Genomic DNA, 115,343 nt, shown 5'->3' with positions numbered 1-115,343 from the left:
AATGCTCTATTTTACCAAGGGCGGAATAGATAATACCAGTGTGCCTACACCCGACAGCCCGTCTGAAGCCAGACGCTTTCTCGATGCCATCAACGGTTGTAACCAGAGTAAGGCGGCTATCGATAAGTATGGTCGTTTTACCGGTTATCTGCGTGAGTATAGGGTCAAGGGCAAGACCGGGACCTGGGAGGAGGTACCGGAGAATAATGGTGCCAACATAGAGATCATTGATTGCTGGGAGGATATTGAGGCGGAAGATCCTAAAAATGCACCGAGTATCAATGACGGATTCCCTGTAGATGCATTTAAGAAAAGTGGTAAAGCTTACCCCTATAATCACGTTTCATCCAGCTCTGACTCAGGCTGGGCAGACGCCCTGTCTGATGCTAAGGCGACTGCATTCGGTATCGGGGAACCGATCACCATCTACACCGACGACTATCTGCGTTGGTACACTCTGGCGCAGAAAGGGATGCTGGATAAAGTTCCTAAGTCCCGTCTCGATATCGCCAAGGATGCAATGAAAAACATTGTGATCTCAACTCCATCGGTAGACTTCGGGTTAGCGGTGTTTAACATGAACTACCCTTATGAGGGGTACAGGGATGGCGGGCGAATCGTATCTGGCATTAAGAATATGACTGCGAGTGCTAAAGACTCGCTGCTTTCTACAATTGATATGCTGCCGGCCGATACCAATACCCCCTTATGTGAGACCCTGTTCGAGGCGTATAGGTACTATGCAGGTGGTGCAATTAAGTATGGCCACAAAGACAGCGATTATAACTGGGGGCACGGTAATAAGTACATTGCTAACAGGCCGCCCTACGATACCAGCATTGAGTCGGGCTCAAACTATATCACTCCTTTGAAGATCTGCCCCGATATTGGTTATGTGGTCTATATCACCGATGGTGTACCGACCGTGGATACTCATGCCAACTCAGATATTATCGCCCTGACCTCTGGTGCCGATGTGAACCCCGAGGGGGATTACACTGCTTTTTCTGAAAATCTGAGCCAGCCAAGTTACCTTGCTGCCCTAGCAAGTTATATGTTTAACAATGATCTGGTTCATGTATTGGATGCAAATGGAGAGGATCAGAAGCAAAATGTGAGAACCTTCACCATTGGTTTCAGTGATGGTGCCGATGACGCCGCACCGTTACTGAAAGAAACGGCTAAGCGGGGGGGAGGCAAGTATCTACCGGCGAAGAGCAGTATTGAGCTTGAAAGTGCGCTGAGTGATGCGCTTACCTCGATTCTGGCCATCGACTCGAGCTTCACATCACCGAGTATCGCCAGCAACAACTTTGACCGTACCCAAACATTCGATTCGGCCTATTATGCCATGTTCCTGCCGGGCAAGGGCCCAAGGTGGAGCGGTAACCTGAAGAAGCTTAAGGTGACTTCGGGAGGAACTCTGGTGGATGTATCGGGCAATGCTGCAATTGGTGATAACGGTAATATCAAAGATACCGCCTGTACCTACTGGAGTGACTGTAGTGGCGGTAAAGATGGTAACAAGGTCGAGCAGGGCGGCGCTGCTGAGATGTTGCGTGGCTTAACGACCCGTAAACTGCTGAGTAATACTGCAAGTGGTGGTGGACTCGAGTCTTTGACTGTGAGTAATGCCGCTAACGGAGACAAGGCTGGCTTAGCGACTTATATGGGCACCACCGAGGATGAGTTGGCCAATACCCTTAGTTGGCTCAGAGGAGTCGATGTCGATAACGATGACAAGGATTCGAGCTCAACAGATATCCGTGAAGATATTATGGGGGATCCGCTTCACTCCAAGCCTCTTGCGATTAACTTTGGATCAGAGTCTTCGCCCGATGTCAGGGTTATTCTGGGAACAAACCAGGGCTTATTGCATATGTTTAAGGACTCGGTGACCAGCGTTAGCGAGTCATGGGGCTTCATTCCTTACGAGTTGTTACCCAATGTGAGTAAGTTAAGAGAGAATGTCGCCTCAGGGGGACATACTGTATATGGTATGGACCTGTCGCCGGTAGCCTATGTTAAAACCGGCTCCGGTGGCGTTGAGGCGGCCTGGGTCTATGCCGGTATGAGGCGTGGTGGTCATTCCTACTATGCGCTTAATGTTACCTCACCCGACAGTCCGAGTCTGATGTGGACTATCACTCCCGATTCAACAGGCTTTTCAGACCTTGGTCAAACCTGGTCGGAGCCCGTTGTAACAACGGTTCCGGGGCATGATAAACCCGTTATTATCTTCGGGGGCGGTTATGATATCAGCTACGATGCCACGCCGAGCCCGACTCCGGTGGGGCGCGCTGTTTATATCGTTGATGCCGAAAGCGGCACCTTGCTGCATACTTTCGGACCAGCGGCCGGTGATGGTATTACTCAACTGCCCGGGATCTCCGACAGCATAGCAACTTCGGTTGCGATACTGGATAGCGATAACGATGGTGCCACTGACAGGATCTATGCGACCGATGTCGGAGGGAATATCTGGCGAATGGATCTGCCGGATGCGGATAAGTCCAGCTGGACGGGCTTTAAGTTTGCCTCTATCGGTGGCAGCACGGCAGCAACAGACAGGCGCTTCTTTGCCGAGGTCGTTGTCGCTCAAACCGTATTTACTAATACATCTGAGGTGAGCGTCACAGAGACCGCCGCCGATGGCAGCGAAACGACGACGACCACAAAAACCTATCAGGATATCCCCTATGACGCGGTCAGTGTAGGGACGGGAAACCGGGCTCACCCTTCGGGAACGGAAACAACCGATATGTATTTTGTATTCCAGGATAGAAACGTGACCGCATTAAGTTTCGATGGTAGTACAAACGATATTCCCGATGCGCTGACGTTGAACGATCTTTATAACGTCACCTCCAAGGCGCCGGAAACCGAGGCTGAAAATATTGCATTCGGTACCAAGAGAGGCTGGTATTACGACTTTACCAGCAGCGGGGAGAAGAGTTTAACGGCAGGTTTAATCATTGGTGGTAAGGTGTTCTTCACCTCCTACGTTCCGCCATCTCAGTCGCTATCAGATACCGTTTGTACCGTATCCGGCGAGGGGCGATTGTATGTTTTCGATCTGCATAAGGGAATTAGAACCACAAGTCATCTCTACTATGAGCTGGGTGAGCGTGTCCCCGATACCCCTCAGATTGTTATCCCTGAGGCTGCGACGGGAGAGGACCCTTATATCTACATAATAGGTGTAGGTAAAGGAGAGAAACTACCCGATGGTGAGTACACCGGAACAATTAATGTTGGATCGGGTTTGAGTGTAAATAAAATTTACTATCATATAGATGAGTAAGGTTGAGATATGAAGATTAATAAACATAAGTTTACTCATGCCATGGGGTTTACCTTAATAGAGGTGATGATAACAGTGGCTATCGTTGCGATACTCGTTGCGATAGCTTATCCCTCCTATACCGAGTATGTTGCCAGAAGTACACGCTCTGAGGCGCATGCTGCGCTGTTGAGGGTATCTAACCTGCAGGAGCAATATTATCTGGATAACCGTGTCTATGCTGAAGATATGACAGACCTGGGGCTCGGGGCCGATCCCTTTGTAACAGAAAACGGTCACTACCAGGTTGATTCAACCGGCACCACAAGCTTTACGGCTACAGCCACAGCTAAAGGTGTGCAGGCCTCCAGGGATAGTGCCTGTGCAACGATTCGAATCACAGACACCGGCGCTAAAACCACTGCGGAGTGTTGGCAATGAGAGATTTAATTAAAAACTTACCAGCATCATTTGTCTTTATTATGGCTACATCTATCAGTACTACGGCTTTGGCCAGCGAGAAGCAGGAATATAAATGTTATGTCGACACGACCGATGGCGCCAAAGTGGTATTTTACCGTTGGCAGAAGCATGAGTTTGATATTAAGTTTGCCAGCTTAGCGGGCAGGCAAAACGTGAATAACAAGGGGAAAAAGTACTTCATTAAGGATGCCATGGAATGTGTGACCTTAAATGAGGAGTTCAGCTCCAGTCGAGCTAAGAAATTAGATCTGCAAACACTGCGTTAGTAAGCATTTTTTAGTGAGATTGTTCGCCAGAAATAATCGATTAATAAAAAGCTAAGCCCGAAAGTGCTTAGCTTTTTGTTTTACCGGGAGCGTTACCATGTTCCCAGCTTCACCTCTTTTTGCAACTTGGGCTAGTTTGCTAGCTACAATTGGTAGTTGGAGTTATAAAGCGGATCCGACCTGACGCACTTACCTCAGCCGCAGTCGATTGATCATTGCTGACGGAGCCCGGGCAGTAGGTAAATGTTATTGCAGCGTTTGTGGGAACTAAACCATCGGGTGTAAAACTAACCGTATTAGCACTTACCGTGACGAAGTCACTTGAGTTAAAACTGTCTACTACTCTGATAATCTGGTCTGCACCATCTAATGTATTGACTGCACCGTTGTCGATAAAAATTGTGAAACCATCGATCCAGTTGCCGCTGCAGGCGTTGCCTGACATAGGGCAGACAGTTACTCTCGAGCCATAACTCACAGCCTGTCCGCGGGCAAACATGAGTGATTGCTGAATTTTTCTGATCCCGCTATCACTTCGGCTCCCTTCATATAAAGAGTTTAGTGCGGGGGCACCCACAGCTATCAGAATCATGGCTACTACAATTGTAACCATGAGCTCAATAAGCGTGAAGCCGAATTCCTTTTTTAACATGACCCATCCCCTTGTAGATACTGATTAAGTATAAGCGAGAATGGGCCTGTTTACAGTATGAATAAGTAACTTTTGCTCGCCAATATATTGGCTGTTAAGGATATTTTGACTGTATAAGACTTGGTCTTCTTAGATCTCGTTTAGGTGTCACACCTAATATTTTCTTTGGTTGAAAACCTGACCCTTCCGGACTGGTTGATGATGACAGCCTTTGAGTATTTGTTGTCACTCGATAGAGGGCAATATTTAAGTGTACCGTTGGTCCCTGACGCAAGACCGTCCGGCTGAAAGCGCACTGCCAATCGGTTGTAAGTGATGATATCGTCAGCGTTAAAAGGAGATGTGGCAAATATGATCTCATCTGCACCATCGATAACATTAGACTCACCGCTGTCGATAAACACAGTGATGCCGATATTCCAGTCTCTTACGCAGCGATTGCTTTGAACCGGGCAGGCAGTAACCCTGCTGCCATAACTGATGGCTTGATTTCTTGCTAGTTGAAAGGTTTGTTGTATTGTTTTAACCGAGGATTTGGCCCGATAAGACAGGTTGAGGTCGGTTAGTGAGGGAGCTGCGATACCTGTGAGTATTATCGCTACAACTAAGGTCGTCATCAGCTCAATTAGTGTAAATCCTGCGCAGATTTTCATGATCTCCTCCCTGGAAATTAAGGTGTTTGCATCCGGCAATCACCAGGAGTTACTTTGAAATTAGTAACTCAATATTTGAGTATAGATGCTGATATGAAACCTGTTTGGTGTGAAATATATTGTTCTTAAATAAGAAAAATGCTTCTTTATTGTAAATAATATAATCGACTACAGTGTCCAGGCCACTCATGGTAAGCTTAAGGCTTGAGAAAAAACCATTGAAGCAAGTATAAAGGAGTGTTTGATGAAGAAGGTCGAAGCCATTATTAAGCCATTTAAGTTAGATGATGTGCGGGAGGCGCTTGCTGAGATAGGGATCACCGGAATGACGGTTTCGGAAGTCAAGGGCTTTGGCCGACAGAAAGGTCATACAGAGCTTTATCGTGGTGCCGAGTACATGGTGGACTTTTTACCTAAAGTAAAAATTGAACTGGTTATTCAAGATGAGCTTTTGGACCAGGCCATTGAGGTTATCGTGGATACCGCCCGAACAGGAAAAATCGGTGATGGTAAGATCTTTGTTACTGAAATTGAACGAGTTATCCGTATTCGAACCGGTGAGGAAAACGAAGAGGCGGTTTAGTTTACTCCTTTCATGTTTTACAAATAATGATGCCGCAACGAGAAGCTTGCGGCATTGTTATTTTTAAAGCTTGTACCGCTTATTTCAAAGTGGGATGAGATGATGAGTCTCTGATAACCGGCTCCGGGATAAAAATTTTGGCGTGCTCTGAAGTTTGTGCGCGTCTTTTAGCGATCAACAGCTCTGTCGCCATCTGAGCTATTTTCTGATTTGGCTGGTGTACTGTTGTCAGCTTAGGCCATGTCTGTCTCGAGAATGGGCTGTCTTCGAAGCCTACAATTGAGATATCGCTGGGAATATCCAACCCTTCGAGTCTGGCGGCAAATAATGCCCCTGCGGCTATTTCATCGTTACAGGCGACAATGGCTGTAGGTCTGTCGTCTCTTCTCAGCAACTCTTTTGCTCCATTAACACCTGACTCGAAGGAGTACTCCCCTTCAATAATGTTGTCTTTTCTGACGGAAATATGATTATTATCCATTGCCTGGGTAAAGCCGGCTAAACGCTCTTTGGTTGACTCGTGGTGCTGATCGCCACTCAGGAAGGCGATATTTTTGTGGCCGAGTTCGATGAGGTGTTGAGTGATCGAAACTGCACCGTGTTTATCGTTGACCAGTACAGCAAGTCCTGTCTCTTCGTCAATTTCAGTACCGGCAATAATTCGAACATAGTTCGCATCAATTTTATCCAGTGCCTGTAATATCTTAGGGTCTTCCGATAGCGGGGGGGTGAGCACTAATCCTGCGAGTCTTGAATGTTTCACCATCTTGGTTAACTCTTCACAGATATTATCTGCCTTAGCGTTACATGGATGGATCAACAGCTCATAGCCCAAGTCTTTGCACGAAGACAGAATTCCATTTTGCATATCAATAACATAATAAGCATTTGGGTTATCATAGATAAAGCCGATGACATATGATTTTGTTGCCGCCAAGTTTCTTGCTGCTAAATTTGGCTGGTAATTAAGTGCGTCTATGGCTTCATTGACCTTATCAATGGTTGCCTGCTTTACTGATGGTTCATTATTAGTGACTCGGGAAACCGTCTTAATTGAGACGCCTGCATATTTTGCTACATCGTTTATTGTGACTTTCATTAAGCTAAACACTCTTATATCAGTGTATTACGCATTTCAATCTGAGACGCTACAAGATTACTCATCGAACGCAAATCTCAGCTTTACGGAAAACGAATTCTCAACTCGTTACTGGCTATAGTGCGAACTTTTACTCAAATTAGCAAACAAGAAATTTAAATCGTATATCACTTATATAAATATTTCAGATGTCAATATAGGGGGAATTGCTCTGAAACCCTTCGTAACACTCGATTCACAACTCTAAGGTTTCCTCGCACGCATGTAAGTAAAATGTTTGGGGTGGCGGGAATTTTTCGCTGTTGGTTATTTTGTTGTAGCGCGCAGGTTAATTTTTGTGTAATGTTTGTACCGAACATGACAGCGTTGTCATTCCATTGGGGAATGGTTATGGAAATTAAAAAAATAAAATAAAGTTATGGAAGGGAAATGAGATGCGACCATCTAATTTTAAGAAAACTGTACTAGCTACAAATATCGCCCTACTGCTTGGTACTGCAATGTCTATGTCTGCTGTTGCAGCCGAAGCAGAAACTGCTGGCTCTGCGGCAGACGAGAATATTGAGAAGATCGAAGTGCGCGGGATGCGTGCTTCCATGAAAGCTTCTGTAAATGCTAAAAGATTCTCTAACTCAGTTGTTGATGCTGTAACTGCCGAAGATATAGGCAAATTTCCTGATGGCGATGTGGGTGAGTCACTAGGTCGTATTCCAGGTGTTGCCGTAAACCGTCAGTTCGGGCAAGGGCAGCAGGTTTCAATTCGAGGCGCATCGAGCAGCCTTACCAGAACCTTACTTAATGGTCACTCGGTAGCATCAACAGGTTGGTATGATCAGCAAGCCATTGACCGTAGCTTTAACTACAGCTTGCTGCCGCCAGAGATGGTTGGTGCAATCGAGGTGTATAAGTCGTCACAAGCTGATATCGCTGAGGGGGGCATAGGTGGTACGGTTATAGTTAAGACTCGTAAGCCCCTCGATTTGGATGCAAACTCAGTCTTCCTGAGTGCTAAGGGAGATTACGGTACCATTTCTGAAGAGATCGATCCTGAGCTTTCCGGTCTCTACAGCTGGAAAAATGAGAACGAAAATTTCGGTTTCCTGCTGTCTGCCGCGAGCTCAGAAACCAATTATCAGCGTAATGGTATAGAGTCATTAGTTGGTTGGGGGGATATTGTTCCGACCACTTTTGAACAAGAGAGAGAGCGAACGGCTATCAATGGTGCTTTCCAGTACCGTCCTACAGAGAATTTAGAGTTTGGTTTAAATATCATGAGCCTTGATATGAAAGCTAATAACGCTAACACCTCATTATTTGTGATGTTCCCGGATGACAAAGAAGCGGCATGTGAGCAAACTAATGCTTCAGGCACTTGTACCTTCTATCGTCGCGATGGAAATGGTGCTAATCCTGGCTGGGCTCAAACTTGGGCTCGTAAAGCGAGCATGGATTCAAATACATATGATTTGGATTTTAAATATGAAGCCGATAATTACACCCTGGAAGGGCGCGTAGGTAACACTAAATCTGAAGGTGGTACAGACTTGACCTCTAATTATGGTTTCTGGTTAGGTCAACCCGGTGATTTTGCTGGGACCTATGATGCTACCGGTGAAGTGATCGATATAGATATCGCTAATAAATCATTTACAGCAGATGACTTCAATGGTCAGCTTTCTCCCGCCGGTTGGTCTTTAAAGAAACAGCCCAACTCAGATGAAGAGACTTATGCTCAGTTTGATATCTCTATTCCTGTTGAGCTTGGCGCTATCACCTCATTTAAGACAGGTGTTCGTTGGGCCGACCATGATGTATCTCAAGAGACCTTCCCTGCGATTGTAAACGCAGATGTTACAGCTAAAGATGCTTCTGAGTACTACTCAGGTACCGTTTCTTCAGGCGCTGGTTTCACTCTGCCTAAGCCAAATTTAGATGCGATGCTTGCCGATGCATACTCTGCCATCGGTGGCTTTAGCAAGGAAGGGCCTGTCTACAAATCTGGTTACGGTACGATTAACGAAGAAAATCTGGCTCTGTATCTGATGGCCAATTTTGAATCTGATGGTATTCGCGGTAACTTCGGCTTGCGTTATATCTCTACAGACGCGTCATCTGATTATTATCAGCTACAGTCTGATGGCTCGTACGCTGATAATTTAAGTACCATGAAGGCGAGCTACAGTGATGTGTTGCCGAGTGTGAATATTGCATTTGATGTGACAAGTGATGTGATCATTCGTACCTCGGCTTCACAAGTTATCTCTCGCCCTAATTATGGCGACATGTTCGCATCTTCGGCTTTAGCCGGTTACGCCGATGGCACTGCAGGCAACGAAGTCGTGAACACAGGTAATATTGCACTTGAGCCATTTAAGGCGACGCAAGCAGACTTAGGTGTTGAGTGGTACTTCAGCCCGGACGGTATTGTTGCTGCGACCTACTTTATCAAAGATATCAGTTCATTTGTGACATCTGATCAAATCTTGAATCAAAGTATCGGCATCATTGACCCGGATTCAGGTGAAGATAACTGGACTAAGTCGACTAAGAAAAACGGTACCGGTGGCCAGATCCAGGGTGTCGAACTTCAGCTTCAGGATTCGTTCGAGAATGGTTTGGGTTACTCAGCTAACTATACGTTTGCCGATTCAGATGCTCCTGCGGAGAACTACCCGGATGAAGTAAGCGTATTCTCAGATTCCTCTAAGCATACTGTTAACCTGGTAGGTTACTATGAGATGGAAAACTTCTCTGCACGTGTTGCCTATAACTGGCGCAGTGAGTATATGATCCGTGAGCTACCCGGTTTCTACGGTAACCGTGAACATCAGGACTACGGTACTGTCGATTTAAGCGCAAACTACAATGTTACTGATAACCTGTCAGTCACTTTCGAAGTTGTTAACTTACTTGAAGAAGATAGCGTGCAACTTGGTGTTGCCCCAGATTCTGCAGAAGTTAAACCAGAGCTTAAAAATGGTTACCCGGCATGGAGTTTTGAAGGTGAGGCTCGTTACAAGTTAGGTGTAGCACTACGTTTCTAATGAAACATTAATCTCGTTAAAGCCCAGCTCATGCTGGGCTTTTTATTAAAGAGCATTCTTATTAATCACTGTACTACTGAGGCGGAGAAACAAGGCTAATTAGCCTGTTAGGTTAGTGTTCTAATAGTCAGAGTTCTCTGGTCATTTTTATTGAGGAGCCCTATGGATATTAAGAAAGTTGTAATTGTTGGCGGCGGAACTGCTGGCTGGTTAGCAGCTAATCACTTGGGTAAAGCGGCATTAAATAATGAGCTGTTATCGGTAACCTTAATCGAATCACCCGACATTCCAACTATCGGTGTGGGGGAGGGAACTGTCCCTGCAATAAGGCAGTCTTTGCAAAGCTTCGGTATTAGTGAAACAGAGTTTATAAGACGTTGTGATGTGACGTTTAAACAGTCGATAAAGTTTGCTAACTGGCTTGATAAGGAGGTACATGGTCAACTTAACTTTTATCATCACCTGTTTGATATGCCAAGTTCCTTAGGTACGGAGCTAACTCAATCGTGGTTAGCTGAAAAGGGCAGGGCTTATGCGGAGGTCATTTCACCACAACATGCCGTTTGTGAGGCTTACAAAGGCCCCAAAACAATTAGTGATGCTGAATATAAGGGGCATTTAGGTTATGCCTACCACCTTAATGCCGCTAAGTTTGCCAAGTTGTTAAGTGAGAATGCGCGAGAGCGCTTTAATGTTCAACATATAACTGCAAATGTGCAAGATGTGATTCTGGGTGAAGAGGGAGAGATAAAGTCTCTGGTGACTGACAGCGCCGGGACACTCGAATTCGACTTTTACATTGACTGTAGTGGTTTTGCCTCCTTGTTGATTGATCGAGCACTTAAGGTTCCCTTTGTAGATAAAGCGGGGCAGTTATTCGTCGATAAAGCGATAACTGTTCAAGTGCCAACAGAGCCAAATAGTGATATTCCGCCTTTCACTATTGCAACGGCGCACCAGTCTGGCTGGATCTGGGATATTGCGCTGAGTAACCGTAGAGGAGTGGGATTCGTCTATTCAAGTAAGTATATGGATGATGAGATTGCTATTAGTAAGCTGGACCGCTATCTGGGTGGTAAGTTATCTGAGCATAACTATAGAATGATACCTATGAAGGTGGGGTATAGAGAACATTCTTGGGAGAAAAACTGTGTAGCACTTGGGTTAGCTCAAGGCTTTTTGGAGCCGTTGGAGGCAACATCCATTCTACTGACTGACTTTTCAGCTCAACTCCTGGCAAACAGGTTCCCCAATTCCACATCGGAATTTGATGAAATTAGGCAGCAATTTAACATGGTGGTGGGTTATGCCTGGGAGCGGGTTGTTGATTTTATAAAGCTGCATTACTGTTTATCTGATCGCTCCGACTCGCAGTTTTGGATAGATAATCGGGGCCCGGATACCATGTCTGATGAACTGATCAAGCGTTTATCTCTCTGGAATAACTTTATCCCTAATCGGGAGGACTTTTTCAGTAAATTCGAGGTGTTTGATATGGAGAACTACCTATATGTTTTATACGGTATGAATTTCCCAACACAGGTATTCCCAGCTCAGGCAATTGATAAGAGCAATACCAGAATACATAGCGATAAGGTTGCTCGGGTCGCTGAGCTGTTAGTCAATGAACTTCCAAATCATAGAGAGCTATTAGATAAGATTAATCGCTATGGTTTACAAGAGGTGTAGATACTGCAGCGCCTGCATTAAGTAACGTCTTGCTTTCGCAGTGGATCCCAAAGCTCCAACTGCGAAAGCAGTTTGACTAGTGGCTTAGATCGTATTGATTTTGCTTTTTGATAAGACGCGAGAACTGTTGAAGTGAAAGTTGGTGTGCATAAATAAGAGGCAAAATTCCTCTATTTTTTAATGACAAAAAGTCTTCGTCGCTTAAATCATTTAGCCGTTCTTTATCTATCACATAGATACCGTCGATGTTCATGACGGTTTTGTTATTCAAGAGTTTTAAACTAAGTTGCTTCGGTTCCAGTAGCTTCAGGGACGAGAGGAACTGACAGATATTTGCGGTTTGCTGATTAAATGAGTCTATATCGAGCAGGGCTTGGGTACGTTTTTTAAGGTATTCACTCTGCTCCTTACTATCGATAAATAACCTGTGTCCGCCCTCTTTGACAACCAAATGACTGTTCAGGTCAATACATACCATTACTTCGTCACTCTGTTCAGAGGTTTTCATCAGAGATAAAGGGGCGTTACTGAACCCTAACGGCGTTACATTAGAGTGCCAAGAGCTGTCTTGACAGTACAGGTTAACTCCAATCTTGAGCCCCATCATAGCGACTGGCGTGAATCGACCCGTTTCGGTATTTTTTACAAAGACGATAGGGAACTCAGTCGCTAACGGTAAAAAATCTTGAGCGAGTACAGGTATCAGATGTTCATTTGAAAATCGAGAAAAATCATTAGATTCAATGATTGATATACCTGAATGTTCTGCGTTATTGAGTGGGGTTATCTTCGTCATAAGAGTTGTTAACCTTCGTTTACTATTTTAGATAGCTTATCGTTGTTGTATTTATCCCATGCCAAGTTAAGCAGTGGTGACTTGGGAAGCCTTATTCTCAAATGATGTTACCAATGTTTGACAGCGTTGTCATATTGTTGTGGCTAAGTGACACCCATTTGAAGCTCCTTATAAATACTTAGGTGTAAAGCCATTCATTTCTGTCGCCGGATAACCAATTGAATGTAAGAAAAATGTAGATATTCTGTGTGGCTTTGTGTACATTAATAAATGACAGCGTTGTCATCTGCTTGTGTGATAACTTGTCTGTAAGGTCTGCATGAGAAGGAAGAGGTCTCCTGATTCATGTTTTTGGCAGATGAATTATGGCGTTAAGCTTGGTACATCTGTGTTTGTATTTTTAGTCTCTCCCCAGAAACTAGATTGGCCAGGTGTTACACTCTCAACGAGATCATACACCTGGCTTTTTTTCTTCGGGGTCATGAAGGTGCCTGGAAGGTGATTTTCTTAATTACGGCCCTTAATTGCGATAATTTGGCGACTCTTCCTTTTTATCGGCGATGACACTTTCTCAAAGAATCTGTTCATGAGTACTCCATAACGCAGGCAACAGATCTCACTATATGCTCAACTCTGCTAACCCGGCTAAGCATAAAGTGGCGCATATGTTTTGGTATCAGGTGAAAGTGAAAAAGATTTAAATAATTAAGCCACGACCTCAGGTTAGGTCTCCATGTCGTAAGCGTTTTGTATTGTTTGACGGAGCCAGTTTTTCAAGGGGAAAGGTCGCGGACTATAAGTTAGCCCATTCTGTTATTGAGAATGAGAGAATATTGACATTATGAGGATGATGATGAAATTTAAACTTATTGCGGCTGTAATAACTTTGGTTCTGACCACGAGTGGATGCAGTCAGAATATGGCTGAACCATTAGAGGCCGAGGCGTTGAAGGACAAGAGTCTAACTCAGCTTACACTCAACCAACTCGGTGATACCTTAGATATCAAATATCGCTTAATTTCTAACTATCCGGATGGATGTCCGACTTCCGGTGTCGATGGACGCTGTTTCAGTGCGCAAATTGACCTCACATCGGCTATAGATATCGAGAGTAAAGACTGGGCAATATATTTCAGCCAGATGAGACCCGTTAAGTCGGTGAGTGGTGAAGAGTTTACCATTACCAGAGTTAAGGGTGATCTTCATAAAATTGAGCCAACAGACTCTTTCAAAGGACTTAAGAAAGGCTTCACTAAGACCATAGACTTTCGTGGTGAACTTTGGCAGCTATCAGAAACGGATGCTATGCCAAATTATTACCTGGTATCCGGCGAGTTGACCCCGGTGGTAATTAAAAGTACTCAAGTTACCAAGGATGCCGAAACCGGTATGGAGCTTAGGCCATATAATGCCGCGTTTACCGATGCCGATACACAATATAGGCGCAGTGATACAGATAAAGTGCAGTGGGCAACCCCTGAGGTTCTGTTTCTGGCAAACCAAGGGGTAGCTACACAGCCAGAATCTGCTGTGAACACAATTATACCTACTCCGTTAAGTGTTGAAGTAACATCGACCGATAGACCTGTTTCTTTCGCTCAAGGTATCAAGTTTAACCTGAACTCTATCGATGCCGCTTCAATTACAGCTGCACTGGATCGGCTGGCGCGAATCGGTGTTGTGCATAATGAAAAAGGTATTGAGGTTAGCTTTGAAAAGTTAGCAGGTGAACAGATAAGTGGTAGCTATCGGTTAAATATCGAAGAAGACAGCATCGAGATCTCTGCCGGGGATGATGCCGGCTTCTCTTATGCAATTGCTTCTTTAACCAGCCTGATAGACACCAAATACCTATCTGTGAATACCATGAGCATTGTCGATGAGCCCAGATATGGGTTTCGTGGCATGCATATCGATGTGTCCAGAAACTTCCATAGTAAGCAGTTGATCTTAGATCTGCTGGATCAGATGGCGGCATATAAATTAAATAAGCTACATCTGCATATGGCAGACGACGAGGGGTGGCGCTTAGAGATAGATGGCCTGCCTGAGTTAACCGATGTCGGCAGTAAACGTTGTCATGATTTGACCGAATCAAGCTGCCTGTTACCGCAGCTTGGCAGTGGTCCCTCGGCCGAGAGCTCAGTTAACGGTTACTACTCAAAGGCCGATTACATCGAGATCTTAAAATATGCCTCTGCGAGACAGATCCAGGTCATTCCATCTATGGATATGCCGGGACACTCCAGAGCGGCGATTAAGTCTATGGACGCCCGCTATAATAAATATATGGCGCTGGGCAATGAGCATGCTGCGAAGGAGTATCTGTTAGCCGATTTCGATGACAAGACGGTTTACTCATCGGTTCAATATTATGACGACAATACGTTGAACGTGTGCATGGAGTCCACGTTCCATTTTGTTTCTAAGGTTATCGACGAGATAGCCAAGCTGCATGCCGAAGCGGGCCAACCACTATCAATCTACCATATAGGTGCCGATGAGACCGCCGGTGCCTGGCTGGAGTCTCCTATTTGTAAGGCATTTCTTGCCGATAATAACCGGGGAATTGAGTCGGGTGATGAGTTAGGTGCATATTTTATAGAGCGGGTTTCAAATATCCTGAGCAGCAGAGGCATAAAGCCTGCCGGCTGGAGTGATGGCATGAGTCATACCCGTCATGAAAATATGCCGGCACAGTCTCAGAGTAACGTTTGGGATGTGATCTCTCATGGTGGCTATAAGCGCGCACACGAGCAGGTCAATCTGGGATGGGATGCCATCTTAGGTATGCCGGAGATGCTCTATTTTGATTTCCCATACGAAGCGGATCCAAAGGAGCATGGTTACTATTGGGCCAGCCGAAATACCAATGAGCGAAAGCTGTATGGTTTTATGCCTGACAATCTGCCTGCAAATGCGGAGCAATGGACGGATATTCAGGGACAGGCTTTCGAAGCGGATGATACTGTGCAACTGGATGAGAATGGGGTTCGCGTCAGTGGGCCAATCAAGAAGGGGATGGGGTTCACCGGTATTCAGGGGCAGCTCTGGTCTGAGACCTTAAGAAGTGATGCCGTTGTAGAGTACATGACTTTCCCAAGGTTGCTTATTTTAGCCGAGAAGGCTTGGCACAGGGCCGACTGGGAGGTGCCATATCGTTATGAGGGAGCTGTCTATAATCAAGACTCCGGTTTCTTTACTCAAGAGATGCGTGCCCGCCAATTGAAACAATGGTCCCTAATCGCAAATACTCTCGGTCATAAAGAGCTATCAAAGCTGGATAGGGCGGGCATCGAGTATCGCATTCCTACCGTCGGTGCACGGATAGATGAGGGGAAACTTTTTACTAATTTAATCTATCCCGGGCTCGCTATCGAATACCGGATCGATGGTGGACAGTGGCAAATATACAGCTCTCCTGTCACCGTCGAAGGGGCGGTTGAAGTGAGAGCCGTCGCAGCCGACGGTAATCGAAGAGGCCGCCCCCTGCTGGTGAGGTAACAAAGTTGTAACAGTCGTGGCGCCGGTAAAATAACACTCGGTGCCATGCTGAACCACAGATACTGTAGAGCCTGCAAGCCTGATTGGTTATAGCTGTCATTGGGTTGAAAAATTAAATGACAACGCTGTCATTTTTGTTGTAACATGAGTTTAACTTAATCGGTGGCGGAACTGAGCAATTGTCTTCAAGGTTTTGGATGAAAACGGTGAATGAGGTCTGTATGAGTGCGAACCAGGCTAAGGGGAAGCCCTTGTATATTGGTATTGATGGTGGTGGCAGTAAATGCCGGGCAACGATCTATTCCGGTGAAGATACCGTTATAGGTACCGGGGTCGCGGGGCGTGCCAATCCACTTCATGGTCTATCTCAAACATTTGAGTCTATTCAGGCCTCTACCGAACTGGCATTGATAGATGCCGGAATGAACTCGAGTGACAATAAAGTTTTGGTCGCGGGCCTCGGGCTTGCCGGGGTAAATGTGCCCAGACTCCATAAAGATATCCTTAACTGGCGGCACCCGTTTGCCGAGATGTATGTGACGACAGATCTGCACACTGCATGTATTGGAGCCCATAAGGGGGGCGATGGTGCTGTTATCATTACCGGTACGGGCTCGTGTGGTTATGCCAATGTCAATGGACAACAGCTATGCCTTGGTGGACATGGCTTTGCGCTAGGCGATAAAGGGAGCGGCGCCTGGTTAGGCTTACAGGCAGCTGAGCGTGTCTTACTTAGCCTGGATGGTTTCGCTCAAGAGACGATATTAACCGAACGACTCATGCGTTACTTTGATGCTAAAGATGCCATGGGAGTGGTAGAACAGTTGGCAGGGCAGTCTTCCGGGACTTATGCAAAGCTTGCCCGTATCGTACTTGAGTGCGCCCATGCCGGTGATGAGGTCGCGCTCGATATTGTCACCGAGGGGGCAAGCTATATCAGTGAGCTGGCACGTAAGCTCTTTGAAATGGAACCTCCGCGTTTTTCGATGATTGGAGGTCTTGCTGAGCCTTTGACTCCATGGTTAGGTAATGACGTGCTTGCCAGGCTCTCGCCCACACTGGCACCGCCAGAGCTAGGGGCGGCATACTATGCCCGCCAGCAGCATCAGAGCAGATGATTTAAGCAGACGCAGGACCTAGATGAGATGAAGCAGACCTTTATTGCTAAACAAGTATTCGATGGCGAGACCTTTCATAGTGAATACCCTATCACAATTGAAGATGGGCATATTCTGGCATTTGATACTGTTTCCGGTGCCAGGGAAGTTAAATTGGATGGAACCTTGGCACCGGGATTCATCGATGTTCAGGTTAATGGCGGTGGCGGGGCACTATTAAATGCTGATACCTCGGTCGAGTGTATCGAGACGATAGGCTCCGCGCATGCCAGGTTCGGTACAACAGCTTTTCTGCCTACGCTTATCACCGATGATATCGATGTGATGCGAAGAGCGGCCGACGCCGTTGCAGCTTCATTGACAAAAGGCTGCGGTGGGGTATTAGGTGTACATTTCGAAGGGCCTCATCTCTCAGTACCCAAGAAGGGGGTACACCCCCAGTCTCATATTCGCCGTATATCTGACGCCGAACTGGAGATCTTCAGCCGGGATGACTTAGGCATTAAGCTTGTGACTCTGGCACCTGAAAATGTCTCAGTAGAGGTGATTAAGGCGCTCGTCGCCGCGGATGTAAAAGTCTGTCTTGGCCATTCAAATGCCGATTACGATACGGTTGCCGCGGCCCTCGATGCCGGTGCTACCGGGTTTACTCACCTGTTTAATGCCATGTCTCCATTTGGTTCTCGGGAGCCGGGGATGGTGGGGGCCGCTATAGAGAGCCGTGATGCCTGGTGTGGGCTGATTGTCGACGGACATCATGTTCATTCGGCTGCAGCTAAGGTGGCTATCTACGCAAAACCCAGAGGCAAAGTGATGTTAGTTACCGATGCCATGCCTCCGGTAGGCTTGGACAGTGAAGCGAGTTTTGAGCTCTTTGGCACTCAGGTCATACGCCAGGGTGACAGGTTAAATGCGCTTACCGGTGAGCTTGCCGGTTGTGTACTCGACATGGCTGGAGCCGTGCGTAATACCGTTAATATGCTTGGAGTCGACTTAGGCGAAGCCATAAGAATGGGCTCTCTCTATCCCGCTCAGTTTCTTAACCTTGATAAGCGACAAGGCCAGTTGTCTACAGGTAGCAGAGCCGATCTGGTTTTGCTTAATCAAGACATCCGGGTTGAAAGAACCTATATCGGTGGCGAACGTGTGTTTTAGTGTCAGTATCTCTATGTTCAATTAGTTGAGCCCTCCGGTAGAGATGCAGTCGAGGGCTTTTTGTTATCAAAACCAAAATAATAAGAGTAGGGGAGTAGTAATGGACGTTGCCCGAGCTAAGGTATCCAAACCCAGATTAATGTCCCTCGATGCGCTCAGAGGGTTCGACATGTTTTGGATTCTGGGTGGTGAAGCACTCTTTGCCGGCTTATTGCTCTTGACCGGCTGGCAAGGTTGGCAATGGTTTGACGCCCAGATGCACCATAGTCAGTGGCACGGATTTACCTTTTACGACCTGATATTTCCACTCTTTATCTTTTTGTCCGGAGTGGCTTTGGGTCTCTCACCAAAACGATTAGATAGCTTACCTGTCGCCCAGAGAATACCCGTATATAAACATGCCGTTAAGCGTTTGCTGTTGCTTATTTTTTTGGGCGTTCTCTATAATCATGGGTGGGGCTCCGGTGCTCCGGTTGTCCCCGGTGAGGTCAGGTATGCCAGTGTACTGGGTCGAATCGCTTTTGCCTGGTTTTTTGCTGCAATCTTGGTATGGCATACCAGCTTACGAACACAGATCATAGTTACCATCGGGCTCTTGGTTGGCTATGCACTGTTGCAGTTATTTTTCCCCGTTCCGGGATATGGGGCCGGAAATTTTACCGCTCAAGGTTCAGTTAACGGCTTTATCGATACTCATCTTCTCCCCGGGGTAACATACCGTAACCGACCATTCGATCCCGAAGGTATCCTGTCAACTATCCCCGCCGTTACCAATGCACTGGCCGGTGTGTTTGTCGGGCATTTCATTGTTAAACCTCATCCTAAAGGTGAGTGGACTAAGGTGGCTTATATGTTACTGACTGGCGCTCTTGTGCTGGGGCTGGGGTGGGCGCTTGATTATGTCGTGCCGGTAAATAAAGACCTCTGGACCAGCTCATTTACCTTAGTCACCATAGGCTGGAGCCTGATTCTGCTCAGCATTTTTTATGCTGTAGTCGATCTGCTCAAGTGGCAGAAGCTTGCTTTTCCTTTTGTCGTTATTGGCTGCAATGCCATCATAATCTATCTGGCTTCCAGTCTTATCAACTGGAAGTTTACCGCACAAGGCCTTTTCGGTGGCGTCATCGAGGCCACCCCTGCATCGGCACAGCAACTTTTGCTTGTCATTTCAGTGCTGTTTGTACAGTGGTTGTTACTTTTTTGGATGTATAAGCGAGATATTTTCATCAAGGTTTAAGTCAATAGCTTTAGAGTTTGTTACTGATTTAGTGTTTAAAAATGAGGGTTTCGGTACCTCACTGCTAAAAGATTAAAATGACAGCGTTGTCTTTTTTTTGTTTCTGTTTTAACATCGGTGAAACAAAGCTGTTTAAATGAACCTTGGTCGGCCCGCTATTAAAAGTGTTTTGCCACAGGTTTATATGAGTAAGAGATCAACCTTACCCTACTCCACAATTAAATATTATAAGAAGCAGGCTTATGGAAATGACATTAAATAGTGATAAGAAGCGCAGCAGCGTTATCCCGATGACGATAGTCGCAGTGCTCTTTTTTGTACTTGGGTTTGCAACCTGGCTCAACGGCTCATTGATGCCCTATCTTAAACAGATCCTCCAGTTAACCCCACTGCAAGCCTCATTGATTTTATTCTCCTTCTATATAGCCGTGACCTTCACCGCGCTGCCTTCTGCATGGGTGATTCGAAAAGTGGGTTACAAAAATGGCATGGCAATGGGTATGGGGATCATGATGATCGCTGGGCTACTGTTCATTCCCGCCGCGAAGACACAGGTATTTGCACTATTTCTTTTTGCGCAGTTGGTGATGGGAGCGGGCCAGACTCTGCTTCAGACCGCTGTGAACCCCTATGTGGTACGCATCGGCCCCGAGGAGTCGGCGGCTGCTCGAGTCAGCGTGATGGGGATCTTAAATAAGGGGGCCGGAGTTATAGCTCCCATGGTATTTACGGCTCTTATTCTCGATAGCTTTAAAGATAGAGTCGGTACTGAGCTGACTCAGATCCAGATAGATGAGATGGCTAACTCTCTGGTGCTCCCATATATGGGAATGGCACTGTTTATCGGCTTACTGGCATTGGTCGTTAAGAAGTCGCCTCTGCCTGAGCTGGCTAATGAAGATGACGATGACAGCGCCAACAGTAAAGGCCATATTAAAGAAGCCCTGTCGCACCCTAACCTGGCATTTGGTGTCGCGGCACTGTTTTTCTATGTTGCGGTTGAGGTGATCGCCGGTGATACCATAGGTACCTTTGCGCTATCTCTGGGTGTTGAGAGTTATGGTGTGATGACCTCATATACCATGATCTGTATGGTGCTAGGTTATAGTTTAGGTATTTTGACTATTCCCCGTTTTATCTCTCAACCAAAAGCCCTGATGATCTCTGCAATATTGGGAGTCTTACTAACCTTAGGTATTGTATTTGGTGATAACGAATCCTATGCAATAGCAAATACTCTGTTAGTCCCATTTGGTGGTGCGCAGCTGCCAGACACCTTGCTGATGATCGCCTTTCTCGGTTTAGCTAACGCGATTGTCTGGCCCGCTGTTTGGCCATTGGCGCTGTCTGGCCTGGGTAAGTTAACCAGCACAGGCTCAGCCCTGTTGGTTATGGGGATAGCTGGTGGCGCGTTCGGTCCTCTGTTCTGGGGGCTGACAAGTTCTGTCTCATCCCTGGGGCAGCAGGGGGGCTATGTGGTGATGTTACCCTGTTACCTGTTTATCCTGTTTTATGCCGTCAAGGGTTATAAGATGAAGAGCTGGTAGTTAATAACTTTTGTTGATTAGTTACCTGCACTCGTTATTAGCATAACTATTGAGTAAGCTGTTAGTGTAAATACGGATTTTTGAAGGAGCCTTAATGGCTCCTTTTTTATTGAAGCTTTTCGGTCAGGCAATTATAAAATGGCTAACCGGGGGGGAGCATTGGACCGAGGGAGCTATGAGAGCAGAATATAAACTGACTCCTCATTTTTAATCATTGCTTTTTATAAAAGAGGGGCCTAGTACCGTGCTTAGAATGAGTGAGCAGTAGCGCTACCTACTGAGCGATGTCGGCTAGAAGGGGGAAGAAAGAGAATGCTTCATCGCTCTTTATGGTGCTGGTACCAAGAGTCGAAGCTCTTGTGGGGGAGACCTACTGCTGCTCTTAGAATGAGTAAGTCAGTTGCTCTACCAACTGAGCTATGCCGCTTTTATCTTCAATAAGAAAGTATCAGATACAAAAAAGCCACCCAAAAGAGTGGCTTATTCGCTCTTCACTCTTTATTTACAAGAGTAAGAAGTGGTGCCGGCACCAAGAGTCGAAGCTCTTGTGAAGGTAACCTACTGATGAACAAGTTTATTATTTCAAACTTTAAATCTAAAACGATGAATTTCAGATACAAAAAAGCCACTCAAAGAGTGGCTGTTCTGTATATGGTGCCGGCACCAAGAGTCGAACTCGGGACCTACTGATTACAAGTCAGTTGCTCTACCAACTGAGCTATGCCGGCTAAATATTGGTGCCCGAACCCGGAATCGAACCAGGGACACGAGGATTTTCAATCCTCTGCTCTACCGACTGAGCTATTCGGGCAACTAAACTGAGCGTTAGTCATCTACTCTAACCGAGGGATATCAGGTTGTTTATGACCTGTCTCGTTTGGAGTGCGCGTATAATATAGCGATGCTCAGGAGGGCGCAAGTAGTTTTTCATCAAAGATGTTCAACTAATCAAAATCTGAACGATCATGGGTTCTTTGTGTTAATTACGAACTAAAGCTGGTGCAAAAGTGGCCTCGGAATGGTGTTGAGACATATACCTGAAGAGCCTTGAGCCGACTTTAGTGTCTACTCTCTACTCTCTACTCTCTACTCTCTATAGTTGAAAGAGGGCCTTCTTGGAGTGACTTAGTCTGCTGCGATATGCATGATCTGAGATAGGAAAGTTTCAGGTACAAAAAACGTTCAAAAGAGTGGCTGCTTTGTTCTTCACTCTTTATTGCAATAGTAAGAATATGGTACCGGCACCAGGAGTCGAAGCTCTTGTGGGGGAGACCTACTGCTGCTCTTAGAATGAGTAAGTCAGTTGCTCTACCAATCACGCTATGCCGTTTTTATCTTCAATAAGAAAGTTTCAGATACAAAAAAAACACTCAAAAGAGTGGCTTATTTGCTCTTCACTCTTTATTTACAAGAGTAAGAAGTGGTGCCGGTACAAAGAGTTGAAGCTCTTGTGGGTGGAGACCTACTGATAGTTATTCTGGAATATCTGATTACTTGAACTTTAAATTTCAGGCATAAAAAAGCCCCGAACAATGTCGAGGCTTTTTATTGTATGGTGCCGGCACCAAGAGTCGAACTCGGGACCTACTGATTACAAGTCAGTTGCTCTACCAACTGAGCTATGCCGGCTAAATATTGGTGCCCGAACCCGGAATCGAACCAGGGACACGAGGATTTTCAATCCTCTGCTCTACCGACTGAGCTATTCGGGCAACTAAACTGAGTGTTAGTCATCTACTCTAACCGGGGCTTTACCAAGTCGTTTATGACCCGTCCCGTCTGGAGTGCGCGTATATTATAGCGGGTGGTTTTTTCCTGCAAGTGCTTTTTTGTAATTTACTCACCGTTCGGTTAGTTACTGTTCAAACCTGAGGGGAGTGCTCATTTAAATACCAACTTAGGTCTGGAAGCCCCTCAAAACCGCATCTTAATGTCTGACTTTTACCCAACTTAAATCGCAACCCTTCGTCAATCAAAGCGATTAAAAATCCAGTCCAAAACGGAACTTGGTATATACGTTCGAAAAAATAGAATCTATAGGCCTATTTTTCGATATTTTAGTTTTAAAAATAGAAAGTATTATGAGGCGAACAGTCTATCGATGAGGTTAGTTATGGTTCGCAACACAACACACTCCTATGGAGTCATCACAATATTAATCCATTGGGTCTCTGCATTGGCGGTTATAGGGCTTTTTGCGGTGGGCTTCTGGATGGTCGAGCTGACCTATTACAGTGACTGGTATAAGACTGCACCTCATCTACATAAGAGCTTCGGCGTGTTGCTGCTTATGCTTACGCTATTCAGGTTAATTTGGCGTCAGCTAAATCCAAAACCCGCCGGAGAACCGGGTCATAAAGCCTGGGAGAAGAGGGCGGGCAAGCTGGCACACTCAGCCATTTACCTCCTGTTACTCGTCATCATGTTTAGTGGTTACCTTATTTCGACGGCAGATGGTCGGGGAATTTGGGTCTTTGAATGGTTTGAAGTTCCCGGATTTGGATCATTTATCGATGAGCAGGCAGATATTGCTGGCTTGGTGCATCAGTACGCCGCCTATAGTTTGTTGGGCTTGGCTGCGATACATGCTCTTGGGGCATTAAAGCACCATTTCATCGACAGAGATTCAACCCTGGTCAGAATGGTGAAAGTAAGGAGGGGCTAAAGGCTCAATGTTTTGGCTTTACCCGGAATTAAATACAGATAACTTAATATATTAATTGAAGGATAGAAATGATGAAAAAAAGTTTATTAGCGACAGCATTAACGGCCTCTTTGTTACTGAGCGGCTCGGCGGCAGCTGCAGATTATGTGATAGACACAGAAGGCGCTCATGCTTCAATTCAGTTTAAGGTTAGCCATTTAGGTTATAGCTTTGTTGCAGGCCGTTTCAATGACTTTAAGGGAGACTTTAGTTTTGATGCCGATAAGGTTTCAGATGCTAAGGTTAATGTGACTATCAATACCAGCAGTGTAGATTCAAATCATGCAGAGCGTGACAAACACCTTCGTAGCCCTGACTTTTTAAATACAGGTAAATTTCCACAAGCGACATTTGTTTCTACTTCGGTAGTTGATGAGGGAGATGGTGCCTTCATACTCAATGGTGATTTCACCCTCAATGGAGTGACCAAGCCTATCGCAATTAAAGCCAATACTATAGGAGAGGGGCAGGACCCATGGGGGGGATATCGTGTCGGTTTTACCGGAACTACTGAGTTCGCAATGAAAGATTATGGTATCAAGATGGACCTAGGTCCGGCTTCCTCGCATGTCAGCTTAGATCTGGTGGTTGAAGGGATCAGGAAATAAACTTTCATACCTTGCCTCTACTCATCTCTCCGGTTCATCCCAATAAAAAAGCGCCTAACGGCGCTTTTTTGTGTCTGGAACACTTATGTAAATTTCCCATGGATGGATAGAAATTTACTTTGTGCCTTAAACACTTATGTAAATGTCCCATGGGTCAAAGATATTCCAGACATCTTGATGACATCTCCTTCACTGACCCATACGGATATAGGAAATGTCTTTAAAGCGTATGGAATGCTTAAGACCCTGAAGGTCATGGTTAGAAATTGACTGTGAGTCGAGACCTAGTGTCAGTATGAGCGGTATCAGTTACTCATCATCTTTTTGAGGCACATAGCCTTCGATCTCAACCTCTTTACCTTCAAAGAGGAAGCTAATCATCTGCTCTTCAAGAAACTTTCTGTCATCAACATTCATCATGTTGAGCTTCTTTTCATTGATCAACATGGTCTGTTTCGATTGCCAAAGAGCCCAAGCTTCTTTGCTGACGTTATCGAAAATGCGCTTACCCAGCTCACCAGGATAAAGTTGAAATCCTAGGCCTTCAGATTCTTTTTTCAGATAGACGCAGTTTACTGTGCGAGCCATGATTACTCCTTAATTAATACAGAACCTAAGCTGGCCAGAATTCGCTCGGTGGCTGCCGCTAAACCAACTTTAGGGGGATTGTGTAAGTTATACCAGAGTGACGGCTTATCTTCCATGATCTGGTTATCGCCCGGGGGCGCGATACGAATATAAATCGGGGTGATATCCAGATGAAAGTGGCTGAAAGTATGTCTGAAGCCCGGTAACTCCTCACTTTTATGAGAATCTAAATTATTTTCGACCAGATAAGTCTCCAGAGCATTACGGCTCGAAAATTCGGGGAAGCACCATAAGCCGCCCCAAATACCTGCCGGAGGTCGTTTCTCTAACTTAGCGTCTTCACCTTTAGTCAGGACCAACATGAATGCGTTCTTTTCCGGGATGATTTTTCTGGGTTTCTTACCCGGGTATTCGCTTTGTCGCCCGCTTAGTTGAGCTCGGCAGTCAATTGCTACCGGGCATTGTGAGCAAGCAGGGCGGGAGCGGGCGCAGATAGAGGCCCCGATATCCATCATTGCCTGATTATATTTTTCTATTTCGGCTTTGGGAGTCAATCTGTCGGTCAACTCCCAGAGCTGGTTTTCGACCGCTTTCTTTCCAGGCCAGCCTTCGATAGCTCCGTGGCGGGCTAATACGCGTTTGACATTGCCATCGAGAATTGCGTGTTGTTGTCCTAATGAGAGAGACAATATAGCGCCGGCCGTCGAGCGTCCAATGCCGGGAAGTGCCACCACCTGTTCAAAATCTGTTGGAAACATGCCGGCGTATTCATCGCGTATCACTTGAGCCGACTTATGTAGGTTTCGCGCTCGGGCATAATAACCCAGCCCGGTCCAGTGATGCAGTACTTCATCCTGATGAGCATCGGCAAGTGACAGAATGTCCGGAAATCGCTCCATAAACTTAAGGTAGTAGGGGATAACCGTATTAACCTGAGTTTGTTGCAGCATAATTTCCGATATCCAAACCTTATAGGGGGTCTTGTCTATCTGCCATGGCAGGTGCTTACGGCCGAATTTGTCATACCAATCTATGATGCGCGTTGAGAATGAGGCTTTATTGCAGGGCTTTGAGTCGTTCACGGGCATATATAGGGTCATCAAAATCATGGAAGGATCATATGACGGGCAGTCTATCTATCATGCCCCCAGGAGACAAGCTCTGTTTGGCTTGAGGAGTGGCAAATAGTCACCGGCGTTCGCACTGTTTGTGAAACTTGATATACTTTGATCACTTAATTACGAAGCGATTAAGTATATTGGGCTTGCACTGATTGTTGATCTTTGGATAATGCCCTAGTTTTCTATTAACCATGCCAAGATCGAGGGCGAGAATGAGCGACGTGACAACTGCGGAGTTTAATGAAGAGGGTAAGTATCTTCGCAAAGTGAGAAGCTTTGTATTAAGAGAGGGCCGACTAACTAAAGGCCAGGCTACCGCAATGGAGCAACATTGGCCTGCGATGGGGCTTGATTACTCTCCGGAACCATTGGACTTAGCTGAAATTTTTGGCAGAGATGCTGATACAGTGCTGGAGATTGGCTTTGGCATGGGGGCCTCTTTGGTCGAGATGGCGAAAGCTTCTCCTGAGCTTAATTTTATTGGTATCGAGGTGCATAAACCAGGTGTGGGGGCTTGCCTGAGTGTTGCCGGCGAAGCTGGAGTGACTAACTTACGCGTCTTCCACCATGATGCTATAGAAGTCCTGGAAAACAGCATAGTACCGGGTTCACTTGCCAGAGTGCAGCTTTTCTTCCCGGACCCATGGCATAAGAAGCGTCATCATAAACGTCGTATTGTCCAACCTGAGTTCGCTCAGCTGATCCGTCGCACCCTGAAAATCGGTGGTGTCTTTCATCTTGCAACAGATTGGGAAAATTATAGCGAGCATATGCTGGAAGTCATGGGCTCTGCCGAAGGTTATAAGAACCAGTCGCCTACCGGGGATGTTGTTGCACGTCCAGAGCATAGACCGCTGACTAAGTTTGAGGCCCGGGGTCACAGACTGGGGCACGGTGTTTGGGACATAATGTTTGAGCGTGTCGATTGATCTGTTTTCGCAGACTCAATTTATCCGAATATTTGTTAGTACTATAACGTCACATTAATTAAGGTGGGAATGACAATGGCAACACGTAGTCGTCGCTTGCGTAAAAAATTGCGCGTAGATGAGTTCCAGGAGTTTGGTTTCGATATCAACTGGACATTCGATGAGTCAGTTTCGGAAGAGCAGATCGATTCAGTCGTCGATCAATTTATTGATGAAGTGATTGAACCGCGCCAGCTTGGCTTCCATGGTGGAGGTCATAAGGAGTGGGAAGGGATCATTGCTACTCAGGTCATTGGCAAGTGCACCGAAGATGATCGCGCAGCCGTTATCGACTTCTGGAAAGGACAGCAGGTATCTGATGTCGTTGTAAGTGAGCTATATGATATCTGGTGGAGTTAATGCCAGAGCAAGCTTTGTTAGAGCAGGTGGTCGATAAGGTTCGGCCTCTGCTTGGACAGGGAAAAGTTGCCGACTATATTCCGGCACTTGCGTGTGTAGACCCGAATAAGATCGGAATAGCCGTCACAACACTAGACGGTACAACTATAGGGGCTGGAGATTACCTCGAGCCCTTTTCGATTCAGAGTATCTCAAAGGTTTTTAGCCTGACAATGGCTTTAACTCTATATGAAGAGGATGAGATCTGGTCGCGGGTTGGTAAAGAACCGTCGGGGCAATCGTTTAACTCTTTAGTTCAGGTAGAGCTAGAGCGTGGGTTACCCAGAAATCCGTTCATTAATGCCGGTGCTTTAGTCATTGCAGACCTGCTGCAGTCCAGACTTGGAGCCCCTAAGCATAGAATGCTCGAGAGTATCCGGCATCTCAGTGATAATCAGCGGCTTATTTCAGATAAGATTGTGGCTAAGTCCGAATATGAGCATAGCGCAAGAAACGCCGCAATAGCTTATCTGATGAAATCATTCGGCAATTTCAATAACGATGTCGATACTGTATTGAGAAGCTATTTTCACTATTGTGCTATCCGCATGAGTTGTGCCGATCTATCCAAATCTATGCTGTATCTGGCTAACCGAGGCCAGAGTCTGAATGGTCATCAGTTGATTTCTGCTGTACAAACCCGTCAGATGAACGCACTGCTTGCTACTTCCGGTCTTTATGACGGCGCCGGGGAGTTCGCCTATCGGGTCGGCATGCCAGGTAAAAGTGGCGTTGGTGGTGGGATCATTGCCGTGATCCCGGGAGACATGTCGGTATGTGTCTGGTCTCCCGAGTTGGACTCAAATGGTAATTCACTTGCCGGAACCGCAGCACTCGAAGAGCTGTGTCAGCGCTTAGGACGCTCAATTTTCTAGTTTTCCCCCATCTTGTGAATATTAGTAAATCGGCCAAAATCTGGTGTTATTTACTAATATCTCCCGGTATATCTTTTTACTCTGCTTGTAAATTCTTTGTAATCAGTTGGTTGCGTTTTTGGCATGATATGTGCTTTGTTACTGGATATATCGGGTTTTGATCTGGCGCGCTGTGTTGTCCTCACAGATCAAAATGCTTCAGGAATACTAAGTTTAAGGAAAGTTTCGATGAGAAAATTAGCAACTTCTATAGGGATCTCGGCAGCTCTTTTCGTGGGGAGTGCGGTGACTTTTGTATCGGCTCATGAAGAGCATTCGTCAAATTCGTATCAGAGTCATAATGAGCAATGTGAGGTTGCACTAAATTATGATGTCGCCGTTGAGCCTCAGTTAATGACGGTAAGTGATGGTGACTCAGAGCTGTATCGAATCGAACTTGATAAACTGTATGTCGATGGAAAGCGGGTTTCTCTGGATGGTAAGCAGCAGAGGTTATTGACTCAGTACTCACAAGAGGTCGCAAGGCAGCTCCCTGAGGTGATCACATTAGTGCATGATGCCGTTGGTATCGCATCATCGGCGGCGAGTATGGCATTAACCCCGCTTCTAGGGGATGCGGCGGGTGCAAAACTGGATGAGATGATGGATGGGTTTGAAGAGCGCGTAGAACAGGTTGCTTATCAGCATGGAGATAAGTTTTATCTTGGTTCGACTCAGTCATCACTCGAAGATACCTTCGATAAAGAGTTCGAAAAAGAGATGGAAGAGCTAATAAGAAGCTCTGTAGGCACCATGATGGTCAATTTAGGTAGTGAAATCCTGTCAGGGGATGGTGATTCCTTCGAGCAGAAAATGGAGTCATTCTCCAGAAAGATGGAAAATGTCGGCGAAGAGATAGAGGTGCAGATCGAAGCCCAGGCCAAAGATCTCGAAAAGCGAGCAGAAAAGATGTGTGATGATTTTCAGTACTTGATAGCCTTGGAGCAAAACTTAAGGGCTGAAGTTCCCCAGCTGAGTGAATACCGTTTGATTGACGCCTCGGCTAAGGAGTTGTTGGAGTAGGTTTTTAGTTTAGACCTGGACTTTTATACCGGTTGGTATTTGTTGCTTCCCACCATTTATTGCAACAGGCCCGTAGTTTCGATTACGGGTTTTTTTCGTTTTAGCCGAATACCCGACGCTCAAATAACAGATACTTTTACATTGAGCCTATCTGGCTGCATAATCGAAATATTATACCCAGGTTAAACTTTACTGATACAGATTGGTAAGAGCTCACCCATAGCACCTAGCATTTTCTGATGCCAAAATTAAGACAAAAAAAATAGGTATTAGAATCAAAGCACAAATCTTTGGTATACTGACAAAAAAATAAGAAAACTGACCTTTTTGCTAGTGGACTCGGTCAGACGTCTGACTCTACTCTAGTGTACTTTTATAAAATAAGTGGCTGTTTTAAAAGAATGTTGTTTGTTTTTTTTAATTCGGTTTCCCTTACTTAATGTAAGTATTGTTAGTGTCGTAAACACCTTAAGGCGATTTACATGTTAGAACTATTGGAACCTATCGCAATTTTTACTCATGTTGCCCGTGCCGGCAGCTTTAGTTCCGCAGCAAGGAAATTGGGGATCTCTAAGTCCAAGGTGAGCACTCAAGTTGCCGATCTTGAACATAAATTAGGGGTTCAGCTGATCCAGCGTACAACGCGAAGCTTGAGCTTAACCGAAGCCGGACAATTATTGTATACCCAAGGTGAAGAGTTACTTCGAGATGCCGATCAGGCTATTGCCAGTGTTCATAATCTTAATGATGCGACTCGTGGGGTATTAAAGGTCGGGATCTCTCAATCTTTCGGTACCATGCATATTATTCCGGCATTGCCTGAGTTTATGACGACGCATCCTGAGCTGGAGTTGCAGGTTAGCTTGCTGGATCATAAGGTCGATGTTGTCAGTGAAGGGTTAGATCTACTGCTCACCATGTCTGAGCAGCTTCCCTTAGGTATGGTTGCCAGACCTTTGATGAAGTGCCAGTTTTTACTCGCTGCATCTCCTGAATATATTAAGTTGCATGGACAACCGGATCGCCCGGAACAACTGGTCGACCATAACTGTCTGGTTTATCAGGGGGAGTGGCATGAGCATAGTGTTTGGCAGTTTAAAAAGGGCGATGATTATTGTGAGATCGGCGTATCCGGTAACTTCAGAGTCGATAATGCTCCCGCACTAAAGTCTGCCGCAGTCAGTGGCCTTGGCGTGGTCTACCTGGCAAGTTACCTGCTTGAAGATGAAGTGGCGAAAGGAACCTTAGTTCCCTTACTGCAAGATTGGCAGTTAACTCATCATCTGCCCTTGCAGGCGGTGTATCCAAGAAGAAAGCATTTGGCCCCCAAAGTCAGTGCCTTCATTGACTTTATTAAAGGCCATATCGGCTCTCCGCCATACTGGGATGAACCTTATGCCGAGCTCTATGCCAAGCGGAAGTAGCCCTCTTTTCTGACTGAAAGCTGCTAAATGTAAGGTATTGAATGTGTAGTGGGTTATACATAAACTGAATAAGTTAACAGCATTTTTAGGAAACATTGTTTGCTGTAGAGGATGATGAGCCTCACCCTATGAAGGGGTGAGGTTTTTTTTGTTTTAAAACATGCAATTACAATGGATCTATATTAGTAATATATTACACCCTTATTAAGGGGGTACTAATGTGTGAGCGGTGTTGCTATTGCGCTTTGTTCTTAAAAGAATACAATTGCAACTAGTTGATTTGGGAAGGTCTGACCCCCATAAATCTTTTAAGAATGACCCCTCTTGAGCTATTTATGCAGACTGGCGATTAACGCACCCCCGAATCGATGCTGGCGGAGGTTTAAGAACTAAAACAGTGCCAGCCTTGAAACCATCATCCTAGTTTTGGTTTTACCCCGGTTTTTACCGGGGTATTTTTCTTTCTGAAGCAATACCTTGTGTTATTTACTAGCAATTAAAGAAAGTGCTGAACAGATTGAGATAGAAAATTTGAAGAGTCGGTTTGGTTTGATACTTGTTAATCTGTAACTAATTATCGAGCCATATTGACCATCTATTTAGCCAGTTGGAGTTTCCAACTGGCTTTGTTTTTTTTAACAACAGGCTAATCTTGATGAAGCTGCGCGTTAAAGTCTTGAGCTAAGTGTTAGCAGGTGTTCTGATGGAGCTAAAATAGAGGAGCGTTAGCAGAACTGCGACAGCAGCTCGTTAACAAACATCTGTCCTTTGGGAGTTAACTCCCAATACTCTTCGCTCTCTGTCAGTAAGGATTTTGCTTTTGCCTTAGCAATTCCCTCTTCCAGAACAGTACGTGATAGTCCGGTTCTCTGCTCAAATTCGCACTTTGGGATTGGCGATATGAGACGAAAACGATTCATCAGGTACTCGAGCGCTCTCTCATCTTCAGGGATCTGAGTCAGATCGAAGGTATAATCATCAGCTACCAGGTAGCCTTTTGGATGTTTAATTTTGACTGTCCGGATGATGGTATCTGACGCCGGAAGTGTCACTTTTCCATGAGCACCACATCCAATGCCCAGGTAATCACCAAACTGCCAATAGTTGATGTTGTGTCGGCACCGGTAACCGGGTTTGGCATAGGCGGAGATCTCATACTGCTCATAGCCTAAGGCTGCCAGTTTTTTCTGACCTTGCTCATAGATCTTCCATAGTGATTCATCATCGGGCAGTTGAGGTGGCTTCGAGTGAAACAGGGTATTTTGCTCTATGGTCAACTGATACCAGGATAGATGTGGTGGCTTAAGTGAGGCTGCTGTCTCAATATCGGCCATTGCCTCATCAAAACTCTGGTTGGGAAGTCCGTGCATAAGATCCAGGTTAAAGCTGTCGTAGCCGACCTCAGAAGCTTTTTGAGCGGCGATCCTGGCCTCATCTTTATCATGTATTCGTCCCAGCAGATTTAACTTGTCACTGGAGAAACTCTGTACACCAATTGATAATCGAGTCACGCCGGCCTGATGATAGGCTTTAAAGTCATCATGCTCTAATGTGCCGGGATTGGCCTCCATACTTATCTCTATCTGTTCGCTGAAGGGAATAAGTCGTGATATCTGAGTCAACAACCTCTCTATTTGAGCTGCATCAAACAGCGAAGGTGTGCCGCCACCGATGAAAATTGAGTGTAACTTTCGTCCCTGAACATATTGAACGTCGTTTTTCAGATCGTTGATCAGTGCATCGATATACGCTTGTTGAGGCAACTCGCCATGTTGACCATGGGAGTTAAAGTCGCAATAAGGACACTTCTGCACACACCAGGGAATGTGAACATATAGACTAAGTGGTGGTAGTGTTAACATATCTGTGTGCCTTGCTGTTGTATCAATATATTCATGCTTCGAAAGCTCATAGAACACTTTGGAGCCTTTGAAGCCAATTAGGGAGGTGCTCAAAGTCATCCCCCCTAACGATATCAAGCCTTAGTACCGTCAGAGCGGTGATTAAATGAGTATGCCTTGCTTTTGCATTGCATCTAGCAGCTGTGACATCGCCTTTCCGCGATGGCTGAGACGGTTTTTCTCTTCACTGGATAACTCAGCAGCCGTGCACTCATGTTCAGAAGGAATGAAGATAGGATCGTAGCCGTGACCGTTTTCGCCTTTGGCCTGGAAACCTATCTCTCCTTCCCAGGAAGCCTGGCAGATGATTGGAGTCGGATCTTTAGCATGGCGCATATAGACAAGGATGCACTGAAATCTTGCCGTTCTTGCTTCTTTGCTCCCTTTCAGGGCTTCAAGTAGTTTTTCATAGTTATCGGTTGAGCTGGCTTTCTCTCCAGCATATCGGGCAGAGTATATTCCCGGTTGCCCGTCCAGTAGATCAACCTCGAGTCCTGAATCATCGGCAATCGCCGCAAGCCCGGTAACTTCGGCGGCATGACGTGCCTTGATAATGGCATTCTCGACGAAGGTTGTGCCAGTTTCCGGTACCTCTTCGACATTAAACTGGCTTTGAGGAAGTACCTCTACATCGTATTGTGAAAAGATTTCTGCAAACTCTTTAAGCTTACCTTTGTTACCACTGGCGAGAACGAACTTATCCATGAGATACCTTAAAACACTTTGGGTTCAATAGTTGGGCGCAATAATAACTAAGCCGGGCCGGAAACGGTAGTGATGATAGCGGGAAATCGACGAAACAGTAGGTCTAAAGAAGTTCAGATAGAAGCAGTACCCTCCCGAAGGAGGTTACTGACAATAGCAAATGCCGGAATTGAAAGTGGCTGAGCTGGCCGGATATCTGAATTAATCTACATAGAACTTCTGTTTGAACGTCAGCTGTGTATTGAGCTTTTTTTGGTGCTTGATTGCGATTTGAAAGTTGATCTCCTGATCATCACGGTACGGGACCTCGGCGACATAGTAGATTGCATCGCCTTCACGGATCTCTCTGAATTTTAAGTTGATTCTAGCATCGAGTAGGTTATTGGCAATGCCCGAAATCTCAACTGCAACAGGAGGGTTGCCCTCCTGACTGGTGTCGAGCACAGAGATATTGATGATCCCTGTATAACTACTGCGTTTGATGCCGTATGACTTGGCGATACTGGGAGTGAGAAATGTGCTGCCTAATGCGACATAGTGAATATCGTAGTTACCTACTTTCTGCTTCTGCTCTGCAGAAACACTGCCTATGAAAGCGAGTGTGAGAATGAGTGCTGATAAAATAGCTCTGAACATGACTGACTCCTGTGTTATCCGTTCTATCTATCGTGGATGACTAAAGTATAGATGTTTACACGATTAAGTTAACCTTTCATTGCGTTACAAAAAATTAACCTTCCTCTATAGCAGCCTATCAATCGCTTCAGGGATAAGCCTGGGTGAAAGTATCCTAACCTGCTTATGTCTGCCTAATGCACCTTTGAGGATCACAATATCACCTTTAGGCACCTTAAAGGCTTTCGACAGATATTTGATCAGGTGAGCGTTCGCCTTGCCATCGACCGGAGGAGCCGTGATTGCAATTTTAACTTCCTCTCCATGGACTCCTACAATCTGATCCCGGCTGGCTTTGGGCTGAATATAGAGGTTAAGCAGCAGGTCCTCCTGCTGCTTAGAGACAGGAGGCATTAAACGTTTGCCCAGAAAGGTACATATTGCGCTAATAAGATATTGACGAAGTTAAGGATGATCATCAAAACAAGCAATGACAGATCAAGGCCGCCCATAGGAGGAATAATGCGACGTATCGGAGACAGGAAGGGCTCGGTTAACTGTCCCATAACCATCTCGATAGGGTTATGTCCCTGGCTTATCCAGCTCAATACAGCTCGAATGATCAGCATCCAGAAGAGCAGTACTCCGGCTTCTTTAAAGACTGAGACTACGGCAACTAATAAAATTGTCGGGATATTGATGGCTGCACCCGCTATAAGGCTGAGGATCACAAATTTTGCAACGACAACCAAAAGGGCGAGTAAAAATGAAGCTGTGTCAAATCCACCTATGGAGGGGAGAATACGGCGTAAGGGGGCGACAATCGGATGTGTGGCTTTTACGATAAACTGACTAAATGGGTTGTAAAAATCGGCCTTAGCGAGTTGGAGCCAGATTCGGAGAATTACAACCATCAGGTATAGGTCAAAAACGGTGCTGACTAAAAAACTTAATGCATTCATGAGCGTGCTCTATTCTATATTGTTAAAAGTTAGTTCAGTTGAAATTAATATTGCTCAGCCATCTCTTGAGCGCGAGCGACACAGTCATCCATGGCTTGGCTGACCAGTTCCCTGATATTACCAGATTCAAAGGCGGCAATCGCCTTAGCCGTAGTTCCTCCTTTAGAGGTCACATTTTCTCTGAGCTGTGCGGCAGAAAGCTCCGGGTTTTGAATCACCATCTCCGCGGCTCCCAGCGCCGCTTGCTGAACTAAGGCTCGGGCTTTGAGCTCATCCATACCGGATTCGGTCGCCTTAGCGATCATAGCTTCCATAAACAGGAAGAAATAGGCTGGAGAGCTGCCCGCCAGAGCGATAACCTGGTTCAGCTCCTCCTCCTTCTCTACCCAGACAACTTTGCCGCCACTTAGCATGAGATGTTCACAGAAGTCTTTTTGTTCTTGTGAGATCTCATCCCCGGCATATAACCCCGTCATGCCCACACCAATCTGAGTCGGTGTATTGGGCATGGTGCGGATCAGTTTAATTTGTTGGCCGAAATAGTCGCTGTATCGGTTTGCCGTGATGCCGGCGGCGATGGTGATGATGAGCTTTTCTGACAGGTCGAGAGCGCCGAGTTCCTCACAAACGGCTTGCATGAAGTGAGGCTTAACACTCAATACTATGACATCTGCCTCTTTGGCCGCAGCAAGGTTATCGTGTGATACCCGGATATTGAGGTCGTGCTGTAGAGCATTTAATTTTTCTACGCTGGGGTTAGTTGCGTGAATGAGTGACGGAGTGTAGCCGCTTTTAACCAGCCCGCTGGTAATGCTGCGGGTCATGTTTCCAGCCCCGATAAAACATAGCTTCTTCTCAATCATGTGGCATCTCTTATTATCTGTTTCTGTTTATTTAATATTTGGGCGGTAACAGTATAAAACAAGCTGGTAATGCAAAGTATGCTATACGTTTATGTTGGATTTCGCCCGGCTTACTCTCAAGCAGTCAAACTCTTCTCTCTTTGGCCGAATATCGCACTGCCGATTCTAACCATAGTCGAGCCATGCGCTATTGCTTGCTCCAGATCGTTACTCATCCCCATCGAGAGGGTGTCTACGTCTGGGTAACTGGCCTTTAACTTCAGGAATAGGTTCTGCAGTTGCTGGAACTCATCTTTCTGTGTTTGTATATCATCGGTCGCCGTAGGAATGGCCATTAAACCACGAAGGGTCAATTTGGGAAGGGGGGCTATGGTATCTGCCAGCGCCATGAGTTCATCAGGGGATATCCCGGACTTACTGGGCTCACCGCTGATGTTAACCTGAATACAGACATTAAGTGGCTTAAGCTCATCGGGACGTTGATCGTTCAATCGTAAGGCAATTTTATCCCGACATAGGGTATGCATCCAATCGAACTGGCTCGCAACAACCTTAGTCTTATTAGATTGCAAAGGACCGATGAAGTGCCATTGAATTTCAGGACAGCTACTCTTCAGCTCTTTTACCTTAGTCTCTCCCTCCTGGACATAGTTTTCACCGAAAAGCCGCTGACCGGCAGCATAGGCCGCTATAATATCACTATTAGGTTTTGTTTTACTCACTGCGAGTAACTGAATGTCATTGGCATCTCTTGATGAAAACTTTGCCGCTTGGGTAATTCGTTGCTGGGCGTTGGCCAGCCTGTCTGCTATTGTTGTCATGATGTAAGTTTTTTGATTGAATGGATATCCCATACTATGGAAATCACAGAGTTACTTGCCTTTAGTGTAAAACACAATGCATCTGATCTACACCTTTCAGCGGGCGTATCTCCTATGATACGTGTTGATGGTGAAGTCAGAAAGATCAATCTGCCGGCTTTAGATCATCAAGGTGTTCATGGGCTCGTCTATGACATCATGAATGATAAACAGCGAAAGGATTTTGAAGAGCATTTAGAGATAGACTTTTCATTTGAAGTTCCCAACTTAGCGCGTTTTCGTGTCAATGCCTACAATCAGTCACGAGGCGCCGCAGCCGTATTCCGTACCATTCCCAGTGATATCTTAAGTCTTGAACAACTAGGTGCTCCGGAAATATTTAAGAAGATCTCCAGTTTTCCTCGCGGATTAGTCCTGGTAACCGGGCCGACGGGCTCGGGTAAGAGTACAACCCTGGCGGCCATGATTGATTACATTAACGATCATCGTCACGAGCATATTCTGACCATCGAAGACCCGATAGAATTTGTTCATCAAAATAAGCAGTGCCTCATTAACCAGCGTGAGGTTCACCGCCATACCCACAGTTTTAATGCTGCGCTGCGTAGTGCACTGCGTGAAGATCCCGATGTGATTCTGGTGGGTGAGATGCGAGATCTGGAAACGATTCGTCTCGCGATGACGGCGGCTGAGACCGGTCACCTGGTTTTTGGCACTCTGCATACAACATCGGCGGCGAAAACCATTGACCGTGTCGTTGACGTATTCCCGGAGGGGGAGAAGGGGATGGTAAGAACCATGCTTTCGGAGTCTCTTCAGGCGGTAATATCACAAACCCTGATAAAGAAGGTGGGTGGGGGCCGTGTGGCTGCTCATGAAATCATGATGGGAACTCCTGCGATTCGAAACCTTATCCGTGAAGATAAGGTTGCTCAGATGTACTCAGCGATTCAAACGGGTATGGCTCACGGGATGCAGACTTTGGATCAGTGTCTTCAGAATTTAGTCAATCGCGGTCAGATCACCCGTGAAGATGCACAGCACAAGAGTGCCAATAAGCAAACGACATTTTAATAAGGTTTAGTTATGGATGTGCTCCCTTTTTTAAAGGTAATGGTCGAGCGAAAAGCATCGGATCTCTTTATCACTGCCGGTTTTCCGCCGAGTGCAAAAGTTGATGGTGAGCTAAGACCTCTCAGTGAAACCTCTTTTACCTCCGCTCAATCCCTGGATTTTGTCGAATCTTTGATGACTGAGGAGCAAAAGCAGGAGTTTCATGAAAGCCGTGAGTGTAATTTTGCTTTTGCGGCTAAAGGGTTGGGGCGCTTTCGTGTCAGCGCCTTCTGGCAGCGTGAGGCTCCCGGCTGTGTCATGCGCCGTATTGAGACGAAGATCCCTGAGGTGGAGGATCTTAAACTTCCTCCAATCCTGAAGGATCTTGTGATGAGTAAGCGTGGGCTTATCATCATGGTTGGTGGTACCGGAACCGGTAAATCGACCTCATTGGCGGCGCTGGTGGGCTATCGAAATGCAAACTCACGGGGCCATATTTTAACTATCGAAGATCCGGTGGAATTTGTTCATGATCATCGTAAGAGTATTATTACTCAGCGAGAAGTGGGCATAGATACCGAATCATTCGATGCGGCGTTGAAAAGCTCGCTTCGCCAGGCCCCCGATGTGATATTAATCGGTGAGATAAGAAGCCAGGAAACCATGGAATTTGCGCTGGCATTTGCCGAGACTGGTCACCTCTGTATGGCTACTCTGCATGCTAACAACGCCAACCAGGCGTTAGATCGGATCATGAACCTGGTGCCTGAGAGTAAGCATCAGCAGCTACTGTTCGATCTCTCGTTGAACCTGCGAGGCATCGTCGCTCAGCAGTTGGTTCCTAAGGCCGATGGTACAGGGCGCAGAGCCGCGATTGAGATCCTGATCAATACGCCTCGTGTGAGCAGTCTGATCGCTAAGAATGAACTTCATCTTCTGAAAGAGACCATGTCCAAGTCTAATGAGCAGGGGATGCAGACCTTCGATCAGGCCCTGTTAAATTTGTATAGCGAAGGGGATATCAGCTACGCCGATGCCTTGCACCATGCTGATTCGCCAAACGATCTTCGTTTGATGATTAAGTTACAGGGATCACCCGATTCCGACTCAGGTTCAGGGTTTATGGAGGGGGTAACCCTGGATTTAGATTAGCTTCTGCCTGCAGTCACAGAAGTCACAGTTGAAAAACCAGCGTTAACTTCGCTGGTTTTTTATTGCCGCTAAGTTTTTTGACTATGCTTATTAGATATTTAGTTAAGAGTGAACAGGAATGCCATGATAACCTCAACTCAAACCCGCTTAGCCTTGCTATTACTGTTTCTTCCGCTGACCGCATCCGGAGTACCTGTCACCGATGAACTCGATCTGGGAGGGGCCGTAAGGGTTAACTATGGCTGGAAAGATTATGATAGTAACTCCAAGCTGGAGTTTGAACTGTTTAGGCTAGATGTTAATTATCTTGATGATGACCTTTTTGCATCGGCGCAATATCGTTGGTATCAGGATATGGATGTGATCCATCATGCCTATGCTGGTTATCAGTTCAATGATGAGCAGAGCTTACAGCTGGGCGTGACTCAGGTTCCCTTCGGTCTGCTTCCCTATGGAGCTCACTCTTTCTGGTTTAGCGCTAACTATTATCTGGGATTTGAGGATGACTTCGATGCCGGGATCCACTGGAAATATGATAACGACAGATGGCGTTTCGATCTGGCCTACTTTTTAAATGATGAATATGGTGATGGTAGCAGGTATGAGCGATATTCGTTCGACGTGGCGGTAACCGACTCCTATCCCTATGAGGAAGCGGGGCAGGTAAATGCCCGTGTTGAGCATAGCTTTACCTTAGATAGTGTTAAACATAAGTTGGGGGGCTCGGTTCAATATTCTATGCTCGACTTTACGCCAACGGCTCAAAGCCAGGAAGCCGGAGAAGATATTGACGGGATAGCGACCTCGCTTCACTGGCAGCTGGATTGGAATAGTTGGCAGGGGCAGCTGCAGTATCTCTATTATGACTATGAGGTAGAGGCAGGTAATCGTATCGCGTTATCGGCTTTTGCCTACCCTTTTGAAATCGCTTCTTCCGCCGAACTGTTAACTGTTAATCTCTCAAAGAGTACGGATGTCGATTGGGGACCGATAACTAACCTAAATTGCTATAATGACTTCAGTCAGGTATTGGCCTCGGGAGAGGGTCTTGAAGACTCGATTCAGAATGTGACCGGCTGTGCCATATCGGCGGGGAAGTTTTACTCCTACATCGATTGGATTGCCGGTAAAAACATGTGGTTTATCAATGGACCGGGTATCGGCATCGACAATGGTTCCACTCGATGGAGCTCAAGGTTGAATATCAATATTGGCCTTTACTTTTAAATCTTTCTTAAGAGCCAGGGCAGAGTTAAAAAGGGAGCTTATGCTCCCTTTATTAGCTCGACGATACTCGTTGTTTAATAGGTGCTTTCGAAGTAACTTTCGATGATCAATACGGCTGACATCGCGTCGACCTGTCCCTTGGTCAGGGCTTTATAACCGCCCATCTCAAATAGTCTGGCTTTTGCATCGGCGGTAGTGAGGCGCTCATCTTGTGTGACTACCTTAGCCCCGAACCGGCCATTAATGCGGTTGGCAAATTTTTTCGCTCTCTGTGTCATCTCCTGCTCAGTGCCGTCCATATTGAGAGGCAGGCCGACAACGACAAGATCGGGTTTCCACTCCTCTATTAACATACCTAACTCTTCCCACTTAGGGATCCCGTCGACGGCTTTAATCGATAATAGAGGCTTGGCACTGCCTGTGAGGGATTGTCCTATCGCGACACCAATACTCTTGGTACCGTAATCGAAGCCTAATACTGTTATTGAACTCATAAATTAAACATGTCCTGTTGTTCCTCCCGTTAAGGGAGCTGTCGACGTCTGTACCTTATAATGGTGGTATGGCATTTGTGAGAGCTTGCCCTCCTGCTATGGCAATACTCCCGCAATGTATAGCAACCCCCCCCAAGCCATAATTGAACTCATAAAGCTTCTTTAAGAGTTTTTAGAGTGTTAACCCCAGCGGGAGGGAGGGGGCTGATTTATGCGTGACCGGTTTGATTGGATAGTTGCCATATATCGAAGCCTAAGGATTTTGTCGCTTGCTGCCAACGCTCCTCATACTCAGTGTTAAATAGCAGTTCTGTCGTGGCCGGAATCGAAAGCCAGGAGTTTTCAGCCAGCTCCTGTTCGAGCTGATCCCGACTCCAGCCGGCATAGCCCAATGCGACAATGAACTGCTCGGGGGCTGCATTACTACCCAGAGCCGATAACACATCCCTTGAGGTGGTAAGCATCAGCTCATCGGTAAGTGATTGGCTGCTGTTCCAGGTTGATTGAGGCGTATGAAGAACAAACCCTCTTTCAGGGGTGACGGGGCCACCTATAAGCACTTTTGAGCCCAAAGAGGTGATCACTTCCGGCTCCTCCTTCAGTTGCATCTGCAGCAGAAGTTCATTGACCTCGATGCCGATAGGACGGTTTATCATAATCCCCATTGCGCCTTTTTCATCGTGTTCGCAAATATAGATCACCGAGCGTTCAAAAAACGTATCGTGAAGTGAAGGCATAGCGATTAAAAAGTGATTTTGTAAACTTTCCATTTGGACTCCGCTAGAGGGAACAGGCTGGTCTGGTTTAATATTGGGGCTTAACCGCCCGCTAACTTGACCTTGTAATTGAGCTTTTCCAACAGGGTTTTCAATTGCTCTCTATTATCTGTTTGAACTTCAATGTTGAACTCTTTTACCGTACCGCCGCAACCACACTGCTTTTTCAGTTTTTGTGCCAGCGCCTTTAACTCTTTATCGTTTAAACCTAAACCTTTAATAACGGAGACCCCTTTCCCTTTGCGGCCTTTACTGTCTTTATGGATCCTGACGATACCATCACCGGCTGGCGCTTGCGCCGTTTCTTTTTCTGGCGAGATTCTGCCGATATCAGTGCTGTAAACAAGAGAAACATTTGAGTCTTTTTTCATGGGAATGTCGTTAATTTTCGATGGTAAGGTGAGTTTAACAAATTGAAGAATGTTGTGGGAGCTTATTACAAAACGCAGAAATAAAAATAATCGGACAGGGGGAAGAAAACCATCTAATTATCTGAGGAGAATAGATAAGAAGAGCAGCTGACACTTCCCTAACCGTCACAAGGCTCTGGAAATGTCAGGGTAAAGGTGACTCTGGCGATTTAAACAGCCTGTGCGACGCCGATTAACAGTGAGATAGCTGTAATAGCCGCACAGGGAATAATAAACTTATGAAACTTAGGTAGTGCTATCGAACAGGCTGTCAACACAAAGCCAATGGAAGCCGCTCCATAGCTGTTGGTATCGCCGCTGAGCAGAGAGACCAGCAACCAGCCCAATGCGCCTACCGGTAAAATTAACAAGCTGAGCTGACCGAAGTTAAATTTACCGGAGAAACTATCTGCCTGGGTGGTGACCTTAACCGGGGCAAACATCAAAATTGCGGTCGAGATAAGAAAGGCGCCGATGAACCAAAGCATAGTTAACTCCAATATTTGTGATTGATAATCATTATCAATTGAGGTGGATCTGAAGTCAAGCTGAACGAGGTGATCTTTACTATAAAATTGAGTTGTAGATCATAACATTGCTATGTAAGCTGATAGTCATAATGGATTTAAACATCGGATTTGATGGGGGTAACATGAAGAGAGTGATGGTTGTAGTAGCTGCAATGGCCTTGAGTGCCTGTAGTTCCATGAAGACAAGTTCAGATTATGATCCCGCAGCTAACTTCAGTGATATAAAAACCTATGCCTGGGTTGAGCAAAAGAACCAAGACACCAGTTATCACTTAGATGGTCTGATGGATCAGCGTGTACGCGCGGCAGTAGAAAGCCAGCTGTCACTGAAGGGGGTCACACAGTCAGACCCGCAAACTGCCGATATACTGGTGAACTACCTGACTAAAGTAGATAAGAAGATTAATGTGGACACCTTTAATACCAACTTCGGTTATCACCCCTATTATGGTTCCCCATGGGGAATGAGTGGTTCGATGCATACTCAAACCACCGTTCGTGAGTATGAGGTTGGCACCTTGATTCTGGATATGATTGACAGAGAAACCGGAAAGTTAATCTGGCGAGGTTCAGTGGCTGACACTATCAGAGAGAAAAATACGCCTGAAGAGAGGGTTGAAGTGGTCAATAAGGCAGTCGCTGAAATGATGTTGAACTATCCGCCGAAACCGGAAAGTAAATGATGATCAGCCATAGATAGAAAACAGAAGGCGAGCATAGCTAATATGCTCGCTTTTTTATATGCGTGGCCATTACTCCTGCGCGAGTCTCCCCCCCCATTTTCACTCTTAATAATACCCATTTAAAATAGATAGTTAAGTTAAGCTGTATTTCGGTTCAATATCTCAAAAAATATAACCCATTGACGTCATTTATGTGAACTGAGAGGGATCTAGACTAAAGTCCAACATCCTAATGGTTGCACACAGTGGTACTCTCGATTTTCATTACGGTATTAGTGAAGTAAGTGGTGGCGAAATGGAGCAGTTTTTAAAACAGTGGTTTACTGAGTATGAAAAGGGGGAGGGGGTAGAGGCCAAGTCGCTTTCGGCTCAAACCCAATCTGAGTGGAGTTCACTTCTAGAGAAGGCCAAGCAGGGGAAACTCAATGATTGGCAGAGAACCCCACCCGGTCGAATGTCGCTGATTCTACTGATGGGACCTGTTGCTCATCTGCTTGCCGATACCGATGTACATGCTTTGCATGCTAAGGCCAGGGAGCTATGTTTAAAAGGTGTCGATATGGGGTTCGATACGCAACTGGATCCGGTTCAGCGCCGCTGCTTTTATGACCCTCTCTTCTATTCGACTATAGCCGAAGATCGTCAACTCTTGATTCGGCTGCTCGAGGGGATGCAATCGCAAGTTGAGCCGCCGGAGAAACCTGTCTGGTCTAACTGGTACGCACAGGCTTCCTCTCTGAACGCCTGAGTTGATACAAAGCGTTATTAAATCGGTAAAGCTTGAATACATACAGTATTCAAGCTTTTTTATTTTACTTGCATATAGTCGCGGCTCATATATTGAGAAAAAATTGCCCTAATTTTGCAGCAATCGCCTTAATAATTTACGCAGGGAGTAGTTGGCCGGGGTTTCCATTGCGCTGTGTTGGATGACGTCCACATTTGCCTGCCATCCCAGTTGCTCGAACTGTACCGGCACCTTACACAGCTCTTTTTTCCTGATTGCATCTTCTGCCAGGTGTAGGGGCAGCAGGGTCCAGCCAAAACCTGATTTTGCCAGCTCTAATAATACATAGTAGTTATCTGCATACCAGACATCGGGAGAGTGAGCCTGATTAAACCAGGTCTGTTTTGAACCCTGAGAGCCGATAACCAATTGTCTGTGCAGCATTAGGATATCCACGTGCGCAGCATCGGTTTGCGCCAGAGGGTGTTTCGGATTCACTAACAGCTCGAACTGAACCGTTCCCAGGGTCTCAAAATCGATCATTTCCGGGTATTGGGTCTCGCTGAACACCAAGCCTGAATTGGCTCTCTTATCGGCTACCAGTTGAATAACATCCTGGCTGGATGCACACAGAAACTCCAGCTGAAGATGGGGATATTGTGCTTCCAGTTGTGGGAGAAGATCGACGAGGCCGGAGTAGGGGATCCCCTCATCGATGGCCAGGGTCAATTTTAACTCCTCCTCAGACTCCAGTGCTTTTATTTGTTGGTCCAGCCGTCTGTGTTGTGCAACTACAGCCTTTGCCTGAGGCAGAAGTGACTCACCTGCCTTGGTTAACTTAGGGTAACGCCCGCTTCTGTCAAATAACTGCAGATCAGTATCTATCTCCATGTTCATCACATTTTGACTGATGGCAGATTGTACTTTGCCTAACTTTCTGGCTGCTGCAGAAAAAGATCCCGATTCTACGGTTGTGACAAATGAGATGAGTTGCTCGATGGTTGACATATCAGTAAATGTGATGGTATCCAATTTTTATCCATCTTAACTATAGATGATAATAGCTGCAAGTTAAGAGATTGGAGTAGGAATATGAGAACCAAAGAGAGAATCTTTCACGCCATTTTATTTGAGCTGTTAGCGCTGGCAATCGTGGTGCCTTTGGCCACTGTGTTTAGTGATAAGGAGGCCTCCTCATTGGTCGTGGTGGGAGTGGGCTTAAGTATTTACGCCGTAATTTGGAACTACTTTTATAATATCTGGTTCGACAAGTGCTACGGTGCAGAGCGTTCATCACGTAGTTTGCTGATGCGCTTTGGGCATACATGTGGCTTCGAAGGCGGGATCATAGTGGTCACAGTGCCCATGGTTGCATGGTTTTTAGGGATTAGTTTAACTGCGGCCCTTTTGCTGGAGGCGGCATTTTTAATTTTCTTCTTTTTTTATGCGATTGTATTTAACTGGAGCTATGACTATGTCAGGAATCAGGTGCAGACAGCATAAGCTGATGCTCGACTTTATAACTCTTTGGAGAGTATTTTTCTGTCGTAATTGCTAATTTATTAGTGCTTTAGCTTTGATAATTACGCAGGCAGATATAAAATACTCTCAAGGGGAGGTAAGTCGGAGTTTTTAGTGGGGTCAGTCTCCGGTGATACTCTTTCTGCTCGTCATCGTGTTCAGCACGACGATTGTTCATTATCAATACTCCTTCAGGATAGTCGCTCTATATCTGTTAGAATAAATATCAATAGCATGATCCGGGGATCTTGTTAGATAGAGAGATTTTGACGGTTAGTATTTAGCCGGCTTGTCCGGATATGATATTGAACGCTTAGATCTATAGCTTCAATTGTCAGCTATATCAGGCTGTGGGGTAAAGTGATGAAAAAGCTTTCGTTCAGTTTTCTCTGTGTGTTTGGGGCAATGTGTAGCTTTGCTGCAACTGCCTGGAGTGATAGCGATAATGACGGTGTTCCCGATATGAAGGATGCTTGCCCGAATACTCGTGCTGGTGCCCTGGTCGATGCCAGGGGGTGTGAAAAACCGGGTGAGTTCGACAGTATCTGCTTAAGCACACTGCAAAGTGGGGTCTACCCCTCCACTTGCAAAGAGGTCAGTGAGCTGGTTTTGAACTTTGAGTTTGCTAAGGCCGAAGTGCAGTTTTCCCAGTGGAGAACATTGGCTAAGTTGAAGCAGTTTTTACAGCATCATGACGTGAACCTCTGTCTCCTGGGGTATACCGACTCCATCGGCAGTGAGAGAGCAAATGACAAACTGTCGACGCTTAGGGCCGACGCCGTAAAGCGAATCTTGGTGGAAGACTACGGCTTTAACCCTTCACGATTTACCGTGAAAGGGATGGGCAGCCAGTTACCCGTTGCGAGCAATGCACAACCTCAAGGCAGAGCCTCGAATCGACGGGTCGAGTTTGTCGTAGATTTGAACTAAGAGTGCAGAGAAAGAGCTTTATCAAGGTGGTTTTGTGAATTTTGGTATCGCCAAACTATGTTTGGTTAATTTTTAGGGAGTTATTTAATGGAAAACTTGGAAGGTTTGATCGAGCAAGCACCTGAGCTTATCGTGGCCTATGGAATGAAAATTATTCTTGCAATTATCATCTTTCTTGTCGGTAAGTATCTGGCCGGTGTGGCTAAGAGACTATCTGATAAGTTAATGACTAAGAGAAAAATTGACCCGACAGTGGTCTCTTTCGTATCTAATATTGCCTGGGCACTGGTCTTCGCCTTTACGGTTGTCGCGACACTGGGGCAGTTAGGCGTTCAAACCGCTTCTTTGGTTGCTGTAATTGGTGCCGCCGGCTTAGCGGTTGGTTTGGCATTGCAGGGCTCGTTGTCTAACTTTGCTTCTGGTGTATTGATGGTACTGTTTCGCCCTTGTCGTGTCGGGGACTATGTCGATGCTGCCGGTATCTCAGGTACTGTCGATGAGATCACCATCTTCTCTACTAAGCTGTTAACCCCGGATAATAAGCTGATTATTGCCCCTAACTCCGCGATGATGGATGGAACGATTATTAACTATTCAGCCATGGAAACGCGTCGAGTCGATCTGGTTATCGGTGTTTCATACGATGCCAACTTAGCCGAAGCGAAGAAGGTACTGACCACCATAGTTGAGAACAATCAGTATGTCCTGAAAGACCCGGCTTATACCATAGCTATCTCTGAGTTGGCGGATTCTTCGGTTAACTTCGTGGTTCGACCTTGGGTGAAAGGTGGCGATTACTGGCCTGCTTATTTCGAACTGCTGGAGCAGATTAAGCTTGCTCTTGATGAAGCTGATATCGGCATCCCATATCCGCAGATGGATCTTCATGTGAAGGAGACGCCATCGGCCTAGTTCCATAGATTCAGTTTTACCGGAATTGAATCAGGATTAAATAAGGTCGGCTTCTGCCGACCTTATTTCTGCCTGAACTTTTGTCGTGCCGGCTATGAGCGTTAAAAGGTTAACCTCAATGTGGTGCGCCGCCATGTCCGTGCTCATACTGGTAATCAAATTTGGGCATCCCCCAGTGATACTTAATCGCTAACATTCTGAAACTGAAACCAAATGACAGGCATATTGCTAAGTTTATCGACTCAGGTATAGCAATTAATTTAAGGCCGACATATAACCCTGCGGTTAGCAGCGCGACCAGAGCATAAAGCTCTTTCTTAAAAATCAGCGGTACCTGGTTACACAAGATGTCACGGATAACACCACCAAACACACCTGTTACAACTCCCATTACGACAGCGACTACAGGACTGAAACCTAACACCAAGGTTTTCTGTGCACCTATGATAGAAAATACCGCCAACCCCAGAGCATCGATAGCAAGAAATAGCTTAGACAGATAACGCATCACAGGTGCAATCAGTACGGTTAGCAGCGAAGCGAAGGCTATTGCAAGCAGGTAGTGCACATTTTCAATCCATATTAACGGGTAGTTCCCCAGCAGCATGTCCCGCAGAGTCCCACCGCCTATAGCCGTCGCACAGCCGATTATCACAACACCAAAAAGGTCCATCTGTTTTTTTCCTGCCGATAAGGCGCCCGTCATCGCTTCAGCTATGATACCGATGAGCCAGAGAAGGCTGATAAATTGAACTTCTTGCATTTTATGATGCCATCATGAGAAAAGAGCAGAGATTTTGCCTCAATCCATCGGTTTTTTACACTGATATTTTCTCTGTTTTGGTATTATTTTTTATAATGATTTGATTTACCTGTTTGATTTAAAGTCTTTATTTTACAGTGGGTTGATTTTGCATGCTCTTATATTGACTAATCCTTTAAGTTGTGAAGTTGTTAATGTGGTGGTTTTGTGTGTTTTTTAGTATGAGTTAGATGATAAATGTATGGGTTTACTTGTTGTCAGCGCTCTGTTCGATTAACAGTGGCGCAAGGAAAGGTGTACGGTTAGTATGCTTAATCCTGAAGTAGTTTATTTGTAGTATAGGGGCCTTATGATAGATTTTCGTAGCGACACAGTGACCATGCCGACAGATGCGATGCGCAGGGCGATGGCGACAGCCGAAGTTGGCGATGATGTTTACGGAGATGATCCGACTGTAAACCGTCTGGAGGCGATGGCTGCCGATATGTATGGCTTCGATGAGGCCCTGTTTACCTCATCGGGCACGCAGGCGAATTTGTTGGCCCTGATGTCCCATTGTGAGCGCGGTGATGAATATATCTGTGGTCAACAGGCCCATAACTACAAGTTTGAAGGTGGTGGTGCGGCGGTGCTTGGCAGCATTCAACCTCAGCCTCTGAATAATCAAGCCGACGGCTCCATACTACTGTCGGATATCAAAGGAGCCATAAAGCCCGATGACGTGCATTTTGCTAATACGCGCCTGGTAAGTTTAGAAAATACTATCGGGGGCAAGGTGCTGCCTCAGAGCTACATTGCCGATGCGCAACAGTTGGCTTTCAATCATAGATTAAAAATTCATCTGGATGGGGCTCGGGTTGCTAATGCAGCCGTTGCCCAGAATATTCCGATCAGTGATATTACTCAATATTTTGACTCGGTCTCAATCTGCTTATCTAAGGGCCTTTGTGCTCCGGTGGGCTCTATCTTGTTGGGGGATGAACGCCTGATAGCTAAGGCGAGACGTTGGCGTAAAATGTTGGGCGGTGGAATGCGACAGGCAGGTATACTTGCGGCCGCGGCGAGTCTGGCGATAACAGAGCAGGTTGAGCGCTTGGCAGTCGATCATGATAATGCCCGTTATCTAGCAGAGCAGCTCTCTACATTGGCTGAGTTCAGTGTCGACCTTCAATCGGTTCAGACCAATATGGTATTTGCCCGGGTCGATGAAGGTGTTGATATTGGCTCTGTTGCTGCTAAGTTAAAGCAGAGTGGAATTCTTATCAGTCCCGGCTCCATGGTCAGGTTAGTGACTCACGCCGATATCAGTCGGGGTGATATTGATAGCTTGATAAGCGAACTTAAACGTCATCTGAAATAGGTGAGTTCGATATGTTGTTTCAAGAGTCTGCAAATGCAGACTCTTCTTATGGGGCAATATTTCTGTGAAGTGCTGCTCTTGCTATAGCCTGCCGGACAACAAGTAAGAGTTATTCATCTCATCACTGATAGAGAATCGCCCATTTTCTCCCATATTTTGAGCCTGATTTCGGTTTGCTACTCAACTCATACTGCTCTGCCTTAAAGCACTCTTTGTCGCTCATTACGCCAGGTAACGAGCCGCACCAGTCGCTAAACTAGATAAGCTAACGCCGCTACACGGAAATCTATATGACGAGCATTGGACATTAATTTTGGGTTTTGTGAAAACACAAGGTGACTGAGTTGATGCTGTTTTGCTCCTTTTAAGGGAGGTCATCGCCGGTTTCACCCTAAATCGGTGCACCCACAACACCCATGTTTTTATAAGTCGCTGATATGATTTGCTTTAAATATTGGCACTCTTTGTGCTGCCTATTTGTTGGTGTTAAGCGTGGTATTTTGATAATGGGTCATGCGGGCTTTGGCCGCAAGGAGAGAAAGGGATGAAATATTACAGTAGAAGATTCATTAAACCTGAACATTTGAATCCAGCCAATGCCCTGTTTGGGGGACAGATATTAAGTTGGATCGATGAGGAAGCTGCCATCTATGCAGCTTGTCAGATGAAGAGCACCAGCATAGTTACCAAACTTATCTCCGAGATTAACTTTATGACACCGGCAAGGCAGGGAGATGTTATCGAGTTTGGCTTGGAGTTAATCAGTGCCGGTAATACTTCTATCGTTGTTCGATGCGAAGTGAGAAATAAAGTGACTCATCTGCCTGTGGTGTGTATTAACAAGATGGTATTTGTAAATGTAGACGAGAATGGTTTGCCGTTAGCACATGGTGTAAGAGCCAGCGCCGCATAATGAGCTGTAAACACTGCTAAGCTCGGCCCGGAACCTTAACCGGGCCGAATATAGTCAAATACAAGGCATTAATCTTTCTTGCTGAGTTCATCGTTAACCGATTTTACGGCATCGCGGGATGCATGGCCGATAGCCCTGGTGGTATCTCTTGTGGCATGACCTATTTCGGTTGTCACCTCTTTGGTGGTATCTCCGATCATGCGTCCTGTCTCTTTCAGTTCCGCACAGCCACTCAGAGTTATAACAGAGGTGAGGAGTATTGTTACTGATAGTGTCTTAGTCATGGTTACTCTTATGTAAAAAATTGATACCAAGGAGCCCGGAAAAGGTGACTGGTATGATTGATCAATGTTGTCGGTTGATTGTTATTTTAACTTTTTTTCCTGATATGAAAAAGCCTCCTGATGGAGGCTTTATCCGACTTTCGCTGGGCTTTTTGTTTGCTTAATGAAGCTTCAGGTGGGGGTGGATTATGCGGCTGAGCCCTTTGGCAAACATCAATAAGGTGCCTTTAAATACCCCGTGTAGTTCAATAAGGTGTCGGCGGTATAGTGAGGTGTAGACAAACCTGGCTATCTTTCCTTCGACCAGAACACCACCTCCCATAAATGACATCAGGTTGCCAACGGTATGAAATTTAGAGAGGTTTACCAGCGAGCCCAGATCCTTATAGACATATTTGTTAGCTGGTGATTTTCCTTCCAGCATCAGGCAGATGTTATCTGCCGTCATCAATGCCATCTGTCTTGCCGATTGGCCTCTGGGGGGGACCCAGCTTCCATCTTCTTGTGGACAGGCAGCACAATCACCAATGGCAAAAATATGGGGATCGCGTGTCGATTGCATATTTTGTTTAACCATAATCTGGTTGATATGGTTGCTCTCCAGTCCGCCAATTTCATTCAGGAAATCCGGTGCCTTAACGCCGGTAGACCAAATGACCATATCTGCAGGGATCTGTTTGCCGTCGCTCGTGTGCAGCCCTTCCGTTGTAACCTCATCGATACGGGTGCTGGTCAGTACATTGACGCCAATTGAGTTGAGCTCCTTCGCTACAGAGTCGGAGATCTCTCTCTTTTCGACTTTAGGTAAAATTCGTTCATCGGCTTCGACTAAGGTGATCTCCAATAAACTGCTATCTATCTTGTAGCCAAACCCCCTGAGTTGATCGACTGCATGATGCATTTCCGCCGACATCTCGACTCCGGTCGCTCCAGCTCCGACTACGGATATTTTTATTTTTTCATCGAGCTGGTGGTGACTCGCATAACGCATGAACTTATTCAGCAGCATGCTACGGATCTCCATAGCTTGCTCTGTACTGTCCAGGAAGACACAGTGTTCACGAACACCCGGGATCTTGAAGTCATTAGCAATACTGCCAATTGCAATAACCAGGTAATCGTAATCGATACGGCGAGCCGGTAGTAGTTCCTCTCCCGCTTCGTCCATGATAGGAGCCAGAATGACCTGTTTGCTGTCACGATCTATGTTGGTCATAGCACCTTGTTGAAAGTGGTAACCGTGGTTTGCCGCATGACCGCGGTAACTGAGGGCGTCAATCCCGATATCGAGCGCTCCGGTAGCGACCTCATGAAGCAGCGGCTTCCAGACATGACTCTCGGCGCAATCGACCAGTGTGACTCTTGCTTTTCCCTTCTTTCCAAGCTTACGGCCTAGTTTGGTGGCGATCTCCATACCACCAGCACCACCACCGACGATGACTATATTTGCCATTTCTTGCATGCGTTTGGTTATCCTTTAACTGATTAATTATAAATAGGTTTAATCATCCACCGAACTGTTTAACGAGTTCATTTTGCTACTATCCAGTTACAGCCATTAATACAATTTTATTTTTTAATGCATATTAAAGGCTGAAAAAGTGTAACATTGCCTATAAAAATCAGCAATTGGGCATGGATAAGGTGTAAAAGCGATAAATGTTGAAGTGTTTTATATTACTTATTGATTTTATATGGTATAAAATTCTTACCATATAACTTTTACCTTTGTTTTGTCTTTGAGGGTAAAGTTTAAAAGTGTGATCTGCGCAAGGTTATCTACAGGGGGGAGTGTGAGCTGCCCCATAGATTGAGGCAGTCTCATATTTAAAGGCTCTCAGTTAGTTTACCGGAGGAGCTTCTCAGTTAAAGACCTTCTATTTTCCCATGATAATCTTTAATAAGGTGCTGCATGATCTCTTGCACCGAAGTGTCCTTAGTCGCGTCATCCATAAAAATTTTGAAAGTTACCAGGACATGACCATCGCCTCTGAGTCGACTGGAGTTCATGGCAAAATAGGCACTTTCTGCTTCAGCTTCCCGAACGACAAAACCATCGATGTCAAAAATCCGGTGGCCGGAACGGCCATGCCATTTAGTTACTCTGTTTAAGCCAATTTCGCAAGACTGATTGAATTCTATATGGTTTTGCCAGGTGGTTGGATGTGCAGGGTCCTTAATGTGAGGGCATCGAACTGTATAGTTGTAGACATGGGAAATTGCTGTCATATGTTACCTACCTGTTTGCGGATACTGGTGCCATCATAGGCATCGCGATTCAAATTGGTCAACTTTATTCGTCTTTGCTCATATACTATCTGCCATTTCGGCGAAGTGTATATGTCAGGACTCCTTCAAGCTGGTCTGACTCTGTTTTAGCATGAGTTTATTAGGGATAACCTTGTTCCAGCTCTCATTTTTGCCACGCTTCATTAACTTGTTTCGCTATCGGTTAATAAAGCTACAGCTAATTGATAGCCTCACATAGTCATTTAGCCGGAGGCTCCCAAAGGTGAGTATTGTATGAGAGGCCACTGAGCAGTCTCCTTCATTCCTACCTATCAACTAAACCGATACTATCTGACTTTCAGGTTTTAAGATGTTGATTAAGAATGTCATGCCAGCCGGGACGGGTTACACGAATTGCCATAGGGCTCGCACTACTTAAGTGGGCAATATGCTATAAGAATATTCGTGAAATCTGATAGTTAGCGGTAGGTTATACCCATACACACCATTTGCTGTTGGATTTATGAAATAAAAATGTAAATGGGTTTTAATCAGTTATTTATCTGCTTATAATTTGTTGAAAATAATCTATATTTGTACTCTTATATCGGAGGCCTGTATGGCTGCTCAAACCGTTTCAAAAATAAAATGGGGTATTCTCTTCATCCTGGGTTTGCAACTCACGGCGTGCGGTGAGCCGCCGGCCCCCCAGCAGGCTATGTTACCCAGTGTAATCGTCAATACAGCTAAAACAGAAGAGATCCAGTCGAGAACGGAGATTGTGGGTCGTACAAACGCTTCTGAAGATGTCACCATCAAGTCTCAAATCCAGGGACAGCTGCTCAAAAGAACGTTCGTTGAGGGGGATGATGTTACTGCGGGTGATCTCTTGTTTGAGATTGACCCTGCGACCTATATTGCCGAGCTGGCACAGCAGAAGGCTGTGTTAAAGCAAGCAAACGCTTCACGTGATGTCGCCGTAATGAATTGGGAGCGTGGAAGGCGTCTTCTGCCTGACGGTATGATAAGTGCTCAGGATATGGATGAGTTAACTACACGTAAGTTAACTACTGCTGCCGGGGTTGTTCAGGCGGAGGCGGCGGTACAGGCGGCCGAACTGCAATTAAGCTACACCAAGGTTTATGCACCTATTTCCGGTCGGATCAGTAACGCAATGGTGAGTACCGGTGACATTATCACCCCTAACTCAGATATGGCTAACCTGGTTCAACTTCAACCCATGTGGGTTAACTTTCAGGTGGCTGAGAAAGCGTTAATCACGGCTAAGGAAAATTTTTCTAAAGCGGCCGAAAGAGAGGTTGAGCTGTCGGATATAGTGATCAGCCTTCGTCTACCCAATGGCTCAATGTTTAATGAGACAGGTTATATCGATTTTGTCAGTAACCGAGTCGATGCGGCTACCGGCACCCTGCCTATTCGAGCCACTTTCAAAAATGGTGAGAAGATGTTGTTGCCTGGGATGTTTGTCACCTTAATTGTTGAATCTCCTATCAAAGAGAACGCATTGCTCATTCCTCAAGCGGCGGTGCAGGAGGATCAGCAGGGACGATTCGTAATGGTGCTCAATGAACAGGATATGGTCGAGAAGCGTATCGTTGAACTTGGTGAACGTTTCGGCGTTGACTGGCGCGTGATGAGTGGCTTGAGCGATGGTGAGCGCATTGTCGTCGATGGTCTGCAGAAGATTCGCCCTGGAATCCAGGTTAAGGCTGTAGAGCAAGAAGTTGTGCCATTTAAAGACACTAATTCCTCCCCAGATAATAACGCATCATAGTAAGGGATAATTATGATTAGTGAATTTTTTATTCATAGGCCTAAGTTTGCCTTCGTCATCTCGACGGTGTTGACCTTAGTCGGTTTAATCTCAATTCCGATCCTGTCTGTATCTGAGTTTCCCGAGATAGCGCCGCCACAGATCAATGTATCTACCAGTTATTCAGGTGCCAGTGCCGATATCGTAAAAGACACCATAGCTCAGCCGATTGAGGCCGAGGTCAACGGTGTCGAAGATATGATCTATATGGAGTCCAAGAGTGCCAATGACGGCAGTTACTCACTGAGTGTTACTTTCGATGTCGGCACCGACGCGGATATGGCACAGGTCAAGGTGCAAAACCGGGTACAGCAGGCGATGCCGCGGTTACCCGAAGAGGTTAAGCGCCAGGGGGTGACGGTCGAGAAGCAGAGTTCTAATATCCTGATGGTAGTGAACCTGGTTTCACCCAACGAGACCTTCGATTCGCTCTTCATTACTAACTATGCCGGCCTGAATGTCACCGATGCGTTAGCCAGACAAAATGGTGTCTCTAAAGTGCAGGTTATCGGAGCCCTCGATTATGCGATCCGAATCTGGCTGGACCCGAATAAGATGGCAAGTTTCGGCGTCACGGCAAAAGATGTGATTGCGGCTCTGCAGGAGCAGAATATTCAGGTTGCGGCCGGTCGTATCGGTGCCGCTCCGGTCGATCCAGAGCAGCAGTTTCAATACACCTTGCAGACCAAGGGGCGCTTGAAAGACCCGGCAGAGTTCAGGGATGTGATGATCCGCGCTAACAGCGACGGCTCTAAGGTTGTTGTCAGCGATGTTGCCCGTGTCGAGTTAGGTTCTCAAACCTATGATGCTCAAGGTAAGCTGAATAACAAACCTTCGGCTATTATTGCCGTTTATCAGTCGCCCGATGCCAATGCGTTGGAGGTCGCCGCCGGAATTAAAGCCGAAATGGCTAAACTGTCTGAACGCTTCCCGACGGATCTCGAGTATAAAGTGCTTTATGACACCACAGAGTTTGTAGAAACCTCGATTAAAGAGGTTGTACAGACACTCTTTATCTCTATCGCTCTGGTTGTCTTCGTTGTGTATATCTTCCTGCAGGATGTCCGCTCCACTCTGGTTCCCGGGATCGCGATCCCAGTCTCTCTGATAGGTACTTTTGCCTTCCTGCTTCTGTTTGGCATGAGTATCAACACCGTCTCTCTGTTTGCGCTGATCTTAGCTATCGGTATCGTGGTCGATGATGCCATCGTGGTGGTGGAGAACGTCACGCGCCTGATGCAGGATGAGGGGTTGTCGCCTGTCGAGGCGACCTCAAAGGCGATGAAGGAGGTTACCGGTCCCATCATTGCGACGACCTTAGTTCTACTCGCGGTATTCGCGCCAACGGCGGTGATGCCGGGAATTACCGGACAGATGTATGCACAGTTCTCGGTGACTATCTGTATCGCGGTGCTTATCTCATCGATAAACGCCCTGACCCTGAGTCCGGCCCTGTGTGCCTCACTGCTGAAAGCGCCTAAAGAGCATGAAACAGGCTTTCATGCTTCGTTTAATAAGTATTTTGAACGCTTCACCGGTAAATACATGGGACTCGTCTCATCTTTAACCCGTAAGCTGTCTCTGGTTGTGATCGTCTATATCTGTTTAATCGGCATCACCGGGGGAGTCGCAAAAATCTTGCCTTCAGGTTTCGTACCTATGGAAGATAAGAAAGCCTTTATGGTCGACATTCAGCTTCCCGACGGGGCATCACTCAACCGTACCGAAGAGGTGATGGAGGAGTTAGTTGAACTGACCCTGGCTGAGCCCGGTGTCGAGAATGTTATCCATGCCAGTGGGTTCAGTATCTTAACCGGCTCAGTGTCATCTAACGGCGGCTTGATGATCGTTACCCTATCCTCATGGGAGGAGCGGGATACCCCGGATATGGTTGAGGCGGCAATCGTTGCTAAGCTCCAGGCTAAGTATGCGGCGAACCCGTCGGTGAAGGCGATGGCTTTCTCACTGCCTCCTATTCCGGGAGTCGGTAGTGTCGGTGGATTTGAGTTTGTACTGCAAGAGACTCAGGGGCGTTCGCCTCAAGAGCTGGCTTCTGTCATGCGAGCCTTGATCATGAAGGCAAACGAGCAGCCGGAGATCGCCATGGCGTTCAGTAACTTCCGTGCCGATGTACCGCAGATGTATGTGGATGTCGACAGGGATAAAGCCAAGGCGCTGGGTATCTCGTTGAACGAGATCTTCACAACTATGCAGACCATGCTCGGTTCTATGTATGTGAATGACTTTAACCGCTTCGGCAAGGTGTTCAGGGTGATCCTGCAGGCCGAGGGTGAGTTCCGTAACTCTGATCAGGATATCTCCCGATTCTATGTACGTTCGGCAAGTGGTGAGATGGTTCCTTTGAGCACCCTGGTTAAGGTGACACCTATCCTGGGCCCTGATGTGATGAACGGCTATAACATGTTCAGCTCTACCACCATTAATGGTTTCCCCGCACCGGGATTCAGCTCGGGGGATGCTATCAAGGCGATGGAGAGAGCGGCAGAACAGAGCCTGCCTACAGGTTATAGCTATGAGTGGACGGGTCAGACCTATCAGGAGATTAAGGCGGGTAACTTAGCGCCACTCATTTTTGGTCTGGCGTTAGTATTTACCTATCTGTTCCTGGTCGCTCAGTATGAGAGTTGGACGGTTCCATTTGCGGTCATGCTGGCGGTGCCTATTGCGCTACTTGGTGCATTTATCTATATCTGGCTGATGGGAACGGATCTCAACCTCTATGCTCAGATTGGTCTGGTGCTGCTGATAGGACTGGCCTGTAAGAATGCCATCTTGATCGTTGAGTTTGCAAAACAGTTGCGGGAGGAGGGAAAGAGTATTCTCGATGCCGGAGAAACGGCTGCCAGGCTTCGTTTCCGTGCGGTATTGATGACCGCCTTCTCCTTCCTTCTGGGTGTGTTGCCTCTGGTTGTTGCCACAGGTGCAGGCGCGGGGAGTCGCAGAGCCTTAGGCTATTCAGTATTCGGCGGCATGCTGGCGGCTACCATTGTCGGAACCCTGCTGGTTCCCGTGTTCTATGTGATCATGCAAAAGCTCAGAGAGCGAGTGAAGGGAGAGTCTAAAGCCTAGACGGGCATAGTGATTCACCAACCCTTGCATTGGCCCACGAAAACCGTGGGCCTTTTGCTGTCTGTAACGAATTTGTTCCAGCTTTGAGCCTGTAAGGCGGCGGTTCCGGGCTCTTTCTGTTTACAAATTTTCAATTCGTGCTATTCTCACTCCCGCTCTGTGGTTTGGAGTTATTAAAGAATCAAGTAAAGTAAACCCGCGTCAGATCTTCGTAAGTTTTTGTCCGTAGTGTTTCCCTTAGCTTCATCGTAATACTTAATAATTCAACTTCTAAGCACTTCGCATTTTCGCGATATTTTTTATGAATTTATATAAGGGGCAATAGATGTCTAATTCAACTACCGGTACAGTAAAATGGTTTAACGAAGAGAAAGGTTTCGGATTTATCTCTCAAGAAAATGGCGGCGATGATGTTTTCGTTCATTTCCGTGCTATCGTTTCTGATGGTTTCAAGACTCTTGCAGAAGGTCAGAAAGTATCTTTTGAAGTTGAGCAGGGCCAGAAAGGTCTGCAAGCTGCAAACGTTGTAGCGCTTTAATCCGGAACGATTTCGGATCAAAATCAAGGCTGCCTCAGGGCAGCCTTTTTTTTGCCTGGCAAGGCTTTTACTCTCTTCCTGGCCTGAATGTTAAAACCTTAACCTCTACTCTTCTCGTGTCCCGATAACATTACTAACTGGCTCTTCAGAAAACTAACCAGTAGCATCAAGACAGGCTCTGTATTTTTTGTCGATTATCGATAACTCAGGGGGGGAGCGAGTTGGGAGAGAGTTGAAAAAAGGCCCGTTCACTCACACAGGAGTAAACAGGCCTTCCAGCTTGCTTGTTCTTTGCAGGGAAAAAGCTAACTATTCACTACGGTATAACACTTGTATCACTGTGTGTTAGTTATTTATCTCGAAATTTTGAGTTAGATCGCGAGTTTTCTCACATTTTGCCTTCTCTTTTAGTGTATTTGATGGCAGCGCGTTGTGGGGGATAAAAAAAGGCCCACTCCTAAGAGTGAGCCTTTTGGGTTGTTCTCTGATGCAGGGAGAAAACAAACCGAGCTATTCTGCGCCTACAGGGTTGGCGCAGAGAGTGCGTTATAAAGCGTTAGTAAAGATCTGGCAGATCTCTTCGTGTGTCGCTTGCTTAGGGTTGGTGAAACCACAAGCATCTTTAAGAGCATTGTCGGCAAGTGTTGGAATATCTTCTGCCTTCACACCCAATTTAGTCAGGTTTTCAGGGATCTTAACGGCTAACGCTAACTCCTTGATGGCCTCGATTGCAGCTTTAGCACCCTGAGCGTCGTCCATCGCAGATACGTCAACGCCCATAGCCTTTGCAACATCTTTCAGACGTGGTGCAGCAACCTGTGCGTTGTACTCTTGAACGTGTGGTAATAGCAGAGCGTTACATACACCGTGTGGAAGATCGTAGAAGCCACCGAGTTGGTGCGCCATAGCATGAACATAACCTAAGCTTGCGTTATTGAATGCCATACCTGCAAGGAATTGTGCGTAAGCCATCTGATCACGTGCATCGATACTTTGACCGTTATCTACAGCTTCAACTAAGTTTGCCTTGATAAGCTCGATAGCCTTGATAGCACAGGCATCCGTGATCGGGTTAGCTGCGATAGACACATAAGCTTCAACTGCGTGAGTCAATGCATCCATACCAGTAGCTGCCGTCAGACCGGCAGGTTTTGCCAGCATCAACTCAGGGTCATTTACAGACAGAATTGGCGTAGTGTGCTTATCGACAATCGCCATCTTAATATGACGCTGCTCATCGGTGATGATACAGAAACGTGTCATTTCGCTGGCAGTACCGGCTGTTGTGTTGATTGCTACAAGTGGAAGCTGAGGTTTAGTTGATACATCAAGACCTTCGTAATCTTTGATGCTGCCACCATTGGTTGCGACTAAGGCGATACCTTTAGCGCAATCATGGGGAGAGCCGCCACCAAGAGATACAACGAAATCACAATCGTTAGCTTTGAGTAACTCCAGACCCGCTTCGACATTACCAACCGTTGGGTTTGGCTGTACGCCATCGAAGACAGTAACTTCGATATCGGCAGAGCCTAATTTATCTGCGACTTGTGCAACAAGACCAATCTCTACAAGTGGTTTGTCTGTAACAATTAATGCTCTTTTGAAGCCTAATGTCTTGATATCACCGATAGCATCATCAACAGCGTTTTGTCCTAACACGTTGACTGACGGGATAAAAAATTTAGCAGCCATAAAATCACCTTTATGCTTAAAGTTTAAAGTTGTTATATTCTGGTAACTAAAGTACCAACCTTGATATGCCAAAGGTGTGATCATTCTCTAAAAAGTCGCCGTAATAGTATGGAAGTTGGCCCAAAGTTAGATCTGTACTACTAAATCTGTAAATTTATGACCAATGTGGCGGAATTAACTGTCGGAATTATGGAAGGTTGATTTGCTTGTTTGATAATTATCAATCTTATCCTTAGGTTAGTGGAAAACAGTGGCCATTTCCTCTCAGTTAGCATCAAAGTGACTAATTTTGTCTATGACCCGGGTATTCCATCTAAATCTTCTCTTTAAAAAGAATGGTCTATACTTTTTCTACCGCTAGTTATCCCGGGAAAAGATTATGCGAAAAAAATTAATCGCAAACCTGATCACTTTATCTATCTGTGGAGGTGTCTTTGGTGTCACGGCTGCAGAGTCCGAAATATCACTTGAGTCATTGAAGCTTCAAATTGAGAAGCTTCAGAAACAGGTACAGCTGTTAGAGGAGGCCCAGAAGCAGGAGACGCAGAAACAGCATGCTCAAGTCGTGACGGTTCCTGTCGCTGAGCCAATCCAAACCTCCACTGCTGAGAAAACTAACAATACAATTAGCGCCTACGCGACAATGAGACCGACCATTGGTCACATAGATGAGGACGGAGACTCTTTTTATGATGTTCGTGACGCACTGTCGCGGGCAGGGCTCAGGGCCACCAATGAGTTTATGCCAGGCTGGGTAGCCGAGTTACACGGAGAGTGGAGCATAGACCTTTCAAATAGTGGTGACTTTGGTAAAGCGAGAAAGGCCTATGCCGCCGTATCCAGTCCCTTTGGCAAGGTAGGGATTGGTAAAGACAGACCACCTCAATATCTTCTGATCGCCGAATATGTGGATATTTTCAATCATGCCAATAGTCCGTTTGCCTATGATGCCGAGAGCGTCTTCTTTGTCGACAACATGCTTAGCTATCGCCTGCAAACCGGTAAATTCAGTTGGCTAGCCGCCGGTCAGTTTGACGGGGGAGGTGGCAGCGATGATGCCGACCTGGTCAACCTGGGGGTCGGGTTCGATCATGGGAGCTTCCATGGGGCCGTTAGCTATCTGGTTGAGGATAGTGTGGATGCAGACCTAACCACTGGCGAGGATGAGGTGTGGGCCGCCTCGCTGGCTCATGGTTTCGAAAATGGCTTATATCTGGCGGCTGCCTATCAGGAACGGACCTATAAAAGAGATCTGCTGCCTCACGATCGTGATGGTCACACCTTAGACCTGGCGGCGGCTTATCCTTTGGGTGAGCAATTTAAGATTAAGTTAGGCTATTTCGAGTTTGACGACGGACATGGCCGCTTGGTGAGTCGCAAGTTTGATGGTTTCAACACCACATTTGAGTGGTTGCCGGACGATAATCTACGTTTCCATATAGAATACCTTTATCGTGATATGGACTATTTCGATGACTTCTCATCGTGGGTAGTAGGCTTCAGGTATGATTTTGCTAAAGAGTGGCAATATTGACCCGAATGATGGGAGGAGTTGGGAGGTGTCAATTTGAGCCTCCTTGTTATTCATAAGAACCGAGAACATTACTGCTGAGGGAAAGACGTGATAATACAACAACTCTTTTGTGGCTCGGCAGTTTTGCTCCAAACGCACTCACCTATGAGTTAAATAGCCGCTGTTTAAGCCCGCAGATATTGAACTCACTGGATGGGCTGATTTGAGGACTTATTTAAGGGCTTTTGTCTGGTCCAGAGCCTATGGGGAGTGTCCATAGGCTCCATTGCCCTATTGCCTGCCCGTATATCTGCCTGACTAATGAATGGTCAGGTGGCTGAATCTGAGATGTTTGGCATCTTTGATCAGCTTAACGAAGTCCTTTCTTTCAATATGGATAAAGCTGCTATGATCCCCCGCCTCTAAATATAGATCCTTTGATTCAACTAAGAGATCATCATAAACGGCGTCCATATTGTAGACATCACCAATTGGAGGAATCGCGCCATTTTCGCAATCATTAAACATTTTATAGACAGCCTGCTCTTTTATCAGGTGAAAATCCCGGTTTAGCTTCTCGCTGAGCGCTCCCAGGTTGATCTTATGATCCGCCGGTAATACGGCCATCATTTTTCTGCCTTCGTGATCTTCCAGAATTACAGCCTTGGCAACCTGCGCCGGAGATATATGTGCGGCGATCGCTGAGCTCAGTGAATTAAAGCTGTGGGGATGAGCCACAAGGTTATATTCGACCTTGTTATCGTTCAGATAGGTATTCAAACGTGTTGAAATAGTCATGATGTTACCTCAAAAAGACAATATGACATTTCAATTATAGTCGCTCTCTCTCTCGTCGACCCTCAAATATATTAACTGCTGTAGAGTCTTTCAGAGCAGGAGTGATTCATCGATCTCATGGTATTGACATACCGAGTCTATGAGTGATTTTGCCGTCAGGGAGGGGACCCCGTAGACTTGAGTGTCGGTACCATATTTTTTATAGATCTTCTGCATCAGCAGGTCGAAATCACCATCGCCGGAGAGTAGGATAACGCTATCGACCTCATTGGCTGTCTCCAGGATATCTATGGTTATACCCACATCCCAGTCGCCTTTGGCACTTCCATCACTTCTCTGTATGAAGGGCTTTAACTTCACATCGAAGCCAATATGTTTCAGGGCATCCTGGAACTTAAGCTGCCCATCATCTCCCCTGTGAATGGCGTAAGCCGTCGCCGAAGTTATCTGTCCCTCATTTGTGAGTTGTTGCCACAGCTTTCTATAGTTGAACTGTCGACCGAAGGCTTGACGGCAGGTGTAATAGATATTTTGAACATCGACAAATATAGCAATTTTCTTAGTCGTCATCAGGGCAGTGGAGCTGAAAGTTAAGTCGGATTATATTTCTACTTCATTATGCTTATAATGACAAGGCAAGCCAGAATTTAAACAAGCCAATAACATCTTTCTGACTAAAGAGACGCAGTTTGCTGCTGGTAAGGTCACGGATTGCTATCTTGGTATGGTGATTCATACCGAACCTTGAAGAAAATAATAAGAAAAGGGAACTGGAATTGAACAGAGAAGAGCGCTATCTCAATGATGCAAAGGCTTTCTTTGCCGAACAAAAATTTTCATCTGCCGGTATCTATGCAAGAAAGGTGATTCGCCGCAATCCTCAGCAGGTCGATGCACTGACTATTTTGGGTCAGCTTGCGCTGAGTAGTAATGATCACAAAGAGGCCCATAGGCTCTTTTCTATTGTTATCTCTCTTGCACCCGAAGAGACGCAGGCCTTATCGGGCCTCTTAGCCGTAGCGGAAAGACGAGAGGACTTCTTCAGTGCTTATCGATACTTAGTCATCTTGGTTAAACTGCAGCCTGGCAATAACTGCAATAGGTTTAAGCTTGGCATTACTGCGAGCAAGATAGGGTTGATGGATGAGGCGGAAGTTGCCTTTCAAGCCTGTATAGCTAATGGCGTAGAAGAACCGGCAGCCCTGCTTAATCTGGGGCATGTATATAAAGCCAAGGGGGATACAGTAAAAGCCGCCGAGCTTTATCACAGCTATATAGAGGCCGGAGAACAGCACCAGGCCGTAGGTTACTGGAGCCTGGCAGATCTTAAAAACTACTCATTTTCTGAATCAGATGCCGAGCTACTGCAGAGCCACTTGGAGTCTGAGCAGTATTCCAATGCGAATCGCTCGCTGTTCCTGTTTGCTTATAGCCGGGTATTGGAGCAAAGAGGTGATTATGAGCACTCCTTCGCCGTAATTAAAGAAGCCAATAGCTTGATGCAGGAGCTTCGTCCCTTCAAGGCCGGACCCTTTAAGCAAATTATTGACTCCCTGCTTGGGTGTAAGCCGGTTAAGATTAACCAGCATCAACTACAGGAAAATTCACAAACACCTATCTTTATCGTTGGTATGCCAAGATCAGGCACGACGCTCACCGAGCAGATCCTAGCGAGCCACTCTCAGGTTGAAGCTACCGATGAGCTGCCCTATATCGAGCGTCTGGCTCTGGAGCTAGATATGTCAGGCGGCTATGCTAAGTGGCTCACGAATCTGTCTGAAGAGAAGGCTAAGCGTTTAAGAGGGCAATATTTAGATCAGGTTTCAAAATATTTTGAAAGTGAGCCTGAGTACTTCATCGATAAGAACCCGAATAACTTTTTGCACATTGGTTTAATCAAGGCGCTCTTTCCCAACGCCAAAATTATCAATGTGATCAGGGATGCTAATGACAATGCGATGGGGGTGTTTAAACAGCACTTTAGCCGTGGTCATGACTACTCCTACTCCCTCGATAATATTGTCACTTACTGGCAGAGCTATCTTGAGTTGATGAAACATTGGTCAGGAATATACTCGCAAGAGATATATCATCTTAGCTTTGAGCGTCTGGTTCAGTCGCCGGATGAGGAGATCGCTGAGCTGCTTAGTTATTGCGGCTTAGGCTTCGAAGAGCAGTGTTTGACATTTTACCAATCGAAAAGAACCGTGTTGACCCCGAGTGCCAGTCAAGTCAGACAGCCGATGAACCCCAAGGCCATAGGTCAGAGCCAGAAGTATCAGCCTTTTATGGGGGGGAGTCATCGACAACTCGTAGGCATTGCCGACAAAGTAAGAGCTGAATTTTTAACTTAACGGCATATCGATAACACTGCTGCGGGTTTAGGGCAAGCAAGCTTTGCAGCAGTGACTCATGATTGATAGATATTAGTTAACTCACCCTTCCATGGCAGTGTTTGAACTTTTCGCCTGAACCACAATGGCAGGGACTGTTCCTGCTCATGGCCTTCAGCGGTTTCTCTCTATTAATCTCAGTTTTCTGTTCTGCACCGGGGAGGATTGTGCGAGGGGCCGTGGGGGGAGTCGACTCGGCAAGCTCTGTGTTCATAGAGGGGGCGACAATAAGGTGAATCAAGACTTTCATGGCCGAGGTCTGCTCATCGACCAGAACGCGGTTTTCAAGGACTGAAGCCCGCTCCAGTGTGCCTTGTCTCAATTGATGGTACAGGGGCCAACCTGCCTTAGTCGTCTCAAATTGAGACCATATCTCTTGCCAGTCGAGACTAAAGTCTTTAATTATTTGGATAAATTCTTGTGCAGCGTCATTATTATTTTGCTTGTAACCTCTGATCTGCTCTGTCAGCTCATTCGTTAAGCTTTCTATTTCGCTCGGTAACATTATGACTGGGAAATTGAACTTTTCGGTTATTATCTGTGAGGCGTTGCTATCACTGAAGGTCAAAAATTTGGATGGCACTGAGGGACCAGTCACAGAGCCTGATGGGATAGAGCGCTCCCGGATCATGGCCCAGAATCGACTGGAGCCAATCAAGTCTACAACCAGGTGCACCCTTAGACAATCGCTCTCATTGACTACCTTGTGGTGCTTCCATGAGTCGAAGATCCAGCACTCTCCTGCGGCCATATGGACCTGCTTATCTCCGCAATGGAAGATGACATTTTCGTCAGTGATAATTGGAATGTGCACCCGGACACGTTTATGCCAATGATAATTGATGTCACTGTGTAGGGGGACCTCACAGCCGGGGGCTAACCGCATCAACCTTGAGCGTCCAATCACTTCGCCGAAGGAGGCGATAGCCTGCTGAATATATGAGCAGCGCTTCAACGCAGGGGTCTGATTCATCTCTCCCTTAAACTCATTATTGAAACCGCCTGCAACGGAGATTAACGGGATCGCTGAGTTCCCTTTGAAATGCTCATGGTGAGGGGCCCATTCGTTTTCTTCAAACTGGAGAACCTCTCTCTCAAGTTGCTCAATATCGAAGGTTAAAGGTAATTTGTAAAACTCATTTTCCAGCTGCATTTCGGCATCCTATTTGGTGATGACTTCTTATTATCTGTGTCTCGGTCGATATTACTTAACTACTATTACCGGGCCAGACCGTGACAATGTTTGAATCGCTTTTGTGAGCCACAGGGGCAGGGGGCGTTTCTCGATATGCCTGAAGACGAGACGGTGGCTGCACTGGTTACTGATTCAGAAGGCCTCAGGTTATCCGGCCAAGCTTTGTCGATATGAGGAAGGCCGAATTGAGTTAACCGGCTATTTATCATTTCTATACAAGGTTGCAGATCAGGCCATATATTTTTTATGGCAGCGTAATTGTGCAGCCACTTGTTTGCTGCCGGAGGGGAAACGGTATATCTGGAATGTGGGAGTGCATCATTGCAGAGCCGTTTTAGAGCATCGTCGAAGGGGATTTGGCAGAATGTCGTCAACGATGCGATCGTTTCATAGGGGGAGTCGACCAGATCCCTGTAGGAGAGCAGATGCCATCTTTCATCGGGGAGCTTAGAGAGAGAGTTCATAATTGACTCATTGGCTTGCATCCATTGAAACGCTGCCACATCTTCAAGCGGTTTTCCTTTTAACTCTCTCCATTTGGGTGGCAACAGGAGCGACCAATCACCACCCCACCCGGGGAGCATAGGGTAGGTGCGGAATCGTCCGGATCTCCAAGCCTGCATTACGCTGCTGATATTCTCCTTAGGCTCCCTGACGAGGTAGATAAATAGCGCGTCCGGGAAAACCTTATTGAGAAAATCAACCCTAAGGCTGTTTTTTGGGGTTTTTTCAAGAAATCTGACAGGACCATCCGACTCTTTATAGGGGATACCATCTGTGTTACGTAACTGTTCTTTAAATTTCTGACGAAGAGAGTGGTGCAGCTCACTATTCCAGTCGCTCTCGTTTAAGGCGTTAGAGTCGAAGTTTCGCGAAGTGATATTAAGCGATCTGTTGCCCTCGATAATGGCGTGACTCTCGCCTCCGATAGTCCACAGTGATTGACTCTTAGAAAGAATTTCGAACAGTAGGGTGCTGCCTGAACGCGGCGCTGACAAGATGATGATAGGACGGTCAAAGCATTGAGAATTCAAGATTAAACACCTTCGAAATGTTATGGGTCTGGATTAGCTTGTTTAGACTGGCTAGCTAACTCGTTGTTTTCTGAAAGCAGTTTACTTTAACTTTACCACCATCGACAACCAATCATTAACCTTGGGTTGTAAAGCTGTTAACAATTTGCGGCTCGTCAACATTGTTGAATCTCATCTCTTTATTGCACCGTTGAACTTCATTAAGACCAGCTCCTTTCCCTGGCCTCGATACTTTAAAAACAGTTGCCAAATATCATTAGGTACATCTTCAGTTTGAACAAATTGGTGCTGCTGATAAAAGTCGGTCAGCTCGGGGAGTGAGAAGAGAAATGTGCGGTTGGTTTCAAGCGTGTTCATTAGCGAACTTAGCATCTGATGGGCTAAGCCACGCTCTCTATAGTCGGGGTGTACCAGCATGCCGGTTAGCAGCGTTAATGTACCTATCGGTCTTAACCTGACTGCAGCAACGATTAACCTCTCCCCCGGTTCGCCCTGGAGATAGAGTACTCCGACCCTCTCTTTTCTGCCTAATCGGGCGTAGGGGAGGTATCGGCGGTAAAATATTGATGCCTCGCGTCTGTTGTCTGTGTCTAACCAGCAAATATCCAATATCGATACTCATCATTAGAGTGGCTCTTCAACCGGGAAGATTAGCAGATTTTTACTATAAAATTTATTATCGCTGAGAATTTGTAGTGGCAAGGTAACGGCTCGGAGACTGCGAGGTTTGTTACCAAGGGGATCGTGTTGATGCCTTGGGGTAAGCAGAAGGTTTTCAGCCTGTTGCCTGTAATGGGTTGTTACAAGATTTCCGTCAAAATCATCTTCTCATTTGCGCTGCTTTACATAGCTTTACCCTACAAAGCCTGATTTATCTTTAAAATGGTGGCAACTATTAAAATCAGCACTAAAAGAAATATTCGATGAACAAAAGCCTGATATTACTCCCTATCCTGATAGTCGCAGCGATTGTCTCATTCAGCAGTTATACACAGGCGAAGAGGCCTGGTGATAAAGCATCCAGAGCGCCCCGGGTGGTGCCTGTGGTGACCGGCGTGGTCGATCAACATATGCTTTCTCAAAAAATTGCCTTGATAGGAAAGTTAGAGGCAGACAAGTCGGTATATATCGCTCCAGAGGTGGCCGGCAAGATTAAAGTAATCAATGTTAAAGCCAACCAGGAGATCAGGGCGGGGCAGCTACTTGTTCAACTTGAAGATGCCAAACCTCAGGCCGGTGTAGCCGAGGCTAAGGCATATCTTTTCGATGAAGAGCGTAAGCTAAAAGAGTTTCAGAAACTTATCCGCCAAAGCGCTATCACGCAAACAGAGATCGATGCGCAGCAAGCCAGTGTCAATATAGCAAAGGCTCGCTTGGCTCAGGCCCAGGCCGAGCTCGACTTTCACTATATTAAGGCCCCCTTTTCAGGCACCGCGGGTCTGCTGGATTTCAGTTTAGGCAAAATGGTTACCGCGGGCAGTGAGTTATTGTCACTCGATGACCTGTCATCGATGAGACTCGACCTTCAGGTGCCGGAAAGCTACCTCTCTATGCTGAGCCCGGGGATGACAGTCACGGCGACCAATCGTGCCTGGCCCGGTGAAGTCTTTACCGGAGAGTTAGTGGCTATCGATCCGCGTATCAACTCCGAAACCCTGAACTTAAAGGTGAGGGTGAGTTTTAAGAATCAAAGTCATAACCAAGGCCATAAACTCAAACCTGGCATGTTGATGTCGGCCAGTCTCGGTTTTCCCGCCATATCTGAACCCGTTATTCCGGTGCAGGCCATCGAGTATTCGGGTACCAAGCGCTTCGTTTATGTGGTTGGGGCGGATAATCTCGCCAGGCGAACTCAAGTCACATTGGGGGCCCGAATTCAGGATGAGGTACTGATCACAGACGGCGTCGATGTGGGAGAACGTATCGTCGTTCAGGGGCTGGTCAACATGCGCGATGGTCTTTTGGTCGACGATCTCAGCGAGAAACTCGCCTCTGTCGAAAATGAGTTAAATCAGATTGCGGGAGACAGAGGTTAATGCTGATTTCAGATATCTCGGTTAAACGCCCGGTTGTCGCGATTGTATTAAGCCTGCTCCTTTGTGTGTTTGGGGCTGTATCATTTTCAAAGCTAGCCGTGCGTGAGATGCCGGATGTTGAAAATCCGGTTGTCACGGTCATGACCACCTATGAGGGGGCCTCGGCGACCATCATGGAGAGTCAGATCACCACGGCGCTCGAAGATGAGCTCACCGGAATCAGTGGTATCGATGAGATCACCTCGGTGACCCGAAATGGCATGTCACGTATCACCATCACCTTCGATCTTGACTGGGATCTGACCGAAGGTGTGAGTGACGTTCGCGATGCTGTGGCCCGTGCTCAGCGCCGTCTGCCGGACGAGGCGAATGACCCCATAGTATCCAAAGATAACGGATCCGGAGAGCCTTCGGTCTATATCAACCTAAGCTCCTCCGTGATGGACAGAACTCAGCTCACCGATTATGCACAGCGGGTATTAGAGGACAGGTTTAGTCTGATCACTGGTGTCAGCTCCGTCAGCATCTCTGGTGGCCTGTATAAGGTGATGTATGTTCAGCTAAAGCCTGAGTTGATGGCGGGACGTAATGTCACCACCGCCGATATCATCGCCAGTTTGAAACAAGAGAATGTTGAAACTCCGGGCGGTGAGGTGCGTAATGACACCACAGTGATGACGGTGAGAACCGCACGCCTCTACTATCACCCTGAAGACTTCGACTATCTGGTGGTGCGCACCGCCAGCGATGGCACGCCGGTTTACCTTAAAGATGTGGCCTCGGTGTTTATCGGCGCCGAAAATGAAAACTCGACCTTTAAGAGTGATGGTGTACCGAATCTGAGCCTGGGAATCGTTGCCCAGTCCGATGCCAATCCGCTTGAGGTGGCGAAAGCCGCTCATATAGAGGTTGAAAGGATCCAGCAGTTCCTCCCGGAGGGAACTCAGCTTGTGGTCGATTACGACTCGACGGTATTTATCGACCGCTCGATCACAGAAGTTTATAACACCCTGTTTATCACAGGGGGACTTGTGGTATTAGTCCTCTATATCTTTATCGGTCAGGCACGTGCGACGCTTATTCCGGCGGTGACTGTGCCGGTATCCTTGATCTCCGCCTTTATCGCAGCGAACTTCTTCGGTTTCTCCATTAACCTCTTGACCCTGATGGCTTTGATCCTTTCTATTGGCCTGGTAGTCGATGATGCGATCGTGGTAGTTGAGAATATTTTTCATCATATTGAGAAAGGTGAGGAGCCATTGCTGGCTGCATACAAGGGCACCCGTGAAGTGGGTTTCGCCGTCGTTGCGACTACTGCGGTGCTGGTGATGGTGTTTCTTCCTATCTCATTTATGGAGGGGATGGTGGGCCGCTTGTTTACCGAGTTTTCGGTCATGTTGGCGATGTCGGTGATCTTCTCATCGGTAGTCGCGCTAACGCTGACGCCGGTTCTTGGAAGTAAGATCCTTAAGGCTAATGTTAAGCCCAACAGATTCAATCTTTGGGTGGATGATCTCTTCAGTCGGCTTGAGCGGGTTTATAGGGTGTTAGTGGCCAAAGCCGTAGGTTTCCGCTTCGCCGCCCCAGTGGTGATAGTGCTCTGTATTGTCGGCAGTGGCCTCTTGTTGCAAAGTGTGCCTTCACAGCTGGCACCGCAGGAGGACAGGGGAGTTATCTTCGCCTTCGTTAAGGGAGCCGAGGGTACCAGCTATAACCGAATGACCGCCAACATGGATATTGTCGAGCAGAGGCTGATGCCCTTGCTGGGCAAGGGGGTGATCAAGTCCTTCAGCGTACAGGCCCCGGCTTTCGGCGGTCGAGCGGGGGATCAGACCGGCTTTGTGATCATGCAGCTCGAAGACTGGGAGGAGCGGGATATTACTGCTCAGCAGGCGCTTGGAGTCGTATCCGGGGCGCTGCAGGGGATCCCAGATGTGATGGTGCGCCCTATGTTGCCGGGGTTCAGGGGACAATCCAGCGAGCCGGTACAATTTGTGATTGGCGGCTCCGACTATGAGGAACTTTTCAAGTGGGCTCAGGTTCTGCAGGAGGAGGCGATACACAGCCCTATGCTGGAAGGCGCGGATCTCGATTATGCCGAGACTACGCCCGAGCTGGTGGTGAGTGTCGACAGGGAGCGTGCGGCCGAGCTTGGGATCAGTGTCTCAGAGGTGTCGGAGACTCTGGAGGTGATGCTTGGGGGGCGCAGTGAAACTACCTTTATCGAGCGTGGTGAGGAGTATGACGTCTACCTCAGAGGCGATGAGAACAGTTTCAACAGCATGGCGGATCTCAGTCAGATCTATATGCGCTCGGCTGCGGGGGAGTTGATCACCTTAGACTCGATAACCCATATCGAAGAGGTGGCTTCTGCCCATAAGCTCAGCCACACCAATAAGCAGAAATCGATCACCCTTAAAGCCAACTTAGGCGAAGGCTATACCTTAGGCGAGGCATTGGATTTTCTCGATGCGACAGCTATTGAGATATTACCCAGCGATATTTCGGTGAGCTATACCGGTGAATCGAAGGACTTTAAAGAGAATCAGAGCAGCGTGCTGATGGTCTTTGGTCTGGCCCTGCTGGTGGCATATCTGGTGTTAGCGGCGCAGTTCGAGAGCTTCATTAACCCTATGGTGGTGATGTTTACCGTGCCTATGGGAGTCTTCGGTGGTTTTCTCGGACTCTTCTTAACCGGTCAGGGCCTCAATATCTATAGTCAGATAGGGATGATCATGTTGATCGGTATGGTGACCAAGAATGGCATTCTGATAGTCGAGTTTGCCAATCAGCTCAGAGACAGAGGTATAGAGCTTGAGCAGGCGATTATTGATGCCTCGGCCCGCAGGTTACGCCCTATCCTGATGACGGCATTCACCACCCTGATAGGGGCCGTGCCTTTGATCATGTCGACCGGAGCAGGTTCGGAGAGTCGTATCGCTGTGGGTACCGTGGTCTTCTTCGGCATGGCGTTTGCGACTTTTGTTACCCTGCTGGTGATACCTGCCATGTACCGCCTGATATCGGGCGCGACCCACTCACCTGGATTCGTCGAAGATAAGCTTAACAGTGCATTAGATGCTCAGAGGCTAGCCGAGATGAAATAAGCTGGTTTCTGGTAACTTAAAAAAACCTCAATAATTAATCTTATTGAGGTTTTTCGTAGGGGAGTTGGTGTGTTTCGTTAAGAGAGCTGTGCCTCTTTCTCTGCAAGATAAGCTATCAACTCAATATAGATATTAAACCAGGTTATTGAGTGTTAACCTAACTATCATCTTGGCGGATAATGAAGTGATAGATATGGATTTTGAACGTGCTAAAACCTACCTGTTGTCTAAGCCACAGACTGAACTCGACTTTCCATTCGGGGAGGGAGTCTATGTCTTCAAGGTCAAAGGTAAGATGTTTGCGACCCTCTCTATCGGCAAGGTTGTAAGAGGCGGCAAGGAGAGTGATGAAACTGAGCTGGTTTCAGAGCGACCTGACTGGTGGATGAACCTGAAGTGTTATCCCGATGAGGCGGCGATACTCAGAGATATCTTCCCCTCGGTGATCCCCGGCTATCATATGAATAAGGCGCTGTGGAATACCGTCATTCTCGATGGCTCAATTCCACAAGGTGAAATCGAGCGCATGATAGATAACTCGTTTATGTTGGTGGTGGCTAAGATGACCAGGAAGGCTCAGGCCTCAGTTTTGGTTCATCTCTAACTATATAATCTCTTAACTTAACATTGCCTTTAAAGTGACTCTCCCTTTTCGGTGAGATAGCCGGGCTATAACGCAACACGATTTCCGTTATAGAGGCCGCGAGTCAAAGTCTTGCCCTGTATCAGTAGCAGCTCACCTGAGACTCCCTCCTTGATACTGCTGTCGACCGCGATCACCTTGTTGTCATACAGGCCCAGTACACGCTCCTGTGAGGTGTGACCGACGACGATCTGCTTCACATCGAAATAGCTCAGTATCTTGTCCAGCTCACTCTCATCATAACCGGGCTTGAAGTAGCCCCTGAACCAGGTGGGTCCGTTGCCGAAGAACAGATAGTTGAGCAGCTCGTCCTGCTTCAGCTCAGGCTTGGACCTGTCGATATTCTTGCGGTAGAGGTCGTTGGCTTTAGCTAATGTGAGTTCCCTGTCGATCCATTCGCTACTGATCCCGCCGTGTAGAAACAGGGTGTCGTTGATTTTGACCAAGGTGTTTTTAGCGCGAAGCCATTGGCCTATCTCACTGCTCTTGTCATAAAGCTCATCGTAACTTCTGTCGAGCAGCTTAGCTGCAACGTTATAGCGCTCATGTACGTATCGAAGATCGCCGCGCATCACCATCTGCTCATGATTTCCCATCAAGAGATGCAGCTTACCGCCAGCCGCGCTGGCTTGCCGGTCTAATTTATACATGAACCAGAGCACCTCATTGACCTGATGGCCGCGGTCAAACATGTCTCCCGTCATCACCATATGACCATCACCGAAGGCCCAATTGTTATCTTCATCGATAATGTGCTGCTTTCTAAGCAGGGTGAGCAATATATCGTATTGGCCATGGACATCGCTCAGAGCCACAATCTTTTTGATATTTGAGTAGGTATCGGCTGAGATATCATGGGCTTCGGGGTTAAGCGTCGGTTGCGGGAGCTGTCCGCAGTCATTTGGACTGACCAGCTGTAACTCCTTAACTTGGGTAGTGCGTAACTCACTGTTGCATACCCAGTATGCTGTTTGTGGTGCGTCTGAACTTGCTTGAGTGAACAGGTAGGGGCCATCGGTCACTGTTAGGTCTATACCGGAGGAAGCTGTCGAGGCGATAGCTAATTGAGTGCAAGCCAGCAAGGCAAATGAAGATAAGGCGGTGAACTTTTTCAATGAGGGCTCTCTTCTTTAATTCTAGTTATTTTAGTAGCTTGTTATCAAGGTATGTTAATGCCACTCTCGGGTGAACTGATGATACCAGCATCTTTATATCGGTCGATATCAATATCTGTGTCTGAGGGTAAAGTATAAAAACTGAGCCGTTTAAGGAAGGCTTAACGCAGATTTATTTCCATCCCTGGTAAACCTTCATAAATGTTCTGACTGCTAAGGTCTAAAGCGTTCCCTACGGTTTTAAGACATTTCCCATATGGGTCAGATGGCGGAAATGCCTGAGTGATATCAGGAATATCACAGGCCACATGGGTCAGATGGCGGAAATGCCAATACAAGAATGGAACATTTATGGCCAGACATAACGAAGGTTTATTTCCATCCCTGGTAAACCTTCATAAATGTTCTGACTGCTAAGGATGGCGGAAATGCCAATAAATGAATGGAACATTTATGGCCTGACATAAAAAAGCGAAAACCTGGGTTTTCGCTTCTTGGAGGGCTTACTCATTAAGTGCCCGACGCATTATTTCAGAAAGTGTCGGGACAGCTCTGAGTAGGTCCTACTTGTTGATTCGCTTGTACTTAAGGCGGTGAGGCTCGATAACATCGGTACCACAGGTTTCTTTTAGCCAGGTTGAGTACTCGGTGTAGTTACCCTCGTAGAAGTTAACCTTCCCCTCATCACGATAATCAAGAATATGGGTCGCGATGCGGTCGAGGAACCAACGGTCATGTGAGATAACCATGGCACAACCAGGAAATTCAAGCAGCGCCTCTTCCAGTGCCCGCAAGGTTTCAACGTCCAGATCGTTGGTTGGCTCATCGAGTAGTAGCACGTTACCGCCGGCCTGTAGCAGTTTCGCCAGGTGGACACGGTTACGCTCACCACCGGAGAGGGTGCCGATGATCTTCTGCTGATCGCCACCACGGAAGTTGAAACGACCCACGTAGGCACGACTCGGGATCTCTGTATTATTGATCCGCATGATATCCTGACCTTCGGATATCTCCTGCCATACGGTATTCTTGTCATTCATCGAGTCACGGAACTGCTCGACAGAGGCTATCTGTACGCTCTCACCTATCTCGACTGTACCGCTATCCGGCTTCTCAGCACCGGATATCATCTTAAACAGGGTCGATTTACCCGCGCCGTTTGCACCGATGATACCTACGATAGCGCCCTTGGGCACCGAGAAACTCAAGTCGTCGATGAGTACACGATCGCCGTAAGACTTGGTCAGATTTTTAACCTCGATAACCTTGTCGCCCAGGCGTGGTCCAGGTGGAATGAATAGTTCGTTGGTTTCATTACGCTTCTGGTAATCGTTAGTGTTCAGTTCTTCGAAACGGGCCATACGCGCCTTACCCTTAGACTGACGGCCTTTAGTTCCCTGACGTACCCACTCCAGCTCTTTGGCGATGGTTTTCTGGCGAGCACTCTCGGTGGCAGACTCCTGCTGAAGTCGGGCATCTTTCTGCTCAAGCCATGAAGAGTAGTTGCCCTCCCATGGGATACCTTCACCACGGTCGAGCTCTAAGATCCAACCGGCTGCATTATCAAGGAAGTATCTATCGTGGGTAATGGCTACGACCGTTCCGGTGTAATCCTGCAGGAATCGCTCAAGCCAGGCGACAGATTCGGCATCCAGGTGGTTGGTCGGTTCATCGAGAAGCAACATATCCGGCTTCTCAAGCAGCAAACGACAGATGGCAACACGGCGACGCTCACCACCGGAGAGAACTTCAATCTTTTCATCCCAATCGGGCAGACGCAGCGCGTTAGCCGCACGTTCGAGTATGTTGTCCAGATTATGGGCATCTTGGGAGTGGATGATCGCTTCAAGCTCTCCCTGCTCTTTAGCCAGAGCGTCGAAGTCGGCATCGGGCTCGGCATAGAGCGCATAGACTTCATCGAGTCGGGTGAGGGCATTTTTAGCTTCCGCGACAGCTTCTTCGATCGCTTCGCGTACCGTTTGAGTCGGATCGAGCTTAGGTTCCTGAGGCAGATAACCGATTTTCAGGTCCTGCATAGGGCGTGCTTCACCCTCAATTTCGGTATCAAGACCCGCCATGATGCGAAGTAGGGTAGATTTACCCGAGCCGTTCAGACCGAGTACGCCGATCTTAGCGCCGGGGAAGAAGCTTAATGAGATATCTTTAAGGATCTGCTTTTTAGGTGGAACAATCTTACCCACCCTAAGCATGCTATAAACAAACTGAGCCATATATTTATCTTATCTGATAGAGGAATTGAGCTAATTCTACTCGAATCAGGAGTGAACTTAAATCTGATCTTGATAGGTTGAATTCTCAAATTTGGCTATTCAATGGTGTCGACCGCTGCTCAGTGGCCCTAAGCTGTGAATTGAATAAGCTTGAAAATGAAAAAGTGTTTTCTGTAATCTCCTACAAACCAATGAGTTTACTTCGAAAACTTGAATAAAACAGAGAAAACAGTCACTCAGTGGGTCAATTCTTATGTTTCAGTCAGTTTGTGAGCACTACTCAATGGGAATAGCAAGGAATTTCATGTTCCAAATGCTGGGATTGTGATCAATTGCGCTGTAGAATACCGCGCAACCCTACTATAAGAATTTACAGCTGGAGTGATTTTAATGCTGAAAAAAGATATGAATATCGCGGACTTTGATCCACAACTGTTTCAAGCGATTGAAGATGAAACTCGTCGTCAGGAAGAGCACATCGAACTTATCGCTTCAGAAAACTACACCAGTCCACGTGTATTGGAAGCACAAGGCTCACAGCTAACTAACAAGTACGCCGAAGGTTATCCGGGTAAGCGTTATTATGGTGGTTGTGAACATGTCGATATCGCTGAAGAGTTGGCAATATCTCGTGCTAAAGAGCTGTTTGGTGCTACCTATGCCAACGTACAGCCTCACTCAGGATCTCAGGCCAACTCGGCTGTGTTCATGGCTCTGCTCCAGGGGGGCGATACTGTCTTGGGTATGAGTCTGGCTCATGGTGGTCACCTGACTCATGGTTCTCATGTGAGTTTCTCAGGTAAGTTATATAACGCCGTTCAGTACGGTATCGATGAGGTCACCGGCAAGATAGATTATGCCGAGGTTGAGCGCCTTGCCGTTGAACATAAGCCTAAGATGATCATTGCTGGCTTCAGTGCTTACTCAGGTATTATCGACTGGGGCAAGTTCCGAGAGATCGCCGATAAAGTTGGTGCCTACCTGTTTGTGGATATGGCTCACGTAGCGGGTCTGGTTGCTGCCGGAATCTACCCTAATCCACTGCCACACGCTCACGTTGTAACAACGACGACTCACAAGACACTTGCCGGTCCTCGTGGTGGTTTGATCTTATCTGCCTGTGATGATGAAGCTGTCTATAAAAAGCTGAACTCAGCCGTTTTCCCGGGTGGCCAGGGTGGTCCCTTGATGCACGTTATCGCCGCTAAAGCGGTTGCATTTAAAGAAGCGCTTGAGCCTGAGTTTACCGCTTATCAGGAGCAGGTTGTTGCTAACGCTAAGGCGATGGCTAAGACCTTTATCGAGCGCGGCTATGATGTCGTTTCCGGCGGCACCGATAACCACCTGTTCCTGCTTGATCTCATCAGCAAAGACATTACCGGTAAAGATGCCGATGCGGCGTTGGGTCAGGCTAACATCACAGTTAATAAGAACTCGGTACCTAATGACCCGCGTTCACCATTTGTTACCTCGGGCCTTCGTATTGGTTCTCCTGCTATCACCCGTCGTGGCTTCAAAGAGGAGCAGGCGGTTGAGCTGACTAACTGGATGTGTGATGTTCTGGATGACATTAGCGATCTGGGCACGATTGAGCGAGTTAAGAATCAGGTTCTTGAATTGTGCGCCAGGTTCCCTGTTTACGGTTAACCTTATAGGTTAAATCAGGTAAACTTCAGTGGCCGCTTCTTAGCGGCCATTTTTATTTCAGGAGAGCCGTATCACCCGTGTACTCGACTCCTGACGGCCGGGTAGAGAAAATCCTCTAAACAGTCATTCCAATTCTCAACTTCTGCGGAGGCTCTATGCATTGCCCATTTTGCAGCGCAACAGATACTAAAGTGATCGATTCACGTTTGGTGGCTGATGGCCATCAAGTCAGGCGTCGCCGAGAGTGCGCCGAATGCCATGAGAGGTTCACCACATTTGAAGGGGCCGAACTTGTGATGCCGCGTGTGGTTAAGCAAGATGGCAGCCGCCAACCTTTCGATGAAGAGAAACTCAGAGGCGGTATGCTACGTGCGGTCGAGAAACGTCCTGTGTCTATGGATCAGATCGAGCAGGCACTGACTAAAATAAAATCGACCTTACGTGCCACCGGTGAGCGTGAGGTTAAGTCGGAGATGATAGGCAACCTGATGATGGAGCAGTTGGTGAATCTCGATAAGGTGGCTTACATCCGTTTTGCCTCGGTCTATCGCGCCTTCGAAGATGTCTCCGAATTTGGTGATGCTATCGCTAAATTGCAGAAATAAAAGTTACAACTTCTGCTGTAATGAGTTTGAAATCGCCTGATGTAGGGTGTTTAGCGGTAATTGGGTGAAGTTAGTTTCAGTGACTGCCCAGTGTGATTAATAGATGGTCTGAATAATATGTGGTCTGTAGAAGATATTGAGATGATGAGCCGTGCAATTAAACTTGCACGTAAAGGGCTATACACAACCAGACCTAACCCTTGTGTTGGTTGTGTGGTGACAAAAGAGGGCCAGATTGTCGGCGAAGGATTTCATATCAGGGCGGGTGGGCCCCATGCCGAAGTGTACGCCCTGGCTATGGCGAGTGAAAGTGCTAAAGGTGCAACTGCTTACGTTACGCTCGAGCCGTGCAGTCATTATGGCCGTACACCTCCTTGTGCCGAGGCTCTGATCAAGGCTGGTGTCACTCGTGTTGTTGTGGCGGTAGAAGATCCGAACCCTCAGGTTTCGGGCCGAGGAATCAAAATGCTCACCGACGCCGGTATTCGGGTCGATGTCGGGCTGCTGAGTGAAGAGGCCGGCGATATCAATCCGGGCTTTATGAAACGCATGCGAACTCAGCTACCCAAGGTCACGGTGAAGTTAGCGTCAAGTTTAGATGGCAAGACTGCACTACATAATGGTGTCTCAAAATGGATAACAGGCAGCGAGGCCAGACGCGATGTACAGCGCTTAAGGGCCGGTCATTGCGCCTTGGTAACGGGCATAGAGACAGTGCTTGCCGATGACCCGTCGCTCAATGTACGCCATAGCGACCTGGGAGTATTGGCCGGTGAACTCGCTCCGAGTGAGATTCATCAGCCACTTAGGGTAATACTGGATAGCAGGGCCAGGCTCACCAAAGGAGCTAGACTCTTTTCGATCGATAGCCCCATCCTGTTGGTCTCCTGCAATGATTACCCACTCGATGAGCAAGCGGCGTGGCCTGAGCATGTATCTCATATTAAGTTGCCTGGCGATGACTGTGGTCGCGTCGAACTATCACAGCTGTTCAAATATCTCGGGCAAACGTGTAACTCTGTTCTGATTGAGGCCGGTGCGACTCTGGCCGGAAGCGTTATCGAGCAGGGGCACGCCGATGAGTTAATCTTGTATCAAGCGATGAAAATATTAGGGTCGGCCGGTCGTAATCTAATTACTCTGTCTGATTATGAATCGATGGCTGATATTCCATCCATCGAGTTAATTGATGAGCGTAAATTGGGTAAAGATACCCGTTTAACGTTAAAAATAAGGTCATAAGTTCATGTTTACTGGGATCATTGAGTCTGTTGGTACATTGAGAAAAATTGAACGCTTAGGTGATGACATTCGCCTGAATGTTTCCAGCGGTAAACTCGATTTAAGTGATGTTCGTTTAGGTGACAGTATCGCTACCAACGGAGTATGTCTAACGGTGGTTGAATGCCTGAGTGATGGTTATGTGGCCGATATTTCAGCTGAAACCGTGAGTTTAACCGGATTTGCCAACTATCAGGTGGGCACAAAAGTTAATCTGGAGAAGGCGGTAACGCCCACGACTCGTCTTGGTGGTCATATGGTCAGTGGCCATGTCGACGGCATCGCTTCTGTCGATGATAGACAGATTCGCGGTAAGGCCATCGAATTTTGGCTAACGGCACCACAGGAGCTGGCGCGCTATATTGCCCATAAAGGCTCGATCACTATCGACGGTGTCAGCCTAACGGTTAACGAAGTCCAGGAGAATCGTTTCAGGTTAACCATAGTGCCCCACACGGCCGGTGAAACAACATTGATCGATCTGAAGGCGGGTGATTCGGTTAATATCGAAGTCGACCTGATCGCACGGCATTTAGAACGCTTGATGACCTACTCAAGCGAGGCTACACAAGGGCCGGAGTCCAATGTGACTATGGATCTGTTAGCTCGCTCAGGTTTTTTGCGTTAAACGCTGGCAAAAGCTGTAAATAGAAGATTAAATTATTACTAAAATATATCTATTCAGTTATTTCTATTGCTGGATCAGATAATCGTTACAATAAAAATGAAGGCCTTACAATGTCGTTACACAGTATAGAAGAGATCATCGAAGATATTCGCCTCGGTAAAATGGTTATCTTGATGGACGATGAAGATAGAGAAAACGAAGGTGATTTGATCATGGCTGCCGACATGGTGACGCCTGAAGCCATTAACTTTATGGCGACCTTCGGACGTGGCCTTATCTGTCAGACCCTGACAAAAGCACGTTGTGAGCAGTTGAATTTGCCTCTGATGGTAAGCAACAATAATGCTCAGTTCTCGACTAACTTCACCGTCTCTATCGAAGCGGCCGAAGGCGTCACGACGGGAATTTCGGCTCAAGATCGTGCAGTAACGGTAAAGGCTGCCGTTGCTAAAGATGCGAAACCGACAGACATTGTTCAGCCCGGCCATATCTTTCCACTGATGGCGCAAGAGGGCGGCGTACTTATTCGTGCGGGACACACCGAAGCCGGTTGTGATTTAGCGCGTCTTGCGGGGGCTGAGCCCTCTGCTGTTATCGTTGAGATCCTTAATGATGATGGCACTATGGCCCGTCGTCCGGATCTCGAGATCTTCGCCGAAAAGCATGGCCTTAAAATGGGCACTATTGCCGATTTGATCGAATATCGAAACACTAAGGAGACAAGTGTTGTGCGTGAAGCGCAATGTAAGTTGCCAACCCGTTTCGGTGAGTTTGATATGTTGACCTTCAGAGACACCATAGATAATCAGCTACATTACGTGTTGATTAATGGCGAGGTCAAAGAGAATGCGTTGGTACGTGTACACCTGCAGAACACCTTCAATGATCTGCTGCATTCAGAGCGGGATCAGCAGCGCAGTTGGCCACTTGAAAAAGCGATGCAACGCATTGCCGATGAGGGCGGTGTATTGGTGCTCTTGGGTCATCAAGAACATAGCAGTGACATTCTGGCGAAAGTGAAAACGTTTGAATTGGAAGATAGTGGTCAAGCCGTTGCTCCGGCTAAATGGCAGGGCACTTCACGTCAGGTTGGGGTCGGTTCACAGATCCTCGCTAACGTAGGTGTGACATCGATGCGACTACTCAGTTCACCAAAGAATTATCACTCACTTTCAGGCTTCGGTTTAGAAGTGACAGAGTATATCGCCGAGTAATAAAGATCTGCTCCATCTTAAACTGTTTTTTTACGATGAAAACAGTGCAGGTGGAGTCGTGAGTTAGAAAAATTAATCAATTCTGATGAATTGCATGGGGATCAACGCTGAGGTTGTGCTATCATACCGCCTCCTCCGCGCCCGTGCTGGGTAAATAAGCTAATTTAGGTAAGATAAATGAACGTAGTTCAAGGTAATATCGAGTCGAAGAACGCCAAGATCGCTATCGTAGTTTCACGCTTCAATAGCTTCGTTGTTGAAAGCCTGCTTGAGGGTGCGGTTGATACACTTAAGCGTTTCGGTCAAGTCACTGATGAAAATATCACAGTAGTACGAGTCCCCGGAGCGGTTGAGCTGCCACTTGCGGCACGTCGTGTTGCTGCCAGCGGTAAATTTGATGGGATCATTGCACTGGGTGCAGTTATCCGCGGTGGTACGCCACATTTTGATTTTGTTGCAGGTGAATGTAACAAAGGTTTAGCTCAAATCGCACTTGAGTTCGATCTTCCTGTTTCATTCGGTGTATTGACTACCGATACCATTGAGCAAGCGATTGAGCGCTCTGGTACTAAAGCGGGCAATAAGGGTGGTGAAGCTGCACTTGGCCTGCTTGAGATGGTTAATGTACTGCAAGAACTAGAACAGCAGTTGCAAGATTAGGAACAAAAATGAAGCCTTCTGAGCGCCGTAAGGCCCGTCGTTTAGCCGTCCAAGCCATCTATTCTTGGCAGTTAAGCGGAAATAATGTTGCCGATGTGGAACATGAGTTTCTCACAGAGCAAAAAGTTGATGGTGTCGATATCGCTTACTTCCGTGAGTTGTTATCCGGAGCCTCAACCAAACAGTCTCAGCTAGACGAGCTAATTACTCCTCATGTGGAGCGTCCGTATGACGAAGTATCTCCTATTGAGAAAGCCGTACTGAGACTCGCAACTTATGAACTCACATTTCGTAAGGATGTGCCTTATAAGGTCGCGATCAACGAGGCTATTGAACTGGCAAAGGCTTTTGGTGCAGAAGATGGCCATAAGTTTGTAAACGGTATTCTCGACAAGATTGTTGGTCGTAAGTAATACAATAAAACGGCATCTCAGGATGCCGTTTTTTTTCATGTGATTTACGCTTATTACTTGAAGTGATTAGGTCAGCTTTTCTAAAATCATCTCAAATATCTGACAGGGCTCCTGTTACCGTGAAAGAATTCCAATTAATAGAAAATTTCTTCACTAACCGCTCCCACTCGCGCCGTGATGTGGAGTTGAGCATTGGTGATGACTGTGCGCTGGTTCAGCCTGCTCTGAATAAATCTATAGCGATATCCTGCGATACTCTGGTTGAAGGGATTCACTTTTATCCGGATATTCCACCCCAGGCGCTGGGGTATAAATCGTTAGCGGTTAATCTCTCCGACTTAGCCTCCATGGGGGCGGAACCAGCCTGGGTGACACTGGCACTCACGCTCCCCGATGTGGACGAACAGTGGTTGAGCCAGTTCAGCTCCGGCCTTTTCGATGCCGCCGAATATTATGGTGTAGCTCTGGTTGGTGGCGATACGACAAGGGGACCTCGCTCGATAACCATCACGATTAATGGTCAGGTGCCTGCGGGCAAAGCATTAACCCGTGGTGGTGCTAAAAATGGTGATTGGATCTATGTGACAGGAACGATAGGTGACTCGGCCCTGGGGCTCGATGTCATTCGTGGAAAGCGAAAAGTTGATCCTGAACATCATGAGTATCTGGTTAACAGGCACTACTATCCGTCCCCCCGCGTGCTGGCCGGCCAATCATTGAGAGGGCTGGCATCGAGTGCCATAGACCTGTCAGATGGTCTTGGATCTGATATTAAGCACATACTTAAGCGCTCACAAGTTGGCGCGGTGATAGAACTTCAAAAATTGCCTCTGTCTAATGCGCTCACCGAATCGGTAACAGAGGATGAAGCATTAAGTTATGCCCTTATGGGGGGGGAAGATTACGAGTTACTGTTTACCGTCCCCGAAGCTCAGAAAGGCGCGCTCGAGACGGCACTGGCTAATGCCGGAGTGCAGTTTACTCAGATTGGACAGATCACCACAGGTGACTCCATAAAGCTGATGCGCAACAAAGAGCGTTTTACACCAAATAACATAGGCTTTGAGCACTTTTCCTGATGAACATATTCTCCAGAGATGAAGCTTTGACTCATCTTTCTTTGACTAACCCTATCCATTTTTTGGCTCTGGGGTTTGGCTCCGGTTTGGCGGCTAAGGCACCGGGAACCTTCGGTACTCTTGCTGCCATCCCGCTGTATCTGCTGATGGCCCCTCTGAGCCTGTCCTGGTATCTGGCATTGACTCTTATAAGTGTCATTGCCGGTTTTTATATCTGTGATAAAGCCGCTAAAGATATGGGCGTACACGACCATGGCGCTATCGTCTGGGATGAGGTCGCCGGCCTGCTCATCACCATGATAGCGGCTCCGGCGGGTTGGGTTTGGTTGTTGGTTGGCTTTGCCCTGTTTCGCTTCTTCGATATCATCAAACCCTGGCCCATACGTTGGTTAGATGCAAAGGTAGAAGGTGGCTTTGGCATCATGATAGATGATGTCCTCGCGGGGATCTTCGCTCTCGCTTGCCTGCAGGGGTTAGCTCACTACCTGGCGTAGGCTATGGTGTAAGCTTGTGGCACTCAGGCGGGTGTCATAAGCGCTTTTCTTCTCGATGGCTAAGCGTGACTTTATGCCTGATTCATTCATATTGAGGCTAACTCCCCTCTCTGCTTTATCCTGTCGCTGATTTCTCTCTATTGAAAAAACCGTGTAAAAACGGTTTGTAATCACCCGGCTGCCGACTAGTTGAATTATCAGTTTTCCTTTTGCTAATAGCACTGAAATGCGCTAATTTGGATTCGCTTAATGAGTTAACATATTAACTCTATTATCTATTTAGTGAGCTTGGTGCCAGGGAGTAATCCCGATATCAACGTCTTGTTGTTTCTATGCTCCTGCTCATCGATTGCACCAAACATGGAGACGGACCGTGGATCACACAACCAGTAAAGTTAAGAGTATGTATGAGCAATATCCCTACCCGTCGGGCGATCCGACCATCAGAGCCGGGTTCGATATCAGGTTACTCTTAAGCTATGTGGCTAAGAAAAAAGATAAGGACGGGCCTCTTCACGTATTAGATGCCGGGTGTGGCCGAGGTCCGGCAGTTCTCGGGGCTGCATCACTTCAACCCAATGTGATGTTTACCGCCATCGATATTAATAGTGTTGGTTTAGCCGAGGCGCGAGCCAATGCTCAGGCGCGCGGTCTCACCAATATTAACTTTGTGCAGGCTGACCTTATGACGTTAGAGGGGGTAGAGGTGCCTCCCGGTGGCTTCGATGTCATCTACTCTTCCGGAGTATTGCATCACCTGTCCGATCCTCAGGTGGGTCTTAACAATCTGACCGAGATCCTGGCTCCTCACGGCGTGATCTCATTAATGCTCTATGGCAGTTATGGCCGGCAAGCTCTCTATCGTCTTATCGAAGGGATAGACATTATCTCGTCTAATCAAGCTCCCATCGAGAGTCGATTACCACTCGCCAGAAAGTTAACCGAGGTTGCCGATAGCACCATCTTTAAGGGGAATTACTGGGAAAATACCCATAGCAACCCTGATGTGGAGTTTGTCGATACCTGCCTGAATGTGAATGAAGTGAGTTACGATATAAGCTCCTTATGGCAATTTATTGCGAATGCCGGAATGAAGTTCATTCGTTGGACCGATCCCGATGCATGGTCGGTAGAGAAACGTTTCACAGATCCTCAACTGTTAGCCAGATTAAAGGAGTTGAGCCTGACGGAGCAGTATAAGGTGATTGAAAGGCTGTTCGAGATCCCCAAGCTGGAGTTTATTATCTGTAAGGCCGATAACTCAGCCGCTCCAATGGTCACAGTTGAGCAGATCGACTCGAGTCAATTTGCCGTGAACCCGGAGGCTTCATTCTCTGTTGAGAAGCGCAATCTGGATCACTCCCAACGAATAGAAAAGGTGAGCTACAGGGTGCGAAACAGGAAAAGTGAAACGGTAACCGATCCGATTCTGGCTCAAGTGATACTGCTTCTTACCGAACAAACCACCTGTTTTTCCGGTGCCGATATGCTTAACGTACTAGGTCAGAATGGGGCTGATAAAAACAGGGCTGTAGAGGTTATCTACCAACTGCTTAACGAAGAGGTTATCTTTATCCCTTAAGTTCGAGGAGGAAGTCCCTGGAAGGGGCTTCCTCTGGCTGAATTGGATAGCCATCGATATCAGGAGTGTAAGAGCTCCTTCGCGTTGGCCAGTGTGTTGCTGGTGATAACATCCCCACCCAGTAACCGAGCCAGCTCCTCTATACGCTGTGTCTTATCTAACGGTACCATCGAGGTTTCAGTTTTTCCCCCTCTGCTCTGTTTATTGACAAACATATGTTGATGGCCCTTGCCTGCAACCTGGGGCAGGTGAGTCACGCACATGACTTGGGTCGACTCTCCTAAACTACGGAGCATTCTTCCAACGACTGCCGCTGTCGGTCCCGATATTCCGACATCGACCTCATCGAATATCAGAGTCGGCGTAGCGACCTTCTTGGCCGTGATCACCTGAATACCTAAACCAATACGTGACAGTTCGCCACCCGAAGCGACCTTAGAGATCGGTTGCAGTGGTTGTCCCGGGTTGGTGGTAACCAGAAACTCTATCGTGTCACAGCCGTTAGGGGATATATGGGACTCGTTGAAGTTAACAGATATGGAGAACTTGCCCTTGGGCATGCTCAACTCCCGGATAGATTGAGTGACTTTTTTATCTAACTCTTTGGCATAACGGATGCGGCTCTGGCTGAGTTTTTTTGCATGGGTGATATAACTCTCAAGGCTGGCATCGACCTCCTCCTGAAGGGAGGTGAGTGCCTCCTCGTCGGAGTCCAATGAGGCCAGCTCGGCGATCAGTGTTTGATGGTGACTGTAGAGCTCGTTAGGATTAACCTGATGCTTTCTGGAGAGCTGCATCACCTTTGAGAGGCGCTGTTCTAAGAAGGAGAAGTGTTCCGGATCCAGCTCCAATCCATCGAGGTAACGCTCGAGCTCGCTACTACTCTCCTGAACCTGAATAAGTGCATCATTGAGCATGTTAACCACACTATTCAACTGTGGATCGTATGCTTCTAACTCCTGAGCCTGGGATATCCCGGCATTGATGAGGGATTCAACACTGGCTTCATCATTATCTTGCAGAATAAACAGTTCCTTACGGCATGCGTCAATGAGAGCCGTGCCATTGGCAAGTTTCTTATGTTCGGATTCTATCTGCTCAAACTCACCATCCTCGAGTGCAAATTCATTGAGCTCTTCAACCTGATATTGGAGTAGCTGTTTTCTGGCGATTCGCTCGTGTTGCGACTGTTGCAGTGCTTTAAGCTCTTTCTCGATCAGCTTGCACCGCTGAAAGCTGCTCGATACCGATTCAAGCAGAAGTCTGTGGTTGGCGTAGCTATCGAGCAGGGTAAGCTGGTGCTCACTTTTTAGCATGGCATGATGGGCATGTTGGCCGTGGATCCCAATTAACAGCTGTCCAAGGCTCTTCATTTGACCCAATGGAACCGGGTTACCGTTGATATAGGCTCTTGAGCGTCCATCGGAGCCGATGGTACGCCTCAGGATGCATTCGTCGTCGAGTTCAAGGTCGTTATCTTCTAGCCACCGCTTTGCCAATGGAACATCATCTAAAGAAAACCTGGCACTGAATTCGGCTTTAGTGGCACCCGGGCGGAGTGTATTGGCATCGGCCCTATTACCCAGGCAGAGACCTAACGCATCTATGGCGATCGATTTTCCCGCACCCGTTTCGCCGGTAATTGTGGTCATCCCTGGCTTGAAGTCCAGCTCGAGAAAGCGAACTATGGCAAAGTTGTTGATACTGAGTTGGCAAAGCATAGCGGCATCCCTTCTAAGAGTACTGTGTTTTTAAACAGTATATACTGATTTTATATACAGTAAAGCTTTGTGTGAATATTACTCTATCCTGCCGGTTAACGTGTTCTGAGTAACGCGTCTATAACCGGCAGGGTCAATATGCTGAGCAGGGTCCCGGCGACAATTGCCTGAGCGCTCACTTGAGCCTGAACCTGGTACCTCTGGGCTAACAGGTAGACACTTGCGGCAGTAGGAAGTGAAGCTAAGATGACCCCCATGATCAGATAGTCTCCCTCGATGGAGAAGGCCGATAATAAAATATAGGCCAGCATCGGCTGAATAAGTAGCTTACATAGATTTATCCAGCCTAATTCCGCGAATCGCCCCATAGGGTTGCTTCGTGGTGATTTAGCCGAGTCTCTGGCTTTTGCCAATACCATACCGATAGCAAAAAGAGCGCAGGGGCTGGAGCTCATACCTATCTGTTTGATCATTATCGAGATGGCGTTAAAGAGCTCGATCTGCAATGCGGATAGGGTGATACCTATCGCACTGCCTATTACAATAGGGTTTTGCAGCAGGGATTGTGTAACCGTTATTAGCGGTGGTTGTGTTTTCTCTCCCCGATATAGCTCCAGGGTGACCAGTACGATTGCAAATACCACTACTGACAGCAGACTCGCGATAGCCGCTGCGGCGAACGCACTCTGTTGTGCCGGAAATATCATCGCCAGAAGAGGAATACCGATAAAGGCGGTGTTGCCGAAGGTGGTGTTTAATGCTCTGACTGCCGCTATATCTGAGCGAGCCTTATTGATCTTCAGGGAGATAAAGGTAACCAACAGGTAGGTTATCAGCATCGCGATACTGTAACCGGCGATAAAGCCCCATTGAAGGATCTCCTCTATCGGTGTCTGTGCCAGAGCAAACAACATGATGGCTGGGAAGGCGATGTAATAGACATATTGGTTTAGTACCTGATCGGTTTCGCTTGGCAAGATTTTGAGTTTTTGGATCACGGCGCCTAACAGCATGATCCCGAGCACTGAAAAAAGTGGAGCTAATATTGGCGACATCAGTAGCATTCCTGAAACGAGCGAATAATACAAATACCATAAAATACCGGGGAAAGGATATTACGCTAAGGTCTAGCCTTGGGGGAGCGGCAGAGCAGTCAAGTCGAATACCGGTTAATTCGACTTGGCTCTTTTGCCAGGTGCTGGTGAGTTTGATAGCCTGGTGCTATCATTTTTAGCACTCTTTGCATCCAGTAAACTCACCCTTAGCGGAGGCAGTACCCCAAGCTCCTGGTAGAAGCTCACTTGCCTTCTTAACTCAAACAGAGAGCCGATGCGGCTCTGAGCACCTATGGTGAGTTTCCAGGTATCTGTCAAACCTTCAGAGTTTGTCAGTACATGGCCTTCATAAATCAATTTACGCATAGTTATATGACGAAGGCTAAACTTCCGGTGTTGCTATGCCTATGTTTGACACGCCAGCCTCAATGATCTCCTTACGTAATGCCTTTATAAACCCGGCATCCAGTTTGGGGTTTTCTTCGATAAGTTCAAGCAGAGAGTCCTGCAGAGCCTTCTCTTCAACCATGACTTCATGATTAAAAATGTAGTCATCAAAAGCATCTTCGTCCATCTCAATATCGGAGATAGCTTCGATATAGTTTGCTACAGTGCTGGAGGAGAGCTTGCTGATGTTGACGATATCCTCTTCAACTTTTCCCTGTATTGCGCTCAAAAGTGAGATAAGTGCCGTTGAAGCATCCATTGCCGGATAAACGCCATAGACATCAAACTCGGCCGGGTTGGGAGTGTTAAGCTCTAATCGTTCCAGGTAGATATCGATATTCAGCTTAAGCTTTTGATCATAGGTCGATTGCCATAGCAGGTTTAAGACAGTGTCTAAAACCTGGGGATCACCAAATTCGCACACCTGAGAAAATAACTGATAGTTGGGTAACATGCGTTGGCATAAGGCAATAGCAAATACTTTCTTTTGTTGAAAACTTAATGCTTTTACGCGCTTAAAGAAGCCTGGTTTTTTTGTCATCGATTATGTCCGTAGATAACTGGGATATTACTTGATTTGCAGCCGATTCTACCTTAGTTAGCTCATCAAGTAACTCAAGTATTTCGGGTTCGACATCGGCAACGCTGGCCCCCTGCTTCAAAGTCGACTCAATGGCCTGGCACAGTTTCTGTGTCGTTGGCACGCCACAATAGCAACTGGCGCCATGCAGTTTATGTACTGTGCTCAGCATGATTTGATCATCGAAGGACTCGAGTGCAGCCTCAATTTGTTGAGTTGTTTCAGGTAGCGAGTCTAACAGCATCTTCAGCATATCCAGTGCCAAGTCAGGTTTATGGTTAGCCTGAGTCAGGCATAGTTCCCAATTGAGAGTAAATTGGTCGAAATGGGTGAACTTAGGTTTAGTCTTCCAACGATCGATCACGCCTCTCAAGGCGGCCTCATCGATAGGTTTTGGCAGGTAGCCATCCATTCCACTTTGTTGAATACGTTCGCGCTCCTCTGCGATGGCATGGGCCGTGACAGCAATAATTGGTGTATTGCGGTTGAGGGAGTTCTGCCTGATGAGTTTGGTGGCACTGATGCCGTCGGTTCCAGGCATCTGTATATCCATAAATATGAGGTCGAAGCTACGCTCCTGTGCGATATCCACCGCGCCCTGGCCGCTGTCAATAACGGTAACCTGACTGACTAACTCTTTGAGCAGGGTATCGATAAGCTTTAAGTTCGCCGGGTTATCATCGACGGCGAGGACGCGTAAAGGCTCTCTCTCTATGGATTCCAGACTGGCGGAGTCCTCTGTGAGGGAGCGACTCTGAGTGTCGGGTTGCGGGTCGATGAGGATTTGAGCCAGTGCTTTTTCGCCGATAGGGGCGGGGATCAGCTTATCTACAAATGGCAGTAGATCTTGTGTCACCGCTTCATTGCTACCACAGATAAAGACCAGGTATTGACAGCGTTCCTTAATCTCCTTCAGTTGAGATGAGATCTGATCTTTGTCTCCCAAACCGTTGCAACTGATGATCGCGTAATCGAATGTCCCACTCTTTCGGCTGAGAGTATTGTTTAGCTGCTCTATAGAGCGGGTGTTAGTGACCTGCATTTTCCAGTGGTTGACCAGACGGTTGAGTGTGCTGTTGGATAGCTCTCTGGGCTCCAGTAAAAGCATGGTTTTACCATAGAGCTTATCCAGAGGGAGCACCTGTCCGATAGGATACTGACTCCTTTGCAGTGGCAGTGTGAACCAAAAAGTCGAGCCATGGTTGAGCTTTGAGGTACAGCCTATCTGGCCTCCCATCCGATTGACCAGTCGTTTGGTGATGATAAGTCCCAGCCCTGTTCCGCCAAAGCGTCGGGAGATCGATGAATCTGCCTGACCGAAGGCCTGGAATAGATACTCCTGTTGACCGGCATCGATACCGATACCTGTATCTGTGACTTCACACCTCAGTTGAACCTCCTCCTCGGTGGAGTCGGTTAACTGCAGTTTCAGATGAACGCTACCCTTGTCGGTGAACTTGATTGCATTACCTACAAGGTTCGTCATGATCTGGCTTATTCGCATCGCATCACCGGACAGATCTTCCGGGATCTCCGGTTCGATATCGATAACCAGTTCGATATCTTTCTCGCGTGCGCTGTTTGATAGTAGCGTGATGGTGTCGTCGAGCACCTCTCTGAGTGCAAAAGGCATATTTTCCAATACCATCTTGCCCGCTTCAAGCTTAGAGAAATCGAGAATATCGTTAATGATATCAAGCAGGTTGGTGGCACTCTTTTCGATAGTGTTGATGTATTCCTGCTGACTGGTGTGTAACGGTGTCTTTAACAGCTGTTTGGCAAAACCTATGACACCATTGAGTGGTGTTCTGAGTTCATGGGACATGTTTGCTAAAAATTCAGATTTTATTCTACTGGCTTCCAGAGCACGTTTTTTTGCCAGGTCGAGTTCAACGTTTTGGATCTCAATCTGTTCCAGGGTTTCTCGCAGATCTGATGTCGCCTGATCGATATTCTGCTGCATCTCATCGTGATAATCGGACAGGGAGCCGGCCATAGCGTTGATGCCCCGCTTCAGCAGATCCAGCTCACCGATCAGATTGCCATCGACCCGGGTGTCGAGTTTTCCTTCACGAATCTTAGCTACAACTCTAACCATCTCGGTGATAGGTTGAGTGACATTTTTAACCAGCCTGAAGGTGAACAGCAGGTTTAGCTGAACCCCAATCAATACTATGATAAATGCGGCGACGGCGGCTCTGTGTTGCTCGAGTAGTGCGTTCTCCTTGTTGATAAGCACGGCAATATAGCCAAGTTTAGTGGCAACGACCTGTTCAGCGTCTTGCTCATCAAAGGTGTTAACCTTGAGCTCATGTTCAGATGAGAAGATGGGGCTACGTAAGATAAGGCTGTCCCCCACCTGCTCGAGTTCGGTACGCATTAAGCTACTCAAAGGCTGATCGTAGCGCATCAGCTCGTGATCTTTATAGTGGTGAGAGGTGACTATGACCCGGTTATTGGTATCGAAGATGGCAATAAACTGCACTAATGATGACTTATTCAGCTGGGCGGCGGTGATAAGCTTCTTGGTCGTTTCGAAATCTTTCTTTTCCAGACCTATCTCGGCAGCGATAGCTAAAGGCTCAATGATATTGCCGCCCTGTTCTATGAGCGTTTCTTCGAGTTCATAGAAACGATTTATGGTAAAATAACTGCCCAGTAATATCCCGACCAGGATTGTAGGAGCTAACGCCAGTACAAGAACCCATGAGCGGAGACTATATTTGGTCATGTTATTGGCATTATTCATTAGGTTAGCTGATTTACCAGTTTTTTGACAAACGTTACACTAGACTGCCAGAAGAGAGGCAGTCTTGGCCAGTATTATTATTGATTTAGAGGCCTAAATGGCACAGTTTTTTAAAGCGAAACCAAACAGTTCTAAGCAACTATCGGCAAAAGTCACATTAGATGTGACTCAATTGGATCACTTAGGTGCCGGAATAGCCCAGCATCAGGGGAAAGTTGTCTTTATTCCCGGTGCCCTTCCCGGTGAAAGGGTAGCGGCACAGCTTATCGAGCAGAAGAAGCGCCATGCCCGCGCAAAGTTGCTCAAGGTCGAGTCAGATTCCCATGATAGGGTTGAACCCAGGTGCCCCTACTATGACAAGTGTGGAGGATGCGACCTGCAACACCTTTCGATAGATAAGCAACGTAGTCATAAACAGTCTACACTGGTCGATCTTATGGCTAAGTTGAGTCATACCGAAGCCGAGTTACTGGCCCCGGCATTAACCGGTGATGGCTGGCATTATCGCAGACGTGCTCGTTTGGCGACCTACTACAACAAAGAGAGTAAGCAGATAACCTTAGGTTTTCGAGCCTCTTCGAGCAGGCAGGTTATAGATATCAAGCAGTGTCCGGTTCTCGCTAAGCCCCTATCCGATCTGATTTCGCCCATTTCGGTGTTACTTAATCAACTCACGGCTAAGAAGGCGCTGGGGCACCTGGAGTTGATCGATGCCGATAATGGCTACTTTGCCGTATTGAGGATGACTAAGGCACTGTCTGACAAAGATGCGAAGAAGCTCGCCTGCTTCGCAAATGAGAAAAGCATAAGTCTGGTTGTTCAAGGGAATGAAGGTGAGCTTACCATTTTCGGAGATAACGATGAGCTGCCATATTATACCTTAGGTGACGTGAAGCTTAACTTTACTCCGGGAAACTTTGTGCAGGTAAATGCCGCCATCAACGAGGCTATGGTTAAACAGGCTGTCGATTGGTTATCTGTACAGGGGGATGAGCGGGTACTGGATCTGTTTTGCGGCGTCGGAAACTTCAGCCTGCCATTGGCAAGGGCCGGCGGCGAGGTGATCGGTGTCGAGGGTGTTCCCGAGATGGTTAAACAGGCCAGAGATAATGCCGCCGACAGTAAAATTGAGAATGTGTCATTCTTTCATACGGACCTGAGTGCCGATCTCTCTAAAGAGCCATGGTTAGGAAAGGTGGATAAACTGCTATTAGACCCGGCCAGAGCGGGGGCATTTGAGAGTCTTCAGTGGCTGAAAAAGATGAAGCCCAAGGCGATAGTTTATGTCTCATGCGATCCCTCAAGTTTAGCCAGGGACAGCGAACCTCTGTTAAAGCATGGTTATAAGCTTAAAAGGCTGGGTTTGATCGACATGTTTCCGCAAACGCATCATATCGAAGCCATGGCGCTGTTTGAATTGGATTAATTTCTGTTAATTGCCTCATTTGTCAGCGTTTGTTAATTGACAAGTACGGCACAATGCTGAAGATAGATACATTACTTCCATGGGTGGTGTTGTTTACCACTCTTTTAATTATCAATTAAGGACGTTATTGAGATGGTATCAGTTCGAGAAGCACACTTTAGTGATCCGGATTTTCAGCTGGAGGAGTGGGTCAATCGCTACATCAGCGATACGGATGAAGCCCAGACTTTACTTGAACTGATCAGCCGTATCGAAACAATGGTTGCCGAGAGTGAAGAAGATAATGATCTGCTGAACCAGCGTGCAAGAGAGATGATCGAGATCCTCGCGCCGCTGAATATGGATATCGATACGCTTCAGGCTTCTGTGCTGTTTGTTGTATTCGAAGCCGGTCTACTGTCTAAAGAGGCGTTAGAGGAGACTTTCGGAAGCGGGTTAGCCAGACTGGTGAGCAGCGTCGAAACCATGAACGCCATCGGAGCGCTTAAGGTCGATGATCAATCCAGGGCCGGAGAGCCTCAAATCGACAACATTCGTCGCATGTTGCTGGCGATGGTCGAAGATGTACGGGCCGTCGTGATTAAGTTGGCCGAACGGATCTGCCTGCTGCGTGAAGTGAAAAATGCCGACGAAGAGACCCGTGTGTTGTTGGCTCGTGAAATTGCAGATATCTATGCTCCCTTAGCGAACAGGCTGGGTATCGGTCAACTCAAGTGGGAGCTTGAGGATATCTCATTTCGCTATCTTCACCCGGAAACTTATAAAGAGATCGCCAAGCAACTCGATGGTAAGCGAATCGATCGTGAAACCTTTATCGATGATTTCGTCGCTCAACTGCAGAACCGCTTAGATAAAGACCAGATCAGAGCGAAAGTCTATGGTCGTCCTAAGCATATCTACAGCATCTGGAAAAAGATGAAGGGCAAAGATCTCAAGTTTGATGAGCTCTTCGATGTGCGCGCGGTGCGTATCGTGACCGACAGGCTACAGGATTGTTATGGCGCCCTGGGAGTTGTGCATACGCTTTGGCACCATATTCCCCGTGAGTTTGATGACTATGTGGCGAACCCTAAACCTAACGGCTATCAATCAATTCATACGATAGTTGTCGGCCCGGAGGGGAAAACGGTAGAGATCCAGATCCGTACCGAGCAGATGCATGAAGATGCTGAACTCGGTGTCGCCGCCCACTGGAAATATAAAGAGGGGGCGAGTGGCGGTAAACAGAGCGGTTATGAGGAGAAAATTAACTGGTTGCGTAAGATCCTTCAATGGCAGGAAGATGTCGCCGAAAGTGGCAACCTGGTCGAAGAGGTTCGCAGTCAGGTCTTCGAAGATCGTGTCTATGTATTTACTCCCAATGGCGAAGTGGTCGATCTGCCCCTTGGCTCAACCGTATTGGATTTTGCCTACTACATTCATTCGCATGTCGGTCATAAGTGTATCGGTGCCAAGGTCGATGGCAGAATCGTGCCTTTCACCTATCAGGTGGAAACCGGTGAGCGGATTGAGATCATCACTTCCAAGCATCCAAACCCTAAGCGTGACTGGCTGAATCCAAATCTGGGCTATATTCGTACCTCCCGGGCTCGTTCGAAAATTCAGCACTGGTTTAAGCAACAGGACAGAGATAAGAATATCGTTGCCGGTAAAGAGATGCTTGAGGCAGAGCTATCCCGTTCCGGCTTGAGGATTAAGGATGCCCACAGCGCGGTCGAGCGTTTTAACATGGTGAGTATGGACGATCTTCTTGCGGGGATAGGAGGTGGTGATGTCCGCCTGAATCAGGTCGTTAACCACGTTCAGAGCCAGATGCGAATCAATGATCTCTCGGATGAGGAAGCGGTAGAAGATCTGGTCAAAAAGAGTCAAAGCAAGAGTACTCGTAAGGGTAAGGGGCAGGTAGAGGTCAACGGTGTAGGCAATCTTATGAGCCATATTGCTCGCTGTTGTCAGCCCGTGCCGGGCGATGAGATCTTTGGCTTTATCACCAAGGGGCGTGGTATTTCGGTACATAGAGCCGATTGCGAGCAGGTGAAAGAGCTGATGCGAGCCCATCCTGAACGAGCCGTGGATGTGGTCTGGGGGGAGAACTATTCCGGGGGGTACAAGATCCGTCTTCGAATCATTGCCAACGATCGCTCGGGTCTGTTGCGTGACCTGACATCGGTATTGGCGGCGGAGAAGACCCATGTGATGGCGATGAGCTCCTCTTCGGATGTTAAAACACAAACGGCGGCAATTGAACTCGAACTTGAGCTCTATAACCTCGATGGTTTATCGAGAGTGATCGCTAAGTTGACTCAGATCGATGGAGTCAGTGAGGCCAGAAGACTATAACATTGGCCTAATTGGTATAGATTGCTTATAAATGACGGCCCAGGTCGTCATTTTCATTTTTGTTTTGACTTAAATAGTAACATTCATTCAAGGAACATCGATGCATCATAATGCCGACATGCAACCCCTTCTCGAAATCATGGCTAAACTCAGGGACCCTGAAAGTGGTTGTCCCTGGGACAGGGCGCAGACACTTGAAACCATAGTGCCTTTTACGCTGGAGGAGGCTTATGAGGTCGCCGATACCATAGAGCGAATGGCGCTCGATGAACTGCCTGACGAGTTAGGTGACCTGCTTTTTCAGGTGGTGTTCTATTGTCAACTTGGAAAAGAGCAGGGGCTGTTCGATTTTGCAGATGTGGTTGGCAAAATCTGTACTAAACTCACTTCTAGACATCCCCATGTTTTTGGTGAACTGGAAGGTGCCAGTGCCGAACAGGTGAAAGATAACTGGGAGAAGATAAAGGCAAGCGAACGCAGTGAAAAGGAGCTACATTCGGTGCTGGATAATATCCCGCTTGGGTTGCCCGCATTGTCACGCTCGATGAAGATTCAGAAACGGGTGGCTCGGGTCGGCTTCGATTGGGTTGAGCTTGCACCTGTTGTCGACAAGATTCATGAAGAGATCGATGAGGTTTTGCATGAAGTGGAGCAACAGGAGGTGAACCCCTCTAAGGTTCAGGATGAGATGGGCGATCTATTGTTTGCCGTCGTGAACCTCTCAAGACACCTGGGGGTGGAGCCCGAGCAGGCACTTCGTCAGGCCAACAGCAAGTTTGAACGCCGCTTTAGGGGCGTAGAGGCCTTGGCAGGGCAGAGTGGCAAGTCGATGCAGGAGCACACTTTAGAGGAATTGGAGTGTTATTGGGGTGAAATAAAATTACAGGAATAGACATTTAGATCAAAATTATTGTTTAACTTGTTTGTCGAATCGCTAGGGCTTTGGTATAATTACGCCCCGTCCTAGTGCTTTCATACAAGCACATATTTCCAACTCACTTTCTCAGGTTCATAATGACAACAAGGTATATCTTCGTTACTGGTGGCGTGGTTTCATCACTAGGTAAAGGCATTGCAGCAGCATCTTTAGCAGCAATTTTAGAGGCCCGTGGCCTTAATGTAACCATAATGAAGCTGGATCCTTATATCAATTTGGACCCGGGTACTATGAGCCCGACACAACACGGTGAAGTGTTTGTCACAGAAGATGGTGCCGAGACCGATCTCGACTTAGGTCACTATGAGCGCTTCATTCGCACCAAGATGAACCGTCGTAATAACTTCACGACCGGTCGTATCTATGAAGAGGTACTTCGTAAAGAGCGTCGTGGTGATTACTTAGGTGCCACCATCCAGGTCATTCCTCATATTACCAATGCGATCAAAGAGAAAGTGCTTGCGGGCGGCGAAGGGCATGATGTTGCTATCGTTGAGATAGGCGGAACCGTTGGTGATATCGAATCACTACCATTCTTAGAGTCTATTCGTCAGCTAAGTGTAGAGCTTGGGCGTGATCGTTCTCTGTTTATGCACCTTACATTGGTACCATTCCTGGGTGCAGCTGGTGAAGTGAAGACTAAACCGACACAGCATTCAGTAAAAGAGCTTCGCTCTATCGGTATCGCACCGGATATCCTGATCTGTCGTGGCGACCGTGCTATTCCAGCCAATGAAAAAGCGAAAATATCTCTATTCTGTAATGTTGAAGAGCGTGCCGTTATCTCTCTTAAAGATGTCGATAGCATCTACAAGATCCCTGCACTCCTTCGTGCCCAGGGGCTCGATGATATCGTGACCAAGCGCTTCAATATTGAGTGTAAAGAAGCCGATCTTCACGAGTGGGAAAATGTTATCTACCAGGAAGCTAACCCAACGGGTGAAGTCACCATTGGTATGGTTGGTAAGTACATCGAATTACCCGATGCTTATAAGTCGGTGAATGAAGCGTTGAAACATGCTGGCCTTTTCAATCGTGTATCAGTGAACATCAAGTATATCGACTCACAAACGGTTGAAGCGAAAGGGGATGAAGTTCTCGAAGGCTTAGACGGTATCCTGGTTCCGGGTGGATTCGGTGAGCGCGGCGTAGAGGGTAAGATCCTTGCGGCTAAATACGCCCGTGAGAATAACCTGCCATATTTTGGTATCTGTCTGGGCATGCAGGTTGCGTTGATCGAGTTTGCACGTCACGTTGCCGGCCTGGAAGGTGCTCATTCAACAGAATTTAACAAAGAAACACCGCACCCGGTCGTCGGTCTTATCACAGAGTGGATCGACGGAGATGGAAATGTAGAGCAACGCCATGAAGAGTCTGATCTTGGCGGCACCATGCGTTTAGGTGCACAGCTTTGCCATCTTGAAGAGGGGTCGAAAGCGGCAGCTGCATATGATGGTAATACTTGTGTCGAGCGTCACCGTCATCGCTATGAAGTCAACAACAACTATAAAGATCGTCTTGAAAAAGCAGGCTTAGTATTTAGTGGTCTCTCTTCTGACCGCCAGCTAGTCGAGATGATTGAACTGCCAAACCATCCTTGGTTTGTTGCAGGTCAATTCCACCCTGAATTTACATCAACGCCTCGTGATGGTCAGCCATTATTCGTAGGTTTTGTTGCTGCAGCCACCGCGTACCAGAAACGCGATTTAGGCTAAACCAATTTAAGGGCCGCTTCCATTTGACTGGAAGCGGCCCTTTTTGCTTTTTGGTAATGTAAATTCAGGTGACCAGATTTTATTTTAACTTTTAATTTTAAACTTAAATCGAGGTAATTATGTCTAAAATCATTAATGTCATTGGTCGCGAGATCATGGATTCACGTGGTAACCCAACAGTAGAAGCTGAAGTTCATCTGGAAGGTGGATTTAACGGTATGGCAGCTGCGCCATCGGGTGCTTCTACCGGTAGCCGTGAAGCATTAGAGTTACGCGATGGCGACAAGGCTCGCTACATGGGCAAAGGTGTATTAGCGGCTGTTGCTAACATCAATGGTCCTATCCGTGATGCGTTAATGGGCAAAGATGCCACCTCTCAAGCCGAGCTTGATCAGATCATGATCGATCTTGACGGTACCGAGAACAAAGACAAGCTGGGTGCTAATGCTATCTTGGCTGTATCACTGGCTGCTGCTAAGGCTGCTGCATCATTTAAAGGCATGCCTTTATATGCGCATATCGCAGAGCTAAACGGCACTGCAGGTCAGTACTCTATGCCTGTTCCTATGATGAACATCTTAAACGGTGGTGAACACGCTGATAACAACGTGGATATCCAGGAGTTTATGGTTCAGCCTGTTGGTGCTAAAACTTTCCGTGAAGCACTTCGCGTAGGCGCCGAGATCTTCCATAACCTGAAGAAAGTACTTCAGGAGAAAGGCCTTAGCACTTCAGTTGGTGACGAAGGTGGTTTCGCTCCTAACTTAGCTTCAAATGCCGATGCACTGGCAATGATCAAAGTTGCTGTGGAAAAAGCGGGTTACAAGCTAGGTGAAGATGTGACTCTTGCACTTGATTGTGCAGCTTCTGAGTTCTACAAAGATGGTCAGTATGACCTTACCGGTGAAGGTAAAGTCTTCAGCGCTAACGGTTTCTCTGACTTCCTTAAGTCACTGACTGAAGAGTATCCAATCGCTTCTATCGAAGATGGCTTGGATGAGTCAGATTGGGATGGTTGGGCGTATCAGACTCAGATCATGGGTGACAAGATCCAGCTGGTAGGTGACGATCTGTTCGTTACTAACACTAAGATCCTCAAGCGTGGTATCGATAACAACATCGCTAACTCAATCTTGATCAAGTTTAACCAGATCGGTTCTTTGACTGAGACCCTTGCTGCTATTCGCATGGCGAAAGATGCAGGTTATACCGTTGTCATCTCTCATCGTAGTGGTGAAACTGAAGATGCAACGATTGCCGATCTTGCTGTTGCAACATCTGCGGGTCAGATCAAGACTGGTTCTCTATGTCGTAGTGACCGTGTTGCTAAGTACAACCAACTACTACGTATCGAAGAGCAGTTAGGTGAGAAAGCACCATACCGCGGTCGTAGCGAAATCAAAGGTAAGGCATAATTTATCCGCTTAGTTTTTAGCTACCTAAGCATCATTAAATGCTAGCTCAGCACCATATGTTAGGTGTTGAAACGGAGATTTAAGATGACAGGGACAGCAAAAAACGATTAAATTACTGCGAATATTGAAAAGGTCACCATTAGGTGGCCTTTTTTGTTACTATCCTTTGCTATGTCGTCGAATTTTCAATAGTGAGTATTGAGCTAGCTATGAAGCGTCTCCTGTTTGTATTAGTAGCCCTGTTAGGCTTACTTCAATACCAGCTTTGGTTAGGAGTGAATAGCCTGCCTGAATCGTTTCATCTGCGAGAGCAGATCAGTATGCAGCAAGTGAGTAATGCTAAATTGGTCGCACGAAATCAAGTATTGCGGGAAGAGATTATCGATCTCCGTAGCGGGACCGAGGCGCTAGAGGAGCGTGCCCGCAATGAGTTGGGCATGGTAAAAAAAGATGAGACATTCTTTCGTGTCGTTGGAGGACAACGACAATCGCTTAATGGATCAAGCCAGTAACTCCTCCTTGTTTACCAACTGAATTTAGCAAGAGCGTTCTAAAATGAATGACAGCCAAGATAAAATTGTAGCTATCGTGCCAGCTGCCGGCATCGGTAGTCGAATGGGAGCCGAAATCCCCAAGCAGTACCTGCAGATAGGTGAGAGACCCATTTTAGGCCTGACACTGGAGATACTCCTGAGTCATCCTGGAATATCTGAGGTGATAGTGGCGCTTCACCCCGAGGACAGCTTCTTCAATAGTTTATCTCAATCTTCACACCCAAAACTGCGAGCCGTTATAGGGGGAGCCGAGAGAGCCGACTCGGTGCTTGCCTGTTTGAATCATCTTAGTGATGACTGCTGGGCCTTGGTTCATGATGCCGCACGCCCCTGTTTGACTCATGGTGATATCGATAAGCTCATTGCATCACGAGAGTGCTTTCCTCAGGGAGCCATTCTGGCTGCGCCGGTCAGAGATACCATGAAGCGTGGTAACGCCGATGGCACCGTAAAAGAGACTGTGTGCAGGGAACAGCTGTGGCATGCATTAACACCTCAGCTATTTCCGGCTAAAGAGCTGCAAGTAAATCTTGAGCAAGCGTTAACGATAGGTGCAAATATTACAGATGAAGCCTCTGCGATGGAGTGGGCCGGCGTGGCGCCGGGGTTGGTTATCGGAAGAGCCGATAATATTAAGATCACTCACCCGGATGATCTTGTACTGGCAGGCTTATTCTTAGGAAGTACCGCTAACTTAGGGCGATAAACTTTATTTATCGCCATAAGTGTCGCTCTATTCCCGAGTTGCCAGTATGGCAGCGGGCGTTATAAACAGAAATATGGATTGTAAATGAATATACGTATTGGTCATGGTTTTGATGTGCATAAATTTGGTGGAGAATCACCACTGTTACTCGGTGGGGTGCATGTTCCCTATGAGACAGGGCTTATTGCGCATTCGGATGGCGATGTTGTTTTACATGCTATCTCAGATGCAGTTCTCGGAGCCGTAGCACTAGGGGATATCGGAAAACACTTTCCCGATACCGATGAAGAGTTTAAGGGAGCCGATAGTCGCAAACTGCTTCGCCACTGTTACCACCTGGCTAAAGACAAGGGCTATGAGATAGGTAATCTGGATGTCACTATCATTGCTCAGGCACCCAAAATTGCCCCCCATATCGCCGCCATTCGTGAGGTTATAGCTCTCGATTTTGAAACTAAGATAGACAATATCAATGTGAAGGCGACAACGACTGAAAAACTGGGCTTTACCGGTCGTAAAGAGGGGATTGCCGTTGAAGCCGTCGTGCTTCTTGTCAAGCCTGAGCAATAACTGACAATTTAGCCGGGTTATTATTTAATACTAATTTGCTACACCCGATTGAGATAAAGATTGATCATGATTGAACTTCATTATTTACATGGTAAACCTGCTTCTAAAGCAGACCTGCGCACACATAACAGCGATTTCCAGGTACAGGAGATCCTTCCATTTGTGCCAACGGGCGAGGGTGAACATCACCTTCTTCATATTAGAAAAGATGGCCTGAATACCGCGGATGTGGCCAAGATTCTCTCCGGGTTTGCCCATGTTCATCCTAAAGAGGTTACCTATGCCGGGCAGAAAGATAAGAATGCCGTTACCGAGCAGTGGTTTGGTGTACGAATTCCCGGTAAGGAAACACCGGATTGGACCAGCCTGAATAGTGAGCAACTCACCATCCTCTCCAGCAGCAGACACAGTAAGAAACTGCGTATCGGCGCTTTGGCCGGAAATCGTTTCACACTGACTCTGCGCCAGATATCCGATATGGAAGATGTTATAGCCAGAATCGGGAAGGTTAAAGAGACTGGGGTGCCTAACTACTTTGGTGAGCAGAGGTTTGGTCACGACGGAAAAAATTTAATCTTCGGTCGGCAGATGTTTACCGGGCGTAAAGTTAAAGATAGAAAAAAAAGTAGCATGTATCTCTCTGCTGTACGCTCCTATCTGTTCAATCTGGTGGTGTCGGCAAGATTGGCCGAGCACGGCCTATCCAGATTAAACGGTGATAGTGTTCTTTTAGCGGGAAGCAAGAGCTATTTTACAGCTGAGCAGTGGGATGAAACCCTGATCGCCCGCCTTGCAGAGAAAGATATTCAGTTATCGGCGCCTATGTGGGGAAGGGGGGCTGCTTTACCTTTGGGTGAGGCGGCGAAGTTCGAATCTGAGGTGCTCAGTGAATATGAGCTGGATCGTGATGGCCTGGAGCGCGCAGGTTTAAGCCAGGAGCGACGCCCTCTTTTGCTTGAGCCACAGCACTTGAGTTATCAACAGGAGGGCGATGATACCTTAGTCATCAAGTTTGCTCTGCCTGCGGGATGTTTCGCAACCTCGGTATTAAGAGAGCTGTTTGATTACGAAGATGTCAGAGAACGCGAGTTTCGGTTGCGTCAACAAGCTAAACTAGACGAGTCTAATGCTTAAACGATTTAGCCAATCAGGCCTAAAATAGAGTAAGCGCAAACAGTAAAACAGAGCTGGCAATTAATGATTAAGATCCTTGTAAGTAATGATGATGGTGTTACGGCGCCTGGCATAAAAGCACTATCAGACGCACTATCCACTTCTTATCAGGTGATGACCGTAGGCCCCGATCGTAACTGCTCGGGAGCCAGTAACTCTTTGACCTTGACTAACCCTCTACGTATCAATACCTTGAGTAATGGTTATGTCTCGGTAAGTGGAACTCCTACCGACTGTGTACATTTAGCTATTCGAGAGCTGTATAGCGATGAACCCGATATGGTTGTATCCGGTATTAATGCCGGGGCGAACTTAGGTGATGATACCCTGTATTCAGGTACCGTTGCTGCTGCGATGGAGGGGCGGTTTCTCGGTTTACCGGCTATCGCCATCTCTTTGGTTGGTTCGAGCCTGACCCATTATGAAACGGCCGCACATTTTGCCTGTAAAGTAATAGCAGGCTTGTTGAACAAACCGATAGCACATGATCAAATCTTGAATATCAATGTCCCTGATCTGCCTATCGAGCAGATTAAGGGGATTAAGGTAACGCGACTCGGGGCTCGCCATAAAGCCGAAGGCATGGTTCGTACTCAGGATCCCGCCGGACGAGATATATTTTGGTTAGGCCCTCCCGGGGATGAACAAGATGCCAGTGAGGGGACCGATTTTCATGCGGTGGCCAATGGTTATGTGTCAGTTACGCCTTTGACTGTCGACTTGACGGCTTTTGAACAGATCTCAACAATGCAACAATGGATAGATAAGATATGAATGGGGTAGCAACAAAGTCGGCGCTGAACTTAGCAAGAAGTTTGCACCAAGCGGGGATTAAAAACGAAGATGTTTTAAAAGCCTTGGCCGATACTCCCAGGGAACTGTTTCTGGATACGGCGCTTGGCCACAAGGCTTATGAGAATACCGCCCTGCCCATAGGACAGGGGCAAACTATCTCTCAGCCCTATATTGTTGCGAGAATGACTGAGCTCTTATTGGAAAATGCCCCCTCAAAGGTATTGGAGATAGGTACAGGTTCGGGTTACCAGGCTGCTATTCTGGCTCAACTGGTTCCTGAACTATGCACGGTGGAACGTATCAAGAGCTTACAGATCCAGGCAAGACAGCGACTCAAGAGATTGGATCTTCACAATATCTCCTTCAAGTATGGGGATGGCTGGAAAGGGTGGGCTAATAAGGGGCCTTTTGACTCAATCATGGTTACCGCTGCAGCCAGCAGTATACCTGAGGCTCTGCTCGCTCAGTTAGCCGATAATGGTGTGCTGGTTATTCCAGTCGGTGAAGAGTCGCAACAACTACTGAAAGTGGTGCGTCATGGCGATACTTTTAGTTCTGAAGTGGTCGAGATGGTGCGTTTCGTGCCGCTGGTTAATGGTGAGCTGGCATAAAGTTCGCGGTGGACAGTTAAGTTTAGGAGCGTTTCTTGGTCGTTGCGTTTAAAACCTATTGGGGCATTTTATGTTTTTGTTTCCTGTCAGTAATCATAGCCGGCTGCAGTTTTCAGTCAGATAGACCCGCACCTGTTGCAAGCGTCAACATTCCGGTCAAAACGGCTTATAACAAAGGCTCATTAAAATCTGATTCTTATCGCGTAAAGAAAGGAGATACCCTCTACTCCATCGCATGGGCATCGAACAATGATTTCATTAAATTAGCTAATAAAAACAATCTGAAGAAGCCTTATACCATATATCCCGGGCAGAAACTTAACCTCAATTTGACACGGTCTGTTACAAATAGTCAACAGTCTAAAAGCACGTCAAAAACTAGTCCTAAAGTTGTATCGAAAGTGGGTAAATCCCTTAATAAACAGGTGGATAAAAAGGGTGTGGTGGCTGGAGAGGTAAAAGCAGCGCCGTCAAAAAAATCACTTGATCCAGCTCACAACTCTGAGTATTCTGTAACAAGCAATCAACAAAGTGTTAACCAGGTTGTCCACAGGCAAACCGATATACTTCCAAAAAAGGTAAGCCGATGGCAGTGGCCAAGGAAAGGTAAGTTGATTGGTACTTTTTCTGCCAAAGAGCAGGGAAATAAAGGAATTAAGATAGCAGGGAATCGTGGTGACATAATAAAATCCGCAGCCGATGGGCGTGTTGTATATGCGGGAAGTGCACTTCGAGGCTATGGAAACTTAGTCATTATCAAACACAGTGATGATTACTTAAGCGCCTACGCACATGCAGATAAGATCTTAGTCAAAGAGAAACAGTTTGTTGCCGTAGGGCAAACGCTGGCAAAAATGGGTAGTACGGGTACCGATCGGGTCATGTTACATTTCGAGATCCGTTACCATGGAAAATCTGTTAACCCACTAAAATATTTACCTAAACAATAATGGTTTAGGGGCCGATTTTGGCAATTGGAGGATAGTAAAGTGCAGTAATTTTTGAGAAAAATTTGGGAGATCATTTATGGGCCGTAAAAACAGTACCGCAATAGCGGAGCCTTTAGTGGACTTGTCTAAGAATGAGTCTGATTGTGTCATTAACAAAGGAAATAAAGCACAAGAAAATGAGCTGGAACAGCAAGTGCAGGATGATTTGCAGAAAAACCTTGATGCAACTCAGCTGTACTTAAGTGAAATTGGTTTTTCCCCCCTATTGAGTGCGGAAGAAGAGGTTTATTTTTCACGCAAAGCCTTAAAAGGCTGTGCAAAATCTCGCAATCGCATGATCGAAAGTAATCTAAGATTAGTCGTAAAAATTGCCCGTCGTTACAACAACCGTGGTTTAGCACTTTTGGACCTCATTGAAGAGGGAAACTTAGGTCTGATAAGAGCCGTAGAGAAGTTTGATCCTGAAAGAGGTTTCCGTTTCTCAACCTATGCAACCTGGTGGATTAGGCAGACAATTGAACGTGCCATCATGAATCAAACCAGAACGATTCGTCTACCGATTCATGTTGTTAAAGAGCTTAATGTCTACCTGAGAACGGCCAGAGAGTTAGCGCACAAGTTAGATCACGAACCTACGGCTGAAGAGATAGCAGAAAAGTTAGACCTTCCAAGTGCAGATGTCAGTCGTATGTTAAAGCTCAATGAAAGGATCACATCTGTCGATACTCCTCTAGGTGGAGATAATGATAAGGCATTACTGGATGTGCTTGCCGATGACGATAATGTCGGCCCGGACTATAAGGTCCAGGATGAAGATATGTCTAAGTCAGTTGTGAAGTGGTTAGATGAGCTCAATACAAAACAGAGAGAGGTGTTAGCGCGCCGTTTTGGATTGCTGGGTTATGAACCATCTACCCTTGAAAATGTAGGTAAAGAGATTGGATTAACCAGAGAGCGTGTTCGTCAGATACAGGTTGAAGCGTTAAAACGACTCAAAGATCTGCTGGGTTCACAGGGACTATCGGTCGAAGCGATATTTAAAATTTAAGTTTGTATAACTACTTAACGCATTTATGAGCTTTGACTCTTAAGTAGTTAGCATCTAAGAAGGTGCTCTGATAACTCCAGGCATTCTTATAATAGTTATCTGTTTTGTTTTTCACTATTCGTTGTAGATAACTTATTATTTTATCAGGCATTTAAGATAACTAAAAAAGCGCACATCTATGTGCGCTTTTTGTTATTTGAGCGAAATGGGTTTCCGTTGGTGGACTATTTCGTTAACTGTTTGAGCTCATACAGGATATCAAGCGCCTGCCTCGGTGTTAATTCATCGGGGTTAACCTTATCCAATGCATCATCTAAAACTGAGTTTGTCGGTTCATCAAATACCATGTTTTGTTGACCGCCAGTGACTGCTTCGCCAGTATCTGAGTGAGCATCACGACTCTCTAAGTGGTGTAACTTATGTTTAGCTGCGGTGATAACCTTATTGGGGACTCCTGCCAATGCGGCCACCTGTAAGCCATAGCTCTTGCTTGCTGCCCCCTCCTGTACCGCATGCATAAACACAATAGAGTCACCGTGTTCGATGGCATCAAGGTGAACATTTTCAACATTGGACATGATCTCGGGGAGTTGAGTCAGTTCAAAGTAGTGGGTAGCGAACAGGGTCATAGCTGCAATTTTCTGAGCCAGATACTCGGCAGCAGACCAGGCGAGAGACAGGCCATCATAGGTCGATGTCCCCCGACCTATCTCATCCATCAACACCAGGCTTTCCGGGGTGGCATTATGGAGAATATTGGCGGTTTCGGTCATCTCGACCATGAAGGTTGAACGACCCGAAGCCAGGTCATCGGCTGCACCGATACGGGTAAAGATACGATCTACGGGCCCTATCACGGCACTCTGGGCGGGAACATAGGATCCAATATGAGCCATTAAGGTGATCAAGGCAACCTGGCGCATATAGGTCGATTTACCCCCCATATTGGGTCCGGTGACGATGAGCATTTTTCTTGATGGGCTCAGGGTTACCGGGTTGGCAATAAAAGGGGTCTGACTGACTTGCTCAACGACCGGGTGACGTCCCGACTCGATATGTATACCCGAAGTCTGTGACAGAGTAGGACAGTTGTAATTTAAGGTTTCGGCACGTTCGGCAAAATTGTTGAGCACGTCGAGCTCGGCTGCGCCTTGTGCAAACTGCTGTAAATCATGAAGTTTTGGTAGTATTTTATCAAATAACTGTTCCCATAACTGTTTCTCCAGAGCCAGTGCCTTCCCTTGACTGGAGAGTACCTTCTCTTCGTGTTCTTTAAGCTCAGCGATGATATAACGCTCAGTATTTTTGAGTGTCTGTCTGCGCTGATAGCTTAATGGCACCAGATCAGATTCCCTGCGGCTGACTTCAATGTAGTAACCATGGACCCGGTTATAGCCGACCTTGAGTGTCGATATTCCGGTTAACTCTTTCTCTCTGGCTTCGAGTTCAGAGAGGTAATCGGTAGCGCCCTGACTAAGTGCCCGCCACTGATCAAGCTCGGCATTATAACCCTCTTTCAGTACGCCTCCATCGCGGATAAGCATAGGAGGGTTATCCACTATTGCACGCTCTAACAGTTCAAGCTCGTCAGGAAACTCCCCCAGCTTTCTGCCCAGATGATGGAGGTGCGGTGACTGACAAGGGGCGAGGGATTGCTGAATTTCAGGCAAAATTGAGATGGCTTGTTTCAGGCGTGCAAAATCTCTGGGCCTTGCGCTACGAAGGGCCAGTCTGGCGGTGATACGCTCGACATCGCCTAAGGCTTTCAGCAGTGGCTCGAGCGTATCGAACAGGTTAGTATCCAGGATCTCTGTGAGCGCACTCTGACGGGACTCTATCTGCTGTCGGTCCCTTAAAGGTTCATGGATCCAACGTTGAAGCATACGGCTTCCCATTGGGGTCGCAGTATTATCCAGTACCGAGGCTAAGGTGTTTTCATGGCCCCCCTGTAAGTTGAGCGTTAGCTCCAGGTTTCGCCGGGTTGCAGCATCCAGAACGATACTCTCGCTCTGGTTGAAGCGAACGATCGAATTGATATGAGGCAGTGCCGTTCGTTGAGTGTCTTTGACATACTGCATTAAACAACCGGCAGCCTGCAGAGACAGGCGGGCATCATCCAAACCGAACCCACGCAGATCTTTAGTTCCAAATTGATTGAGGAGTAACTTTTGACTGGTGTCGAAATCAAATTCCCACTCGGGGCGTCTGCGTTTACCGTTAAAGCTTGAGATTAATCCCATCTCACAGAAATCTTCACTATAGAGGAGTTCTGCCGGGTTTGTACGTTGTAGTTCGGCTTCCAGTGCCTCTGTGGTTGCAAGCTCTGCTACGACAAAGCGCCCTGAACTAACATCCAGTGTCGCGTATCCATAGCCACTCTTACCGTGATAAACGGCGGCGAGCAGGTTATCTTGCCTCTCCTGTAACAGGGCCTCATCGGTTAAGGTGCCGGGCGTGACGATGCGAACCACTTTTCTCTCTACAGGCCCTTTAGAGGTCGCCGGATCGCCGACCTGCTCACAGATGGCGACAGAGACTCTTAGTTGAACCAGCTTAGCTAAGTAGCCCTCGACCGCGTGGTAAGGCAGTCCCGCCATAGGAATGGGATCACCGCCGCTCTTTCCTCTGGCCGTCAGTGAGATCCCCAATAGCTCAGACGCTTTCTTGGCATCGTCGTAAAATAGTTCGTAGAAATCCCCCATGCGATAAAAGAGTAACATCTCCGGGTGCTCAGCTTTTAGCGTCAGGTACTGGCGCATCATTGGCGTGTGTTTTTCTAGGTTTTGGGTATCGATTTCTTTCATCTACAGGTCGTCTCTTCTCTGACGTTTTGAGCGGGCTTTATCAACGGGTTGAGTAGCCATAAATAGTTGGCGCCAATATTATCAATATTTTCTCTATTATTGAGCCTTTTCTGCTGAAAAATAGTGAGATTGAATTTTATCAGGGGTAACAGCTGCTTCGCTGCTTGAATCGGGGTTGAGAAAAAATAATCATGATCAGCACTTGATACTGTATGATTGTACAGTATACTAGTTTGCATATTGAGACTCCCAACGGATATGTTTCCTGACAGAGATTAACCGGAGGGGTCATCACAAGATTTATATCAGCGTAATCGCTGCGCCTCTGAGGATTTTGAAATGAAGATTGATGGGAACAAAGAGAAAGCACTTAACGCCGTATTAGGGCAGATCGAAAAGCAGTTCGGTAAAGGCTCTATCATGAAGTTGGGCGAAAACCGCTCTATGGATGTTGAGACTATCTCTACCGGTTCACTCTCTTTGGATGTAGCCTTGGGCGCCGGTGGTCTTCCTATGGGACGTATTGTAGAAATTTATGGTCCGGAATCATCGGGTAAAACAACGCTGACTCTTGAAGTCATTGCAGCGGCACAACGTGAAGGTAAAGTGTGTGCCTTTATCGATGCCGAGCATGCATTGGATCCTATCTACGCACAGAAGTTGGGTGTTGATATTGATAACCTGCTTTGTTCACAGCCTGATACCGGTGAGCAGGCACTGGAGATTTGTGATGCCTTGACACGCTCCGGCGCCGTCGATGTTATTGTCGTCGACTCGGTTGCAGCACTGACACCTAAAGCCGAAATCGAAGGTGAGATCGGTGATTCTCATATGGGGCTTGCGGCGCGTATGATGAGTCAGGCGATGCGTAAGCTTGCGGGTAATCTTAAGCAAACCAATACCATGCTTATCTTCATTAACCAAATTCGTATGAAGATTGGTGTCATGTTTGGTAACCCCGAAACTACAACTGGTGGTAATGCGCTTAAGTTTTATGCTTCGGTCCGTCTGGATATCCGTCGTACCGGTGCCATTAAGGATCGTGATGAGGTGGTAGGTAACGAAACCCGCGTCAAGGTTGTTAAAAATAAGGTTGCGGCGCCGTTTAAGCAAGCCGAGTTCCAGATCTTATATGGACAGGGTATTAACAGCACAGGTGAACTTGTCGATCTGGGGGTGGCTCATAAGCTGATCGAAAAAGCGGGTGCCTGGTATAGCTATAAAGGCGATAAGATAGGTCAGGGGCGTGCTAATGCAGGTAAGTATCTGGTTGAGAACCCTGCCGTTGCCGAAGAGATCGATACTGCACTTCGTGCATTGCTGTTATCTCCGGCGGCACCTGCGGCGGACCCTGCCAGTGGCGATGAGAATATCGATCTTGAGACGGGCGAAGTGTTTTAATCCCTCTTCACTATTAAGTCGACCGATCTGTAAAGATTAGGGCCATTGGGCTCACTATTTCGCGGTCGCGCAACTTGCGCGCCGCGATTACTCCCGCCAAGAGTAAGCTAATATTCAGAAGGTTTGGTTCCGCAGAGATAGAAGAGGTCTTAGACCTGTGTGAAGCCAGTGGTTTTCCCGATGACAGCCGCTATGGCGAACTACTCATCAGAACTCATATCAGTAAGGGGCTGGATAAAGATATCAATAGCCTTGCCTTAGATGCCTTAGATGCCTTAGATGCCTGTGATTGTGATTGGTATGAGTCGGCTAAGCAAAAAGCCTTCAAGAAGTATTCTGCCTCTCCCATCAAAGCTAACAAAGATGAAGTCAAACGGATCCGATGCCTGTTGGGTCAGGGGGCATATGGCCAGATAACCTATGCGCTGGACTATGACCCCCGACGATGAATAGAGTCGCTATTTTTAAGTGTGGAGCCTACCGCTTTAAAACATAGAACAGGTTTAGAGACACACTTTATTTTCTCTTTATCTTTCCTTTGCGACTTTCCCCTCCTAAAACTCTGGTTGTTATCATTGAGACTGATTATAATGTTCGGCTAAATAGAATGTCGGTGATTTCACAAAGTCACTGTTAGCTTAACCTTATTCAGGATGATTTCATGTATCAAACCACTGCAGCGCTAAGAAGTGCTTTCTTAGAGTATTTCCGTACTAACGGTCATCAGGTTGTGGACAGCAGTTCACTGGTACCTGTAAACGATCCAACCTTGCTATTTACCAATGCAGGTATGAACCAGTTTAAAGATGTGTTTCTGGGTGAAGATAAGCGCAGCTATACGCGTGCGGCATCGTCTCAGCGTTGTGTTCGTGCCGGTGGTAAGCACAATGACTTAGATAATGTGGGCTATACGGCCCGTCATCATACTTTCTTTGAGATGCTGGGCAACTTTAGTTTTGGCGACTACTTTAAGCGTGATGCTATCTCTTTTGCATGGAACTTTCTGACTCAAGAGCTGAAGCTGCCTAAAGAGCGTCTATGTGTCACAATTTATGAAACCGATGATGAAGCTTATGATATCTGGACCAAAGAGATAGGCGTACCCGCAGAAAACCTCATCCGTATCGGTGACAATAAAGGTGCCCCTTATGCGTCTGACAACTTCTGGCAGATGGGTGATACCGGACCTTGTGGCCCATGTTCGGAAATTTTCTATGATCATGGAGAGCATATTTGGGGCGGACGTCCAGGGACCCCGGAAGAAGATGGTGACAGATTCATCGAGATCTGGAACATCGTTTTCATGCAGTACAACCGTCAATCAGATGGTGAGATGTTGCCATTGCCTAAGCCGTCTGTGGATACGGGTATGGGAATTGAACGTATCGCTGCAATCATGCAGGGTGTTCATTCAAATTACGAGATCGATATCTTCCAGGCGTTGATCAAGAAGACTGCAGAGATCTTATCGGTAAACGATTTAGAGAATAAGTCGCTGCGGGTTATTGCCGATCACATTCGCTCCTGTGCCTTCCTGATCGCCGACGGTGTGATGCCATCGAATGAGGGGCGTGGTTATGTACTTCGTCGTATTATTCGTCGTGCGGTTCGTCATGGTAATAAGCTTGGTGCCACCGACTCCTTCTTCTATAAGTTGGTTCCTACATTAATTGAAGTGATGGGAGATGCGGCAAAAGGTTTAGTGGCTACTCAAGCTATTGTTGAGAAGTCGTTGAAAGCCGAAGAGGAACAGTTTGCGCGTACACTCGAGCGTGGTTTAGGGATCTTAGACGCAGCCCTGAATGCGCTTAAGGGGGATGTGTTAGACGGTGAAACGGCATTTAAGCTATATGATACCTACGGTTTCCCTGTTGATTTGACTGCCGATGTCTGTCGTGAGCGTGAGATCACTGTAGATGAGGAGGGCTTTGAAGCCGCGATGGCTGAGCAGAGAAGCCGTGCTCAGGCGGCGGGGCAGTTCGAAACAGACTACAATGACTCCCTGAAAATTGATGAGCAGACCCACTTCTCAGGTTATACCGAATTAACTGCACCGGGAAAGATCACCGCAATCTACAAGGCGGGAGAGTCGGTCGACTCTTTGAATGCCGGTGATGAAGCCGTTATCGTCCTCGACAGCACTCCCTTTTATGGAGAGTCGGGCGGGCAGTGTGGTGACCGGGGGATATTGTCGGCCGCTGGTGTCGAGTTTGATGTGAAGGATACTCAAAAGTATGGCCAAGCCGTTGGTCATCAAGGAACATTAACTTCAGGTACGGTAACGGTCGGTGATAGCCTCGAAGCGAACGTCGACAAGAAGCTGCGTCATCGCACCGAACTCAACCACTCTGTCACCCACCTGTTACATGCGGCTCTGCGTCAATTGTTGGGTACTCACGTGACTCAAAAAGGCTCCTTGGTTGATGCTGAAAGGTTGCGTTTTGATTTCTCTCATTTCGAGGGGGTTAAGCCTGAAGAGCTCAAGGCGGTTGAAGATCTGGTTAACACTCAGATCCGTAGAAACCATAAGCTTAGCGCCGAAGTGATGGATATGGAGCAAGCTAAAGAGAAGGGCGCGATGGCGCTCTTCGGTGAGAAGTATGCCGATGAAGTCAGGGTTGTGACAATGGGTGACTTCTCGATCGAGCTTTGTGGTGGTACTCACGTTGGTCGTACCGGCGATATCGGCCTGTTTAAGATCACCTCTGAAGGTGGGATCGCGGCGGGTGTTCGTCGTATCGAAGCGGTAACAGGTGCTGCGGCTATGGCCCATGTCGCATCGCAAAAAGCGGAGTTAGATCAGGCGGCAGCTTTGCTTAAGGCTGACAGTGCTTCAGTCGTTTCTAAGCTGAAGGCTCAACTGGATCGTACTAAGATGCTTGAGAAAGAGTTATCGCAGCTTAAAGATAAGCTCGCTGCGGCTACGAGTGCTGATTTGGCGGGTGAAGCTCAGCAGGTTAACGGTGTTAATGTGCTGGTCAAGAAACTCGATGGTGTCGAAGCTGGGGCGCTACGTGGATTGCAGGATGAGCTTAAACAGAAGTTAGGTTCGGGCATCGTAGTGCTTGGTATCGCCGGAGAAGCCAAAGTTAACCTTATCGTAGGAGTCACGAAAGACCTGACCTCTAAAGTTAAGGCGGGAGAGTTGGTTGCATCTATCGCATCACAAGTCGGTGGTAAAGGTGGTGGACGTCCGGATATGGCGCAAGCCGGTGGCAGCCAACCAGAAAACCTTGATAGTGCCTTAGAGCAAGTGATTCCATGGCTTGCTGAACGCCTGGCTTAAGTGCCGGTGTAAATTGCCTTTGTTGATTAAAAAGCGCTTCAGTCATCTGAAGCGCTTTTTTATATGGCAGCAGCTTTGCCTCGCACCTCAGTGCTGATAAGGTCAATCGCCCGTGAAGCCTCCTGCAATCAAAATACTATCGCCTGTTGTAATAGTTTGACCGGGTTAATGTAGGAGTTGTTAATGTAATTGATAATGAATAGATCTATCTTGTCTCTATGGAGATTTGTTCCTTGGGTAATGGAGGATTTAATGCTAGCTTAGTGGCACAGCTTACTGTTAGTTAGCTATTAGCATGGCCCTAGCATGTTATCAGGTACGGTTCGGGGGCTATATCACGCTTTTGAATTAAATTTGCTGCATTTTAATGAGGGATTTCGGCAAGAGTACTATTAATTTGTACTAAGCTAACCTTATAATAAGGTTATATAACGGATTAGTGCCGTATAAAGCAGAATTAGGAACTAAAGGAGTAAACGAATGCTGATATTGACTCGTCGTGTTGGTGAAACACTGATGATTGGTGATGAAGTAACTGTCACTGTTTTAGGCGTTAAAGGTAATCAAGTGCGTATCGGTGTTAATGCGCCTAAAGAAGTGTCTGTGCATCGTGAAGAGATCTACCAGCGCATTCAGTCTGAGAAAGCCGGCAGTCCTTCAGAGGGCGGTAATTTTTAATCTGCCAGCTTCACAAATGTGAGTCTTTAAATAGAGAAGTCAGTTGATAGCTGGCTTTTTTGCTTTCTGTCCCAGGATTAGAGATCCCATCGGTTCTGCTTTGAAATGGCTTACTCAATGTTTTGAGTCCAGTTCTTTAATTGAGTCAATATTTCAATGGTTCAGGTTTTAATTCAATGACTGTAAGCAGACCTTGTCGGGTTATAACCACTCCAGCTGTTAACCGTCATCGGGCTCAGGTTAAATAGTGCTGACTGACTCAATGATATGGGGTGCCGTAAGGGCTTAGCCGTTATCTTTGTCTTATTGAGTCGCTCTGTTCCCGCTGGCTGATCAGATATTTAATTGGTTCGGTATAATAATTGGTTAATCTGTTTAAAAACGCTCCAAACAGAAATGCTTTAAAAGAAATGGTTTGACTTATTTTCTTCAAACAGTAATATGTGCGCCAAGAAACGGAGAGGTGGCCGAGTGGCCGAAGGCGCTCCCCTGCTAAGGGAGTATGGGCTTTAAATCCCATCGAGGGTTCGAATCCCTCCCTCTCCGCCATTTCTTGCTTGCAAAATTCGATGCGGATGTAGCTCAGCTGGATAGAGTACCTGGCTACGAACCAGGCGGTCGGAGGTTCGAATCCTCCCATCCGTACCATTTTGTGAGTCGACGGAATATATTGAAATACGTTGCGCGTGTAGCTCAGCTGGATAGAGTACCTGGCTACGAACCAGGCGGTCGGAGGTTCGAATCCTCCCACGCGTACCATTCAATATAGCGAGTCCGATGATTTTATTTGTGCGCGTGTAGCTCAGCTGGATAGAGTACCTGGCTACGAACCAGGCGGTCGGAGGTTCGAATCCTCCCACGCGTACC

The 115,343-nt window shown here is 46.9% G+C and carries 100 protein-coding genes and 8 tRNA genes (1 of these 108 running past the window's edge); 67 read left to right on the top strand and 41 right to left on the bottom strand.

The features are described from left to right. The 3 genes in view from Q1B47_RS12310 to Q1B47_RS12300 are tightly spaced (at most 9 nt apart) and all read left to right on the top strand, a layout consistent with a single transcriptional unit that may run on beyond the window. Window positions 1-3,304, top strand: partial view of a PilC/PilY family type IV pilus protein gene (locus Q1B47_RS12310; RefSeq protein ID WP_299793916.1) — the 3' portion only. 266 nt of this gene lie to the left of the window's left edge; only the last 3,304 of its 3,570 coding nucleotides appear in the window; its start codon lies beyond the left edge, outside the window; it ends in the stop codon at window positions 3,302-3,304. Window positions 3,305-3,313: 9 nt separating this feature from the next. Beyond that, window positions 3,314-3,724 carry a type IV pilin protein gene (locus Q1B47_RS12305; protein WP_299793913.1) on the top strand — a complete coding sequence of 137 codons (411 nt, stop codon included), beginning with the start codon at window positions 3,314-3,316 and terminating at the stop codon, window positions 3,722-3,724. After that, window positions 3,721-4,032, top strand: a complete 312-nt coding sequence (locus Q1B47_RS12300; RefSeq protein ID WP_299793910.1) for a TapY2 family type IVa secretion system protein — start codon at window positions 3,721-3,723, stop codon at window positions 4,030-4,032. Before Q1B47_RS12305 ends, Q1B47_RS12300 begins: the two co-directional genes overlap by 4 nt. A 139-nt stretch (window positions 4,033-4,171) precedes the next feature. On the opposite strand, the gene Q1B47_RS12295 is transcribed toward Q1B47_RS12300, so the two are convergent. Continuing rightward, window positions 4,172-4,684, bottom strand: coding sequence for a GspH/FimT family pseudopilin (locus Q1B47_RS12295; protein WP_299793908.1), 513 nt, complete (start codon window positions 4,682-4,684; stop codon window positions 4,172-4,174). 140 nt (window positions 4,685-4,824) lie between these two features. Further along, window positions 4,825-5,337: a GspH/FimT family pseudopilin gene (locus Q1B47_RS12290; RefSeq protein ID WP_299793905.1), complete on the bottom strand. Its 513-nt coding sequence runs from the start codon at window positions 5,335-5,337 to the stop codon at window positions 4,825-4,827. Between the two features lie 244 nt (window positions 5,338-5,581). Here Q1B47_RS12290 and glnB point away from each other — a divergent pair, with 244 nt between their 5' ends. Next, a complete protein-coding gene (gene glnB, locus Q1B47_RS12285; protein WP_299793901.1) occupies window positions 5,582-5,920 on the top strand; it encodes a nitrogen regulatory protein P-II in 339 nt (112 codons plus the stop codon). 79 nt (window positions 5,921-5,999) lie between these two features. On the opposite strand, the gene Q1B47_RS12280 is transcribed toward glnB, so the two are convergent. Then, window positions 6,000-7,019: a LacI family DNA-binding transcriptional regulator gene (locus Q1B47_RS12280; protein WP_299793898.1), complete on the bottom strand. Its 1,020-nt coding sequence runs from the start codon at window positions 7,017-7,019 to the stop codon at window positions 6,000-6,002. A 434-nt stretch (window positions 7,020-7,453) separates the two neighbouring features. Here Q1B47_RS12280 and Q1B47_RS12275 point away from each other — a divergent pair, with 434 nt between their 5' ends. Beyond that, the gene (locus tag Q1B47_RS12275) at window positions 7,454-10,063 is read left to right on the top strand and encodes a TonB-dependent receptor (RefSeq protein ID WP_299793895.1); all 2,610 of its coding nucleotides are present in this window, start codon (window positions 7,454-7,456) and stop codon (window positions 10,061-10,063) included. A 162-nt stretch (window positions 10,064-10,225) separates the two neighbouring features. Beyond that, on the top strand, window positions 10,226-11,752 hold the full coding sequence (locus tag Q1B47_RS12270) for a tryptophan halogenase family protein (RefSeq protein WP_299793892.1): 1,527 nt from the start codon (window positions 10,226-10,228) through the stop codon (window positions 11,750-11,752). Window positions 11,753-11,828: 76 nt separating this feature from the next. Here the strand turns inward: Q1B47_RS12270 and Q1B47_RS12265 are convergent, their stop codons facing one another. Then, entirely contained in the window at window positions 11,829-12,548 is a 720-nt protein-coding gene (locus tag Q1B47_RS12265; protein WP_299793889.1) for a SapC family protein, read from the bottom strand. 919 nt (window positions 12,549-13,467) lie between these two features. Here Q1B47_RS12265 and Q1B47_RS12260 point away from each other — a divergent pair. The 5 genes from Q1B47_RS12260 to nagP all read left to right on the top strand — a co-directional run bounded on the left by Q1B47_RS12260 (window position 13,468) and on the right by nagP (window position 21,110). After that, the gene (locus Q1B47_RS12260; RefSeq protein WP_299793886.1) at window positions 13,468-16,053 is read left to right on the top strand and encodes a family 20 glycosylhydrolase; all 2,586 of its coding nucleotides are present in this window, start codon (window positions 13,468-13,470) and stop codon (window positions 16,051-16,053) included. 221 nt (window positions 16,054-16,274) lie between these two features. Further along, on the top strand, window positions 16,275-17,171 hold the full coding sequence (nagK, locus tag Q1B47_RS12255) for an N-acetylglucosamine kinase (RefSeq protein ID WP_299793883.1): 897 nt from the start codon (window positions 16,275-16,277) through the stop codon (window positions 17,169-17,171). Window positions 17,172-17,198: 27 nt separating this feature from the next. Further along, complete coding sequence (gene nagA, locus Q1B47_RS12250) at window positions 17,199-18,326, top strand: N-acetylglucosamine-6-phosphate deacetylase (protein WP_299793879.1); 1,128 nt, start codon at window positions 17,199-17,201, stop codon at window positions 18,324-18,326. 100 nt (window positions 18,327-18,426) lie between these two features. Continuing rightward, a complete protein-coding gene (gene nagX / locus Q1B47_RS12245) occupies window positions 18,427-19,563 on the top strand; it encodes a transmembrane glucosamine N-acetyltransferase NagX (protein WP_299793876.1) in 1,137 nt (378 codons plus the stop codon). Between the two features lie 248 nt (window positions 19,564-19,811). Then, window positions 19,812-21,110, top strand: coding sequence for an N-acetylglucosamine MFS transporter NagP (gene nagP / locus Q1B47_RS12240; RefSeq protein WP_299794159.1), 1,299 nt, complete (start codon window positions 19,812-19,814; stop codon window positions 21,108-21,110). 652 nt (window positions 21,111-21,762) lie between these two features. On the opposite strand, the gene Q1B47_RS12235 is transcribed toward nagP, so the two are convergent. From Q1B47_RS12235 to Q1B47_RS12220, 4 genes are all read right to left on the bottom strand, one after another. Next, window positions 21,763-21,838, bottom strand: a tRNA-Thr gene (locus tag Q1B47_RS12235). 7 nt (window positions 21,839-21,845) lie between these two features. Further along, window positions 21,846-21,921: transfer RNA gene (locus Q1B47_RS12230), tRNA-Phe, on the bottom strand. A 742-nt stretch (window positions 21,922-22,663) separates the two neighbouring features. Then, window positions 22,664-22,739, bottom strand: a tRNA-Thr gene (locus Q1B47_RS12225). A gap of 7 nt (window positions 22,740-22,746) precedes the next feature. After that, window positions 22,747-22,822 (bottom strand) — tRNA-Phe (locus Q1B47_RS12220). Window positions 22,823-23,223: 401 nt separating this feature from the next. Between Q1B47_RS12220 and Q1B47_RS12215 the strand changes: the two genes are divergently transcribed. Together Q1B47_RS12215 and Q1B47_RS12210 are read left to right on the top strand one after the other, a co-directional pair. Then, window positions 23,224-23,775 (top strand): cytochrome b, encoded by a 552-nt coding sequence (locus tag Q1B47_RS12215; RefSeq protein ID WP_299793873.1) that lies wholly within the window; start codon window positions 23,224-23,226, stop codon window positions 23,773-23,775. A gap of 71 nt (window positions 23,776-23,846) precedes the next feature. Beyond that, window positions 23,847-24,422 carry a YceI family protein gene (locus Q1B47_RS12210; RefSeq protein ID WP_299793870.1) on the top strand — a complete coding sequence of 192 codons (576 nt, stop codon included), beginning with the start codon at window positions 23,847-23,849 and terminating at the stop codon, window positions 24,420-24,422. Window positions 24,423-24,731: 309 nt separating this feature from the next. On the opposite strand, the gene Q1B47_RS12205 is transcribed toward Q1B47_RS12210, so the two are convergent. Both Q1B47_RS12205 and mutY read right to left on the bottom strand, forming a co-directional pair. Continuing rightward, window positions 24,732-25,010, bottom strand: a complete 279-nt coding sequence (locus Q1B47_RS12205) for an oxidative damage protection protein (RefSeq protein WP_299793867.1) — start codon at window positions 25,008-25,010, stop codon at window positions 24,732-24,734. Window positions 25,011-25,012: 2 nt separating this feature from the next. Beyond that, window positions 25,013-26,110, bottom strand: coding sequence for an A/G-specific adenine glycosylase (mutY, locus tag Q1B47_RS12200; protein ID WP_299794156.1), 1,098 nt, complete (start codon window positions 26,108-26,110; stop codon window positions 25,013-25,015). Window positions 26,111-26,343: 233 nt separating this feature from the next. Between mutY and trmB the strand changes: the two genes are divergently transcribed. The 5 genes from trmB (at window position 26,344) to Q1B47_RS12175 (ending at window position 30,859) form a co-directional block, all read left to right on the top strand. After that, window positions 26,344-27,060: a tRNA (guanosine(46)-N7)-methyltransferase TrmB gene (trmB, locus tag Q1B47_RS12195; protein WP_299793864.1), complete on the top strand. Its 717-nt coding sequence runs from the start codon at window positions 26,344-26,346 to the stop codon at window positions 27,058-27,060. Window positions 27,061-27,135: 75 nt separating this feature from the next. Further along, the gene (locus Q1B47_RS12190) at window positions 27,136-27,459 is read left to right on the top strand and encodes a YggL family protein (RefSeq protein WP_299793861.1); all 324 of its coding nucleotides are present in this window, start codon (window positions 27,136-27,138) and stop codon (window positions 27,457-27,459) included. Continuing rightward, entirely contained in the window at window positions 27,459-28,373 is a 915-nt protein-coding gene (gene glsB / locus Q1B47_RS12185; protein ID WP_299793858.1) for a glutaminase B, read from the top strand. The genes Q1B47_RS12190 and glsB overlap by 1 nt, the downstream gene beginning before the upstream one ends. Window positions 28,374-28,601: 228 nt before the next feature. Continuing rightward, window positions 28,602-29,435 carry a YggN family protein gene (locus Q1B47_RS12180; protein WP_299793855.1) on the top strand — a complete coding sequence of 278 codons (834 nt, stop codon included), beginning with the start codon at window positions 28,602-28,604 and terminating at the stop codon, window positions 29,433-29,435. Window positions 29,436-29,917: 482 nt separating this feature from the next. Continuing rightward, on the top strand, window positions 29,918-30,859 hold the full coding sequence (locus Q1B47_RS12175) for a LysR family transcriptional regulator (protein WP_299793852.1): 942 nt from the start codon (window positions 29,918-29,920) through the stop codon (window positions 30,857-30,859). A gap of 725 nt (window positions 30,860-31,584) precedes the next feature. Here the strand turns inward: Q1B47_RS12175 and hemW are convergent. From hemW to Q1B47_RS12140, 7 genes are all read right to left on the bottom strand, one after another. Further along, window positions 31,585-32,721, bottom strand: coding sequence for a radical SAM family heme chaperone HemW (gene hemW, locus Q1B47_RS12170; RefSeq protein WP_299793849.1), 1,137 nt, complete (start codon window positions 32,719-32,721; stop codon window positions 31,585-31,587). 141 nt (window positions 32,722-32,862) lie between these two features. After that, entirely contained in the window at window positions 32,863-33,465 is a 603-nt protein-coding gene (gene rdgB, locus Q1B47_RS12165) for an RdgB/HAM1 family non-canonical purine NTP pyrophosphatase (protein ID WP_299793846.1), read from the bottom strand. Between the two features lie 201 nt (window positions 33,466-33,666). Continuing rightward, complete coding sequence (locus Q1B47_RS12160; protein ID WP_299793843.1) at window positions 33,667-34,101, bottom strand: DUF4426 domain-containing protein; 435 nt, start codon at window positions 34,099-34,101, stop codon at window positions 33,667-33,669. A gap of 105 nt (window positions 34,102-34,206) precedes the next feature. Further along, window positions 34,207-34,494 (bottom strand): DUF167 family protein YggU, encoded by a 288-nt coding sequence (gene yggU, locus Q1B47_RS12155; protein WP_299793840.1) that lies wholly within the window; start codon window positions 34,492-34,494, stop codon window positions 34,207-34,209. After that, window positions 34,494-35,042 (bottom strand): YggT family protein, encoded by a 549-nt coding sequence (locus Q1B47_RS12150; protein ID WP_299793837.1) that lies wholly within the window; start codon window positions 35,040-35,042, stop codon window positions 34,494-34,496. Before Q1B47_RS12150 ends, yggU begins: the two co-directional genes overlap by 1 nt. Before the next feature lie 44 nt (window positions 35,043-35,086). Beyond that, complete coding sequence (gene proC / locus Q1B47_RS12145) at window positions 35,087-35,905, bottom strand: pyrroline-5-carboxylate reductase (RefSeq protein ID WP_299793834.1); 819 nt, start codon at window positions 35,903-35,905, stop codon at window positions 35,087-35,089. Between the two features lie 116 nt (window positions 35,906-36,021). Then, complete coding sequence (locus Q1B47_RS12140; protein WP_299793831.1) at window positions 36,022-36,726, bottom strand: YggS family pyridoxal phosphate-dependent enzyme; 705 nt, start codon at window positions 36,724-36,726, stop codon at window positions 36,022-36,024. A gap of 36 nt (window positions 36,727-36,762) precedes the next feature. On the opposite strand from Q1B47_RS12140, the gene Q1B47_RS12135 reads away from it, so the two are divergent. The 3 genes from Q1B47_RS12135 (at window position 36,763) to Q1B47_RS12125 (ending at window position 40,158) form a co-directional block, all read left to right on the top strand. Next, entirely contained in the window at window positions 36,763-37,800 is a 1,038-nt protein-coding gene (locus Q1B47_RS12135) for a type IV pilus twitching motility protein PilT (protein WP_299793828.1), read from the top strand. 12 nt (window positions 37,801-37,812) lie between these two features. Beyond that, complete coding sequence (locus Q1B47_RS12130; protein ID WP_299793825.1) at window positions 37,813-38,931, top strand: PilT/PilU family type 4a pilus ATPase; 1,119 nt, start codon at window positions 37,813-37,815, stop codon at window positions 38,929-38,931. A 123-nt stretch (window positions 38,932-39,054) separates the two neighbouring features. After that, window positions 39,055-40,158: a porin gene (locus Q1B47_RS12125; RefSeq protein WP_299793822.1), complete on the top strand. Its 1,104-nt coding sequence runs from the start codon at window positions 39,055-39,057 to the stop codon at window positions 40,156-40,158. A gap of 74 nt (window positions 40,159-40,232) precedes the next feature. Here the strand turns inward: Q1B47_RS12125 and ruvX are convergent, their stop codons facing one another. The 4 genes from ruvX to Q1B47_RS12105 all read right to left on the bottom strand — a co-directional run bounded on the left by ruvX (window position 40,233) and on the right by Q1B47_RS12105 (window position 42,326). Then, entirely contained in the window at window positions 40,233-40,652 is a 420-nt protein-coding gene (ruvX, locus tag Q1B47_RS12120) for a Holliday junction resolvase RuvX (protein WP_299793819.1), read from the bottom strand. Window positions 40,653-40,861: 209 nt separating this feature from the next. Further along, window positions 40,862-41,422: a YqgE/AlgH family protein gene (locus Q1B47_RS12115; protein ID WP_299793816.1), complete on the bottom strand. Its 561-nt coding sequence runs from the start codon at window positions 41,420-41,422 to the stop codon at window positions 40,862-40,864. A gap of 47 nt (window positions 41,423-41,469) precedes the next feature. Further along, the gene (yciH, locus tag Q1B47_RS12110; protein ID WP_299793813.1) at window positions 41,470-41,799 is read right to left on the bottom strand and encodes a stress response translation initiation inhibitor YciH; all 330 of its coding nucleotides are present in this window, start codon (window positions 41,797-41,799) and stop codon (window positions 41,470-41,472) included. A 209-nt stretch (window positions 41,800-42,008) separates the two neighbouring features. Then, window positions 42,009-42,326 carry a hypothetical protein gene (locus tag Q1B47_RS12105; protein WP_299793810.1) on the bottom strand — a complete coding sequence of 106 codons (318 nt, stop codon included), beginning with the start codon at window positions 42,324-42,326 and terminating at the stop codon, window positions 42,009-42,011. Between the two features lie 164 nt (window positions 42,327-42,490). Here Q1B47_RS12105 and Q1B47_RS12100 point away from each other — a divergent pair, with 164 nt between their 5' ends. Then, window positions 42,491-43,051 carry a DUF4136 domain-containing protein gene (locus tag Q1B47_RS12100; protein WP_299793807.1) on the top strand — a complete coding sequence of 187 codons (561 nt, stop codon included), beginning with the start codon at window positions 42,491-42,493 and terminating at the stop codon, window positions 43,049-43,051. 295 nt (window positions 43,052-43,346) lie between these two features. Beyond that, window positions 43,347-43,799 carry a DUF924 family protein gene (locus Q1B47_RS12095; RefSeq protein ID WP_299793804.1) on the top strand — a complete coding sequence of 151 codons (453 nt, stop codon included), beginning with the start codon at window positions 43,347-43,349 and terminating at the stop codon, window positions 43,797-43,799. Between the two features lie 108 nt (window positions 43,800-43,907). Here the strand turns inward: Q1B47_RS12095 and Q1B47_RS12090 are convergent, their stop codons facing one another. Beyond that, window positions 43,908-44,810, bottom strand: coding sequence for a LysR family transcriptional regulator (locus Q1B47_RS12090; protein ID WP_299793801.1), 903 nt, complete (start codon window positions 44,808-44,810; stop codon window positions 43,908-43,910). 60 nt (window positions 44,811-44,870) lie between these two features. Here Q1B47_RS12090 and Q1B47_RS12085 point away from each other — a divergent pair, with 60 nt between their 5' ends. Further along, complete coding sequence (locus Q1B47_RS12085) at window positions 44,871-45,281, top strand: PACE efflux transporter (RefSeq protein WP_299793798.1); 411 nt, start codon at window positions 44,871-44,873, stop codon at window positions 45,279-45,281. 67 nt (window positions 45,282-45,348) lie between these two features. Here Q1B47_RS12085 and Q1B47_RS12080 read toward each other — a convergent pair whose 3' ends face one another. Then, window positions 45,349-45,477: a hypothetical protein gene (locus Q1B47_RS12080; RefSeq protein ID WP_299793795.1), complete on the bottom strand. Its 129-nt coding sequence runs from the start codon at window positions 45,475-45,477 to the stop codon at window positions 45,349-45,351. Window positions 45,478-45,662: 185 nt separating this feature from the next. Here Q1B47_RS12080 and Q1B47_RS12075 point away from each other — a divergent pair, with 185 nt between their 5' ends. Together Q1B47_RS12075 and Q1B47_RS12070 are read left to right on the top strand one after the other, a co-directional pair. Continuing rightward, complete coding sequence (locus tag Q1B47_RS12075) at window positions 45,663-46,229, top strand: OmpA family protein (protein WP_299793792.1); 567 nt, start codon at window positions 45,663-45,665, stop codon at window positions 46,227-46,229. 87 nt (window positions 46,230-46,316) lie between these two features. Then, a complete protein-coding gene (locus Q1B47_RS12070) occupies window positions 46,317-47,141 on the top strand; it encodes a mechanosensitive ion channel domain-containing protein (protein WP_299793790.1) in 825 nt (274 codons plus the stop codon). A 115-nt stretch (window positions 47,142-47,256) separates the two neighbouring features. On the opposite strand, the gene Q1B47_RS12065 is transcribed toward Q1B47_RS12070, so the two are convergent. Then, complete coding sequence (locus Q1B47_RS12065) at window positions 47,257-47,904, bottom strand: trimeric intracellular cation channel family protein (RefSeq protein WP_299793787.1); 648 nt, start codon at window positions 47,902-47,904, stop codon at window positions 47,257-47,259. 349 nt (window positions 47,905-48,253) lie between these two features. Between Q1B47_RS12065 and ltaE the strand changes: the two genes are divergently transcribed. Together ltaE and Q1B47_RS12055 are read left to right on the top strand one after the other, a co-directional pair. Beyond that, window positions 48,254-49,264, top strand: coding sequence for a low-specificity L-threonine aldolase (ltaE, locus tag Q1B47_RS12060; RefSeq protein WP_299793784.1), 1,011 nt, complete (start codon window positions 48,254-48,256; stop codon window positions 49,262-49,264). Window positions 49,265-49,808: 544 nt separating this feature from the next. Continuing rightward, the gene (locus Q1B47_RS12055) at window positions 49,809-50,177 is read left to right on the top strand and encodes a hotdog domain-containing protein (protein WP_299793781.1); all 369 of its coding nucleotides are present in this window, start codon (window positions 49,809-49,811) and stop codon (window positions 50,175-50,177) included. A 68-nt stretch (window positions 50,178-50,245) separates the two neighbouring features. On the opposite strand, the gene Q1B47_RS12050 is transcribed toward Q1B47_RS12055, so the two are convergent. The 3 genes from Q1B47_RS12050 to Q1B47_RS12040 form a co-directional block, all read right to left on the bottom strand. Next, a complete protein-coding gene (locus Q1B47_RS12050) occupies window positions 50,246-50,461 on the bottom strand; it encodes a hypothetical protein (protein ID WP_299793778.1) in 216 nt (71 codons plus the stop codon). Window positions 50,462-50,621: 160 nt separating this feature from the next. Next, window positions 50,622-51,923: an NAD(P)/FAD-dependent oxidoreductase gene (locus Q1B47_RS12045; protein WP_299793775.1), complete on the bottom strand. Its 1,302-nt coding sequence runs from the start codon at window positions 51,921-51,923 to the stop codon at window positions 50,622-50,624. Window positions 51,924-52,327: 404 nt separating this feature from the next. Beyond that, window positions 52,328-52,690 (bottom strand): cytoplasmic protein, encoded by a 363-nt coding sequence (locus Q1B47_RS12040; protein ID WP_299793772.1) that lies wholly within the window; start codon window positions 52,688-52,690, stop codon window positions 52,328-52,330. 619 nt (window positions 52,691-53,309) lie between these two features. Between Q1B47_RS12040 and Q1B47_RS12035 the strand changes: the two genes are divergently transcribed. The 3 genes from Q1B47_RS12035 (at window position 53,310) to Q1B47_RS12025 (ending at window position 58,152) form a co-directional block, all read left to right on the top strand. Then, window positions 53,310-54,485 (top strand): efflux RND transporter periplasmic adaptor subunit, encoded by a 1,176-nt coding sequence (locus tag Q1B47_RS12035; RefSeq protein WP_299793769.1) that lies wholly within the window; start codon window positions 53,310-53,312, stop codon window positions 54,483-54,485. Between the two features lie 12 nt (window positions 54,486-54,497). Beyond that, window positions 54,498-57,614 (top strand): multidrug efflux RND transporter permease subunit, encoded by a 3,117-nt coding sequence (locus tag Q1B47_RS12030; protein ID WP_299793766.1) that lies wholly within the window; start codon window positions 54,498-54,500, stop codon window positions 57,612-57,614. Window positions 57,615-57,939: 325 nt separating this feature from the next. Continuing rightward, window positions 57,940-58,152 (top strand): cold-shock protein, encoded by a 213-nt coding sequence (locus Q1B47_RS12025; protein ID WP_299793763.1) that lies wholly within the window; start codon window positions 57,940-57,942, stop codon window positions 58,150-58,152. Window positions 58,153-58,698: 546 nt separating this feature from the next. Here Q1B47_RS12025 and yiaY read toward each other — a convergent pair. Then, window positions 58,699-59,847, bottom strand: coding sequence for an L-threonine dehydrogenase (yiaY, locus tag Q1B47_RS12020; protein WP_299793760.1), 1,149 nt, complete (start codon window positions 59,845-59,847; stop codon window positions 58,699-58,701). Between the two features lie 379 nt (window positions 59,848-60,226). Here yiaY and Q1B47_RS12015 point away from each other — a divergent pair, with 379 nt between their 5' ends. Then, entirely contained in the window at window positions 60,227-61,381 is a 1,155-nt protein-coding gene (locus tag Q1B47_RS12015) for a porin (RefSeq protein WP_299793757.1), read from the top strand. Between the two features lie 297 nt (window positions 61,382-61,678). Here Q1B47_RS12015 and Q1B47_RS12010 read toward each other — a convergent pair whose 3' ends face one another. Together Q1B47_RS12010 and Q1B47_RS12005 are read right to left on the bottom strand one after the other, a co-directional pair. After that, on the bottom strand, window positions 61,679-62,158 hold the full coding sequence (locus Q1B47_RS12010) for an aminoacyl-tRNA deacylase (RefSeq protein ID WP_299793754.1): 480 nt from the start codon (window positions 62,156-62,158) through the stop codon (window positions 61,679-61,681). Window positions 62,159-62,248: 90 nt separating this feature from the next. After that, complete coding sequence (locus Q1B47_RS12005; protein WP_299793751.1) at window positions 62,249-62,728, bottom strand: NYN domain-containing protein; 480 nt, start codon at window positions 62,726-62,728, stop codon at window positions 62,249-62,251. A gap of 206 nt (window positions 62,729-62,934) precedes the next feature. On the opposite strand from Q1B47_RS12005, the gene Q1B47_RS12000 reads away from it, so the two are divergent. After that, window positions 62,935-64,512: a tetratricopeptide repeat-containing sulfotransferase family protein gene (locus Q1B47_RS12000; RefSeq protein WP_299793748.1), complete on the top strand. Its 1,578-nt coding sequence runs from the start codon at window positions 62,935-62,937 to the stop codon at window positions 64,510-64,512. 76 nt (window positions 64,513-64,588) lie between these two features. Here Q1B47_RS12000 and Q1B47_RS11995 read toward each other — a convergent pair whose 3' ends face one another. From Q1B47_RS11995 to Q1B47_RS11985, 3 genes are all read right to left on the bottom strand, one after another. Next, window positions 64,589-65,704 carry an aspartyl/asparaginyl beta-hydroxylase domain-containing protein gene (locus tag Q1B47_RS11995; RefSeq protein WP_299793745.1) on the bottom strand — a complete coding sequence of 372 codons (1,116 nt, stop codon included), beginning with the start codon at window positions 65,702-65,704 and terminating at the stop codon, window positions 64,589-64,591. Window positions 65,705-65,769: 65 nt separating this feature from the next. Continuing rightward, window positions 65,770-66,780: a sulfotransferase gene (locus Q1B47_RS11990; protein ID WP_299793742.1), complete on the bottom strand. Its 1,011-nt coding sequence runs from the start codon at window positions 66,778-66,780 to the stop codon at window positions 65,770-65,772. A gap of 171 nt (window positions 66,781-66,951) precedes the next feature. After that, the gene (locus tag Q1B47_RS11985; protein ID WP_299793739.1) at window positions 66,952-67,389 is read right to left on the bottom strand and encodes a GNAT family N-acetyltransferase; all 438 of its coding nucleotides are present in this window, start codon (window positions 67,387-67,389) and stop codon (window positions 66,952-66,954) included. A gap of 314 nt (window positions 67,390-67,703) precedes the next feature. On the opposite strand from Q1B47_RS11985, the gene Q1B47_RS11980 reads away from it, so the two are divergent. The 3 genes from Q1B47_RS11980 to Q1B47_RS11970 all read left to right on the top strand — a co-directional run bounded on the left by Q1B47_RS11980 (window position 67,704) and on the right by Q1B47_RS11970 (window position 72,527). After that, entirely contained in the window at window positions 67,704-68,816 is a 1,113-nt protein-coding gene (locus tag Q1B47_RS11980) for an efflux RND transporter periplasmic adaptor subunit (RefSeq protein WP_299793736.1), read from the top strand. Continuing rightward, window positions 68,816-71,923 carry a multidrug efflux RND transporter permease subunit gene (locus tag Q1B47_RS11975; protein ID WP_299793733.1) on the top strand — a complete coding sequence of 1,036 codons (3,108 nt, stop codon included), beginning with the start codon at window positions 68,816-68,818 and terminating at the stop codon, window positions 71,921-71,923. Before Q1B47_RS11980 ends, Q1B47_RS11975 begins: the two co-directional genes overlap by 1 nt. 193 nt (window positions 71,924-72,116) lie before the next feature. Beyond that, window positions 72,117-72,527 (top strand): MmcQ/YjbR family DNA-binding protein, encoded by a 411-nt coding sequence (locus Q1B47_RS11970; protein ID WP_299793730.1) that lies wholly within the window; start codon window positions 72,117-72,119, stop codon window positions 72,525-72,527. Between the two features lie 65 nt (window positions 72,528-72,592). Here Q1B47_RS11970 and Q1B47_RS11965 read toward each other — a convergent pair whose 3' ends face one another. Together Q1B47_RS11965 and ettA are read right to left on the bottom strand one after the other, a co-directional pair. After that, window positions 72,593-73,681, bottom strand: a complete 1,089-nt coding sequence (locus Q1B47_RS11965) for a metallophosphoesterase (RefSeq protein WP_299793727.1) — start codon at window positions 73,679-73,681, stop codon at window positions 72,593-72,595. A 563-nt stretch (window positions 73,682-74,244) separates the two neighbouring features. Continuing rightward, window positions 74,245-75,912, bottom strand: a complete 1,668-nt coding sequence (gene ettA, locus Q1B47_RS11960) for an energy-dependent translational throttle protein EttA (protein ID WP_299793724.1) — start codon at window positions 75,910-75,912, stop codon at window positions 74,245-74,247. 390 nt (window positions 75,913-76,302) lie between these two features. Here ettA and glyA point away from each other — a divergent pair, with 390 nt between their 5' ends. The 10 genes from glyA to Q1B47_RS11910 all read left to right on the top strand — a co-directional run bounded on the left by glyA (window position 76,303) and on the right by Q1B47_RS11910 (window position 85,515). Beyond that, window positions 76,303-77,559, top strand: coding sequence for a serine hydroxymethyltransferase (glyA, locus tag Q1B47_RS11955; RefSeq protein WP_299793721.1), 1,257 nt, complete (start codon window positions 76,303-76,305; stop codon window positions 77,557-77,559). 155 nt (window positions 77,560-77,714) lie between these two features. Then, the gene (gene nrdR / locus Q1B47_RS11950) at window positions 77,715-78,164 is read left to right on the top strand and encodes a transcriptional regulator NrdR (protein WP_299793718.1); all 450 of its coding nucleotides are present in this window, start codon (window positions 77,715-77,717) and stop codon (window positions 78,162-78,164) included. A 117-nt stretch (window positions 78,165-78,281) separates the two neighbouring features. Continuing rightward, window positions 78,282-79,406: a bifunctional diaminohydroxyphosphoribosylaminopyrimidine deaminase/5-amino-6-(5-phosphoribosylamino)uracil reductase RibD gene (gene ribD / locus Q1B47_RS11945; protein ID WP_299793716.1), complete on the top strand. Its 1,125-nt coding sequence runs from the start codon at window positions 78,282-78,284 to the stop codon at window positions 79,404-79,406. A gap of 4 nt (window positions 79,407-79,410) precedes the next feature. Next, entirely contained in the window at window positions 79,411-80,073 is a 663-nt protein-coding gene (locus Q1B47_RS11940) for a riboflavin synthase (RefSeq protein ID WP_299793713.1), read from the top strand. Window positions 80,074-80,183: 110 nt separating this feature from the next. After that, window positions 80,184-81,287 carry a bifunctional 3,4-dihydroxy-2-butanone-4-phosphate synthase/GTP cyclohydrolase II gene (gene ribBA, locus Q1B47_RS11935; protein ID WP_299793710.1) on the top strand — a complete coding sequence of 368 codons (1,104 nt, stop codon included), beginning with the start codon at window positions 80,184-80,186 and terminating at the stop codon, window positions 81,285-81,287. Window positions 81,288-81,464: 177 nt separating this feature from the next. Continuing rightward, the gene (gene ribE / locus Q1B47_RS11930; RefSeq protein ID WP_299793707.1) at window positions 81,465-81,947 is read left to right on the top strand and encodes a 6,7-dimethyl-8-ribityllumazine synthase; all 483 of its coding nucleotides are present in this window, start codon (window positions 81,465-81,467) and stop codon (window positions 81,945-81,947) included. Between the two features lie 8 nt (window positions 81,948-81,955). After that, the gene (gene nusB / locus Q1B47_RS11925) at window positions 81,956-82,360 is read left to right on the top strand and encodes a transcription antitermination factor NusB (protein WP_299793704.1); all 405 of its coding nucleotides are present in this window, start codon (window positions 81,956-81,958) and stop codon (window positions 82,358-82,360) included. A gap of 119 nt (window positions 82,361-82,479) precedes the next feature. Beyond that, entirely contained in the window at window positions 82,480-83,439 is a 960-nt protein-coding gene (gene thiL, locus Q1B47_RS11920) for a thiamine-phosphate kinase (RefSeq protein ID WP_299793701.1), read from the top strand. Next, complete coding sequence (locus Q1B47_RS11915; RefSeq protein ID WP_299793697.1) at window positions 83,439-83,933, top strand: phosphatidylglycerophosphatase A; 495 nt, start codon at window positions 83,439-83,441, stop codon at window positions 83,931-83,933. Before thiL ends, Q1B47_RS11915 begins: the two co-directional genes overlap by 1 nt. A 373-nt stretch (window positions 83,934-84,306) precedes the next feature. After that, on the top strand, window positions 84,307-85,515 hold the full coding sequence (locus Q1B47_RS11910; RefSeq protein WP_299793694.1) for a class I SAM-dependent methyltransferase: 1,209 nt from the start codon (window positions 84,307-84,309) through the stop codon (window positions 85,513-85,515). A 59-nt stretch (window positions 85,516-85,574) separates the two neighbouring features. Here the strand turns inward: Q1B47_RS11910 and recN are convergent, their stop codons facing one another. The 5 genes from recN to barA form a co-directional block, all read right to left on the bottom strand. After that, window positions 85,575-87,236: a DNA repair protein RecN gene (recN, locus tag Q1B47_RS11905; protein ID WP_299793691.1), complete on the bottom strand. Its 1,662-nt coding sequence runs from the start codon at window positions 87,234-87,236 to the stop codon at window positions 85,575-85,577. A gap of 95 nt (window positions 87,237-87,331) precedes the next feature. Then, the gene (locus Q1B47_RS11900; protein ID WP_299793688.1) at window positions 87,332-88,291 is read right to left on the bottom strand and encodes an AEC family transporter; all 960 of its coding nucleotides are present in this window, start codon (window positions 88,289-88,291) and stop codon (window positions 87,332-87,334) included. Between the two features lie 114 nt (window positions 88,292-88,405). Next, window positions 88,406-88,657, bottom strand: coding sequence for a hypothetical protein (locus Q1B47_RS11895; RefSeq protein ID WP_299793685.1), 252 nt, complete (start codon window positions 88,655-88,657; stop codon window positions 88,406-88,408). Between the two features lie 16 nt (window positions 88,658-88,673). Next, window positions 88,674-89,279, bottom strand: coding sequence for a YjaG family protein (locus Q1B47_RS11890; RefSeq protein WP_299793682.1), 606 nt, complete (start codon window positions 89,277-89,279; stop codon window positions 88,674-88,676). Further along, on the bottom strand, window positions 89,254-92,067 hold the full coding sequence (gene barA / locus Q1B47_RS11885) for a two-component sensor histidine kinase BarA (protein ID WP_299793679.1): 2,814 nt from the start codon (window positions 92,065-92,067) through the stop codon (window positions 89,254-89,256). Before barA ends, Q1B47_RS11890 begins: the two co-directional genes overlap by 26 nt. A 97-nt stretch (window positions 92,068-92,164) precedes the next feature. On the opposite strand from barA, the gene rlmD reads away from it, so the two are divergent. From rlmD to rpoS, 13 genes are all read left to right on the top strand, one after another. Then, a complete protein-coding gene (gene rlmD, locus Q1B47_RS11880; protein WP_299793676.1) occupies window positions 92,165-93,493 on the top strand; it encodes a 23S rRNA (uracil(1939)-C(5))-methyltransferase RlmD in 1,329 nt (442 codons plus the stop codon). A 132-nt stretch (window positions 93,494-93,625) separates the two neighbouring features. Further along, complete coding sequence (gene relA / locus Q1B47_RS11875) at window positions 93,626-95,833, top strand: GTP diphosphokinase (protein WP_299793673.1); 2,208 nt, start codon at window positions 93,626-93,628, stop codon at window positions 95,831-95,833. A gap of 100 nt (window positions 95,834-95,933) precedes the next feature. Beyond that, window positions 95,934-96,725 carry a nucleoside triphosphate pyrophosphohydrolase gene (gene mazG / locus Q1B47_RS11870; protein ID WP_299793670.1) on the top strand — a complete coding sequence of 264 codons (792 nt, stop codon included), beginning with the start codon at window positions 95,934-95,936 and terminating at the stop codon, window positions 96,723-96,725. A 122-nt stretch (window positions 96,726-96,847) separates the two neighbouring features. Continuing rightward, window positions 96,848-98,485, top strand: a complete 1,638-nt coding sequence (locus Q1B47_RS11865) for a CTP synthase (protein WP_299793667.1) — start codon at window positions 96,848-96,850, stop codon at window positions 98,483-98,485. A gap of 119 nt (window positions 98,486-98,604) precedes the next feature. After that, window positions 98,605-99,900, top strand: a complete 1,296-nt coding sequence (eno, locus tag Q1B47_RS11860; RefSeq protein ID WP_299793664.1) for a phosphopyruvate hydratase — start codon at window positions 98,605-98,607, stop codon at window positions 99,898-99,900. Window positions 99,901-100,109: 209 nt separating this feature from the next. Next, window positions 100,110-100,412: a cell division protein FtsB gene (ftsB, locus tag Q1B47_RS11855; protein WP_299793661.1), complete on the top strand. Its 303-nt coding sequence runs from the start codon at window positions 100,110-100,112 to the stop codon at window positions 100,410-100,412. 43 nt (window positions 100,413-100,455) lie between these two features. Further along, the gene (ispD, locus tag Q1B47_RS11850) at window positions 100,456-101,160 is read left to right on the top strand and encodes a 2-C-methyl-D-erythritol 4-phosphate cytidylyltransferase (RefSeq protein WP_299793658.1); all 705 of its coding nucleotides are present in this window, start codon (window positions 100,456-100,458) and stop codon (window positions 101,158-101,160) included. Window positions 101,161-101,244: 84 nt separating this feature from the next. After that, window positions 101,245-101,730: a 2-C-methyl-D-erythritol 2,4-cyclodiphosphate synthase gene (ispF, locus tag Q1B47_RS11845; RefSeq protein ID WP_299793655.1), complete on the top strand. Its 486-nt coding sequence runs from the start codon at window positions 101,245-101,247 to the stop codon at window positions 101,728-101,730. Between the two features lie 66 nt (window positions 101,731-101,796). Beyond that, window positions 101,797-102,864 carry a tRNA pseudouridine(13) synthase TruD gene (locus Q1B47_RS11840; protein ID WP_299793651.1) on the top strand — a complete coding sequence of 356 codons (1,068 nt, stop codon included), beginning with the start codon at window positions 101,797-101,799 and terminating at the stop codon, window positions 102,862-102,864. A gap of 63 nt (window positions 102,865-102,927) precedes the next feature. Beyond that, entirely contained in the window at window positions 102,928-103,677 is a 750-nt protein-coding gene (gene surE / locus Q1B47_RS11835) for a 5'/3'-nucleotidase SurE (protein WP_299793648.1), read from the top strand. Beyond that, a complete protein-coding gene (locus Q1B47_RS11830; protein WP_299793645.1) occupies window positions 103,674-104,309 on the top strand; it encodes a protein-L-isoaspartate(D-aspartate) O-methyltransferase in 636 nt (211 codons plus the stop codon). Before surE ends, Q1B47_RS11830 begins: the two co-directional genes overlap by 4 nt. Before the next feature lie 35 nt (window positions 104,310-104,344). Next, window positions 104,345-105,259: a peptidoglycan DD-metalloendopeptidase family protein gene (locus tag Q1B47_RS11825; protein WP_299793642.1), complete on the top strand. Its 915-nt coding sequence runs from the start codon at window positions 104,345-104,347 to the stop codon at window positions 105,257-105,259. A 76-nt stretch (window positions 105,260-105,335) separates the two neighbouring features. Further along, window positions 105,336-106,307 (top strand): RNA polymerase sigma factor RpoS, encoded by a 972-nt coding sequence (rpoS, locus tag Q1B47_RS11820; protein WP_299793638.1) that lies wholly within the window; start codon window positions 105,336-105,338, stop codon window positions 106,305-106,307. 224 nt (window positions 106,308-106,531) lie between these two features. Here the strand turns inward: rpoS and mutS are convergent, their stop codons facing one another. Further along, complete coding sequence (gene mutS / locus Q1B47_RS11815) at window positions 106,532-109,111, bottom strand: DNA mismatch repair protein MutS (RefSeq protein WP_299793635.1); 2,580 nt, start codon at window positions 109,109-109,111, stop codon at window positions 106,532-106,534. Window positions 109,112-109,450: 339 nt separating this feature from the next. Between mutS and recA the strand changes: the two genes are divergently transcribed. The 8 genes from recA (at window position 109,451) to Q1B47_RS11775 (ending at window position 115,341) form a co-directional block, all read left to right on the top strand. Next, complete coding sequence (recA, locus tag Q1B47_RS11810) at window positions 109,451-110,512, top strand: recombinase RecA (RefSeq protein WP_299793632.1); 1,062 nt, start codon at window positions 109,451-109,453, stop codon at window positions 110,510-110,512. A 74-nt stretch (window positions 110,513-110,586) separates the two neighbouring features. Then, a complete protein-coding gene (locus Q1B47_RS11805; RefSeq protein WP_299793629.1) occupies window positions 110,587-110,961 on the top strand; it encodes a RecX family transcriptional regulator in 375 nt (124 codons plus the stop codon). Window positions 110,962-111,173: 212 nt separating this feature from the next. Beyond that, window positions 111,174-113,798 carry an alanine--tRNA ligase gene (alaS, locus tag Q1B47_RS11800; RefSeq protein WP_299793626.1) on the top strand — a complete coding sequence of 875 codons (2,625 nt, stop codon included), beginning with the start codon at window positions 111,174-111,176 and terminating at the stop codon, window positions 113,796-113,798. 480 nt (window positions 113,799-114,278) lie between these two features. Further along, complete coding sequence (csrA, locus tag Q1B47_RS11795) at window positions 114,279-114,476, top strand: carbon storage regulator CsrA (protein ID WP_299793623.1); 198 nt, start codon at window positions 114,279-114,281, stop codon at window positions 114,474-114,476. Window positions 114,477-114,933: 457 nt separating this feature from the next. After that, window positions 114,934-115,025 (top strand) — tRNA-Ser (locus tag Q1B47_RS11790). 22 nt (window positions 115,026-115,047) lie between these two features. Beyond that, window positions 115,048-115,124: transfer RNA gene (locus Q1B47_RS11785), tRNA-Arg, on the top strand. Between the two features lie 34 nt (window positions 115,125-115,158). Then, window positions 115,159-115,235 (top strand) — tRNA-Arg (locus Q1B47_RS11780). Window positions 115,236-115,267: 32 nt separating this feature from the next. Beyond that, window positions 115,268-115,341 (top strand) — tRNA-Arg (locus tag Q1B47_RS11775). Window positions 115,342-115,343 lie beyond the last annotated feature (2 nt).

It is taken from the genome of uncultured Shewanella sp. (genome assembly GCF_947501225.1).
Taxonomy (GTDB): domain Bacteria; phylum Pseudomonadota; class Gammaproteobacteria; order Enterobacterales; family Shewanellaceae; genus Shewanella.
The sequence above is the reverse complement of the archived record's forward strand: the minus strand, read 5'-3'. Positions and strand labels throughout refer to the sequence as shown.

Excerpts from the sequence above, each read along its gene's own strand:
- Q1B47_RS12305 (WP_299793913.1), top strand. The coding sequence starts at position 3,314 with ATGAAGATTAATAAACATAAGTTTACTCATGCCATGGGGTTTACCTTA.
- Q1B47_RS12300 (WP_299793910.1), top strand. The coding sequence starts at position 3,721 with ATGAGAGATTTAATTAAAAACTTACCAGCATCATTTGTCTTTATTATG.
- Q1B47_RS12295 (WP_299793908.1), bottom strand. The coding sequence starts at position 4,684 with ATGTTAAAAAAGGAATTCGGCTTCACGCTTATTGAGCTCATGGTTACA.
- Q1B47_RS12290 (WP_299793905.1), bottom strand. The coding sequence starts at position 5,337 with ATGAAAATCTGCGCAGGATTTACACTAATTGAGCTGATGACGACCTTA.
- glnB (WP_299793901.1), top strand. The coding sequence starts at position 5,582 with ATGAAGAAGGTCGAAGCCATTATTAAGCCATTTAAGTTAGATGATGTG.
- Q1B47_RS12280 (WP_299793898.1), bottom strand. The coding sequence starts at position 7,019 with ATGAAAGTCACAATAAACGATGTAGCAAAATATGCAGGCGTCTCAATT.
- Q1B47_RS12275 (WP_299793895.1), top strand. The coding sequence starts at position 7,454 with ATGCGACCATCTAATTTTAAGAAAACTGTACTAGCTACAAATATCGCC.
- Q1B47_RS12270 (WP_299793892.1), top strand. The coding sequence starts at position 10,226 with ATGGATATTAAGAAAGTTGTAATTGTTGGCGGCGGAACTGCTGGCTGG.
- Q1B47_RS12265 (WP_299793889.1), bottom strand. The coding sequence starts at position 12,548 with ATGACGAAGATAACCCCACTCAATAACGCAGAACATTCAGGTATATCA.
- Q1B47_RS12260 (WP_299793886.1), top strand. The coding sequence starts at position 13,468 with ATGGCTGAACCATTAGAGGCCGAGGCGTTGAAGGACAAGAGTCTAACT.
- nagK (WP_299793883.1), top strand. The coding sequence starts at position 16,275 with ATGAGTGCGAACCAGGCTAAGGGGAAGCCCTTGTATATTGGTATTGAT.
- nagA (WP_299793879.1), top strand. The coding sequence starts at position 17,199 with ATGAAGCAGACCTTTATTGCTAAACAAGTATTCGATGGCGAGACCTTT.
- nagX (WP_299793876.1), top strand. The coding sequence starts at position 18,427 with ATGGACGTTGCCCGAGCTAAGGTATCCAAACCCAGATTAATGTCCCTC.
- nagP (WP_299794159.1), top strand. The coding sequence starts at position 19,812 with ATGACATTAAATAGTGATAAGAAGCGCAGCAGCGTTATCCCGATGACG.
- Q1B47_RS12215 (WP_299793873.1), top strand. The coding sequence starts at position 23,224 with ATGGTTCGCAACACAACACACTCCTATGGAGTCATCACAATATTAATC.
- Q1B47_RS12210 (WP_299793870.1), top strand. The coding sequence starts at position 23,847 with ATGAAAAAAAGTTTATTAGCGACAGCATTAACGGCCTCTTTGTTACTG.
- Q1B47_RS12205 (WP_299793867.1), bottom strand. The coding sequence starts at position 25,010 with ATGGCTCGCACAGTAAACTGCGTCTATCTGAAAAAAGAATCTGAAGGC.
- mutY (WP_299794156.1), bottom strand. The coding sequence starts at position 26,110 with ATGACCCTATATATGCCCGTGAACGACTCAAAGCCCTGCAATAAAGCC.
- trmB (WP_299793864.1), top strand. The coding sequence starts at position 26,344 with ATGAGCGACGTGACAACTGCGGAGTTTAATGAAGAGGGTAAGTATCTT.
- Q1B47_RS12190 (WP_299793861.1), top strand. The coding sequence starts at position 27,136 with ATGGCAACACGTAGTCGTCGCTTGCGTAAAAAATTGCGCGTAGATGAG.
- glsB (WP_299793858.1), top strand. The coding sequence starts at position 27,459 with ATGCCAGAGCAAGCTTTGTTAGAGCAGGTGGTCGATAAGGTTCGGCCT.
- Q1B47_RS12180 (WP_299793855.1), top strand. The coding sequence starts at position 28,602 with ATGAGAAAATTAGCAACTTCTATAGGGATCTCGGCAGCTCTTTTCGTG.
- Q1B47_RS12175 (WP_299793852.1), top strand. The coding sequence starts at position 29,918 with ATGTTAGAACTATTGGAACCTATCGCAATTTTTACTCATGTTGCCCGT.
- hemW (WP_299793849.1), bottom strand. The coding sequence starts at position 32,721 with ATGTTAACACTACCACCACTTAGTCTATATGTTCACATTCCCTGGTGT.
- rdgB (WP_299793846.1), bottom strand. The coding sequence starts at position 33,465 with ATGGATAAGTTCGTTCTCGCCAGTGGTAACAAAGGTAAGCTTAAAGAG.
- Q1B47_RS12160 (WP_299793843.1), bottom strand. The coding sequence starts at position 34,101 with ATGTTCAGAGCTATTTTATCAGCACTCATTCTCACACTCGCTTTCATA.
- yggU (WP_299793840.1), bottom strand. The coding sequence starts at position 34,494 with ATGCCTCCTGTCTCTAAGCAGCAGGAGGACCTGCTGCTTAACCTCTAT.
- Q1B47_RS12150 (WP_299793837.1), bottom strand. The coding sequence starts at position 35,042 with ATGAATGCATTAAGTTTTTTAGTCAGCACCGTTTTTGACCTATACCTG.
- proC (WP_299793834.1), bottom strand. The coding sequence starts at position 35,905 with ATGATTGAGAAGAAGCTATGTTTTATCGGGGCTGGAAACATGACCCGC.
- Q1B47_RS12140 (WP_299793831.1), bottom strand. The coding sequence starts at position 36,726 with ATGACAACAATAGCAGACAGGCTGGCCAACGCCCAGCAACGAATTACC.
- Q1B47_RS12135 (WP_299793828.1), top strand. The coding sequence starts at position 36,763 with ATGGAAATCACAGAGTTACTTGCCTTTAGTGTAAAACACAATGCATCT.
- Q1B47_RS12130 (WP_299793825.1), top strand. The coding sequence starts at position 37,813 with ATGGATGTGCTCCCTTTTTTAAAGGTAATGGTCGAGCGAAAAGCATCG.
- Q1B47_RS12125 (WP_299793822.1), top strand. The coding sequence starts at position 39,055 with ATGATAACCTCAACTCAAACCCGCTTAGCCTTGCTATTACTGTTTCTT.
- ruvX (WP_299793819.1), bottom strand. The coding sequence starts at position 40,652 with ATGAGTTCAATAACAGTATTAGGCTTCGATTACGGTACCAAGAGTATT.
- Q1B47_RS12115 (WP_299793816.1), bottom strand. The coding sequence starts at position 41,422 with ATGGAAAGTTTACAAAATCACTTTTTAATCGCTATGCCTTCACTTCAC.
- yciH (WP_299793813.1), bottom strand. The coding sequence starts at position 41,799 with ATGAAAAAAGACTCAAATGTTTCTCTTGTTTACAGCACTGATATCGGC.
- Q1B47_RS12105 (WP_299793810.1), bottom strand. The coding sequence starts at position 42,326 with ATGCTTTGGTTCATCGGCGCCTTTCTTATCTCGACCGCAATTTTGATG.
- Q1B47_RS12100 (WP_299793807.1), top strand. The coding sequence starts at position 42,491 with ATGAAGAGAGTGATGGTTGTAGTAGCTGCAATGGCCTTGAGTGCCTGT.
- Q1B47_RS12095 (WP_299793804.1), top strand. The coding sequence starts at position 43,347 with ATGGAGCAGTTTTTAAAACAGTGGTTTACTGAGTATGAAAAGGGGGAG.
- Q1B47_RS12085 (WP_299793798.1), top strand. The coding sequence starts at position 44,871 with ATGAGAACCAAAGAGAGAATCTTTCACGCCATTTTATTTGAGCTGTTA.
- Q1B47_RS12080 (WP_299793795.1), bottom strand. The coding sequence starts at position 45,477 with ATGAACAATCGTCGTGCTGAACACGATGACGAGCAGAAAGAGTATCAC.
- Q1B47_RS12075 (WP_299793792.1), top strand. The coding sequence starts at position 45,663 with ATGAAAAAGCTTTCGTTCAGTTTTCTCTGTGTGTTTGGGGCAATGTGT.
- Q1B47_RS12070 (WP_299793790.1), top strand. The coding sequence starts at position 46,317 with ATGGAAAACTTGGAAGGTTTGATCGAGCAAGCACCTGAGCTTATCGTG.
- Q1B47_RS12065 (WP_299793787.1), bottom strand. The coding sequence starts at position 47,904 with ATGCAAGAAGTTCAATTTATCAGCCTTCTCTGGCTCATCGGTATCATA.
- ltaE (WP_299793784.1), top strand. The coding sequence starts at position 48,254 with ATGATAGATTTTCGTAGCGACACAGTGACCATGCCGACAGATGCGATG.
- Q1B47_RS12055 (WP_299793781.1), top strand. The coding sequence starts at position 49,809 with ATGAAATATTACAGTAGAAGATTCATTAAACCTGAACATTTGAATCCA.
- Q1B47_RS12050 (WP_299793778.1), bottom strand. The coding sequence starts at position 50,461 with ATGACTAAGACACTATCAGTAACAATACTCCTCACCTCTGTTATAACT.
- Q1B47_RS12045 (WP_299793775.1), bottom strand. The coding sequence starts at position 51,923 with ATGCAAGAAATGGCAAATATAGTCATCGTCGGTGGTGGTGCTGGTGGT.
- Q1B47_RS12040 (WP_299793772.1), bottom strand. The coding sequence starts at position 52,690 with ATGACAGCAATTTCCCATGTCTACAACTATACAGTTCGATGCCCTCAC.
- Q1B47_RS12035 (WP_299793769.1), top strand. The coding sequence starts at position 53,310 with ATGGCTGCTCAAACCGTTTCAAAAATAAAATGGGGTATTCTCTTCATC.
- Q1B47_RS12030 (WP_299793766.1), top strand. The coding sequence starts at position 54,498 with ATGATTAGTGAATTTTTTATTCATAGGCCTAAGTTTGCCTTCGTCATC.
- Q1B47_RS12025 (WP_299793763.1), top strand. The coding sequence starts at position 57,940 with ATGTCTAATTCAACTACCGGTACAGTAAAATGGTTTAACGAAGAGAAA.
- yiaY (WP_299793760.1), bottom strand. The coding sequence starts at position 59,847 with ATGGCTGCTAAATTTTTTATCCCGTCAGTCAACGTGTTAGGACAAAAC.
- Q1B47_RS12015 (WP_299793757.1), top strand. The coding sequence starts at position 60,227 with ATGCGAAAAAAATTAATCGCAAACCTGATCACTTTATCTATCTGTGGA.
- Q1B47_RS12010 (WP_299793754.1), bottom strand. The coding sequence starts at position 62,158 with ATGACTATTTCAACACGTTTGAATACCTATCTGAACGATAACAAGGTC.
- Q1B47_RS12005 (WP_299793751.1), bottom strand. The coding sequence starts at position 62,728 with ATGACGACTAAGAAAATTGCTATATTTGTCGATGTTCAAAATATCTAT.
- Q1B47_RS11995 (WP_299793745.1), bottom strand. The coding sequence starts at position 65,704 with ATGCAGCTGGAAAATGAGTTTTACAAATTACCTTTAACCTTCGATATT.
- Q1B47_RS11980 (WP_299793736.1), top strand. The coding sequence starts at position 67,704 with ATGAACAAAAGCCTGATATTACTCCCTATCCTGATAGTCGCAGCGATT.
- Q1B47_RS11975 (WP_299793733.1), top strand. The coding sequence starts at position 68,816 with ATGCTGATTTCAGATATCTCGGTTAAACGCCCGGTTGTCGCGATTGTA.
- Q1B47_RS11970 (WP_299793730.1), top strand. The coding sequence starts at position 72,117 with ATGGATTTTGAACGTGCTAAAACCTACCTGTTGTCTAAGCCACAGACT.
- ettA (WP_299793724.1), bottom strand. The coding sequence starts at position 75,912 with ATGGCTCAGTTTGTTTATAGCATGCTTAGGGTGGGTAAGATTGTTCCA.
- glyA (WP_299793721.1), top strand. The coding sequence starts at position 76,303 with ATGCTGAAAAAAGATATGAATATCGCGGACTTTGATCCACAACTGTTT.
- nrdR (WP_299793718.1), top strand. The coding sequence starts at position 77,715 with ATGCATTGCCCATTTTGCAGCGCAACAGATACTAAAGTGATCGATTCA.
- ribD (WP_299793716.1), top strand. The coding sequence starts at position 78,282 with ATGTGGTCTGTAGAAGATATTGAGATGATGAGCCGTGCAATTAAACTT.
- Q1B47_RS11940 (WP_299793713.1), top strand. The coding sequence starts at position 79,411 with ATGTTTACTGGGATCATTGAGTCTGTTGGTACATTGAGAAAAATTGAA.
- ribBA (WP_299793710.1), top strand. The coding sequence starts at position 80,184 with ATGTCGTTACACAGTATAGAAGAGATCATCGAAGATATTCGCCTCGGT.
- ribE (WP_299793707.1), top strand. The coding sequence starts at position 81,465 with ATGAACGTAGTTCAAGGTAATATCGAGTCGAAGAACGCCAAGATCGCT.
- nusB (WP_299793704.1), top strand. The coding sequence starts at position 81,956 with ATGAAGCCTTCTGAGCGCCGTAAGGCCCGTCGTTTAGCCGTCCAAGCC.
- Q1B47_RS11915 (WP_299793697.1), top strand. The coding sequence starts at position 83,439 with ATGAACATATTCTCCAGAGATGAAGCTTTGACTCATCTTTCTTTGACT.
- recN (WP_299793691.1), bottom strand. The coding sequence starts at position 87,236 with ATGCTTTGCCAACTCAGTATCAACAACTTTGCCATAGTTCGCTTTCTC.
- Q1B47_RS11900 (WP_299793688.1), bottom strand. The coding sequence starts at position 88,291 with ATGTCGCCAATATTAGCTCCACTTTTTTCAGTGCTCGGGATCATGCTG.
- Q1B47_RS11895 (WP_299793685.1), bottom strand. The coding sequence starts at position 88,657 with ATGCGTAAATTGATTTATGAAGGCCATGTACTGACAAACTCTGAAGGT.
- Q1B47_RS11890 (WP_299793682.1), bottom strand. The coding sequence starts at position 89,279 with ATGACAAAAAAACCAGGCTTCTTTAAGCGCGTAAAAGCATTAAGTTTT.
- barA (WP_299793679.1), bottom strand. The coding sequence starts at position 92,067 with ATGAATAATGCCAATAACATGACCAAATATAGTCTCCGCTCATGGGTT.
- rlmD (WP_299793676.1), top strand. The coding sequence starts at position 92,165 with ATGGCACAGTTTTTTAAAGCGAAACCAAACAGTTCTAAGCAACTATCG.
- relA (WP_299793673.1), top strand. The coding sequence starts at position 93,626 with ATGGTATCAGTTCGAGAAGCACACTTTAGTGATCCGGATTTTCAGCTG.
- mazG (WP_299793670.1), top strand. The coding sequence starts at position 95,934 with ATGCATCATAATGCCGACATGCAACCCCTTCTCGAAATCATGGCTAAA.
- Q1B47_RS11865 (WP_299793667.1), top strand. The coding sequence starts at position 96,848 with ATGACAACAAGGTATATCTTCGTTACTGGTGGCGTGGTTTCATCACTA.
- eno (WP_299793664.1), top strand. The coding sequence starts at position 98,605 with ATGTCTAAAATCATTAATGTCATTGGTCGCGAGATCATGGATTCACGT.
- ftsB (WP_299793661.1), top strand. The coding sequence starts at position 100,110 with ATGAAGCGTCTCCTGTTTGTATTAGTAGCCCTGTTAGGCTTACTTCAA.
- ispD (WP_299793658.1), top strand. The coding sequence starts at position 100,456 with ATGAATGACAGCCAAGATAAAATTGTAGCTATCGTGCCAGCTGCCGGC.
- ispF (WP_299793655.1), top strand. The coding sequence starts at position 101,245 with ATGAATATACGTATTGGTCATGGTTTTGATGTGCATAAATTTGGTGGA.
- Q1B47_RS11840 (WP_299793651.1), top strand. The coding sequence starts at position 101,797 with ATGATTGAACTTCATTATTTACATGGTAAACCTGCTTCTAAAGCAGAC.
- surE (WP_299793648.1), top strand. The coding sequence starts at position 102,928 with ATGATTAAGATCCTTGTAAGTAATGATGATGGTGTTACGGCGCCTGGC.
- Q1B47_RS11830 (WP_299793645.1), top strand. The coding sequence starts at position 103,674 with ATGAATGGGGTAGCAACAAAGTCGGCGCTGAACTTAGCAAGAAGTTTG.
- rpoS (WP_299793638.1), top strand. The coding sequence starts at position 105,336 with ATGGGCCGTAAAAACAGTACCGCAATAGCGGAGCCTTTAGTGGACTTG.
- mutS (WP_299793635.1), bottom strand. The coding sequence starts at position 109,111 with ATGAAAGAAATCGATACCCAAAACCTAGAAAAACACACGCCAATGATG.
- recA (WP_299793632.1), top strand. The coding sequence starts at position 109,451 with ATGAAGATTGATGGGAACAAAGAGAAAGCACTTAACGCCGTATTAGGG.
- alaS (WP_299793626.1), top strand. The coding sequence starts at position 111,174 with ATGTATCAAACCACTGCAGCGCTAAGAAGTGCTTTCTTAGAGTATTTC.
- csrA (WP_299793623.1), top strand. The coding sequence starts at position 114,279 with ATGCTGATATTGACTCGTCGTGTTGGTGAAACACTGATGATTGGTGAT.